85 protein-coding genes, 1 tRNA gene and 1 pseudogene (1 of these 87 running past the window's edge) are annotated in these 99,109 nt (G+C 73.1%); 55 read left to right on the forward strand and 32 right to left on the reverse strand.

The window, feature by feature from the left end; all coding sequences use genetic code 11:
* The 4 genes from A8711_RS02760 to A8711_RS02775 form a co-directional block, all read right to left on the reverse strand.
* Nucleotides 1–615: the 5' portion of a multifunctional oxoglutarate decarboxylase/oxoglutarate dehydrogenase thiamine pyrophosphate-binding subunit/dihydrolipoyllysine-residue succinyltransferase subunit gene (locus A8711_RS02760; RefSeq protein WP_069087364.1), read on the reverse strand. The gene continues 3,129 nt to the left of window position 1, outside the view; only the first 615 of its 3,744 coding nucleotides appear in the window; it begins with the start codon at nt 613–615; the stop codon falls past the left edge of the window.
* A 258-nt stretch (nt 616–873) separates the two neighbouring features.
* On the reverse strand, nt 874–1,701 hold the full coding sequence (locus A8711_RS02765; protein WP_069087365.1) for an ABC transporter permease: 828 nt from the start codon (nt 1,699–1,701) through the stop codon (nt 874–876).
* Nucleotides 1,698–2,639 carry an ABC transporter ATP-binding protein gene (locus A8711_RS02770; protein WP_369799327.1) on the reverse strand — a complete coding sequence of 314 codons (942 nt, stop codon included), beginning with the start codon at nt 2,637–2,639 and terminating at the stop codon, nt 1,698–1,700. The genes A8711_RS02765 and A8711_RS02770 overlap by 4 nt, the downstream gene beginning before the upstream one ends.
* A 139-nt stretch (nt 2,640–2,778) precedes the next feature.
* Entirely contained in the window at nt 2,779–3,435 is a 657-nt protein-coding gene (locus tag A8711_RS02775) for a hypothetical protein (RefSeq protein WP_069087399.1), read from the reverse strand.
* A 174-nt stretch (nt 3,436–3,609) separates the two neighbouring features.
* Here A8711_RS02775 and A8711_RS02780 point away from each other — a divergent pair, with 174 nt between their 5' ends.
* From A8711_RS02780 to A8711_RS02820, 9 genes are all read left to right on the forward strand, one after another.
* Nucleotides 3,610–4,383 (forward strand): GNAT family N-acetyltransferase, encoded by a 774-nt coding sequence (locus A8711_RS02780; RefSeq protein ID WP_069087366.1) that lies wholly within the window; start codon nt 3,610–3,612, stop codon nt 4,381–4,383.
* 50 nt (nt 4,384–4,433) lie between these two features.
* Complete coding sequence (locus A8711_RS02785; protein ID WP_069087367.1) at nt 4,434–5,291, forward strand: 1-acyl-sn-glycerol-3-phosphate acyltransferase; 858 nt, start codon at nt 4,434–4,436, stop codon at nt 5,289–5,291.
* Nucleotides 5,292–5,517: 226 nt separating this feature from the next.
* Nucleotides 5,518–6,357, forward strand: coding sequence for a DUF4097 family beta strand repeat-containing protein (locus A8711_RS02790; protein WP_069087368.1), 840 nt, complete (start codon nt 5,518–5,520; stop codon nt 6,355–6,357).
* Complete coding sequence (locus A8711_RS02795) at nt 6,354–6,974, forward strand: PadR family transcriptional regulator (protein WP_030503210.1); 621 nt, start codon at nt 6,354–6,356, stop codon at nt 6,972–6,974. The genes A8711_RS02790 and A8711_RS02795 overlap by 4 nt, the downstream gene beginning before the upstream one ends.
* A 64-nt stretch (nt 6,975–7,038) precedes the next feature.
* Nucleotides 7,039–7,740 (forward strand): response regulator transcription factor, encoded by a 702-nt coding sequence (locus A8711_RS02800; RefSeq protein WP_043328553.1) that lies wholly within the window; start codon nt 7,039–7,041, stop codon nt 7,738–7,740.
* Nucleotides 7,737–9,293: a cell wall metabolism sensor histidine kinase WalK gene (locus A8711_RS02805; RefSeq protein WP_043328554.1), complete on the forward strand. Its 1,557-nt coding sequence runs from the start codon at nt 7,737–7,739 to the stop codon at nt 9,291–9,293. Before A8711_RS02800 ends, A8711_RS02805 begins: the two co-directional genes overlap by 4 nt.
* Nucleotides 9,294–9,355: 62 nt before the next feature.
* A complete protein-coding gene (locus tag A8711_RS02810; protein ID WP_069087369.1) occupies nt 9,356–10,876 on the forward strand; it encodes a trypsin-like peptidase domain-containing protein in 1,521 nt (506 codons plus the stop codon).
* Nucleotides 10,877–11,010: 134 nt separating this feature from the next.
* Nucleotides 11,011–11,682, forward strand: a complete 672-nt coding sequence (locus tag A8711_RS02815) for a BON domain-containing protein (RefSeq protein ID WP_043328556.1) — start codon at nt 11,011–11,013, stop codon at nt 11,680–11,682.
* Between the two features lie 139 nt (nt 11,683–11,821).
* On the forward strand, nt 11,822–12,883 hold the full coding sequence (locus A8711_RS02820) for a glycosyltransferase family 4 protein (RefSeq protein ID WP_176722745.1): 1,062 nt from the start codon (nt 11,822–11,824) through the stop codon (nt 12,881–12,883).
* A 4-nt stretch (nt 12,884–12,887) separates the two neighbouring features.
* On the opposite strand, the gene A8711_RS02825 is transcribed toward A8711_RS02820, so the two are convergent.
* Complete coding sequence (locus A8711_RS02825) at nt 12,888–14,342, reverse strand: serine/threonine-protein kinase (protein ID WP_064447865.1); 1,455 nt, start codon at nt 14,340–14,342, stop codon at nt 12,888–12,890.
* A 178-nt stretch (nt 14,343–14,520) separates the two neighbouring features.
* Here A8711_RS02825 and A8711_RS02830 point away from each other — a divergent pair, with 178 nt between their 5' ends.
* Genes A8711_RS02830 through A8711_RS02845 form a run of 4 tightly spaced genes read left to right on the forward strand, consistent with a single transcriptional unit; the run spans nt 14,521 to nt 20,204 of the window.
* The gene (locus A8711_RS02830) at nt 14,521–15,354 is read left to right on the forward strand and encodes a patatin-like phospholipase family protein (protein WP_043328558.1); all 834 of its coding nucleotides are present in this window, start codon (nt 14,521–14,523) and stop codon (nt 15,352–15,354) included.
* The gene (locus tag A8711_RS02835) at nt 15,354–16,376 is read left to right on the forward strand and encodes a 1-acyl-sn-glycerol-3-phosphate acyltransferase (RefSeq protein WP_064447864.1); all 1,023 of its coding nucleotides are present in this window, start codon (nt 15,354–15,356) and stop codon (nt 16,374–16,376) included. The genes A8711_RS02830 and A8711_RS02835 overlap by 1 nt, the downstream gene beginning before the upstream one ends.
* 55 nt (nt 16,377–16,431) lie before the next feature.
* Nucleotides 16,432–16,752, forward strand: coding sequence for a divalent-cation tolerance protein CutA (cutA, locus tag A8711_RS02840; RefSeq protein ID WP_030503202.1), 321 nt, complete (start codon nt 16,432–16,434; stop codon nt 16,750–16,752).
* Between the two features lie 47 nt (nt 16,753–16,799).
* Nucleotides 16,800–20,204, forward strand: a complete 3,405-nt coding sequence (locus A8711_RS02845) for an SCO7613 C-terminal domain-containing membrane protein (protein ID WP_069087370.1) — start codon at nt 16,800–16,802, stop codon at nt 20,202–20,204.
* Between the two features lie 59 nt (nt 20,205–20,263).
* Here A8711_RS02845 and A8711_RS02850 read toward each other — a convergent pair whose 3' ends face one another.
* Nucleotides 20,264–21,043, reverse strand: a complete 780-nt coding sequence (locus tag A8711_RS02850; protein ID WP_083296914.1) for an SDR family NAD(P)-dependent oxidoreductase — start codon at nt 21,041–21,043, stop codon at nt 20,264–20,266.
* A gap of 287 nt (nt 21,044–21,330) precedes the next feature.
* Here A8711_RS02850 and A8711_RS02855 point away from each other — a divergent pair, with 287 nt between their 5' ends.
* Nucleotides 21,331–22,383: an acyl-CoA desaturase gene (locus A8711_RS02855; protein WP_069087371.1), complete on the forward strand. Its 1,053-nt coding sequence runs from the start codon at nt 21,331–21,333 to the stop codon at nt 22,381–22,383.
* 120 nt (nt 22,384–22,503) lie between these two features.
* On the forward strand, nt 22,504–23,652 hold the full coding sequence (locus A8711_RS02860; RefSeq protein WP_064447934.1) for an FHA domain-containing protein: 1,149 nt from the start codon (nt 22,504–22,506) through the stop codon (nt 23,650–23,652).
* Nucleotides 23,653–23,708: 56 nt separating this feature from the next.
* Here the strand turns inward: A8711_RS02860 and rocD are convergent, their stop codons facing one another.
* The 5 genes from rocD to A8711_RS02885 form a co-directional block, all read right to left on the reverse strand.
* Nucleotides 23,709–24,923, reverse strand: a complete 1,215-nt coding sequence (gene rocD / locus A8711_RS02865; RefSeq protein ID WP_176722746.1) for an ornithine--oxo-acid transaminase — start codon at nt 24,921–24,923, stop codon at nt 23,709–23,711.
* Entirely contained in the window at nt 24,923–25,738 is an 816-nt protein-coding gene (ddaH, locus tag A8711_RS02870; RefSeq protein ID WP_176722747.1) for a dimethylargininase, read from the reverse strand. The genes rocD and ddaH overlap by 1 nt, the downstream gene beginning before the upstream one ends.
* 289 nt (nt 25,739–26,027) lie before the next feature.
* Nucleotides 26,028–26,891, reverse strand: coding sequence for a DUF4190 domain-containing protein (locus tag A8711_RS02875; RefSeq protein ID WP_069087373.1), 864 nt, complete (start codon nt 26,889–26,891; stop codon nt 26,028–26,030).
* Between the two features lie 113 nt (nt 26,892–27,004).
* Nucleotides 27,005–28,444, reverse strand: a complete 1,440-nt coding sequence (locus tag A8711_RS02880) for an RICIN domain-containing protein (RefSeq protein WP_069087402.1) — start codon at nt 28,442–28,444, stop codon at nt 27,005–27,007.
* A 5-nt stretch (nt 28,445–28,449) separates the two neighbouring features.
* On the reverse strand, nt 28,450–29,199 hold the full coding sequence (locus tag A8711_RS02885) for a cellulose binding domain-containing protein (RefSeq protein ID WP_064447860.1): 750 nt from the start codon (nt 29,197–29,199) through the stop codon (nt 28,450–28,452).
* Nucleotides 29,200–29,476: 277 nt separating this feature from the next.
* Here A8711_RS02885 and A8711_RS02890 point away from each other — a divergent pair, with 277 nt between their 5' ends.
* Nucleotides 29,477–30,286, forward strand: coding sequence for an Fpg/Nei family DNA glycosylase (locus A8711_RS02890; RefSeq protein ID WP_069087374.1), 810 nt, complete (start codon nt 29,477–29,479; stop codon nt 30,284–30,286).
* A gap of 1 nt (nt 30,287) precedes the next feature.
* Here the strand turns inward: A8711_RS02890 and A8711_RS02895 are convergent, their stop codons facing one another.
* From A8711_RS02895 to A8711_RS02920, 5 genes are all read right to left on the reverse strand, one after another.
* Nucleotides 30,288–31,160, reverse strand: a complete 873-nt coding sequence (locus A8711_RS02895) for an aminoglycoside phosphotransferase family protein (protein ID WP_069087375.1) — start codon at nt 31,158–31,160, stop codon at nt 30,288–30,290.
* A 545-nt stretch (nt 31,161–31,705) separates the two neighbouring features.
* Nucleotides 31,706–32,854 carry a hypothetical protein gene (locus A8711_RS32335; protein WP_043328572.1) on the reverse strand — a complete coding sequence of 383 codons (1,149 nt, stop codon included), beginning with the start codon at nt 32,852–32,854 and terminating at the stop codon, nt 31,706–31,708.
* Nucleotides 32,855–33,200: 346 nt separating this feature from the next.
* Nucleotides 33,201–34,622 carry a WGR domain-containing protein gene (locus A8711_RS02910; RefSeq protein ID WP_069087377.1) on the reverse strand — a complete coding sequence of 474 codons (1,422 nt, stop codon included), beginning with the start codon at nt 34,620–34,622 and terminating at the stop codon, nt 33,201–33,203.
* A gap of 131 nt (nt 34,623–34,753) precedes the next feature.
* On the reverse strand, nt 34,754–36,133 hold the full coding sequence (locus tag A8711_RS02915) for an FAD-dependent oxidoreductase (RefSeq protein ID WP_069087403.1): 1,380 nt from the start codon (nt 36,131–36,133) through the stop codon (nt 34,754–34,756).
* Between the two features lie 41 nt (nt 36,134–36,174).
* Nucleotides 36,175–37,323, reverse strand: coding sequence for a glutamate--cysteine ligase (locus A8711_RS02920; RefSeq protein ID WP_043328575.1), 1,149 nt, complete (start codon nt 37,321–37,323; stop codon nt 36,175–36,177).
* A gap of 185 nt (nt 37,324–37,508) precedes the next feature.
* Here A8711_RS02920 and A8711_RS02925 point away from each other — a divergent pair, with 185 nt between their 5' ends.
* From A8711_RS02925 to A8711_RS33040, 4 genes are all read left to right on the forward strand, one after another.
* Nucleotides 37,509–37,784: a DUF6412 domain-containing protein gene (locus A8711_RS02925; protein WP_043328576.1), complete on the forward strand. Its 276-nt coding sequence runs from the start codon at nt 37,509–37,511 to the stop codon at nt 37,782–37,784.
* 131 nt (nt 37,785–37,915) lie between these two features.
* Nucleotides 37,916–38,662 carry a membrane protein insertase YidC gene (locus tag A8711_RS02930; protein WP_043328577.1) on the forward strand — a complete coding sequence of 249 codons (747 nt, stop codon included), beginning with the start codon at nt 37,916–37,918 and terminating at the stop codon, nt 38,660–38,662.
* 78 nt (nt 38,663–38,740) lie between these two features.
* Nucleotides 38,741–40,165 carry a carbohydrate-binding protein gene (locus A8711_RS02935; protein WP_069087378.1) on the forward strand — a complete coding sequence of 475 codons (1,425 nt, stop codon included), beginning with the start codon at nt 38,741–38,743 and terminating at the stop codon, nt 40,163–40,165.
* A 141-nt stretch (nt 40,166–40,306) separates the two neighbouring features.
* Entirely contained in the window at nt 40,307–41,872 is a 1,566-nt protein-coding gene (locus A8711_RS33040; RefSeq protein ID WP_069087379.1) for a cellulose binding domain-containing protein, read from the forward strand.
* Between the two features lie 13 nt (nt 41,873–41,885).
* On the opposite strand, the gene A8711_RS02945 is transcribed toward A8711_RS33040, so the two are convergent.
* Both A8711_RS02945 and A8711_RS02950 read right to left on the reverse strand, forming a co-directional pair.
* Nucleotides 41,886–42,548 carry a DedA family protein gene (locus tag A8711_RS02945; protein ID WP_043328580.1) on the reverse strand — a complete coding sequence of 221 codons (663 nt, stop codon included), beginning with the start codon at nt 42,546–42,548 and terminating at the stop codon, nt 41,886–41,888.
* Nucleotides 42,549–42,618: 70 nt separating this feature from the next.
* Nucleotides 42,619–43,209, reverse strand: a complete 591-nt coding sequence (locus A8711_RS02950) for a DUF1349 domain-containing protein (protein ID WP_069087380.1) — start codon at nt 43,207–43,209, stop codon at nt 42,619–42,621.
* A gap of 53 nt (nt 43,210–43,262) precedes the next feature.
* Here A8711_RS02950 and A8711_RS02955 point away from each other — a divergent pair, with 53 nt between their 5' ends.
* Entirely contained in the window at nt 43,263–44,915 is a 1,653-nt protein-coding gene (locus A8711_RS02955; RefSeq protein WP_043328583.1) for an alpha-amylase family protein, read from the forward strand.
* Nucleotides 44,916–44,975: 60 nt separating this feature from the next.
* A complete protein-coding gene (gene fabG / locus A8711_RS02960) occupies nt 44,976–45,734 on the forward strand; it encodes a 3-oxoacyl-ACP reductase FabG (protein WP_043328584.1) in 759 nt (252 codons plus the stop codon).
* On the opposite strand, the pseudogene A8711_RS02965 reads toward fabG, so the two are convergent.
* Together A8711_RS02965 and A8711_RS02970 are read right to left on the reverse strand one after the other, a co-directional pair.
* Nucleotides 45,707–46,184 (reverse strand): annotated as a pseudogene (locus tag A8711_RS02965) (hypothetical protein). The gene fabG and the pseudogene A8711_RS02965 overlap by 28 nt on opposite strands.
* Nucleotides 46,177–46,590, reverse strand: a complete 414-nt coding sequence (locus A8711_RS02970) for a hypothetical protein (RefSeq protein ID WP_082931094.1) — start codon at nt 46,588–46,590, stop codon at nt 46,177–46,179. Before A8711_RS02970 ends, A8711_RS02965 begins: the two are co-directional and overlap by 8 nt.
* A 131-nt stretch (nt 46,591–46,721) precedes the next feature.
* Here A8711_RS02970 and A8711_RS02975 point away from each other — a divergent pair, with 131 nt between their 5' ends.
* Nucleotides 46,722–47,618: a Gfo/Idh/MocA family protein gene (locus A8711_RS02975; protein WP_069087381.1), complete on the forward strand. Its 897-nt coding sequence runs from the start codon at nt 46,722–46,724 to the stop codon at nt 47,616–47,618.
* Between the two features lie 59 nt (nt 47,619–47,677).
* Here the strand turns inward: A8711_RS02975 and A8711_RS02980 are convergent, their stop codons facing one another.
* A complete protein-coding gene (locus A8711_RS02980) occupies nt 47,678–47,875 on the reverse strand; it encodes a DUF2795 domain-containing protein (RefSeq protein ID WP_043328589.1) in 198 nt (65 codons plus the stop codon).
* Nucleotides 47,876–48,035: 160 nt separating this feature from the next.
* Between A8711_RS02980 and A8711_RS02985 the strand changes: the two genes are divergently transcribed.
* On the forward strand, nt 48,036–49,292 hold the full coding sequence (locus tag A8711_RS02985) for an erythromycin esterase family protein (RefSeq protein ID WP_064447850.1): 1,257 nt from the start codon (nt 48,036–48,038) through the stop codon (nt 49,290–49,292).
* 35 nt (nt 49,293–49,327) lie between these two features.
* Here the strand turns inward: A8711_RS02985 and A8711_RS02990 are convergent, their stop codons facing one another.
* From A8711_RS02990 to A8711_RS03000, 3 genes are all read right to left on the reverse strand, one after another.
* A complete protein-coding gene (locus A8711_RS02990; protein WP_069087382.1) occupies nt 49,328–51,508 on the reverse strand; it encodes an MMPL family transporter in 2,181 nt (726 codons plus the stop codon).
* 28 nt (nt 51,509–51,536) lie between these two features.
* Nucleotides 51,537–52,082, reverse strand: a complete 546-nt coding sequence (locus A8711_RS02995; protein WP_043328594.1) for a TetR/AcrR family transcriptional regulator — start codon at nt 52,080–52,082, stop codon at nt 51,537–51,539.
* A gap of 92 nt (nt 52,083–52,174) precedes the next feature.
* The gene (locus tag A8711_RS03000) at nt 52,175–52,576 is read right to left on the reverse strand and encodes a helix-turn-helix domain-containing protein (RefSeq protein WP_043328596.1); all 402 of its coding nucleotides are present in this window, start codon (nt 52,574–52,576) and stop codon (nt 52,175–52,177) included.
* A 91-nt stretch (nt 52,577–52,667) separates the two neighbouring features.
* On the opposite strand from A8711_RS03000, the gene ligD reads away from it, so the two are divergent.
* A complete protein-coding gene (ligD, locus tag A8711_RS03005) occupies nt 52,668–53,627 on the forward strand; it encodes a non-homologous end-joining DNA ligase (RefSeq protein ID WP_069087383.1) in 960 nt (319 codons plus the stop codon).
* A 95-nt stretch (nt 53,628–53,722) separates the two neighbouring features.
* On the opposite strand, the gene A8711_RS03010 is transcribed toward ligD, so the two are convergent.
* The 5 genes from A8711_RS03010 to A8711_RS03030 all read right to left on the reverse strand — a co-directional run bounded on the left by A8711_RS03010 (nt 53,723) and on the right by A8711_RS03030 (nt 58,119).
* Nucleotides 53,723–54,697 (reverse strand): hypothetical protein, encoded by a 975-nt coding sequence (locus A8711_RS03010; RefSeq protein WP_233607896.1) that lies wholly within the window; start codon nt 54,695–54,697, stop codon nt 53,723–53,725.
* 158 nt (nt 54,698–54,855) lie between these two features.
* A tRNA-Arg gene (locus A8711_RS03015) sits at nt 54,856–54,930 on the reverse strand.
* Nucleotides 54,931–55,005: 75 nt separating this feature from the next.
* A complete protein-coding gene (locus A8711_RS03020; protein WP_069087384.1) occupies nt 55,006–55,701 on the reverse strand; it encodes a winged helix-turn-helix domain-containing protein in 696 nt (231 codons plus the stop codon).
* A gap of 893 nt (nt 55,702–56,594) precedes the next feature.
* Complete coding sequence (locus A8711_RS03025; RefSeq protein WP_043328618.1) at nt 56,595–57,269, reverse strand: DUF305 domain-containing protein; 675 nt, start codon at nt 57,267–57,269, stop codon at nt 56,595–56,597.
* Between the two features lie 13 nt (nt 57,270–57,282).
* Complete coding sequence (locus A8711_RS03030; protein ID WP_043328620.1) at nt 57,283–58,119, reverse strand: DUF3105 domain-containing protein; 837 nt, start codon at nt 58,117–58,119, stop codon at nt 57,283–57,285.
* Nucleotides 58,120–58,218: 99 nt separating this feature from the next.
* On the opposite strand from A8711_RS03030, the gene argS reads away from it, so the two are divergent.
* The 12 genes from argS to prfA all read left to right on the forward strand — a co-directional run bounded on the left by argS (nt 58,219) and on the right by prfA (nt 78,161).
* Nucleotides 58,219–59,886, forward strand: a complete 1,668-nt coding sequence (argS, locus tag A8711_RS03035; protein ID WP_064447846.1) for an arginine--tRNA ligase — start codon at nt 58,219–58,221, stop codon at nt 59,884–59,886.
* 2 nt (nt 59,887–59,888) lie between these two features.
* The gene (gene lysA / locus A8711_RS03040) at nt 59,889–61,274 is read left to right on the forward strand and encodes a diaminopimelate decarboxylase (RefSeq protein WP_043328622.1); all 1,386 of its coding nucleotides are present in this window, start codon (nt 59,889–59,891) and stop codon (nt 61,272–61,274) included.
* Nucleotides 61,271–62,575, forward strand: coding sequence for a homoserine dehydrogenase (locus A8711_RS03045; RefSeq protein WP_043328623.1), 1,305 nt, complete (start codon nt 61,271–61,273; stop codon nt 62,573–62,575). Before lysA ends, A8711_RS03045 begins: the two co-directional genes overlap by 4 nt.
* 112 nt (nt 62,576–62,687) lie before the next feature.
* Nucleotides 62,688–63,737 (forward strand): threonine synthase, encoded by a 1,050-nt coding sequence (thrC, locus tag A8711_RS03050; protein WP_043328624.1) that lies wholly within the window; start codon nt 62,688–62,690, stop codon nt 63,735–63,737.
* A gap of 289 nt (nt 63,738–64,026) precedes the next feature.
* The gene (locus A8711_RS03055) at nt 64,027–67,272 is read left to right on the forward strand and encodes an efflux RND transporter permease subunit (RefSeq protein ID WP_069087385.1); all 3,246 of its coding nucleotides are present in this window, start codon (nt 64,027–64,029) and stop codon (nt 67,270–67,272) included.
* Between the two features lie 115 nt (nt 67,273–67,387).
* The gene (locus A8711_RS03060; RefSeq protein WP_043328627.1) at nt 67,388–68,206 is read left to right on the forward strand and encodes a polysaccharide deacetylase family protein; all 819 of its coding nucleotides are present in this window, start codon (nt 67,388–67,390) and stop codon (nt 68,204–68,206) included.
* 9 nt (nt 68,207–68,215) lie between these two features.
* Nucleotides 68,216–69,460 (forward strand): MFS transporter, encoded by a 1,245-nt coding sequence (locus A8711_RS03065; RefSeq protein WP_043328629.1) that lies wholly within the window; start codon nt 68,216–68,218, stop codon nt 69,458–69,460.
* A gap of 64 nt (nt 69,461–69,524) precedes the next feature.
* Nucleotides 69,525–70,427 (forward strand): homoserine kinase, encoded by a 903-nt coding sequence (gene thrB, locus A8711_RS03070; RefSeq protein WP_043328630.1) that lies wholly within the window; start codon nt 69,525–69,527, stop codon nt 70,425–70,427.
* Nucleotides 70,428–70,765: 338 nt separating this feature from the next.
* Entirely contained in the window at nt 70,766–72,829 is a 2,064-nt protein-coding gene (rho, locus tag A8711_RS03075; RefSeq protein ID WP_069087386.1) for a transcription termination factor Rho, read from the forward strand.
* A 144-nt stretch (nt 72,830–72,973) separates the two neighbouring features.
* Entirely contained in the window at nt 72,974–76,426 is a 3,453-nt protein-coding gene (locus tag A8711_RS03080; RefSeq protein WP_069087387.1) for a phosphodiester glycosidase family protein, read from the forward strand.
* Nucleotides 76,427–76,758: 332 nt separating this feature from the next.
* Nucleotides 76,759–76,983 (forward strand): 50S ribosomal protein L31, encoded by a 225-nt coding sequence (gene rpmE, locus A8711_RS03085; RefSeq protein WP_030504744.1) that lies wholly within the window; start codon nt 76,759–76,761, stop codon nt 76,981–76,983.
* A gap of 89 nt (nt 76,984–77,072) precedes the next feature.
* Nucleotides 77,073–78,161 (forward strand): peptide chain release factor 1, encoded by a 1,089-nt coding sequence (prfA, locus tag A8711_RS03090; RefSeq protein WP_069087388.1) that lies wholly within the window; start codon nt 77,073–77,075, stop codon nt 78,159–78,161.
* A gap of 66 nt (nt 78,162–78,227) precedes the next feature.
* Here prfA and A8711_RS03095 read toward each other — a convergent pair whose 3' ends face one another.
* Nucleotides 78,228–79,781 carry a diguanylate cyclase gene (locus tag A8711_RS03095; RefSeq protein WP_064447839.1) on the reverse strand — a complete coding sequence of 518 codons (1,554 nt, stop codon included), beginning with the start codon at nt 79,779–79,781 and terminating at the stop codon, nt 78,228–78,230.
* Nucleotides 79,782–79,911: 130 nt separating this feature from the next.
* On the opposite strand from A8711_RS03095, the gene prmC reads away from it, so the two are divergent.
* The 4 genes from prmC to A8711_RS03115 all read left to right on the forward strand — a co-directional run bounded on the left by prmC (nt 79,912) and on the right by A8711_RS03115 (nt 84,279).
* Complete coding sequence (gene prmC / locus A8711_RS03100; protein WP_043328636.1) at nt 79,912–80,802, forward strand: peptide chain release factor N(5)-glutamine methyltransferase; 891 nt, start codon at nt 79,912–79,914, stop codon at nt 80,800–80,802.
* Complete coding sequence (locus tag A8711_RS03105) at nt 80,802–81,446, forward strand: L-threonylcarbamoyladenylate synthase (RefSeq protein ID WP_069087389.1); 645 nt, start codon at nt 80,802–80,804, stop codon at nt 81,444–81,446. Before prmC ends, A8711_RS03105 begins: the two co-directional genes overlap by 1 nt.
* Complete coding sequence (locus tag A8711_RS03110) at nt 81,447–82,058, forward strand: phosphotyrosine protein phosphatase (protein ID WP_043328639.1); 612 nt, start codon at nt 81,447–81,449, stop codon at nt 82,056–82,058.
* 112 nt (nt 82,059–82,170) lie between these two features.
* Nucleotides 82,171–84,279 (forward strand): transglycosylase domain-containing protein, encoded by a 2,109-nt coding sequence (locus A8711_RS03115; RefSeq protein WP_069087390.1) that lies wholly within the window; start codon nt 82,171–82,173, stop codon nt 84,277–84,279.
* A 3-nt stretch (nt 84,280–84,282) separates the two neighbouring features.
* Here the strand turns inward: A8711_RS03115 and A8711_RS03120 are convergent, their stop codons facing one another.
* A complete protein-coding gene (locus A8711_RS03120) occupies nt 84,283–84,909 on the reverse strand; it encodes a TetR/AcrR family transcriptional regulator (protein ID WP_043328643.1) in 627 nt (208 codons plus the stop codon).
* 109 nt (nt 84,910–85,018) lie between these two features.
* Between A8711_RS03120 and A8711_RS03125 the strand changes: the two genes are divergently transcribed.
* A complete protein-coding gene (locus tag A8711_RS03125; RefSeq protein ID WP_069087391.1) occupies nt 85,019–85,801 on the forward strand; it encodes an SDR family NAD(P)-dependent oxidoreductase in 783 nt (260 codons plus the stop codon).
* Here A8711_RS03125 and A8711_RS03130 read toward each other — a convergent pair.
* Nucleotides 85,798–87,264: an SDR family oxidoreductase gene (locus A8711_RS03130; RefSeq protein ID WP_069087392.1), complete on the reverse strand. Its 1,467-nt coding sequence runs from the start codon at nt 87,262–87,264 to the stop codon at nt 85,798–85,800. The genes A8711_RS03125 and A8711_RS03130 overlap by 4 nt on opposite strands.
* 35 nt (nt 87,265–87,299) lie before the next feature.
* Between A8711_RS03130 and glyA the strand changes: the two genes are divergently transcribed.
* The 13 genes from glyA (at nt 87,300) to A8711_RS03195 (ending at nt 98,238) form a co-directional block, all read left to right on the forward strand.
* Nucleotides 87,300–88,586: a serine hydroxymethyltransferase gene (gene glyA / locus A8711_RS03135; protein WP_069087393.1), complete on the forward strand. Its 1,287-nt coding sequence runs from the start codon at nt 87,300–87,302 to the stop codon at nt 88,584–88,586.
* Nucleotides 88,583–89,020 carry a hypothetical protein gene (locus A8711_RS03140; protein ID WP_064447834.1) on the forward strand — a complete coding sequence of 146 codons (438 nt, stop codon included), beginning with the start codon at nt 88,583–88,585 and terminating at the stop codon, nt 89,018–89,020. Before glyA ends, A8711_RS03140 begins: the two co-directional genes overlap by 4 nt.
* 159 nt (nt 89,021–89,179) lie before the next feature.
* Entirely contained in the window at nt 89,180–89,401 is a 222-nt protein-coding gene (locus A8711_RS03145) for a hypothetical protein (RefSeq protein ID WP_030504733.1), read from the forward strand.
* Between the two features lie 42 nt (nt 89,402–89,443).
* Complete coding sequence (atpB, locus tag A8711_RS03150) at nt 89,444–90,223, forward strand: F0F1 ATP synthase subunit A (RefSeq protein ID WP_043328655.1); 780 nt, start codon at nt 89,444–89,446, stop codon at nt 90,221–90,223.
* 93 nt (nt 90,224–90,316) lie between these two features.
* Nucleotides 90,317–90,541 (forward strand): ATP synthase F0 subunit C, encoded by a 225-nt coding sequence (gene atpE / locus A8711_RS03155; RefSeq protein ID WP_018789141.1) that lies wholly within the window; start codon nt 90,317–90,319, stop codon nt 90,539–90,541.
* A gap of 29 nt (nt 90,542–90,570) precedes the next feature.
* Nucleotides 90,571–91,098: a F0F1 ATP synthase subunit B gene (locus A8711_RS03160; RefSeq protein ID WP_069087394.1), complete on the forward strand. Its 528-nt coding sequence runs from the start codon at nt 90,571–90,573 to the stop codon at nt 91,096–91,098.
* The gene (locus tag A8711_RS03165) at nt 91,098–91,919 is read left to right on the forward strand and encodes a F0F1 ATP synthase subunit delta (protein ID WP_030504730.1); all 822 of its coding nucleotides are present in this window, start codon (nt 91,098–91,100) and stop codon (nt 91,917–91,919) included. Before A8711_RS03160 ends, A8711_RS03165 begins: the two co-directional genes overlap by 1 nt.
* Before the next feature lie 72 nt (nt 91,920–91,991).
* A complete protein-coding gene (gene atpA / locus A8711_RS03170; RefSeq protein ID WP_030504729.1) occupies nt 91,992–93,641 on the forward strand; it encodes a F0F1 ATP synthase subunit alpha in 1,650 nt (549 codons plus the stop codon).
* A gap of 4 nt (nt 93,642–93,645) precedes the next feature.
* A complete protein-coding gene (locus tag A8711_RS03175) occupies nt 93,646–94,575 on the forward strand; it encodes a F0F1 ATP synthase subunit gamma (RefSeq protein WP_030504728.1) in 930 nt (309 codons plus the stop codon).
* Nucleotides 94,575–96,020: a F0F1 ATP synthase subunit beta gene (gene atpD / locus A8711_RS03180; RefSeq protein ID WP_043328657.1), complete on the forward strand. Its 1,446-nt coding sequence runs from the start codon at nt 94,575–94,577 to the stop codon at nt 96,018–96,020. The genes A8711_RS03175 and atpD overlap by 1 nt, the downstream gene beginning before the upstream one ends.
* 216 nt (nt 96,021–96,236) lie before the next feature.
* Nucleotides 96,237–97,382, forward strand: coding sequence for an LCP family protein (locus A8711_RS03185; RefSeq protein ID WP_069087395.1), 1,146 nt, complete (start codon nt 96,237–96,239; stop codon nt 97,380–97,382).
* A 109-nt stretch (nt 97,383–97,491) separates the two neighbouring features.
* On the forward strand, nt 97,492–97,770 hold the full coding sequence (locus A8711_RS03190; protein WP_043328661.1) for a F0F1 ATP synthase subunit epsilon: 279 nt from the start codon (nt 97,492–97,494) through the stop codon (nt 97,768–97,770).
* Between the two features lie 12 nt (nt 97,771–97,782).
* Nucleotides 97,783–98,238 carry a DUF2550 domain-containing protein gene (locus A8711_RS03195; RefSeq protein WP_043328663.1) on the forward strand — a complete coding sequence of 152 codons (456 nt, stop codon included), beginning with the start codon at nt 97,783–97,785 and terminating at the stop codon, nt 98,236–98,238.
* Nucleotides 98,239–99,109: the final 871 nt, after the last annotated feature.

Raw genomic sequence — 99,109 nt, forward strand, 5'->3', positions numbered from 1 at the left:
CGGGTGCTCGACGACGGCGCGGACGAGCGCGTACCCGATCAGGTGGGTGAAGCTGACCTTGCCGCCGCGACCCCGGGTGAGGTGGTTGTTGATCACGATGCGGTTGTCGACGAGCAGCTTGGCCGGGACGGCGCGCACGCTGGTGGCGGTCGGGACCGACAGCGACGCGTCCATGTTCTGCACGATCTTGGCGGCCACGCCGCGCAGCGTCGTGGTGCCGGCGGCGCTCGCGGTCGGCGCCTTGGCGGCCGGCTTGGCCGGGGCGGACTTCTTGGCCGGCTCAGGCGCCTTCGCCGCCGGCTTGGCGGCGGGCTTGGCCGGGGCGGCCGCCTTCGGCTCGGCCTTGGCGGGGGCCGCCTTGGCGGGCTGCTCCTTGACCGTGGCCACTGCTTCCTGCTGCTCGGCCGGCTCCGGCTTCGCGGCCGGCTTGGCCTGCCCCTCCGGGCGCGGCGTGGCGGCGCCCGGGGCCGGCCGGTAGTCGGCGAAGAAGTCGTGCCAGGCCGAATCGACGCTCGAGGGGTCGGCGAGGTAGCGCTGGTACATCTCCTCGACGATCCACTCGTTCGGGCCGAAACCCGCCAGTGGGTTCTCCTGCGAAGTCTGCTGGGTCGACACGGCCGCTAATCGCCTCTTTCACGCGGTTGTGAATGTCACGGTGGCCCCCGGTGACCCCCGGTTGCCGACGCTGGGTAAACCGATGCCAAGGCTACGCCGTGCGCTGAGCGCAGGCATTCTCGCCTCCGGCTGGTGGTCCGTTTCACAGAAGATGCCAGAAGTTCGGCAAACGCTGCGTGATCCGGCGACTCCTGCTAGACGGCGAAGGCCCCGGCCGGTGACGGGTGTCACCGGCCGGGGCCCGGCCTGAGCGCGAGGTCAGGAGATGTCGCGCTTGCGGATCGTGGCGACGCCGATCGCGCCGGCCACCACCGCGTACCCGATCAGCACCAGCGCGCCCGCCCACTGCGGCGGGTTGCCCGGGATGTTGGTGTCGCCGCCCACCATGAGCCCGGAGGCCAGCGACGGAACCAGCAGCTGGAGCTTGTTGATCCAGTCGCCGTACCGCGAGGCGAGCAGGCTCAGCACGATCGCCGCGCCGATCGCGCCACCCAGGTAGAACAGGATGCCGGTCACGGTGGCGCCGATCTGGCTGCGGATCAGCACGCCGAGCCCGACGCCGAGCACCGACCAGAGCACGTAGGCCAGGCCGTTGAGCGCGATCGCCCGCCAGATCGCCCCGCTGCCGAGCTGCGAGCCGACGTCCACCGAGCTGAGGATCAGCGGCGCGGTGATCAGGTTCAGCACCGTGGTGACGACCCAGAACAGCAGCGCCAGCACGCCGGCCGCGGCCAGTTTGGCCAGCATCACCGCGGTGCGGTGCGGCGCGGTGAGGAACGTGGTGGTCACCGTCTGGTGGAAGAACTCGCTGGTCACCACCACGATGCCGAGCAGCAGCACGATGAGCAGGCCGAAGAACTGGCCGTTGGTGTAGAGGTTGGCCGCCAGGTTGTCGGCGGCCGAGATGGCCTGCAACTGGTCGGACTGCTCGGCCGRCACCTCGCCGAAGTCCCCGCCGGCCAGCGCGTCGGTCTGCAACCAGTTGAACAGCAGCGCCAGCGCCCAGAGCGGCAGGCTGATCAGCCCGAAGATCCACCAGGTGCTGGTGGTACGGATCTTGAGCAGTTCGGATCGGACAAGCGTCATCGGATCTCCGCCTTTCCGGCCGTCAGCTCCAGGAAGACCCCTTCGAGGTCGGGCCGCTCGGTGGTCAGCTCGTGCAGCTCGACCTTGGCGGCCAGTGCGAGGCGGCCCACGGTCGGGGCGTCCACGCCGCTGACCAGCAGCGCGCCGTGCGGGTCGGCGTCGACGGTGGCGGACTGCTCGCGCAGCACCGTGGCCAGCTCGTCGGCCTGCGGGGTGCGCACCCGCACCCGGACGCCGTGCGTCATCGACGCCATCACCTGGTCGACCGGACCCTGCCGGACCAGCTTGCCGGCCGCGATGATCACCACGTCGTCGGCGAGCAGCTGCATCTCGGAGAGCAGGTGGCTGGAGACCAGCACCGTACGACCCTCGGCGGCGAGACCCTTGAGGAAACCGCGCATCCAGCGGATGCCCTCCGGGTCCAGGCCGTTGGCCGGCTCGTCCAGGATCAGCACCTGCGGGTTGCCGAGCATCGCGGCGGCGATGCCGAGGCGCTGCTTCATGCCCAGCGAGTAGCCCTTGAACTTGCGCTTCGCCGCGGGCGAGAGCCCCACCAGGGCGAGCGCCTCGTCGGCGCGCTCCTTCGGCAGCCCGGCCGCCGCGCAGATCACCCGCAGGTGGTTGATGCCGGTGCGGCCCTTGTGCGCGCTGGACGCCTCCAGCACCGCGCCCACCGTGCGCAGCGGGTCGGGCAGGTCGGCGTACCGGCTGCCGCCGATGGTGGCCGTGCCGGCACTCGGCGTCACCAGGTTCAGCAGCATGCGCAGCGTGGTCGTCTTACCGGCGCCGTTCGGGCCGAGGAAGCCGGTGACCCGGCCCGGCTCGACGGTGAACGACAGGTTGTCCACCGCGCGGACGGTCTTGTATTGCTTGGTCAGGCCGGACACGATGATCTGGCCGGTCCCGGCACTGGGGCGTGGCTGCCCGTCGGACATCATTCTCCTCTCCTGCCCCGGCGGGCATGACGCGCGCCGGTGGGGGGCGCTGTTGCGGGGGCGCCCCGCAACAGCCTTCCAACCCGGCGCAAGGGGGTCAATCAGGCGGGACGTGTACGCGCCGTCCTCCTCAGGTAGGACATCAGGCGGTCGCCAGCGCCACCCAGGTGGCCCGGGCGCGGCCGAGCAATGCGCCGTCCGCACCGTACAGGCTGGTGTGCACCTCCGCCTTCCGCCCCTCACCGCCCACCGCGAGGCCGGTCACCACGCATTCGTCGCCGGGTCGTGGCAGCGCCGTGACCTGTGCGGCGATCCGCCCCAGGACGTACGGGCGGCCGGGCGCGAGCACCGCCCAGCCACCGGGGCAGTCCAGCGCCGCCCACACGGTCGCGGGCGTCACCTCGGCCGGGGCGCGGAACGGCGCGGCGGTCCGCCCGTCCGGCAGCCGCCCCGGGAAGATCCGCAGGCCGTCCGGGTGCGCCGGGCCGCAGACGAAGCAGCGGGGAAACGGGTGGTCCAGCAGACCGGGGTACGCCCGCGCGGCGTCGGCCGCCGTCGCCCGGTCCACCGGCGGCACCACCGCCTCGACCGGCTCCACCCGGCGTACCTGGGCGATCAACTGGCCGTCCGGGTCGCGTACCTCGCCGTCGGCGGCGGTCAGCGGGGTCTCCAGCGGCGGCGGCCGGCGCAACGTGACCTCCACCGGCCCCCGGTCGTCGATCAGCGCGGCGAAGATCCCGGCGCTCCAGCCGCCGTTGCCCGAACCGTCCGGTCCCTGGAACCGGGCCTCGACCAGCATGCGCACCTCCGGGTTCACCTCCGCCGGCGCCCTCGCCGGTGGTCCGTCCGGCAGCCTCGCACACCCCCGCGCGGCACCGGCCGTCCCGGTGCGCACGACGCCGCCGACCGGCGTTCACCGGATCGACACCCCTCACCCCGCCCGGTGGCAACCCACGGCACCTACACAGGAGCCATGGCCGTTCTGCACGCCGCTGGCGCACCGCTCACGACCAGCGGTTACACCCTGCTGATCGCCGACGACCCGACACTGGTCGCGGCCGCGCAACGCCTGCGCCACGAGGTGTTCGCCGGCGAACTCGGTGCCACAGTGCCGAGCGCCGTCACCGGGCTCGACTCCGACGAGTTCGACGCGCACTGCGACCACCTGGTGGTGCTGCGCGAGGGCACCGGCGAGGTCGTCGGCACGTACCGGCTGCTGCCACCCGGCCGCACCGCACGCCGGTACGCCGACGGCGAGTTCGACCTGCGCCCGCTCGCCCCGCTCCGCGACGACCTGGTCGAGGCGGGCCGCTCGTGCGTGCACCCGGACCACCGGACCGGCGCCGTGATCAACCTGATGTGGGCCGGGATCTGCCGCTACCTGCATCTGCGCGGCTCCCGCTGGCTCGGCGGCTGCGCCTCGGTGCCGGTCACCGACGGCGGGGTCGCCGCCGCCGCGGTGTGGGCCGAGGTCAGCGCCCGGCACCTGGCCCCGCCGGCGCTGCGGGTCACCCCGCGCCGACCCTGGTTCACCGAGGCGCCCGCCGCCGACCCGGGCGCGCTCACCCCCGCCGGGGGCCGGGCGCTCGTGCCGCCGCTGCTGCGCGGCTACCTGCGGCTCGGCGCCTGGGTGGCCGGTGAGCCGGCGTACGACAGCGACTTCGGCTGCGCCGACTTCTACGTGCTGTTCTCGCTCGACCGGATGAACCCGCGCTACCTGCGGCACTTTCTCGGCGGCGGCTCGTGACCGCGGATGCTCCTCCGCGTGGCAGGGCCGCGGCCGGTCCCGTCGGGGGCGTGGCCGGTCGTGCCGGGGGCGGGCCGGGGGAGGGCCTGTGGCGGCCCGCGTCGGGCTGCGGGCCGGACTGCCTGCCGCCGCCCACCACCCCGGACGTGTCGCGGCTGCGCCGGGCGGGACGGCTGCTCGGCGTACTCGGAATGCTGCTGGCCGGGGCCGGCCTGGCCGCGCTCCTGCCGCTGCTGCCGGCGGCGCGTGGGCGGGCCGCGACGCGCGGCTGGGCGCGGTGGACGCTGCGTACCCTCGGGGTGCGGCTGGTGGCCCGGGGCCGGGCGCCGCGCGGCCGGGCGCTGCTGGTCGCCAACCACGTCTCCTGGCTGGACGTCCTGGCGGTGCTGGCGGTCTCGCCGGCCCGGATGCTGGCCAAACGCGAGGTGCGGCGCTGGCCGGTGGTGGGTGCGCTCGCCGCCGCGGCGGGCACCGTGTTCGTGGACCGGTCCCGCCCGCGCGACCTGCCCGCCACCGTCGCGCGCGTGGCCGAGTCGCTGCGCTCCGGGCGGCCGGTGGCGGTCTTCCCGGAGGGTACGACCTGGTGCGGCGCCGCCACCGACTGTCGCCCGGCCGGTGGCTTCCGCCCGGCGATGTTCCAGGCCGCCGTGGCCACCGGCACGCCGGTGGTGCCGCTGGACCTCGCCTACCGGTACGGCGGTGACCCGGGCACGCTCGCCGCCTTCCTCGGCGAGGAGACGCTGTGGGCCTCGATGCGCCGGGTGCTCGCCGCCCGGGACCTGACAGTGGTCGTGACGGTGCGGGCCGCGCTCTACCCGGCGCCGGGGGCGGATCGTAGGGCGCTGGCCCGGGCCGCCGAGGCCGCGATCCACCCGACCCCGCCCGGCCCCGCCCGTCCGCAGGCCTGACCGGCGCGCGCGTCGCGCCGGACCATCAGAGATCTTGGAAGCAAACGGCCGTCATGAGGACCTTTTGCTTCCAAGATCTACCGGCTGCGGGCGGACGAGGGGGCGAACGGGCGTCGGAGACGCGACACAGTCGCGATAGGCGCTTGTTCAGTCGCGATGTATCGCGTTACGCTCCCCGTGTTACTCGACGTGCCGTCGGTCGGTACGTCGTCGAGGGGAGGACGCCATGACCAACTGGACGGTCGACAGCCCGCAGCGGATCACGGTGGACGAGCCGGTCACCCGGCTCGACGTCCGGCTGGTCAGCGGCCGGCTCAACGTGGTCGCCACGGACGGCCCGGCACGGGTCGACGTCACCCGGATCGGCCGGCGGCCACTCCTGGTCGAGATGCGCGACGGCCGGCTGACCGTCCAGCACGAGCGGCCGACCCGGTGGCCGGGCGTGCTCTGGTCCTTCGGCGGCTTCCACCGCCGGTATCGCGCCGAGGTGTCGGTCGCCGTACCGGCCGAGGTCCTCGCTGACCTGCACCTGGTGGACGGCACGCTCGTCGCCTCCGGCCTGCGCGGGGACACCAGGGTCGACGTCACGTCCGGCGAGGTCACGCTGCGGGGGTTGCGGGGACGCACCAGCGCCAAGGTCATCTCCGGCCCGGTCGAGGCGCTCGGCATCGGCGGCGACCTCGACCTGGAGACGGTCTCCGGTGAGCTGATCCTCGCCGACAGCGCGCCCGAGCGGGTACGCGCCCACGCCGTCTCCGGCTCGATCACCTGCGACCTGGACAACCTGCGGGGCAGCGAGATCCGGCTCAGCGCCATCTCCGGCAGCATCACCGTACGGGTTCGCGAGGACAGCGACCTCACGGTGCACCTGCACACCACCGCCGGCAAGATCACCAGCGGCTTTCCGCAGGTGGACGGCGGGCAGCGCGGCTTCGGTTCGATCAAGGACAGCCACGGCGTGCTCGGCGGCGGTACGGGTAGGCTCTGGGCCTCCGCGACCTCCGGCAGCATCGCGCTGCTCGCCCGCCCGGTCGCGACCGCCGAGGACGTGGAGGAGCTGCCGTGACCGCCGTGTTCAGCCACGGCCGGCTCCGGCTCTACCTGCTGAAGCTGCTCGACGACGGCCCGAAGCACGGATACGAGCTGATCCGCCTGCTGGAGGACCGCTTCCTCGGCCTGTACGCGCCCAGCGCCGGCACCATCTACCCCCGTCTGCAACGGATGGAGGCGGAGGGCCTGGTCACGCACACCGCCGTGGGCGGCCGCAAGGTCTACGAGATCACCGAGGCGGGCCGCGCCGAACTGCGGCAGCGCGCCGACGAGCTGTCGACCCTGGAGGCCGACATCGGCGCCGCGGTCGAGGACCTGTCCGCGCTGGCCGGTGAGATCCACAACGAGGTACGCGGCTCGGTCCGCGACCTGAAGCGCGAACTGCGCGAGGTGGCCCGGCAGACCCGGCAGGGCGCGTGGACGGCCTCCGCCACGGCCCGGCCGGCGGGCGACGGGGGATCGGCCCGTCCGGACGACTCGCCGCTGCTCGCCGAGTTCGACAAGCGGCTGGCCGCGTTCACGGTCGAGGTCGGCGCGCTGGTACGGGCGCGGCGGCTCAGTGACAACCAGCTCCGGACCGCGATCCGGATGCTCGACGGAGCGGCCGAAGGGCTGCGGCGACTGTTCCGCTGATCTCACAGGTTGTTTCCAGGGTCCACCCAGCGTGGCCGCAGCCGGAGCGCGGATGATGGGGCCCATGGCGGCTACCCAGACGGAGGCTCGACTGCTCGTGGTCGAGGACGATCCCAACATCCTCGAACTGCTCTCCGCGAGCCTGCGTTTCGCGGGCTTCGACGTGGCCACCGCGACCAGCGGCAGCGCCGCGCTGAACGCGGCCAAGGACCACCGGCCCGACCTGGTGGTGCTGGACGTGATGCTGCCCGACCTGGACGGCTTCGAGGTCATCCGGATGCTCCGCGAGGGCGGCACCCGTACCCCGGTGGTCTTCCTGACCGCGCGCGACGCCACCGACGACAAGATCCGCGGGCTCACCCTGGGCGGCGACGACTACGTCACCAAGCCGTTCAGCCTGGAGGAGCTGACCGCCCGGATCCGGGCCGTGCTGCGGCGCACCGCGACCGGCGACCAGACCCCGTCCCGGCTCACCTTCGCCGACCTGGAGCTGGACGAGGAGACGCACGAGGTGCACCGCGCCGGTCAGCGGGTGCAGCTCTCGCCGACCGAGTTCAAGCTGCTGCGCTACCTGATGCTCAACGCCAACCGGGTGCTCAGCAAGGCGCAGATCCTCGACCACGTCTGGAACTACGACTTCCGCGGTGACGACAACATCGTCGAGTCGTACATCTCGTATCTGCGCCGCAAGGTCGACAACACCCAGCCGCGGCTGATCCACACGCTCCGGGGAGTGGGTTACGTGCTACGCAAGCCGGCGGCGTGAACGTCGTCCACGACGCGAAGGGCAGGCTGCGCAGCGTCCCGCTCCGGCTGAAGCTCGTCGCCGCCGTCCTCGCGCTCGTGGCCGCGGCCCTGGTCGTGATCAGCGGCCTGACGGCGTTCCTGCTGCGCAACTATCTGATCGGCCAGGCGGACGACCAGCTGCGCGGCGGGGCGCTCACGGTGGCCAACACGCTCGACAAGCCCCAAGGCGACCAGATCAAGATCACCATTCCGTCGGACTACGTGGCGTCCGTGATCGCGCCGAGGTCGCTGCCGGAGGGGCCGTACCGCTACGAGGGCCTGCGCGACGAGGAACTGCCGCGGTTCCCAGCCGACTACGCCGGATACCGGGAGCGGGTGGGTGACCCGTTCACCGTGCGCTCCGAGGACGGCCGCAGCCGGTGGCGGATGCTCTACGCCGACCTGCCCGACGGGCGGATCATCGCGTTCGGGCAGCACCTCACCGGTGTCGACTCCGCCGTTCGACAGCTCGTGTGGATCGACCTTCTGGTCGGGGGCGCGGTGCTGATCTCACTGGCGTCCGTCGGCGCCGGAATCGTCCGTACCAGCCTGAAGCCGCTGGTGGAGATAGAGCGTACGGCGGCCGCCATCGCCGGCGGCGACCTGACCCGGCGCGTGCCCGACCCGGAGATGGGACGGCCGTGCCCGACGTCCGAGCTGGGTCGCCTGTCCCGGGCGTTGAACGCGATGCTGGCGCAGATCGAGGCCGCGTTCACCGCGCGGGCCGCCTCCGAGGCGGCGGCGCGCAGCGCCGAGATGGGCGCGCGGGACGCGGCCGCGTACGCGCAGGCGTCGGAGGCGCGGGCCCGCCGGTCCGAGGAGCGGATGCGGCAGTTCATCGCCGACGCCTCGCATGAGCTGCGGACGCCGTTGACCACGATCCGGGGCTTCGCCGAGCTGTACCGGCAGGGCGCGGCGCGCGCGCCGGAGCAGACCGCCGACCTGCTGCGCCGCATCGAGGACGAGGCGGCCCGGATGGGGCTGCTGGTGGAGGACCTGCTGCTGCTGGCGCGGATGGACCGGGAACGGCCGATCGCGCTGGCCCCGGTCGAGCTGCCGGTGCTGGCCTCGGACGCGGTGGAGGCGGCCCGGGTGGTCGCCCCGGACCGGCGGATCGAGCTGGAGCGGGATCCGGGCGCGGGCCCGCTGGTGGTGCTCGGCGACGACGCCCGGCTGCGCCAGGTGATCGGCAACCTGATGACGAACGCGCTCACCCACACCCCACCGGACGCCTCGGTGACGCTGCGGCTGCGGGCGGAGGCGGGCAACCTCGCCGTGGTGGAGGTGGCGGACACCGGTCCCGGCCTCACGCCGGAGCAGGCCGAGCGGGTCTTCGAACGGTTCTACCGGGTGGACGCCGCCCGTACCCGGCGGGCCGGCGGGCCGATCAGCACCGGCCTCGGCCTGGCCATCGTGGCCGCGCTCGTGGCCGCGCACCACGGCACCGTCGAGGTGGACAAGACCCCCGGCGGCGGGGCGACGTTCCGGGTGAAGCTGCCGCTGCTGCCCGAGGCGCCCGAGCCGGGCGAGTGACGTTCAGAAAACTTCCAGGCGGATTCCAGGCTGATGACAGTGCCACAGGGAAAGCTGGGGGCATGACCGACCACGAGACCGATCCGCAGCGGTCGCCGGCCCCCGCCGACGCCGAGCCGTCGCACCACACCGCCGAGCTGCCCCGCGTCGAGAGCGGGACGTCGGACTCCTCGAACACCTCGAACACACCGGCTGCCGCGCCGGTTCCGGCCGACTCCCCGGCCGCCGGAACCACGGCGCAGGCCGGAACCACGAACCCGGCCGCTCCGCCGGCCGGCCCGTACCCGCCGCAGGGTGGGACGCCGTACCAGGCCGCGGCGCAGCAGCAGCACCCCTGGTACGGGCAGCAGCACCAGCAGCACGGCTGGGCCCAGCAGCAGAGTGGCTCGGGCTACCAGTCGGCGCCGCACAGCGGCGGGCCGGTCCCGTCGTACCAGGCGCAGCCGTACCAGGGACAGCACGGACAGCACGGGCAGCACGGCTACCAGCCGTACCAGGCCGGGCAGCCGACCCCGCCGTGGGGCACGCCGCAGCCGGCGCGGCCCAGCCGGGCCGGGAAGATCGTCGGCGTGGGCGCGCTGGCGCTGGCGCTGATGTTCGGCTCGGGCGTGGCCGGCGGCGCGCTGGCGCTCGCGCTCGACGGGGACGGCCCGACCCGCACCTACTCCGCCGCCCCGATCATCAACAGCGCCGACCTGCCCAAGATCGCGGCGTCCGTCCAGGACAGCATCGTCACGATCATGACGGGCAGCGGTGAGGGATCCGGGGTGATCCTCAGCGCCGACGGGTTCGTGCTGACGAACAACCACGTGGTGGCCGGCGCCGGTGGCGACACCGTCCGGGTGGTCTTCGCCAACGGCAAGAGCGCGACCGCCAAGATCGTCGGGACCGACCCGAAGACCGACCTCGCGGTGGTCCAGGCCAGCGGGGTCAGCGACCTGAAGGCGGCGAAGTTCGGCGACAGCGACGCCATGCAGGTCGGTGACCAGGTGCTCGCCCTGGGCAGCCCGCTCGGCCTGCAGGGCTCGGTCACCGCCGGCATCCTCAGCGCCCGCGACCGCACCATCCAGGCGGGCAGCGGCCAGCAGAACCCGCAGCAGGGCGCCAGCTCGATCTCCGGCCTGCTGCAGACCGACGCCCCGATCAACCCGGGCAACTCCGGCGGCGCGCTCGTCAACACCCGGGGCGAGGTGATCGGCATCAACACCGCCATCGCCACCGCCGGGCAGGGCAGCACCGGCAACATCGGCGTGGGCTTCGCCATCCCGAGCAACAAGGCCAAGGACGTGGCCGAGAAGCTCCAGCGCGGCGAGAAGATCAGCCACCCCTCGCTCGGGGTGAGCGTGAACGGCGCCGAGGACGGCGGCGCGCTCGTCGCCGCCGTCACTCCGGGCAGCCCCGCCGAGAAGGCCGGGCTCCAGCGCGGCGACGTGATCACCAAGTTCGGTGACAAGGTGATCAACGACTCGAACGATCTGGTCGGCGCGGTGCAGGCCGGCAAGGTCGGCGACCGGGTCGAGGTCGAGTACAAGCGAAACGGATCCGCCGAGACCGCAACCGTGACGCTCGCCGAGACGTCATAGTCCCCAAGACCTGCCTCCCTCCTGGGCGGCGGGCGACGGAGCCAAGGGGGTTGGCTCCGTCGCCCGCCGCCCGTCCTCTTTCTCACCCGGTGCGGGTGAGACCGGCTCACCCGCAACCGGGCCACGCTGGGGGCATGACCACCACGTCCACCGTGCGTACCGACCAGCTGATCCAGCGCGACGTCCTCGCCGAACTGGACTGGGACGCGCAGACCCGGGCCACCGACGTCGGCGTGACGGTCGCCGACGGCGTCGTCACGCTCACCGGGCGGGTGGACAGCTACGCGCGGCGGTGGGCCGTCGAGCGCTGCGCCCACCGGGTACGCGGGGTGCGCGCGGTCGCCAGCGACCTGGAGGTCGACCTGACCGCCACGGACCGGCGTACCGACGCCGACATCGCGATCGCGGCCGGCCGGGCGCTGGAGTGGGACAGCTTCGTGCCGGCCGAACGGCTGGACGTGACGGTCGCCGACGGCTGGGTCATGCTCCGGGGCGAGGTCGAGTTCGGCTTCCAGCGCCGTACCGCCGAGCGTGAGCTGCGCCGGCTGCGCGGCGTACGCGGGGTGACGAACCTGATCGAGGTACGGCCCCCGGCCCCGCCCAGCGACGAGCAGCAGCGCCTCGACCTGCGCCGCCTGCTGCTGCGGCGGACCGGCACCGAGCGCATCGACGCCCGGGTCGACGGCGACACTGTGGTGCTCGACGGCGTCGTGGGCGCCTGGTGGCAGCGCGAGGAGGCGGAACGGGCCGCGTGGGCCCTACCGGGCGTACGTGAGGTGCACGTCGGGATCGTGGTGTCCGGCTGAGCCGACGGCGTGTCGTTTACCGCGGGCCGGGCCGGGAACCCGCGACCCAGCGGGTACGCCGGGGACCGAGCGGGGAGGACTCGTGGCCGTGAACCAGCAGTCCTCGGAGCGCTGGCGGGCCGGGCCGCTGCGGATCGCGATGGTGGTGCCGCCCTGGCTGTCGGTGCCGCCGCCCGGTTACGGCGGGCTGGAGACGCTGGTCGCGGGACTGGTCGACGCGCTCGTCGAGCGGGGGCACGCGGTGACGCTGTTCGGGGCGGGGACCGGGCACGGCACCTCGGCCGACTTCGTCTCCACCTGCGACGAGCTGCAGTACGAGCGGATGGGCGAGTCGCTGCCCGAGCTGGCGCACCTGGCCCACGTCGACCGCCTGATCGGCCCGGCGGACTTCGATCTGGTGCACGACCACAGCACGATCGGCCCGCTGGTGGCCGGACGCCGCCGGGTGCCCACTGTCGCGACCGTGCACGGCAACCCGGTGGGCGAGTACGGCACCGTGCTCGGCAACACCGACCGGGGGGTGGGCCTGGTCGCGATCTCGCACGCGCAGCGCCGGGCGAATCCGGGGCTGCCCTGGGCCGGCACGGTGCACAACGCGATGCCGCTGCGGGACGTCCCGCGCAAGCGGGCGCCCGGGACGGGTCCGGTGCTCTGGCTGGCCCGGTTCAGCCCGGACAAGGGCCCGGACGTGGCGATCGCGGCGTGCCGGGCGGCCGGGCTGCCGCTCACGCTGGCCGGCAAGTGCAACGAGCCGGCCGAGCGCCGCTACCTGGAACAGGTGGTACGGCCGCTGCTGGGCGACGACGTCACGCTCGTGCTGAACGCCGACCGCGAGGCCGCGTGGCGGCTGCTGCTGGAGGCCCGTTGCCTGATCATGCCGATCCAGTGGGCGGAGCCGTTCGGCATGGTGATGGTGGAGGCGATGGCGACCGGCACCCCGGTGGTGGCGCTGCGCCGGGGCGCGGTGCCGGAGCTGGTCCGCTCCGGGGTCACCGGGTTCGTCTGCGACGACGCCGACGAGCTGCCGGCGGCGTTGTCGGCGGCAGCCGGCCTGGATCCGGCGGACTGCGTCGCGCATGTCGCGGAGAACTTCTCGGTGGAGCGGATGGCCGCCGACTACGAGGCGGTCTACCGGGGCTTCCTGGCCGCGCGAGCGGGCGCACGGGCACCCCGGGCGGTCGCGCCCGCGGTCGCGGGCTGACCGGTCAGGTCTGCCCGGCCACGAGTTCCGCGGCGGCCGCGTCGAGTCGCCGCGCGTACCCGGGGGTGATGCTGCCCTCGCGGCGGCGTTCGTCGATCTTGTCGCGGAGCCGGTCCACGGCGGCGGTCACCTCGCCCTCACCGCTCGCGGCGACCGCGTTGCGCAGCAGGTTGCGCAGGTCCACCCCGACGTCCTCGCGGATCTGACCCTCCGCCAGCCCGGCCTCGATCAGCCCGTCGACCCGTTCGGCGGCGTCGGGCTGGCCGGTCGCGGGCGGACGGTTGCCGCCGGTGGCGGGCGCGCTCGACGGTGTGGCCGGCGCCGTGACGACCGGCGGCTCCGGCGCGGGCGCGACGGTGGACGGCGGCTGGACCGGCCCGGCGGTCGGCAGCACCCGGGGGTCCTCCGGCCGGTCCGGTGTCAGCGTGGGCACGAGCAGCGCGGCGGCGGCGACCACCGCCACGCCGGCCGCCGCGAGCGCGAGGACGCGCCGCCGGCTCGGCGCGGCGGCCGGGTTGCCCGGCGGGACCGGGTCCGCGGCCGGCCCGGGCGGCGGGGGAGCAGACGACGGCGGCAGCGCGGGCAGCGTCATGGTGGGCGCCAGCATGGTGGCGGCCTGCGGGTCGGCGGGCAGCATCTGGTCGCGCAGCACGGCCGCCACCCGGTGCGCGGTGGGCCGCTGTCGCGGGTCGCGGGCCAGGCAGCGCAGGCAGATCTCCGCGACCGGTCCCGGCAGCCCCGGTACGCCGTCGAGGCTGGGCTCCGGGCTCTCCGCGAGCGCGGCGCTCAACTCCTCCCAGGTCTCCGCCGGGTACGGCGGGTGCCCGGTCAGCGTCTCGAACAGCAGCACGCCGAGCGAGTAGACGTCGGTGGCCGGCTGGGCCGGCGCCCCGTCCAGCCGTTCCGGCGCCACGTACGCGGGGGTGCCGAACGTGCCGCCGTCCTCGTCGTCGTCCGGCGTCCCGACCCGGGTGGCGATGCCGAAGTCGAGCACCTTCGCCCCGGTGCCGGTCATCATCACGTTGGCCGGGGTCACGTCCCGGTGCACGATGCCGAGCCGGTGCGCGGCGGCGAGCGCCTCGGCCACCTGCGCGCCGGTCTCCACCGCCTCCGGCCAGGGCAGCGGCCCTTCGGTGAGCCGGTGTTCCAGCTCCTCACCGGCGAGCAGCTCCATCACCACGAACGAGGTGATCGAGCCGTCCGGCGCCACCGTCTCGCCGTAGTCGTGCACGGCCGTGACATGTGGATGGTCGAGCTGGGCGGCCGAGCGGGCCTCCTCGCGCACCATGTCGCGGAACCGGGCGTCGGCGGCGAGCGAGGGCGCGAGCACCTTGACCGCCACCACCCGGTCGAGCACCTCGTCGCGGGCCCGCCAGATCACCGACATGCCACCGGCGCCGATCCGGTCGATGAGCCGGTACCGACGGGCCAGCAGGCGGCCGGCCTGGAGTGTCGCCATCAGCTCGCACCTGCCTGGGCTCGGGAGCGCTATCAGGTTGCGTGAATGTGTCTTACCTGTCAACAGTCCGCGCGGCGCCGATCGCGCGGCGCGCATCCGTGATGGCTCCCGGTCACCGCCGGGACCAGCGGGGACGGTCCGCCCGGCCGGCTGTGGGCCGCGTGCCAGGATGAACGTCATGGCAGCAGGTCCGGTGGCGTTCGTGCTCGGCGGCGGGGGAGTGCTCGGCGCGGTCGAGGTGGGGATGCTGCGCGCCCTGTTCCGCGCCCGGATCAAACCCGACCTGGTGCTGGGCACCTCGATCGGCGCGGTCAACGGCGCCCTGGTCGCCGCCGACCCGACCGAGGCGGTCACCGACCGGCTGGTCCGGCTCTGGGCGTCGCCCGAGGCCAGCGAGGTGTACGGCGACTCGGTCGCCCGCCAGCTGCGCCGGTTCGCCGCCCGTACCCACCTGCACTCGCCCCGGCCGCTGTACCGCCTGCTGGAGAGCACGCTGGGCGAGGACACCACCTTCGCCGACCTGGCCGTGCCGTTCCGCTGCTGCGCCGCGAACATCGAGCGCGCCGCCGAGCACTGGTTCCACAGCGGGCCGCTGGTGCCGGCCGTGCTCGCCTCCGCCTCGGTGCCCGGGCTGCTGCCCCCGACCCAGATCGACGGCCAGCACTACATCGACGGCGGCGTGGTCAACTCGATCCCGGTCGGCGAGGCGGTGCTGCTCGGCGCGAAGCAGATCTTCGTGCTCCAGGTGGGCCGGATAGAGCGTGAGCTGAGCCCGCCGCGCCGCCCCTGGGAGATCGCCCAGGTGGCGTTCGAGATCGCCCGCCGGCACCGGTTCGCGCGGGAGATGGCGGCGCTGCCCGAGGACGTGGAGGTGCACGTGCTGCCCACCGGYGGGCTGGAGCCGCGCGACGACAGCCCGTGGGCGTACCGGGACACCGCGGCGGTGGGCCGGCGGATCAGTCGCGCGTACACTGCCTCCCGCCGATACCTGGACACCGCGCTGGAGCGCTGATGCCGTTGCCGCCCCGCTGGCTCCGCCGGCTGGTGCTCGCGCCCGGAGTGGTGCTGCTCGCCTTCTTCGTGGTGACCACGCTGCCGGCCTGGGCGCTGCTCGCGCTCGCCGCGTCGCCGCTGGTGCCGGGACGGCTGCGCCCGCTGCGGCTGCTCTGGTTCGGCACCGTCTACCTGGTCTGGGACGCCGCCGCGCTGCTGGCCCTCTTCCTGCTCTGGCTGGCCTCCGGCTTCGGCGTCTACAAGCGTGCGCCGGCCTTCCAGCGGGCCCACTACGTGCTCGCCGGATGGTTCCTGCGGGTGATGTTCTGGCAGGCCCGGTGGACGCTGCGGCTGAGCATCGACGTGGTCGGCACCGACCCGGACACCGCCCTGCCCGGCCGCCCCGAGCTGGTGGTCTGCCGGCACGCCGGGCCCGGCGACTCGTTCATCCTGATCCACGCGCTGGTGAACTGGTTCAACCGGGAACCCCGGATCGTGCTCAAGGAGACGCTCCAGTGGGATCCGGCCATCGACGTGCTGCTCAACCGGCTGCCCAACCGGTTCATCGCGGCCGGGCCGGACGGGCGCGACTCGGTGGTGCGGCAGATCGGGCACCTGGCCACCGGCCTGGACGACGACGACGCCTTCGTGATCTTCCCGGAGGGGGGCAACTTCACCCCGTCCCGGCGGCTGCGCGCGATCGACCGGCTCCGCGGGCTCGGGCTGGAGCGGATGGCGCGCCGCGCCGAGCGGATGCGGCACGTACTCGCCCCGCAGCCCGGCGGGCTGCTCGCCGCGCTCGACGCCGCGCCGGACGCCGGAGTGATCTTCGTGGCGCACACCGGCCTGGACCAGATGCTCACCGTCGCCGACGTGTGGCGCGAACTGCCGATGGACAAGCGGATCGTGATGCGGTTCTGGTCGGTGCCGCCGGAGGAGATCCCGGCCGGCGAGCAGGAACGCATCGACTGGCTGTTCGACTGGTGGGCCCGCATCGACAGGTGGATCGCGGACAACCGCAACGGCACCGTCGACGCCTGATCCGATTCCCCGCGCCTGTTCGGCGCGCCCGTCGCGCGCCGCGTAAGGTGCGCTGGTGGAGCAGATCTGCGTGGTGACGACTGTGGTGGACGCCCGCGGGGTCGCGGACGTGCTGGCGGCCGCGGCGGTCGCCGGCCGGCTGGCGGCGTGCGCCCAGGTCGGCGGCCCGGTGGACAGCACCTACTGGTGGCAGTCGGCGATCCAGACCACCGCCGAGTGGCAGGTGCGGTTCAAGACCGCGCCGGACCGGGTGGACGCGCTGGTYGACCAGCTCCGCGCCAACCACCCGTACGAGGTGCCGGAGATCCTGGTCAGCCGGGAGGACAGCGGCAACCCCGGTTACACCGCCTGGGTGCGCGAGCAGACCCGGCCCTAGGTACTCCTACTCTGTCCGCCCGCCCCGCCGCCCGCGAAGCTGGCCGGGTGGAGAACACCGGCTACCCCTGCCCCGGTTGCGGCGCCCCGGCCGACCTCGTCGCCGGATGCCGCGGCTGCGGCCGTCCGCCCTACCCGCCCGCCGCCGAGGTGATCCGGCTGGACCGGGAGATCACCGAGCTGGCGCCGCGCGTCGAGGCGGCCCGGCTCGCGTACCACGATCTGTCCGGCCGCCTGTCCACGGCCCGGCAGCGGCGGTCGGCGCTGGCCGCCCGGATCCGTCAGGAGATCCCCGTGCCGGGCGCCGCCGGTCCCGCGCCGCTCCCGGCGCCGCCGCCGCGTCAAATCCCGCAGGCCCCCGCCCCGGTACGCCCCGGCGGCGCGGAAACCTCCGCCCGGGCGGTGCAGGGGCTGCTGTTCGTCCTGGGTGGACTGCTGCTCGGCACCGCCGCCGTGGTGTTCACCGCTGTCGCCTGGGCCACGTTCGGGGTGACCGGCCGGGCGCTGGTCCTGCTGGCGGTCACCGCGCTTGCTCTGGCCGCGCCGCTCGTCGCCCGGGCGCGCGGGCTGCGCGGCACCGCCGAGACGCTCGCCTCGGTGGCGTTGCTGCTGGTGGTCCTGGACGGGTACGCCGCCTGGTCGGTGGACCTGTTCGGGGTGACCGGCCTGCCCGGCAGCCGGTACGCGGCGCTGGTCGCTGCCGTCAGTACCGCGGTGGCGGCCGGATACGCGCTGGTCAGCCGGCTCACCGCACCCTGGTTCGCGGCGTGGCTGCTGGCGCAGCCGGTGCTGCCCCTGGCCGTGGCCGCGTTCCGGCCCACCGCCGCCGGCTGGGCGCTGGTGCTGACCGCCGTGGCGCTCGGCGACCTCGCGGTGGTGGTGGCGCTGCGCCGCCGTACCTCCGGCGACAGCGCCGCGTCGGCGGCCGGGCTGGTGCTGGGCTGGACCGGGCACGGCGTGGCGCTGGTCCTGGCGGCCGGCTGCGCGCTGGTGCCGCTGGCGGTCGGCCACGCGGCGGGCACGCCGCTGCTGGCCGGTGGCCCGCTGCTGCTGGTGGCGCTGGCAGCGGTCGCCGGCGCGGTCGCGGCCGCCGGCCGGTTCTGGCGCGCGACCACCACCGGACTGCTGGCGCCGGTGCTCGCGGGCGCGTTGATCCGGCCGGTCGCCGAGCTGCGTTCCGGGCTGCTGCTGATCGCCGCCGGCCTCGTGGTGGCGGCGCTCGCCGGTGCGGTCCGGGCGCTGCCCGCGCCGGTGCGGACCGGTCCGCTCGTGGGCGTGCTCGCGGTGGCCGCCGCGCTGGGCCAGGTCACTGTCGTGCTCACCGGCGTGGTCGGCGCGGCGACCGCGAGCGCCTCGTTCCCGGCCTGGCAGGGCGGGCGGGACGTGCCGGTCCCGTCCTGGGGCTGGCAACTCCCGGCGGCCCTGCTGCTGACCGCCGGCGCGGTCGCGCTGCTGACGCCCCGGGCCGGCCGGCCGCTGGTCGGTGTGATCGCCGCCGGGCTGGTCGCGCTCGCCGCGCCGGCCGTGACGGCCGTGCCGTGGCCGCTGGTGCTGGTGGTGGACCTCGGGGCGGCCGCCGCGCTGCTGCTGGCGGCGGTGGCCAGGCCGCGCCCGGGCCGGGTGGTCGTCCCGGTCGCCGCGTCGGCCGCCGCGGTGCTGTTCGGGCACGCGCTGCTGGTCGGCGTCGCCGCGCCCGGCGGGGCGGTGGCGGTGCTCGCCGTGACGGCGCTGCTCGGCGTGACGGTGGCCGGGCTGGGCCGGCGCGGGCTGGGCGCGCAGCCGGTCGTCGGCGGCGTCGCGCTCGCGGTGGCGCTGGTCGCCGTACCGGCGGCGGTGGCCGTCGCGCTGTTCGGCCTCGGCGCGCCGCCGTGGTGGCAACTGCGGGGTGCTGCCGCCGCCGTCGTGGTGCCGGTGGTCGTCGCCCTCGCCGTCCGTCGCCTGTGGACCGACCTGAGCGGGTACGCCTCGACCGGGCTCGCCGTGGCGCTCGCCGGGACCGGCCTGGTGCCGCTCGTCGCGCCGGGCGGGGAACCGGTGGCGCTCTACGCGGCGGCGGGGGTCCTGCTGGCGCTCGCCGCCGGGGGTGGCTCCCGGCCGGCGGCCGCCCCGCGCGCGGTCGGCGCCGCGCTGGCCGTGGTGGCGTTGCTGGCCACGGCGCGGACCGTGCTGCTGGTGCTCGCGAGCCTGCCGGTGCGGCCCGGGTCCGGGGTGCCCGCCGCCGCGGCGGCTTCCGCCGGGACCGCCCGCGCCGGGCTGGTGCTGCTGCTCCTGGGCGTCGCCGCCGGGGCGTACGCCGCGACGGGTCGCCGCGTCGCGTGGTGGGTCGCCGGGGCGCCGTTCGGCGCGGTGGCGCTGCCGGTGCTGGCCGAGGCGGCCGGCGCGCCCTGGCCGGTGGTGCCGGCGACGGCGTTCGGGATCGGGCTGGCCGCGTTGCTGACCGCCGCGCTGACCGGGGCGTACCGGGCGGTGCTCGTGCCGCTGGCCGTGGTGCTGGCCGTACCCGGGTTCGGTGGTCTGCTCGCCACCCGGGCCGGGACGCTCGCCGCGCTCGGTGTGCTGGTGGTGGCCGGGGCGGTGACCGGGGTGGCCGGACGGCCGGCGGTGGTCCGGATCGTGGGGTGGCTGGGCGCCGTCGCGGCGGCCACCGGGTTCGCCCTCGTCGCGTCGCTGACGGCCGGGCAGTCGCTGCGTACCGGGGCGTTCGCGGTCCTGGCCGTCGCGGCCGTGACGCTGCACGCGGCGCCGCTGCTGCGCGTGGTCCGGTCCGGCGGTCCGGGCGGCGTCGGGCGGGCCGGCACGTGGGCGCTGGAGGCGGCGGCGCAGGCGGTGGCGCTGCTCGCGCTGCTGCTCACCGGCGGCTCGTTGCGGCACGCGGCGGCGGTCTGCGTGCTGTGGGGCGTGGCCGTCGCGGTCCGGGTGCTGCGCCGGAGCGAGTCGCCGGGCGGGCGTCGCGTGCTGGCCGCGGTGGCCGCCGGCAGCGAACTGGTCGGTGGGTGGCTGGTGCTGGCCGCGCGCGGGGTGGTCGTGCTGGAGGCGTACACGCTGCCGGCGGCGGCGCTCGCCCTGGGCGCCGGGCTGCTGGCGCTGCGACGCCGGCCCGGGCTGACCAGCTGGCTGACGTTCGGTCCGGCGCTCGGCGCGGCGTTCCTGCCGAGCCTCGTGTCGGTGCTCGTCTCCGGTGAGCCGCAGCCGTGGCGGCGGCTCGCGCTCGGCGCGGCGGCGGTGGCGGTGGTGCTGGGCGGGGCGGCCCGGCGCTGGCAGGCGCCGGTGGTGCTGGGCGCGGCCACGCTGGTGCCGCTGGCGCTGCACGAGCTGGCCCGGGGCTGGGACCTGCTGCCCCGCTGGCTCTTCCTGGGCGTGGGCGGGCTGCTGCTGATCGGGCTGGCCGCCACCTACGAGCGGCGCCGGCGTGATCTGGTCCGGCTGCGCGAGGCCGTGGCCCGGCTCGGCTGACCCGAGCGGCGAGCCCTCTCACCGACTGTGGTGAGAGGGCTTCGCTGCGCCGGTGCGCCTCACCTGATCGGCGAGCCGCCGTCGACCGGGATGGTGTGGCCGTGGATGAACGACGCGTCGTCGCTGGCGAGGAAGCAGACCGCGCGGGCGATCTCGTGCGGTTCGCCGTACCGGCCGGCGGGCGCCTGCATGGTCAGGTCGTAGAACGGGAAGTCGCTGGTGATCTCCGCGCCCTCGAAGGCGGCGGTCTTGATCACGCCGGGGCCGATGCCCACAGCGCGGATGCCCTGGTGGCCGTAGTCGTAGGCGATCTGCTTGGTGAGCCCGATGACGCCGTGCTTGGCGGTGGTGTACTCCGCGCCGACCTCGCTGGCGACCAGGCCGGACGCCGACGACACGTTGATCACGACACCCTTGCCGCGCTCCAGCATGTGCGGCAACGTGGCCTTTGTGGCGAGGAAGACGCCCTTCAGGTCGACCTCCATGACGCGGTCCCACTGCTTGTTCTCGATCTCCAGCAGTGGCACGTACGCGCCGAACACGCCGGCGTTGTTCACCAGCACGTCGATGCGCCCGTACGCGTCGAGCGCGGCGCTCACCATGGCGCGTACCGAGTCTTCGTCGGTGACGTCGGCCGCCACCGCCACCGCGTCGCCGCCGGCTTCCTTGACGCRGGTGACAGTCGCCTCGGCGCGTTCCAGGGAGAGGTCGGAGACGACGACCTTCGCGCCTTCGGCGGCCAGCTCGACGCACATGGACATGCCGAGTCCGGAGCCGACCTGGTCGGGGCTGAAGCCGCCGCCCGTCACGAGCACCACCTTGTCTGTCAATCCACGCACCGCGATGTCTCCCGTCTGTCGATGACCGTGCGTCCGGCACGGCTGACCGTTCGGATGAACGGCACTCATCTTTACGTACAGATTAGCTGGTCAGAGGGGGTGCGCCCACCGATGCGTGGGCTCGCTGTGGTGTGACGAAGATCGTTTGCCCGGGTCCGGCCCGGCGGGGTAGGGACAGCACCACCCCCGAGCCGGGGGTCTGCGGGATTACCCACGGCGACGATCGTCGCCAGAATTGGTGACGGAGAGTCGCGTACGAGAGCGTGGCTCGCGCATCGGGGGGCGACATGACTTCTTCCACGTCGACGGAACCCGCGGCACGGCGGGGCAGCGACTACGCGCGGCTGTCCCGCCGCATCGCCGAGGCGGGACTGTTCGAGCGGCGGCCCGGCCGGTACGCGCTGCGGATCGCGCTCACGCTCGGCGCGTTCCTGGCCGGCTGGGCCGTGGTGGCACTCGTCGGTGACTCGTGGTGGCAGGTGCCGCTGGCAGTGGTGATGGCGGTGGCCACCACGCAGGTGGCGTTCCTCGGCCACGACGCCGGGCACCGGCAGATGTTCCGGCGGCGCGGGCCCAGCGAGGCGGCCGGGCTGGTCGCCGGCAACCTCGCCGTCGGGCTCAGCTACGGCTGGTGGGTCGACAAGCACAACCGCCACCACGCCAACCCGAACCACGCCGACGAGGACCCGGACGTCGGCGCGGGCGCGCTGGTGTGGACGTACGAGCAGGCGAGCGCCACGCGCGGCCTGAGCCGGTGGATGGCCCGCCGCCAGGCGTGGCTGTTCTTCCCGCTGCTGCTGCTCGAAGGGCTGGCGCTGCACGTGGCGAGCGTGCGGGCGCTCGTCGGCCGCGAGCCGGACGGGCGGTGGCGGGTGCCGATGCGGCATCGGGCGGTGGAAGGACTGCTGCTCGCCGCGCACGCCGCCGGTTACCTCGGTCTGCTGTTCGCGGTGATGTCCCCGGCGAAGGCGCTGGTGTTCGCGGCCGTGCACCAGGGGCTGTGGGGCCTCTACATGGGCTGCTCGTTCGCCCCGAACCACAAGGGCATGCCGATGCCCACCGCCTCCGACGACCTGGACTACCTGCGTAAGCAGGTGCTCACGTCACGCAACGTACGCGGCGGCCGGCTCGTCGACCTGGCGCTCGGCGGGCTCAACTACCAGATCGAGCACCACCTGTTCCCGAACATGCCCCGCGCCAACCTGCGCCGGGCCCGGCCGCTGGTCATGGCGTACTGCGCCGAGCAGGGCGTCCCGTACGCGGAGACCGGGCTGATCGAGTCGTACCGGCAGGCGCTGGCGCACCTGCACGACGTGGGCCGCCCGCTGCGCGCGGGCTGACCCGGCCGGCTGCCGGTAGGGTCGTCGCTTGGTGGAGGGCGCGCCACGGTGGTGGCGCGCGGCACGGCGGGGCGTACCACCCCGGCCGCGTCACGGGACGACATCGTGCGGAGCTGCGGCATGAGATTCGAGATCAGCAAGGTGCTCGACGCCATCGAGGGACGGGTCTGCACCGATCCGTCGCTGGCCCGGGCCGTGGTCGACCTGGCCGAGGTCATCCGCTGGCAGAACCTGGACGGCGGTCGGCCGGCCAGCCTGCTGCGCCTCGGCATGGTCATCGACGCGCTGTCCCGGCAGATCGGTGAGGACAGCGTCCCGGTCTACGCGATCGTGCACCGGGCGCTGCTGTCCGACGCCGACCTGACCTCCAACGAGCGGATGGTGGTCCGCCGCTGGGCCGACGACGGCCTGGTGGAGGTGCTCGACCAGCCCGGTGACCGGATGCTGGAGGTGGCCGACCTGCTCGGCCTGCCGGTGCTCACCCGGGCCCGGCTGGACGGGCTGGTGGGCCGGTACCCGTGGCTCGGGCAGGCCGGGCGCGTGCTCGCCCCGGTGCCCGGCGCCGGTGGGCCGGTGTTCATCGCGCACGTCGGCGGCGGCCAGGACCCGGCCACCGGCAGCCGCTCACCGGCCGGCGTCAAGTTGCTCTCCCGGCAGTGGCGCTGCCCCGAACCGGGCTGCGCGCTGTTCGGCGGCGGCGGGGGCGGCGGCGCGTTCGCCGACCTGGCCGCCGTGGACCGGGCGCCGGCCGAGCAGCCGCCGCCCACGCTGCGCACCGGCGCCCCGACCTGCCCCCGGCACGGCGCGCGGCTCTCCGACGCCGGTCCGCGCCCGCGTACCGAGGTGCTCGCGGTGCGCATCGGCGGGCTGGTGCGCAAGCGGTTCGCGCTCACCGAGACCGAGCCGGTGCAGGTCGGCCGGGCGCCGGAGGGGCCGGGCGCGGTGACGCTGGGCCAGTGGCTCAACGACGAGGCCCGGCGCTGGATCAGCCGCAGCCACATCCGGCTGGAGCTGCGCGTGGGCGAGGTGGTGGTCACCGACACCAGCACCAACGGCTCCGGCGTACGCCCGGGTGGCTCGATGGCGGAGAACGAGCGGATCGCGCTGGCGCCGCAGCAGTCCCGGGTGCTCGCCGAGGGGGACCTGATCGAGCTGTACCCGGGCGTGCAGGTGGGCCGCGCCGCCAAGATGAGCAGCGACGCCACGTACACCCCGAACTCGGTGATGGCCGAGGCGCCGACGATGGCGATGCGGCTGCCACGTCAGTGACCCGCACGCGAAGGCGCCGGGACCGTCGTGGTCCCGGCGCCTTCGCGCGTACGGCCTCAGCCGGCCAGCACGGCGGCGAGCTGCGCCACCGCGTGGTCGATCTCCTCTTCGGTGATCACCAGCGGCGGGGCGAGCCGGATGGTCGAACCGTGCGTGTCCTTGGCGAGCACACCCCGCTCCATCAGCAGCTCGCACGCCTGCCGGCCGGTCATCAGCGCCGGGTCGATGTCCAGTCCGGCCCACAGGCCGCGACCGCGTACCGCCACCAGGCCCTTGCCGATCAGGCCGCGCAGGCCGGCGTGCAGCCGCTCGCCCAGCTCGGCCGAGCGGCGCTGGAACTCGCCGGTCGCCAGCAGCCGGACCACCTCGGTCGCGACCGCGCAGGCAAGCGGGTTGCCGCCGAACGTCGAGCCGTGCTGGCCTGGCTGGAGCACGCCCAGCACGTCGCGGTTCGCGGCCACCGCCGACACCGGCACGATGCCGCCGCCGAGCGCCTTGCCGAGCAGGTACATGTCCGGCTCGACGCCCTCGTGCTCGCAGGCGAACGTCGCGCCGGTACGCCCCAGGCCCGACTGGATCTCGTCGGCGACGAACAGCACGTTGCGCTCGGTGCAGACCCGGCGCACACCCGGCAGGTAACCCTCCGGCGGCACCACGACGCCCTGCTCACCCTGGATCGGCTCCAGCAGCACGGCCACCGTGTTCTCGTCGATCGCCTCGGTCAACGCGGCCAGGTCGCCGTAGGGGACCACGGTGAAACCCGGGGTGTACGGCCCGAAGTCGGCGCGCGCGTCGGAGTCGGTGGAGAAGCTGACGATGGTGGTCGTACGGCCGTGGAAGTTGCCCTCCGCCACCACGATGTTGGCCTGGCCCGGCGTGACGCCCTTGACCTGGTAGCCCCACTTGCGGGCCACCTTGATGCCGGTCTCCACCGCCTCGGCGCCGGTGTTCATCGGCAGCACCAGGTCCTTGCCGCAGAGCGCGGCCAGCTCGCGGCAGAAGTCGGCGAACTGGTCGTGGATGAACGCGCGGCTGGTCAGCGTGAGCCGGTCGAGCTGCGCGTGCGCGGCCTCGATCAGCTTCGGGTGCCGGTGGCCGAAGTTCAGCGCCGAGTATCCCGCCAGGCAGTCCAGGTAGCGGCGGCCGTCCACGTCGGTCAGCCAGGCGCCCTCGGCCGACGAGATCACCACGGGCAGCGGGTGGTAGTTGTGCGCCGTGTGACGCTCCGCGTCCCGGACCGCGGACGGAGTCCGCAGCATGTCGTCGATGATCACTTGCTCGCCTTTCCCTGACGGAGTCGCAACGTGCAGCACTTCGGTCCGCCGCCGGCCTTGCGCAGCTCGGACAGGTCGATCCCGATGGTCTCGTAGCCCCGGTCGCGCAGCTTCGCGGCCAGGTCGGTGGCCTGCGCGGGCAGCACCACGTGCCGGCCGTCGCTGACCGCGTTCAGGCCCAACACCTCGGCGTCGGCCATGGTGGCGTGGATCGCGTCCGGGAACAGCCGGCGCAGCACCGCCCGGCTGCCGGGGGAGAACGCCTCCGGCAGGTACGCCACGGTGCGCTCGTCGAGCACGGTGAGCGCGGTGTCCAGGTGGTAGAAGCGGGGATCCACCAGCTGCATGGTGACCACCGGGTAGCCGAAGACCTCCTGGAGCTGCGCGTGCGAGGCGTGCGCGGTGCGGAACCCGGTGCCGGCGAGCAGGTGGTCACCGGCCAGCAGGATGTCGCCCTCGCCCTCGTTGACGTGCTTCGGGTCGTGCATCTCGAAGCCGGCGGCCTCGAACCAGGCCCGGTACGCGGGCGCCTCGTCGGCGCGCTGCGGGTCGCGGAACTGCACCGCCATGGCCTTGCCGTCGATCACGGTGCCGCCGTTCGCGGCGAAGACCATGTCCGGCAGGCCGGCGACCGGCTCGATCAGGTCGACCTCGTGGCCCAGGTCGAGGTACGTGCGCCGAAGCTGCTCCCACTGCCGGATCGCCAGGTCGGCGTCGACCGGGGCGGTCGGGTCCATCCACGGGTTGATCGCGTAGTCGACGGCGAAGTACGTCGGCCGGCACATCAGAAAGCGCTGGCGGATGGCGTCCATCGTCATGTCGTGCTCCCAGGGTCGGGCGCGCCCGGCCACCGTCGGCCCACGGGCTGGCGCCGTGGTCCAACGTTATGCGGCCCGGGTAGACGACATCCACCGCGAGAAGTTGCGTTGAGCAGCGAATCGTTGCGTTGAACCAGTGGGTGGCGAGCGATCGTTGCGTCGACGCCGGACACACTTCGGGGGCGGCGAACCGCCGCCCCCGAAAGAGGTGTTGCCCGGCCGGTGAACCACCGGAGCTGATCAGGCTGCCGACGCCCTGCGTCGGCGATCGGGACAGTGCCCGTCAGAACCAGTTGGCAAACTGTGAGTCGAGCCACTCGCGGAAGCGGCCCACCCAGTCGCCGTCGGTGGTCGGCCAGTCGAACTGGCCGGTCATCGCCACGATGCCGAGCACCACCGCGGCCAGGCCGACGGCGATGCCGATCAGCGCGTCGGTCTTGCCCGCCACGTGCCGGCGACGGGTCGCGATCAGGCCCAGCACGGCCAGCACCGCGCCGGCCGCGCCGACGCCGATGCCGTACCCGGCGAGCGTGCCGGAGAGCACGAACAGCGCCCCGACCACGGAGACGATCAGGCCGAGCGTGGCGAGCAGGCTGGCCCGGGGACGCTTCGTGGTGTACGGCTCCGGCCGGTCCACCCGGCCGTCGCCGTCGGTGTCCGTACCGTCGGGGCGGCCGTCCCGGTCGAGGTCGGCGCGGCCGTCGCGGTCCAGGTCGGTGGTGCGCTCGGCGACGGGCGCCGCGCCGGCGGTCCGCGCGTCGGTCACCGGAACGGTCCGCGTGTCGGCGTCGACCCGGCGGCCGGTGACCGCACGCGCCGCCGCGCCCCGGTCCGCGGCCCGCCGCCGTGCCTCCGCCTCCCGCTCGTCGTCGGCCGCCACGGCCCGGCGGCCGGTCGTCGTGGTCGCCGTCCGGCCGTCGGTGGTGGCGTCGAGGTCGCGTGCGTCCCGGTCGGTCGCCGCGTCCCGGGCGCGCTCGTCGTCGGTGGCGGTGGCGGCGCTGCGGTACGTGGTCCGCTCCTCGTCGCGGTCGGTGACCACCGGCCGGTCGGCCGGCTGCTCGGCGGTCCGGTCGCGTTCGTCGACGACACCGTCGCCGTTGGTATCGGTACTGGTCGCCGGAGCGTTCCGGCGGGACAGGATCTTCACTGTGGCACCTCCTGATCCAGGCGCGGAGGCCGCGCATGACATGCAGGAAGTACCCAGGGGTGCCGAAATCGACACCCCTGGGCTCGCTCCGCACGCTCAGGCGTGCCGTCCGGTCACGCCACCGTGCGTGACCACTGCTGGTTGGTGCCCGAACCGCAGGTGTACTGCTGGACGTCCGCGCCGTCGCCGGTGCCGGCGTTGACGACGTCCAGGCACTTGCCGCTGTGCCGGGCCCGCAACTGGAACCAGCCGTCGCGCGCGGCCCACTGCCACTGCTGGTTGGCGCCGCTGCCGCAGGTGTACTGGATGATGTTGGCGCCGTCGGCGGTGCTCGCGCTGGCGACGTCGAGACACTTGCCGCTCGCGGCGTTGACGAGGCGGAACCATCCGCCGCCGGCGTCCTGGAACTCCCACCTCTGGTTCCCGCCGCCGTTCCAGCTCCACTGCTTGACCTCGGCGTTGTTCGCCGTGGAGCCGTTGATCACGTCCAGCACCCGGCCGCTGTGCCGGGCGGTGACGCGGTAGTACGCGGGCGAGTTGCCGGTGACGGTGCCCGCCGCCGCGTCGATGGTGACCGACGGGTACCAGGTCAGGCTCATGCTGGTGGCGGTCGGAAAGGCGATCGGCAGCCACACGTACTGGGAGTCGTTGGCCGGGCCGCCCCACGCTCCGGCCCACCTGTCACCCAGATAGAGGTAGCTGGTGCCGGACGTGCCCTGGATCGGCAACACGAACGCCGGCTGCGAGTTGAACGTGGTGCCGTTGCCCACGTCGGTCCAGCCGCTCCACGGTCCCGAGATGCTCGGCGCGGTGGCGTACCGGGCCTGGTTCGGGCTCCACCCCGTCGCCCCCGACGTCAGCAGGAAGTAGGTGCTGCCCCGCTTGAACATCGCCGGCGCCTCGCGGTGCGCGCCGTCCCAGAAGTTGCCCACCAGGGTGGCCACGTTGAGGTAGTCCGACGTGAGCCGGTAGATGTTCAGGTCGTAGTTGTCGTCGGCGGCCGAGATCATGTACGCGGTGCCGTTGTCGTTGTAGAGCGTGATGTCCCGGGACATGTGCTGCCCGAGCGGCCGGAAGCTGCCGTGATAGGTGTAGTTGCCGTCCACAGTGGCCGAGGAGGCGACAGCCGCCCGGGCCTCGTTGTAGTCGGACCCGTTCTCCTTGTGCATCCACATCACGAACCGGCCGGTGGCGGCGTTGTAGATGACCTTCGGCCGTTCGATGTTGGCGACCCGCAGCTCGGCCGCCGACGACTGGGTGAGCACGTTGTTGCGGAACTCCCAGGTGCGCAGGTCCGTCGAGCGGTAGACGGAGACCGCCCGGAACGTGTTGTCCGGGTTGCGGTTCTCGCCGAACCAGTAGTAGTAGTCGCCGACCTTGAGCACGCCGCCGCCGTGGGCGTGCACCACGGCGCCGCTCGTGTCGGTGAACTGGGTGCCGTTGGTGACTGTCACCGGCGCCGCCAGCGCGCCCGCCGCCGGTCCCAGCACCGCCGCCGCGAGAGCCACCGCGAGCGCCACCACGACCGCGCCGTACCGTGTCGTCCCTCGCACGGCTGTCACCTGCCGCACTTCGGCGTGATGGTGCCGGGCGTCGCGCCGGCCGCCACGAGCAGGCCGAACGTCGTCGAGCCACCCGGCGGCAGCGTCCCGTTCCAGGAGGCGTTGCGGACCGCGACGTCCTGGCCGGTGCCCTCCGCCACCCCACCCCAGACCGACTGGATGCGCTCGTCACCCGACCAGCGCCAGGAGACGAGCCAGCCCGGTGCCGGTTCGGCGCCGTCGTTGCGCACCGTCACCGTGGCGACGAAGCCACCGCCCCAGCTGGCGTCGATCGTGGCCGTCGCGGAGCAGGTTCCCGACGTCCGGGCCGGCCCGCCGATCACGTACGGGTCCCGTGTGCCGTGGGTGTCGCCGAACCGGAACCAGTAGTCGGTGTCGGGGGCCAGGCCGGTGACTGTCACCTTTCCCTGGCGCTCCGGCCCCGTGACGGCTTCGGCCACCGGGTTGCGCCACGCGGTGGCGTCCTCGCGGCTGGTGAAGAGGCTGACGAGGAGCGGCGGGTCGTAGCCGCAGGGCGGGCTGAGCACCATCCAGTAGGTGATGGTGACGCTGGTCGCGGTGGCCCCGGTCACCTGGCCGGTGACCGGCAGCGCCGGCGGGCAGGCGAAGGTGGGCGTGGGAGTGGGCGTCGCCGTGGCGGCGGCCGTCATCGCCGTGGCGGCGGGTGACTGGTCGGCACCGGCCGAGGCGGTCAGGCCGGTCAGGGTGAGGGTGGCGGCCAGTGCCGCGCCGAGCGTACGGAGCATGTGTCTCTCCCGAGCTGGGGGCGCCGGGGGCGGTCGGCGCCGGAGTGGTGGTGGACCGCGATGTCGCCGCCGTAGCGGCACGGCGGAGCGCCGGAGACGACTGCCCGGCACCGGGGTGGCACATCACCCCGCGCTTGTCCCTCCGGCGAGATCGAGCGGCTCGCACTGGCTCCCGAGCGCTACCGCCGCCAGTCTTTCAGTCGACGAACATCGATTCAACGTCGTCCCAGGACCCGACGTCGCCGGCGGTCCGATCCGCTGGCTACGCTTGGTCGTTGTGCCAGAGGGACACACCATCCACCGCCTCGCCGCCCGGCACGCCGAGCTGTTCGCGGGCGACAAGGTGCACGCAGACAGCCCGCAGGGGCGCTTCGCCGAGGGCGCGGCCCGCCTCAGCGGCACCGTCCTGGACGGCACCGAGGCGTACGGCAAGCACCTGCTGCACCACTACGCCGGCGAGCTGACGCTGCACGTACACCTGGGTCTGTACGGGAAGTTCGCCGACGGGCCCGGGGAACCGCCGTCCCCGGTCGGGCAGGTGCGGCTGCGCCTGCACAGCGACCGGAACTGGCTGGAGCTGCGCGGCCCGACCGCCTGCGAACTGCTGACCCCGCCCGAGGTGACGGCGCTGCGCGAGCGGCTCGGGCCGGACCCGCTGCGCGCCGACGCCGACCCCGACCGGGCGTACGCGCGGATCCGCCGCAGCCCCACCCCGCTCGCCGCGCTGCTGCTGGACCAGTCGGTGGTGGCCGGCACCGGCCTGATCTTCGTGACCGAGGCGCTGTTCCGGGCCGGCCGGCCGCCGCTGCTGCCCGGCCGCGACCTGAGCGCGGCCGGCTGGGCCGAACTCTGGACTGACCTGGTGACGCTGATGACCCGCGCGGTCGAGCGGGGCCGGATCGACACGGTGCGCGACGCCGACCTGCCCGAGGTCACCGGCCGCGCGCCGCGCGTCGACCGGCACGGCGGCGAGGTGTACGTCTACCGCCGCCCCGGCGCGCCCTGCCACGTCTGCGGCACCGAGGTGAGCCGGGGCACGCTGGCCGGACGCAACCTGTACTGGTGCCCCACCTGCCAGGCGGGCTGACTCACATCTCGTCGAGCAGCCAGCGGGCCGCCTCGACGTTGCCGGGGAAGACCTGGTCGCCGCCGATGCTCCAGGCCACCGTCTGGCCGATCGCCCAGCCGCGTACCCGCTCCCGGTCCAGGCCCAGCTCGGCGCTGAGACGGTCGAGCCGGTGCCGGACCGCCGCCGGGGAGTGGCCCAGCTCGGCGCCGCGCACCAGCGGCACCACCGCGAACTCCCGCTCGCCGACCAGCGGCTTCGGGTCGATCACCAGCCACGGTTCGCGTCCCGCCGCCAGGATGTTGCCGGCGTGCAGGTCCTGGTTGACCAGCACCTGCTGACCCTGGCTCGGCGCCAGGTCGGCGAGCAGCCCGAGCGCGGCGTCCAGCAGCCGCCGCTCGTACGGGCGGTTGGCCCGCTGCCAGTTGCCCGGCATCCGCTCCGCCCAGCCGGCCGCCTCCTCGGCGAGCGGAGTGAACGGCGGTCCGGCCGGCACCCCGAGGCGGGGCAGCAGCTCGACCGCCACGTCCAGCGCGGCGTCGGGCGGCAGGCCGTACAGCGGGGTGCCGGGGTCACAGCGCTCGACGAGCAGCGCGCGCCGGCCCGGATCGTGGGCGAGCAGCCGGATCGCGCCCCGGCCGTCCCAGTGCGCCAACGCGGTGGCCTCGTGACGGCTGTCGTCGTCCGGATACTGCAGCTTCAGCACCGCCCGCGTCCCGTCGGGCAGCGTCGCGGGCAGCGCCAGCGACGCGAACGCGTACCCGAACGGCGGCCCGACCGTCAGCTCCCACCGTGCGACGCACGCGGCGAGCCGGTCCGGCAGCTCCGCGAGCCAGGCCCGCCCGGCCTCCGTCCGCTCGACCCAGCGCAGGCTCTCAGGAATGTCACACCGCATCCGGTCATCCTGGCCGAGCGAGGCGACCGGCCGTGCACCGCGGCGTCCTCGACGCGCACGCCGACGAAGTGACGCTCATGGCCGTCCCGGCCCTCGCCGAGCGGCCTGACGAAGACGAGATGGATCAACCGGACGGTGCTCATCTGCCCGAGATCACCGCCGACGCCGGTCCCACCCTTGACGCATGCACGCCTCCCACCAGCTCGCCGAGGTGGCGGCATCATCACCCTTGATCACCACCACCTCGCCGAGGTGGTGGTGTCGCGGAGCCGTTGATGCCACCACCTCGGCGACCTGGTGTTGATCAAGCTGGGCCGTGGCTGTCAGTCGGCGGGCAGCATTCGGCACCCGGTGTTGACCAAGGAGTTCGCGTCACCGGAGCGCCAGAAATTCGCCGCAAACTCCTTGATCAACTGGCAGGAGTGGAGGGTTCGGCGCGGGACGTCAGGTGCCGGGTGTGGTTGGGGAAGGGGCGCCGGTGTGATCCGCGGTCAGGGGAGCCGGGCCGGGGCAGTCGTCGTGCCCGGCCCGGTGCCCGTCCGGATCTACCGTCCGTCCGGGGTCGGTCGGCGGCGGCGGGCCAGCAGCATCAGGCCGGCGCCGACGATCAGGAGAGCCCCGCCGCCAGCCACCAGCGGCGCGGTGGCGGGACCGGTGATCGGAAGCCCTCCGGTGCCTCCGCCTCCGACGGTGCCACCGCCTCCGCCGCCGCCCGGCGAGGGCTCGCCGCCGGGTGTCGACACGCGTACGGTGACCACCTCGGACACGCCGACCGTCGCCGGGTCTTCACTCGGGACGACTACGCGGTAGCGCAAGGTGCCGGGTGTCTTCGGCGTGATGGGGATGCGGTACGCGCCGCGGTCTCCGCTCGTCAGGTCGGCGGCCACCTTCCGCCACGTCCTGCCCTGGAGTTGCTGTAGTTCGATGTTCCAGCCGGCGTCGGGCTTCACCTCGCCGGTGATGGTGACTGTGGTGCCGGGCGTGACGGTGGTGCGGTTCGCTTTCGCCGTGACTGTCGGCTTCACCCGGGGATGGTCTGCCGTGACGACGATGTAGGACGGTGCGACCCTCGAGTTGGACGGACGGGTGATGCCGACGCACTTGAGGTAGCTGTCGCCCTTCGGATAGGTCCGGGAGAACGTGCCGTCGGCCTTGGTGGTGCCGTTGGGCTCGCTGTGATATTCAACGCAGAGGTTGTCGGTGCCGAAGAAGATGGGCTGGTTACCGATGCCCTCGCCGGTGTCCTCGTAGTAGAACCGTCCCGCCACGGTCAGCGGTCCGTCACCGACCAGCGGGTTCGGGGTGAGACGCATGGTGACCGCGGGCCGGTGTGTGCCGGTGACCTCCAGCCTGGTGTCCGCCGAGGCGGGCGGGTCGACGTCGAGCCGGTTCCAGGCGGCGTCCGTCGCCACCAGACGGTGGACCTCCCAGGTGCCGTTCCAGGTCGACGGCACGTGGATCGTCGCGCTCCAGGTGCCGTCCTGCGGGGTGCCGGCGGTGAGCGACAACTCGGCGCCGTCGGTGCGGTCCGTGCCGACGAGGCGCAGACCGACGTAGGGCAGGGAGCCGCCGTCCATCTCGGAGGCCTCGACCACGCCGGTGTCGTCGGTCAGGTGCACCGTCACCGTCACCGGCACCAGGTCGACGCCCGAGACGGAGACCGCGTCGGGTGAGACCGTGACGTCCACCAGCACCGGTGGCGTCCGATCCGCCGCAACCGCCCGGGAAGGCGTGGCGGTGGCGGAATGCGCAGCGGTCGCGGAAGGCGTGGCGGTCGCGGAAGGCGTGGGGGTCGCGGAAGGCGCGGCGGCTGCGGGCGGAGCGGCGACCAGGACACCGCCGGGCAGCAGGAGAAGAGCCGTCGCGGCCATGCGCCACACTCGCATGTCGGTGCCCTTCCGAGGTCGATCGGTAACGGAGAGTTCTCCTCTCGGTACCGTACTCCGTCGATGTGTTGCCGGCTGCCCCGTCGGCCTGTCGATTCGCCGGGACGGTCGGCCGAGGACCCCGGCCGACCCGCCCTCCGACTCGGCCGGCGGCTCAGCGCAGCCGGCGGATGTCCCCGTATGCCCGGTAGAAGCCGCCCCGGCCGGACTCGCGGACCTCGGTGACCAAAAAGCGCGCGCCCGGCTCGCGGATGCCCTTGGGGAACTGCACCGGCCAGTCCCGCCGGTAGCCGTCGGCCAGAACGTGGACGCGCAGCCGGCCGCCCTGCTCGACGCACTGCACCAGCACGCCGTCGCGGTCGTCGGTGGTCACCTCGACGGACGTCCAGGCGGCCGGCTCGGGCAGCCGGGCCGGCGCCTTCACGTCGACCACGTCCGGCACGCTGCCCGCCTCGGCCGCCCGGATCGCCGCCTCGCTCGCGTCGATGCAGGCCAGGTGGCCGCTCGTGGTGACCACGTAGAGCCGGTTGTCGTGGTACTGCATCGAGTACGCCGAGCCGCAGCCGGTGCCCAGCTTCCACAGCCGGTTGCCGGCCTGGTCGAAGCAGTAGATCGAGGAGGCGCTGTCGCCCGCGAACACGTACCGGCCGCCCTCGGCGGTGGCGCAGGAGAAGACCGCGGCGTCACAGCGGTACGTCTGCTCGGCCCGCCCGTCCTTGCGCAGGCGGACCACCTCGCGGGTGCCGGTGCCGGCGAACACGGCGTCCCGTTCCTGCCAGCCGAACAGGACCGCCCCGGTGCCGGTGTGCCACAGTTCCCGCCCGGTACGCCAGTCGTAGCCGGTGACCCCCTGCGAGTGGCCGTGGTAGATCGCGTCGGCGTCGCAGCGCACCATCCACGCGGACCGGCCGCGCCCCGGCCGGCGCCAGAGGAACTCGTCCTCGTGGTCGATCGCCGAGATGCCGCCGTCGCGATCGGACACGCCCAGCACGCCGTCGTGGATGTCCAGCCAGTAGATGTCGATCTCGGGCGCGATCGCGTACGCGGCGCGCGGCACCTTGCCGGACAGGTCGTAGACGTTGCCGTCGTCGCAGCCGGCGTAGACCCAGGCGTCGTCGGCGACGATGCACTTCACCCCGTCGGGGAGCCGGACCTGGTTGACCAGCCGGGCGTCGTGGTCGAGCGTGGTGATCACGCCGTGCTCGTTGCCGACCATGCAGTGCCGGTCGTCGACGAAGATGCCGAAGGCGGGCGCGCCCGAGGCGTACCGCCAGAGGACCGGCGCGGTGCGGGCGGTGGAGCGGGTGCTGACGATCTGCCGGCGCGAGACCGTGCGCTTCTGGCGTACGCCGCGCACCGCCGGGGCGTACCCCTTGCGGACCTTCTCGCCGATCTTCTTCGCGGCGGCGGCGCGGGCGCGGGCGTTGTCCGGGAAGGTGCTCGTCTTCACCTGGCCCTGGTCGCCGATGCGCCCGTAGCGCACGGTCATCGCGGTGTCGTCGACCACCACCTCGTAGAACTTGTGCGCTCCACCGTCCACTTCGGACAGTTCGAGGTAGGTCGTCTCCTGTGACATGGGGGTTTACCTCCGAGGGGAAGTGCCGGACCGGCAACGCGCACACGCTAACGCCGGGCACCGACAAACCCGGGTCTCGGTGTTAAGAAGGGGCCCTTCCTCTACCGGAGGCGTTAATAGGGGGCCCTTCCTTACATAGCGGCGGCGAGGGCGTCGACGGCCTTGCGGGCGGCGATCAGCACCGGGTCCCACACCGGGGCGTACGGCGGCGCGTACCCCAGGTCGAGCGCTGTCATCTCGTCCACCGTCATGCCGTTCCACAGCGCCACGGCGAGCGCGTCGATCCGCTTGGCCGCCTCGGACCAGCCGACGATCTGCGCCCCGAGCAGCCGCCCGCTGGGCCGCTCGGCGATCAGCTTGACGGTCATCTCCCGCGCGCCCGGGTAGTAGCCGGCCCGGTTCGTCGACTGGGCCAGCACCGTGACGAACTCGAAGCCGGCGTCCAGCGCGTCCCGCTCGCGCAGCCCGGTGCGGCCCACCTCCAGCTCGCAGACCTTGGTGACGGCGGTGCCGATCACGCCGGGGAAGGTGGCGTAGCCGCCGCCGATGTTGATGCCGGCGACGCGGCCCTGCTTGTTGGCGTGCGTGCCGAGCGGGATGTGTACCGGCATGCCGCTGACCCGGTGCAGCGACTCCACGCAGTCGCCCGCCGCCCAGACACCGGGCACGCCGGGCACCCGCATCCGGCGGTCGGTCCGCACCGCGCCGGAGGGACCGATCGGCAGGCCGGCGGCCTCGGCGAGCGCGGTGTTGGGGCGTACCCCGAGACCCAGGACCACGACGTCGGCCGGGACCGGTCCCTCGTCGGTGACCACGGCGGAGATCCGGCCGTCCCGCTCCTCCAGCCCGGTGACGGTGAGGCCGGTGCGGACGCCGATGCCGGTGGCACGCATCGCGTCGGCCACCAGCTCGCCCATGTCCGGGTCCACAGTCGACATCGGCTGGTCGGCCTGCTCCACGAGCTGGACGGAGAGCCCGCGCTGCACGAGCGCTTCGGCCATCTCGACGCCGACGTAACCGCCGCCGACGACGACCGCGCGCCGGGGCCGGGGCTCGCGTTCGAGCCAGTCGATGAGCGCCGCGCCGTCGTCCAGCGTCTGCACGCCGAACACGCCCGACACGTCGTCGCGTGCCCAGTCCGGCTGCACCGGGGACGCGCCGGTGGCGTACACCAGGGTGTCGAAACCGGCGCGGACCTCGCCACCGCCGTCCAGGTCCCGCGCGATCACCTCGCGGCGGTCCAGGTCGACGGCGGTGACCTCGTGCCGGGTACGGACCTCGATGCCGAAGTCGTCGCGGAAGGTCTGCGGGTCACGGGAGATCAGTTCGTCCCGCTCCTCCACGAGGCCGCTCACCCAGTAGGGGATGCCGCAGGCCGAGTAGGAGGTGAAGTGCCCCCGCTCGAACGCGACGATCTCCAGGTCGGAGCGGTCGCGGCGGCGGCGACGCGCCTGCGACGCCGCCGACATGCCGGCGGCGTCGCCGCCGATGACGATCATGCGCTCCGCCACGCCGCCCATCCTGTCACGCCGGGACACGGCCGTGCGGCCGCTCAGCCACGGGTCTGGCGTGCCACGTCCGTGACCACGTCGACGAGCCGCCCGGTACGCGCGAACACCGCCCGCTGCCGGGCCGCTCCACTGCCGTGCCGGCGCAGCCCGCCCAGCAGATCGGTCACCCGGTCCAGGTCGCCGTGCCGATCCAGTTCCGGGCGCAGCCGGTCGACGAGCCGGTCCAGCAGCTCCCAGGCCGGGCGCAGCTCACCGTCGGTCAGGTCGACGCCCTCGCCCTCCAGCCCGTCGTGGGCGGCCCGCCAGTGCGCCGCGACGAGCAGGTGGTGGTCGGTGTTGACGGCGGGACGGCCGGCGGCGATGTCGGTGAGCGCGGTCGCCACGAGCGCGCGGACCAGCGCGGCGACGAGCACCGCGTCGTCCACGGTCGGGCAGACGTCGCCGATCCTGATCTCCACGGTGGGGTACTTGGCGGAGAGCCGGGCGTACCAGTAGAGCATTCCCTCGTCCAGCATCACGCCGCTGGCGATGAGCTGCCGGATGAGCCGCTCGTAGTGCTCGTGCGACTCCAGGTACGGGGTGGGCGCGACCGACGGCCAGCGTTCCCACTCCACCGAGCGCCAGCTCGCGTACCCGGTGTCCTCGCTGCGGGAGAACGGGGAGTTCGCGGTGACCGCCTGCAGGATCGGCAGCCACGGCCGGACGTGGTTGAGCACCTGCACGCCGGTGTCCGGGTCGGGGATGCCGACGTGCACGTGCATGCCGTTGTTGCCGGGACCGGGCACCAGCAGCCGGAACCGCTCGATCATCCGGTCGAAGCGGGGCTTGTCCACCACCGGCGGCACCGGCCCGTCGACCGGTCCGGTGCCGATCGCGAGCAGCCGTACGCCGGCCCGCTCGGCCGCGTCGGCCAGTTCGGCGCGCAGCATCGACAGCGAGTGCCGGATCGAGGACAGGTCCAGCCCGGGCGGGCTGCCGATCTCGATCTGGCTGGTCTGGAACTCGCGCTCCACCTGACCGCGCAGCTCGGCCGGCACCTGCTCCATGACCAGGTCGACGGCGGGTACGGCGGTCCCGGTGTGCGGGTCGGCGAGCAGGAACTCCTCCTCGACGCCGACTGTCAGCAGGTCGGTTCCGCCCGACGCGGCGCTCCGCTCCCGCTCCGCCACTGAGCCACTCATCGCCACCACCGTCTCCTCCGGACCACTCGCGGCACGGTGCCGCGTGGCCGAGGACCTGTTACCCACCGTGTCCGTTCCGGAAAACGTGCCGGTGGGCGTGTCGGCGCCGGTTCGCCCGTTCGGGTCGGTCGAGTGCGTTCGCGCACGGGGCAGCAGGGCGTGACACGGCGGGATACCGTGGTCGCGTGGCGGGGATGCTGGCGGTGCTGACGGGGGCGTGGGCGTACGCGCTCGCCCTGTTCGCCGACCGGCCGGCCGGGCTGCTCGCCGGCGCGGCGGTGGTCGCCGCGCTGCTGCTCGCCACCCTGCTCGCGCTGCGGGTCCGCGCGCTGCCCACGCCGCCCGGCACCCGGTTCGCCGCCGCGTTGCGGGCCCGCGCCCGCCGTCGCGGCGTTCCCCGCCAGGTCGACCCGAACGCGCCGGGGCGTCCGCGCCCCCGCGCACCCGGCCTGCGCCCCTCGGCCGCGTAGCCACCCTCCGGCCCGCGCCGGCGGGCCGCCGTTTCCTTCCCGGCTTTCGCGGCCGATTCCGTCGTCATCCGTCCCGCCGTGCGGCACGTCGCCGCCCGGGACACCCGGAATCGCCATCGAGGGGTCCACCCATGCTCGCCTTCGCACCGTTGCACTCCGCGGCGTCGGCCGCGGCCACCGTCGTCACCTGGCTCGCCGACGTGCTCGCCCCGCTCACCGGCGGCGCCGCCACGGCGGCCGCCATCGTCCTGTTCACCGCCGCGGTCCGGCTGCTGATCTCGCCGCTGACAGTGGCCCAGGTCCGCGGGGAGCGGCGCCGGACCGCACTCGCCCCCGAGGTACGGGAACTCCAACGCCGGTACGCCGACGACCCGGCCCGCCTCCAGACCGAGTTGTTCGCGCTCTACCGCAACGCCGGGGCCAGTCCGGTCGCGGGCTGCCTGCCGGCGCTGTTGCAGGCGCCGTTCTTCCTGGTCATGTACCGCCTGTTCGCCACCGGTGACGGCGCGCCGCAGCTGCTGGGGGAGCGGCTGGCCGGCGTACCGCTGGGGTGGCACCTCGGCGACGGCCTGGCCGGCCCGGTGCCGCTGGTGTTCGGCGTGCTGCTGGCCGCGTTGCTCGCGCTGGCCTGGTGGTCGTCGCGGCGGATGCGCCGGGCGGCAGCCGCCACCGGCACCGTGGCCGGGACGCCGACCGAGGGTCCGGGCGCGGCGGTGCTCGGCCGGCTGCTGCCGCTGCTGCCGTACGGGACGGTGCTCGTCGCGCTGGTGGTGCCGCTGGCGGCGGTGCTCTATCTGGTGACCACCACGGCGTGGACGGCGCTGGAGCAGGTGGTGCTGCGTCGCCCGCAGCCGGCGGCAGCCATCGACAAGCGTTGACAAGTGCGGGGGCGGGCGCGTAGAAATCGCTCTCAGAGAGCGCTCTCCCGGACCCGTCCCCGCAGAGAGGCACCCCGAATGAACCCGATCCCGGCGGCTCCGGCCGCCTCCGCCACCGTGCCCCGATCGCGCCGCCGCCTCGCCCTGGCCGCGGGTGTGCTCGCGCTCACCACAGCGCTCGCGGGCGTCTCGATGACCGCCCAGGCCGCGGTGCCCCCGACTCCCTCCGGCTGGAGCCTGGTGTGGAGCGACGACTTCACCGGCTCGGCCGGCACGCTGCCCTCGTCCGCCAACTGGATCATCGATACCGGCACCAGCTACCCGGGCGGCCCGGCCAACTGGGGCACCGGCGAGATCCAGACCTACACCTCCAGCACCGCCAACCTGGCCCACGACGGCTCGGGCAACCTGCGCATCACGCCGCTGCGGGACTCGGCCGGCCGCTGGACCTCGGCCCGGATCGAGACGGTACGGGCGAACTTCAAGCCGCCGTCGGGCGGCGTGCTGGCCCTGGAGGGCCGGATCCAGATGCCGAACGTGACCGGCGCGGCGGCATCCGGGTACTGGCCGGCGTTCTGGGCGCTCGGCTCGCCGTACCGGGGCAACTACCAGAACTGGCCTGGTATCGGCGAGTTCGACGTGATGGAGAACGTCAACGGGATCAACTCGGTCTGGGGCGTGCTGCACTGCGGCGTCGCGCCGGGCGGCCCGTGCGGGGAGTTCAACGGCATCGGCGCGTCCCGGGCCTGCCCGGGCAGCACCTGCCAGTCGGCGTTCCACACCTACCGGTTCGAGTGGGACGCCTCGATCAGCCCGCAGCAGCTGCGCTGGTACGTCGACGGCCAGCTCTTCCACACCGTCGGGCAGAACCAGATCGGTGAGCCGTACTGGAGTCAGATGACCAACCACGCCGGCTACTTCCTGCTGCTCAACGTGGCGATGGGCGGCGGCTTCCCGGACGGTGTGGCCGGCTCGGCGACGCCGACCGCGTCGACGGTGTCCGGCCGGTCGATGCTCGTCGACTACGTGGCCGTCTACACCCGGGGTGGCGGGAGCAACCCGTCGCCGACCCCGACCACGCCGCCGCCGGGCGGGGTGCGTGACGCCTACTCGACGATCCAGGCCGAGTCGTTCAACGCGCAGAACGGCGTGCAGGTGGAGACGTGCTCCGAGGGCGGCCAGGACATCGGCTGGCTCGCCAACGGCGACTGGGCCCGCTACGACAACGTCGACTTCGGCTCCACGCCGCCGCGCGACTTCGTGGCCCGGGTGGCCTCCGGCGCGGCGTCCGGGGTGAGCGGGCTGGTGGAGGTCCGGGTGGACAGCCCGACCGCGCCGCCGATCGGCAGTTTCGCGATCGGCAACACCGGCGGCTGGCAGACCTGGCGCTCGGTGCCGGGCAACGTCGGCGCGGTGACCGGGCGGCGCACGGTCTACCTGACGTTCAGCAGCGGGCAGCCGTCCGACTTCGTCAACGTCAACTGGTTCACCTTCCGTCGCTGAGGCCGATGGGGGCGCGACCCGGACCCCGGTCCGGGTCGCGTCGAACCGGTGCTGGACAGAAACAGTTAACACTCCTAATAATAGGCGCACGTCGACGGTTGTGAATCCCTCTCCCCCCCCGCCCGTCCCCTGGAGGACGCCGTGAGACTCCGCCCCCGCCTGGCGACGCTCGCCGCCGCGCTGACCACCGCCGTGGTCGCCGGCGCGCTGCTCGCCGCCCCGCCCGCCTCCGCCGCCACCGCGGCCTTCGTCCGCACCTCCAGCTGGAGCAGCGGGTACGAGGCCCGGTTCACCGTCACAAACGACAGCTCCGCTGCCATCTCCTCGTGGAACGTCCAGTTCGACCTGCCGTCCGGCAGCACGCTCGGCTCGTTCTGGGACGCCCGCCTCACCACCTCCGGCCAGCACGTCACCGCCGTGAACCAGTCCTGGAACGGCGCGCTCGCCCCGGGCGCCAGCACCAGCTTCGGCTTCGTCGTCAGCGGCACCGGCGACCCGGTGAACTGCACCGTCAACGGCGCCTCCTGCGCCGGCGGCGGCAACCCCGGCAACCCGGGCGCGCCCGCCACCCCCGGCGGCCTGCGGGTCACCGGCACCACCGCGTCGTCGGTCTCGCTCGCCTGGAACGCGGTCTCCGGCACCGTCACCGGCTACCGGGTCTACGAGGGCAGCACGGTCAAGGCCACCGTCACCGGCACCTCGGCCACCGTCTCCGGGCTGGCCGCGTGCAGCGGGCACAGCTACACGGTGACCGCGTACAACGGCAGCGGCGAGTCGGCGAAGTCGGCGGCGGTCGCGGCCACCACCAGCGGCTGCACCGGTGGCGGCGGGGGCGCGATGGCCGCCGCTCCCTACCTCTACCCGGGCTGGGGCGACCCGCCCGCGCCGTCCACCGTGATGGGCGCGACCGGGATCAAGTGGTTCACCATCGCGTTCGTGCTCTCCGGCGGCGGCTGCACCCCGGCCTGGGACGGCAGCGGTCCGCTGACCGGCGGCACGCACGCCGCCACCATCGCCGCGATCAAGGCGGCCGGCGGCGACGTCATCCCGTCCTTCGGCGGGTGGAGCGGCAACAAGCTCGGCCCGAACTGCTCGTCCGCCGCCGCGCTGGCCGGCGCGTACCAGCAGGTCATCAACGCGTACGGGCTGAAGGCCATCGACATCGACATCGAGAACAGCGACGAGTTCGAGAACGAGGTGGTGCAGGACCGCATCCTGGACGCCCTGAAGATCGTCAAGCAGAACAACCCGGGGATCAAGACGATCATCACGTTCGGCACCTCGACCACCGGGCCGTCGTACTACGGCACCCGGCTGATCAACCAGGCCGCGGCCAAGGGCGCCGGGATCGACGTGTTCACGATCATGCCGTTCGACTTCGGCGGCGGCGCGAACATGTACCAGAGCACCGTCAACGCGGCCGAGGGCCTGAAGACCGCGCTCAAGAACGCGTTCGGCTGGTCCGACGCCACCGCGTACGCCCACATGGGCCTGTCCGGCATGAACGGCCTCTCCGACCAGCAGGAGCTGACCTCGCCGGCCACTTGGACGCAGATCCGCGACTGGGCGAAGGCGCGCGGCCTGGCCCGGTTCACGTTCTGGTCGGTCAACCGGGACCGGCCCTGCCCCGGCGGCGGCGTGGTCGCCAACTGCTCCGGCATCGCGCAGAACACCTGGGAGTTCACCGGCATCACCGCGGGCTTCTGAGCCCGCGACGCGGTCAGCGCCCGGCGGTCACCGACTGCCGGGCGCGCCGCCGGCGCACCTTCTTCACCGCCCAGCTCACGATCATGAAACCGAAGACGGCGAAGATCGCGTAGTTGAACCACGAGCTGTACCTGTCGACGTCCTCCCACCGCGACCCGAGGGTGAACCCGGCGCCGACGATCAGCGCGTTCCACACCCCGCTGCCGAGCGTGGTGAGCAGGATGAACTCACCGAGCGGCATCCGGTTCGCGCCGGCCGGGACGGAGACCAGGCTGCGGACCACCGGCACCACCCGGCCGATCAGCACCGCCCACCGCCCGTGCCGTTCGAACCAACGGTCGGCCTTCTCCAGATCCTGCAGGTCGACCAGCGGGATGTGGTCCAGCCAGCGCTTGAGCCGCTCCTCGCCGAGCGCCGCGCCGAGCCAGTAGAGCACCAGCGCGCCGAGCAGCGAGCCGACCGTCGCGGCGAGCACGATGAACACCACGTTGAACCGGCCCTCGGCGGACAGGTAACCGGCCATCGCCAGCACGATCTCGCTCGGGATCGGCGGGATGATGCTCTCCAGCGCCACCAGCAACGCCACGCCGACCGCGCCGAGCGAGTCGATCACGCTCGCCACCCAGCCGGTCAGCCCGGTGAACTGGTTCGGGTCGACGTCCTGGGCCAGGGCCATGTCGGTCCTTCCACGCGAGAGCCGGAGATCCGAAAGTGTTACCCGGACCGGCCGGTGTCACACCTGTGACTCAGCCCTCCGGGTGCAGCGCGGCGTCCGCCGGACCCTGTCGCCAGCCGGTGAAGCGGACCCGCAGCCCGCCCCGGCTGGGCGAGCAGCAGTACGGCCCGGCCGACGCCTGCGCCGCCGGGTCGAGCGGGGCGACGCGGACCAGCCGCCACGGCTCGTCGTCGCACCGGGCCCGGACGGTCAGCGCGTCCCCGGCCCGGCTCACCCGGACCGTCACCTCCCGGCCCGACCACTGCGGCACCGGCGCCACCGACCAGTCCGAGAACTCGTCGGTGACCACGGCGCCGACCTGCGGCGCGCCGTCGCTCACCTCGACCCCGGCCTTGGTCCACCGCCGCTCGTCCACCCGGACCAGCACACCGGCCTGATCGAACTGCTCCGAGTAGTCGAGGAGGAAAGACACCTCCACGGCGCTGCCCGCGCCGAACGGCGCGAGCAGTGCCGAGCCGTCGTCGTGCACGAAGCCGTAGCTGGTGCGCCGCCAGAAGTCGCTGCCGCCGTGCGGCTCGACGAGCAGGCCGCCGTCGACCGGCTCGGCCCGCTCGGGCGGGTTCAGCCAGTGGCCGGCGGACCAGTCGTACGCCTCGTTCATCCCGGCACCGTACCGGGTTTGACGGCGCGCACGTTCGGAGAAGTAGTCCTCGCATGGGTGACAGGTGGTATCAGGAGGCGGTCGTCTACTGCCTCGACGTCGACACGTACGCGGACTCCGACGGCGACGGAGTGGGTGACTTCCAGGGGCTGATCGGCCGGCTGGACTACCTGGCCCGGCTCGGCGTGACCTGCCTGTGGCTGAACCCGATCCATCCCTCGCCCAACGAGGACGACGGGTACGACGCGACCGACTTCTACAACGTCGACCCGCGACTGGGCACGCTCGGCGACTTCGCCGAACTGCTGCACCAGGCGAGCAACAGGGGCATCCGGGTGATCATCGACCTGGTGGTCAACCACACCTCGGACCAGCACCCGTGGTTCCAGTCCGCCCGGTCCTCGCCGGACTCGCCGTACCGGGACTGGTACGTCTGGGCCGACCACGAGCCGGCCGACCGCCACCAGGGCATGGTCTTCCCGGGCGAGCAGCACGAGACGTGGACCTACGACCGGACCGCGAAGGCGTGGTACTACCACCGCTTCTACAAGTTCCAGCCGGACCTGAACATCGAGAACCCGAAGGTCCGCGCGGAGATCAAGAAGATCACCTCGTTCTGGCTCCAGCTCGGCGTCTCCGGCTTCCGGATGGACGCCGTGCCGTTCATCATCGAGCGCACCGAACCGGGCAACCCGAACTCGCCGAAGGACTTCGACTTCCTCACCGACCTGCGTCAGCACGTGCAGTGGCGACGTGGCGACGCGGTCCTGCTGGCCGAGGCGAACGTGGAGCCGGACGAGCTGCCCGTCTACTTCGGTGACGGCAGCGGCTCGGGCAACCGGATCCACATGCTGTTCGACTTCATGCTCAACGGCCGGCTGATGCTCGCCCTGGCCCGGGAGGACCCGGAGGTGATCATCGAGGCGTTGCGGGACACCCCCAAGCTGCCCACCGGCGGTCAGTGGGCCACGTTCCTGCGCAACCACGACGAGATCGACCTGTCCCGGCTCACCGCCGACCAGCGCAACGACGTGCTGGCGAAGTTCGGCCCGGACGAGAACATGCAGCTCTACGGCCGGGGCATCCGCCGTCGTCTCGCGCCCATGCTCGGCAACGACCGCCGGCACATGGAGCTGGCGTACTCGCTGCAGTTCTCGCTGCGCGGCACGCCGGTGCTGCGCTACGGCGAGGAGATCGGCATGGGGGAGGACCTGTCGCTGGACGGGCGCGACGCGATCCGCACGCCGATGCAGTGGTCCTACGCGGACAACGCCGGCTTCTCCACCGCCGAGCCGGAGAAGCTGGTCCGCCCGGTGATCGACAAGGGCGAGTACGGCTACCAGAACGTCAACGTCACCGCCCAGCGCAAGGACCCGCGCTCGCTGCTCGGCTGGTTCGAGCGGATGATCCGGACGCTGCGGGAGGCGCCGGAGACCGGCTCGGGCAGCACCACCCACATCGACGTGCCGATGCCGCCGGGCGTGCTCGCGCACCGCGCCGACGGGCGTACCGGGACGATGGTCTTCCTGCACAACCTCGGCACCGAGGACGTCGAGGTGGACCTGAGCACGCTGGCCCCGGAGGCGGACCTGCCGATCGACGTGCTGAGCGACCGCAACTACGAGGACGTGGGCAAGCTCGACCGGCTCAAGCTCGGCGGGTACGGCTACCGGTGGATCCGGCTCTGCCGGGGCCACGGGCGGTAGGCGCGGCGTACCGGCGGGTTAAGCTCCTTCGATCGAGCCACAAGTTACCGGGAGGTAAGCATGTCGGAGGAGCCCCGCATCGCCGTCGTCACCGGAGCCGCGCGCGGCATCGGGGCGGCGACCGCCCGCCGGCTGGCGGCCGACGGCATGGCCGTCGCCGTGGTCGACATCGACGAGTCCGCCACCAAGGAGACGGTGGACGCCATCGGCTCGGCCGGCGGCCGGGCGCTCGGCGTCGGCGCCGACGTGTCCGACCGGGCCCAGGTCGAGGCAGCCGTGGAGCGGATCGCCGCCGAGCTGGGCGCACCGACAGTGCTCGTCAACAACGCGGGTGTGCTGCGCGACAACCTGCTGTTCAAGATGACCGAGGGCGACTGGGACACGGTCATGGGCGTGCACCTGCGCGGCGCGTTCCTGTTCAGCCAGGCCGCGCAGAAGCACATGGTCGAGGCGAAGTGGGGCCGGATCGTCAACCTGTCCAGCACGTCCGCGCTCGGCAACCGGGGCCAGGCGAACTACTCGGCCGCGAAGGCCGGCCTCCAGGGCTTCACCAAGACGCTGGCGATCGAGCTGGGCCCGTTCGGGGTGACTGTCAACGCGGTCGCGCCGGGCTTCATCGTCACCGACATGACCGCCGCCACCGCGGCCCGGATGAAGGTCGACTTCGACGCGCTCCAGAAGCACGCCGCCGCCGAGATCCCGGTACGCCGCCCCGGCCGCCCGGAGGACGTCGCGCACACCATCTCGTTCCTCGCCAGCGAGGGCGCGTCGTTCGTCTCCGGCCAGGTCATCTACGTCGCCGGCGGTCCGAAGGACTGACCGGCCCCCGACCCGGCGCGGGCCCGCTCAGGCGGGGTCGCGCCGGGTGCGCCAGAGCCAGAACAGACCGAGCACCGGCAGCACCAGCGGCACGTAGCCGTAGCCGCTGCCGAAGCCGGACCAGACCGTCTCGTCCGGGAACAGCTCCTTGTCGGCGATGCTCAGCACACCGACGCCGAGCACCCCGACCAGTTCGACGGCGCAGCAGGCCAGCGCGACCCGGCGGCCGGCGTGCCCGGCCCGGGCCAGCCCGACCGCCGCCACGATGTAGATCAGCGCCGCCACCGCGGACAGCAGATACGCCACCGGCGCCTCGTCGAACTTCGTGGCGATCTGCAGGCCGGCCCGCGAGGTCGCGGCGATGGCGAAGACGATGTAGACGGCGATCAGCAGCCGGCCCGGGCCACGGTTGGTGGCGCGATGCTCGTGCGCGGTCGTGGTGTCAGCCACCGAGCGCCTCCCAGGTCTGCTGGAGCCGGACCGCCACGACCGGCGTGACAAGGCAGATCGCGCAGACGATGCCCGAGCCCCACCGGGTCGGCTCCATCCGCGCCAGCACCCAGGCCAGCGGCGGCAGGCAGACGAGCGTCGCCAGGTAGCCGAAGAACGCGCCCGGCTCGCCCGGCCGCTCGCCGCCGCCGAGCGCGACGAGCGCCACCACGGTCAGCGCGAGCAGCGCCACCTCCAGCACGGCCAGGCCGACGAACTGGATCCGGTCCGGCGGCCGGTGGCGTACCGCCGCCACCAGGGCCCAGAGCGCGACCGCCAGCGAGATCACGATCGCGACCGTGGCGAGCGGCCCGTCCACCGGCGATCCGGCGGCCGCCGCGACGGTCGTCGACACAGTGTCGTTCACCGGCACAGCCTACTAACCGGTGTAGTAGCGGCCCGCCCGCCGGGTCGAGGCGCGCCGGACCGGCCGGACGACTAGCGTGGATCACGGTCCCGGCGTACGCCGGTGGCGGACGTCGACGGCAGGGGGTCCGGGTGCGGTTCGGGTTGTTCGGCACGGGTTACTGGGCGGCGCAGACGCACGCGGCGGCCATCGAGGCGCACCCGCGGGCCCGGCTCGCCGGCGTGTGGGGGCGCAACCCCGCCAAGGCGGAGGAGCTGGCCACCCGGCACGGCGTACCGGCCTTCACCGACGTCGACGCGCTGATCGACGCGTGCGACGCGATCGCCGTGGCGCTCCCGCCGGACGTGCAGGCCGACATCGCTGTCCGCGCCGCCACCGCCGGGCGGCACCTGCTGCTGGACAAGCCGTTGGCGCTCGACCTCGCCGGCGCCGACCGGGTGGTCGACGCGGCCCAGGCGTCCGGTGTGGCCTCGGTGGTCTTCTTCACCCAGCGCTTCCACCCGAACGTCACCGGGTTCCTCGCCTCGACCGCCGCGGCCGGCGGCTGGCAGCACGCCCGGGCCACCATGTTCGCGTCGATCTTCCAGCCGGGGAACCCGTACGGCGACTCGACCTGGCGGCGGGAGCGCGGCGCGCTCTGGGACATCGGCCCGCACGCGCTGTCGCTGATCCTGCCGGTGCTCGGCCGGGTCACCCAGGTCGCCGCGATGGACGGCCCGAGCGGCCTGGTGCACCTGCTGCTCACCCACGACGGCGGCGCCACCAGCTCGCTCTCGCTCACCCTGGACGCGCCGTCCGAGGCGGTCACCCGGGACTTCGTCTTCTTCGGCGAGAACGGCACCGAGACCGTCCCGCCCGGCGAAGGCAGCGCGCTCCAGGCGTTCTCCACCGCGCTCGACCAGCTGCTGGAAGAGGTCGACGCGGGCACCCGCGACCACCGCTGCGACGTGCGGTTCGGCCGCGAGGTGGTGGCGGTGCTCGACGCCGCCGAGACCGCAAGGTCGCAGGGCCGCACCGTCGAGCTGTAAGGAAGGGCCCCTTATTAACGCCTCCGGTAGAGGAAGGGGCCCCTCTTAACACCCGCAGGTCAGGCGCCGGCCAGCGTGACGATCGCCTCGCCCAGTTCGGTGGGGGACTGGAACTCCTCGGCCGGCAGGGACCGCAGCGCCTGCAGCGCCTCGGTGCTGGCACCGTTCTCCTGGCCCCAGCGAACCAGGTCCTCCCGGGAGACCGGGTAGTCCAGCCCGGCCAGGAACTCCTGCAACTGCGCGCCGGTGACGGTCATGCCGCCCGGCTACCCAATGAGCCCGGTGCCATGCCCCCCGCCGGGCCCGCGTCCGCCGCCACGCCCGCCTCGCCGGACCCGGGCCGCAGCCGCCGCCGTACGCCCGCCGCCCGACTCGACGGCGGCGGTTTGCCCCGGCGGGCCCCGGGTAGCCGCGGACATGCTGGTACAGCGGCTCGGCGCGCCGAGCGACTTCGACCCGCTGCTGGAGCGCGTCCGGGACGCCCGCGTGGTGATGATCGGCGAGGCGACGCACGGCAGCTACGACTACTACCGGCTGCGGGAGCAGTTGACCCGGCGGCTCATCGCCGAGCAGGGGTTCGACTTCGTGGCGGTGGAGGGGGACTGGCCGGACTGCGACAGGGTGCACCGGTCGGTGGTCGGCGCGCCGGACGGGCTCGCCGATCCGCTGGTCGCGCTGGAACGGTTCGAACGCTGGCCCACCTGGATGTGGGCGAACGCCGAGGTGGCCCGCTTCTGCCGCTGGCTGCGGGCGTGGAACCTGGAACGCCCGGAGGGGGAACGGGCCGGCTTCCACGGGCTGGACGTGTATTCCCTCTGGGAGTCGATGCAGGCCATCTTCGACTACCTGGGCGAGGAGGACCCGGCCTCGCTGGAGGCGGCGCAGGAGGCGTACCGCTGCTTCGAGCCGTACGGCAAGCGGCCCGAGGAGTACGCGATGGCCAGCCGGTTCGTCTCCGCCCGGTGCGAGGAGGAGGTGGTCCGGCTGCTGGCGCGTACCCGGGAACAGGCCGCCGCGGACGGCCCGGACCGCTTCTCGGCCTGGCAGAACGCGGAGGTGGTGGCCGGCGCGGAGCGGTACTACCGGGCCATGGTCGGCGGCGGCCCCGAGTCGTGGAACGTGCGCGACATCCACATGGCCGACACGCTCGACCGGCTGCTCGACCGGTACGGGCCGGGCTCGCGGGGAATCGTGTGGGCGCACAACACGCACGTCGGCGACGCCCGGGCCACCGACATGGCGGCGGACGGGATGGTCAACATCGGGCAGTTGGGCCGGGAACGGCACGGCCGGGACACGGTGGCGCTGATCGGCTTCGGGAGCTGGCGCGGCAGCGTGATAGCCGCTCCGCGCTGGGGTTCCCCGGCCGAGGCGATGGTGGTGCCGCCGGCCCGGAAGGGCTCGGTGGAGCACCGGCTGCACGAGCTGATGCCGGACCGGGCGGTGCTGGTCTTCGGCGGCGACGACCAGCCGGAGTGGGTGACCGGCGAGGCGGACCACCGGGCCATCGGGGTGGTGTACGACCCGAGCTTCGAGTCCTGGGGCAACTACGTGCCGACCCGGCTGGGCGAGCGCTACGACGCGTTCATCTGGTGCGACGAGACCACGGCGCTGCACCCGCTGCCGGCGCACGTCACGCCCGGCGAGATGGAGACGTACCCGGCGGGGGTGTGACCGGGTGGGGCCCGTCGGACCCCACCCGGTACGGCTCACACCTGGGCGTGCTGCTTCTCGGCGAGGTGGGCGCGCAGGCCCTCACCCTCGACGTCCACGTTGGGCAGGATCTTGTTCAGCCAGCGCGGCAGCCACCAGGCGGCGTTGTTCAGCAGCGACATGACCGCCGGCACGATGGTCATCCGGACCACGAACGCGTCGATGGCAACACCGATCGCGAGCGCGAAGCCCATCGACTTGATGATCGGGTCCTCCAGGAAGACGAAGCCGCCGAACACCGAGATCATGATGAGCGCGGCGGCGGTGACCACCCGGGCGCCGTGCCCCATGCCGTTGATGGTGGCCTGCTGCGCGGTATCGCCGTGCACGAAGTCCTCGCGCATCCGGGAGACCAGGAAGACCTCGTAGTCCATGGCCAGGCCGAACAGGATGCCGATGAGCAGGATGGGCAGGAAGCTGACCAGCGGGGCCGGGGTGTCCAGGCCGACCAGGTCGGCCAGGTGGCCCTGCTGGAACACCGCCACGGTGATGCCGAACGTGGCCGCCACGGTGAGCAGGAAGCCCAGCGCCGCCTTGACCGGCACCAGGATCGACCGGAACACCAGCATCAGCAGCAGGATCGACAGGCCCACCACCAGCAGCAGGTAGACCGGCAGCGCGTCGGAGAGCTTCTCGGACACGTCGATGCCGACCGCGGTGACGCCGGTGAGCAGCACGTCGGCGTTCTGGATGCCGGCGACCTGCTTGCGGATGTCCTGCACCACCGTCTCGGTGGCCTCGTCGGTCGGCCCGCTCTCCGGGATCACGCCGAGCAGCGCGGTACGCCCCGACGGGTCGACCTGCGGCGGGGCCACCGCGAGCACCCCGTCGGTCTTCTGGATCAGCGCGGTGACCTGCGGGATGGCGGCCTGGGTCGCCTGCGGCGAGTCGGCGGTCACCACGACCGCGAGCCGGCCGGTGAAGCCGGGGCCGAAGCCCTCCCGGATCAGGTCGCTGCTGACCCGGGCCGGGGTGCCCTCGGCGGCGGCGGAGGCGTCCGGCAGCGCCAGGCGCATGTCCTGGGCCGGGATCGCGAGCAGGCCGAGGCCGAGCAGCCCGACCAGGATCACCGGGATGCGCAGCTTGGTCACCCACCGCGCCCAGCGGAAGCCGAAGCCGGAACGGTCCTCCGAGCCGGTGGCCGGGTCCTCGACCGCCTTGCGGTCACGCAGCTTGCGCGGCAGCACCTTGTAACCGGCGAAGCCGAGCAGCGCCGGGGCCAGCGTGATCGCCACCAGCACGGCGATCGTGACGGTGCCGGCCGCGGCCAGGCCCATCACGGTGAGGAACGGGATGCCCACCACGGCCAGGCCGGCGAGCGCCACCACCACCGTGGCGCCGGCGAAGACCACAGCCGAGCCGGCGGTGCCGACCGCGCGGCCGACCGCCTCCTCCGGGGAGAGCCCGTCGAGGAGGTTCTGCCGGTGCCGGGAGGTGATGAACAGCGAGTAGTCGATGCCGACCGCGAGGCCGAGCATCAGCGCCAGGATCGGCGCGGTGCTGGTCAGCTCGACCGCGCCGCTGAGCGCGAACAGACCGGCCATGCCGACGCCGACGCCGATCAGCGCGTTCAGCATGGTCATCCCGGCCGCCACGAGCGAGCCGAACGTGATCACCAGGACGATCGCCGCGACGAGCACGCCGATGGCCTCGGTCGAGCCGACCTCCGGCTCGGCGTTCAGCACCTCGCCGCCGGGGGCGATCTGCCAGCCCTGCGCCTCGGCCTGCTCGCCGACCTTCTCGTACGCGTCGCGCTGCTCGTCGGTGATCTCGTCGACCCCGCCGGCGAACTGCACCTGGATCAGCGCGTAGCGGCCGTCCGGGGTGAGCGCCTGCGCCTGGTACGGGTCGACCGCGCCGACCACGCCGGGCAGCGTGGCCGCCTCCTGCGTGACCTGCTTGACCAACCCCTGGCCGGCGGGCGTGGTGAGCGCGCCGTCCTGTGGCGCCTTGATCGCGATCGTGCCGGTGGCGCCGCTGGCCGCCGGGAAGCGGTCGGCGAGCAGGTCGATCGCCTTCTGCGACTCGGTGCCGGGCATGGTGAAGTTGCTCGCCGTCGGGCCCCGCAGCGTGGCCGCGGCCAGGCCGAGGCCGACGAGTACGACGAGCCAGATGACGGCGACGAGTCGCCGTCGGCGCAGAGATGCCCGGCCGAGCCGGTACAGCAGGGTCGCCATGGACCTTCCTTGTCCTCGCAGGTTCGGATCAGATGGAGACTTCGAGCGCGCGGTACGCCACGGCGAGCAGCGCGGGTCGCAGCTGTTCGTCGGGGATGTCCAGGAACTCGCCGCAGGTCTCGGCGATGCCGGCGAGCACGACGAGCGCCGCGACCCGGGCCTCGGGCCGGTCGGAGAAGCCGGCGAACGCCGCGACCAGCCGTTCGGAGATCTGCTGGATGTGCATGAACGTGGGCTGCTGGAGCAGGTCGGAGAACTCGCCGCGGAGCAGCGCGATCTCGCGGCGGAAGCGGACCGCCAGGTCGACGAAGCCCTCCGCCGCGACGCGCTGGGCGTCCGCGCCGGTGTGCTCGGCGATCCGGGTGTCGAGTTCCTCCAGCACCGCGATGGCCGGCGCCATCAGCTCGCCGAGCAGCGCGTCCTTGCTGGCGAAGTGGTAGAGCACTGTGGCTTTGGAGCAGCCGACCTCACGGGCGATGTCCTGGAGTGAGGTGCCCTTGTAGCCGGTGACGGCGAACCGCCGAGCCGCCGCGGTGAGCAACTCGTCGTGGGTGGCCGGGGTGGGGCGCGCCATGACATCAAGCATGCCTGACCGATCGGTCAGGTGCTGACCGATCGGTCAGATGGAGCGCGTGGTGTTCGCCACATAAGGGCGATTTCAGTTGTTCAGGCCGGTGGGTGGCCGTGCCTACGGTCGTACTCGGCCCGGGCCGCGCTGATCGCCTCGCGGTGCCGTTCGGCCCAGCTGGTCAGCGCCACCAGCGAGTCGTACAGCTCGCGGGCCATCGGGGTGGCCGTGTACTCGACCTTCGGCGGCACGCAGGGGTGAACGTGCCGGTCCAGCAGCCCGTCCCGCTCCAGGTTGCGCAGCGTCAGCGTGAGCATCCGGCGGCTGATCCCCTCCACCCGGCGCTCCAGCTCGGTGAAGCGGACCGGGCCGGCCGAGGCGGCGATCAGGATGCCGATGGCCCACTTCCCGCCCACCCGGTCCAGCGCCTCCCGCACGGTGCAGGCGCTCGCCTGCTCCGCCGCGCCCGATCCGCACCGGTCCGCCTCTGCCTCGCCCACGCCCCGATCGTCGCAGGTGCCGGCCGGTGAGGCGCGCGCCGGGCACCGTGTCGGGGTTGCCGAGCCGGGCCCGGCCCGGGATGGTGGTCCGATGGGCGCCGCCGACGAGACCCGGGCCGGAGTGTCGCTGACCAACCTCGACCAGCCGCTGTTCGACAGCGCCGGGGCGACCAAACGCGACCTGGTCGACTACCTCGACGCGATGGCTGACCGGATCCTGCCGGAACTGCGGGACCGGCCGCTGTCGGTGCTGCGGGTGCGGCCCGGCCAGGAGCCGTTCATGCAGAAGAACCTGCCGAAGTACACGCCCGACTGGGTGCGCCGTACCGAGGTGTGGGCCGAGGCGTCGCGCCGGCGCATTTCGTACGCCCTCTGCGACGACCGGCGGACGCTGCTCTGGTTCGCCAACCAGCGGGCCGTCGAATACCACCCGACGCTCGGCCGGGCCGCGCAGCCCGAGCACCCGACCCACCTGGTGCTCGACCTCGACCCGCCGGAGGGCGACTCGTTCCCGGCCGCCGTGCGGGTCGCGCTGCTGGTCCGGCAGGCGCTCGCCGACGCCGGGCTGGCCGGCGCGGTGAAGACGAGCGGCGCGAAAGGGCTGCACGTGATCGTGCCGGTCGACCCGGCCACCACGGCGGAGGAGGCCGCCGCCGCGACCCGGGCGCTCGCCGTCCGTACCGAACGGCTCGACCCGGCGGCCGCGACCACCGCGTTCATCGTCGCCGACCGCGGCGGCCGCGTCTTCGTCGACTCCACCCGGGCGTACGGGGCGACTGTGGTGGCCGCCTACAGTCCCCGGATCCGGCCCGGCGCCCCCGTGTCGTACCCGGTGGGCTGGACCGACCTGGAGAGCGCGAGCCCAGCCGACTTCACCGTGCGGACCGTGCCCGCGCTACTGGGCGACCGGGATCCCTGGGCGGAGGCGCTGCCCGCGCCGCAGCGGCTGCCGGCGGACCTGGTCGAGCAGGGACGGACCATCCCGGTGGCCCGGGTGCAGGCGATGCACGAGGGCAAGCGACGCGCCAAGGCCCGCCGCGAGGCCGGGTGAGCCCGGTCCGCGTCAGCGCCGCCCGGTCCTCGCCGCCGGCGGGTGCTTGCCCCAGGTGAACGCGATCAGCACCACGGCCAGGGCCCAGGTGGCGATCATCGTCCAGATCGGGCGGGTCTCGGTGGCCGGGCGGCGGGCTCGCCCGCGTCCACCTCCCGCAGGATCCGCGCGGCGCGGGGCAGGTCGCCGCAGGCGGTTGCGCGGGCCGCGTTCGCCAGGGCCAGCCGGATGGCGCCGCCGGGGGAGGGGCTGCGCTCGTGCGCCCGCTGGGCCGCCGCCACCAGCTCGGCGGCGTCGGGGTGCCCGAACCGGGCCGCCAGCGACGCCAGCATGGTGAGCGTCCAGCTCCGCCCCGCGACGTCCAGCTCCTGGTTCAGCGCCCGCCCGAGGTACGTCAGGGACAGCGAGGGACGCTGGGTCGCGTAGTAGGCGCCGAGCCGCCCGAGCAGCATCGCCCGCTGGCGTGGCCCGTACCGGTCGGCGGCGACCTCCCGGTGCAGCATCCGCAGCGTCTCGTCCACCCGGCCCGCCAGGTAGAGGTTGTCGGTGACGTCGACCAGCCAGGCCAGGCGCGTCTCCGCCGCCCCGGGCGCGGGGGCGGCCAGCAGCAGATCAGCGGCCAGGCTGGGACCGACCGCCGGGTCGACCGCCAGCCGCGCGGCCAGCGCCGAGGCGGACCGGCTCACCGCCGGCAGGACCCGCAGCAGCTGCCGGGCCGCCTGGGCCGGGCGCCCGGCGTCGGCGAGCACCTCGGCCGCCGCCTCGCGCAGCGCCTGCCGCACCGAGGGCGGGGTGTCCCGCAGTACGTCGTCGCGCAACGCGATGGAAGACAGCCGCAGCCCGGCGGCGGTGTCGACGAGGAACCCGCGCACGATCAGCTCCTCCACCGTCGCGTCGATCCGCTCGTCCGACGTGGTGCCGGTGTGCGCGGCCACCGCTTCGAGGAACCACAGCCCGCAAGGGGCGTCCGCGACGGCGACGGCGCGCATCACCGATCGGTGCGCGGTGGTCAGCGAGGAGGGTACGCCCGTGTGCATCTTGGGGCGGTTGGTCAACGGAGTCTCGGGCAACTGGCTCACCTTCGCAGGTGCTGGGGTTCGACCCGTTCACCGCGAGGTTAGCCACCTCGTGACCTGCCCATCCCCGAATTCGGGGACACTGCTGCGCACGCCGGGGACACGACGAAGGCCCCTGACCGGGCTGGTCAAGGGCCTTGCGATGACTGCTCTGGTGCCCCCGGCAGGATTCGAACCTGCGCTCCCGCCTCCGGAGGGCGGTGCTCTATCCCCTGAGCTACGGGGGCTCAGCGACCCGAGAAGAGTAGCAAACCCCCTCCCGGATCACCGAATCGGTACCCCGCGAGTCGATCTTCGTCGGATCAGGCGGCGGCGACGGCGCGACCACAGCTCGGCAGCGGATGCAGCACGACGCGCCGGGGCAGCCGACGGGGCCATTCGTTGCGCGGCCACGAGCCGTCCACGATCAGGTGCACCGTGCGCTCCTCGGCGCCGCTGAGCCGCAGCACGAAGTCCCGGGGCAGCGGCGGATCCACCGACGGCGTGGTGACCATGAACCGCACCCGTCCCCGCGACGAGACCGCCGAGACCACGTCGGCGGCGGGCATGGTGCCGCGCAGGCGTACCCGGCCGATCCAGTAGACCTCGGCGGCGTGCTCCTGGGCCGCCCGCGTGATCGTCGGGTACTCGCTGCGTACCCACCGCTCGACCGCGCTGACGCACAGGCCGCAGGCCCGCTCGCGCGGCTCGCGCGGCCCCAGACCCCAGGCCCGCAGGTACGCCCCGACGGTGCCGGCGTCCATCGTCAGCCCGAACCGGCGCTCGATGAGGGCGGTCAGGCTCTGCCGTGTCCAGAGCTCCTCGTCGAGGCCGAACTCGTCGGGGTGGACCCCCCGGAGCACGTCGATGAGTTCGAGTTCCTGTTCGCGGCTGAGCGTTCCCGGCTCGCCCTGCCGCAGTCCGCGACGGACGGCTGCCACCGCTCCGTCACCGCCGATGGTGTGGCGTCGGCACCAGCTGGTCACCGACCGCCCTGCGTCTCTGAGTGCAACCCCCACGTCTTGGGCAACGAGCCCGAATCGCAACTGGTCACGATATGTGGGTAGAAAACTCTCCAACCCCCACAATGACCCGTTAACCCCAAACCGTTACAAACCCCCAAACCGGGACATCTCACCCCCGGCCCCAACCTTCGACGTGGCCTCTCCGTCCCACCTCGACCGGCCCGCCTGCCTCGAACACATCACCCCGGGCCACGAGCCCACCCTTGATCGACTCCATCTCGCCGAAGTGGCTGCATCACACCCACCCTGATCTCGCCACCTCCCCGAACTGGTGTCGATCAAGAGCGGGGATGCCGCCACTTCCCCGAGCTGGTGTCGATCAAGCTCCGAACCGGAAGCGCGGGTACGCGAGGCGGGCGGGGTGCCCGGTCGGGCCGGCCTTCGGCCACCAGCCGACCCTCGGCACGGCCACCCCGTCCCACCCCGTCCTACCTCGACCGGCCAGCCTGCCCGAGCACATCACCCTGCTCCTGATCCACTCCACCTCGCCGAAGTGGTTGCATCCCACCCACCTTGACCCCGCCACCTCCCCGAACTGGTGTCGATCAAGGGCGGGGATAACGCCACCTCCCCGAACTGGAGTGGATCAAGAGCGGGGAGGTGGCCGCTTCCCCGAGCTGGTGTCGATCAAGAGCCAGACCGGAAGCGCGGACGCGCGAGGGGCGGGCGAGGATGCCCTGTCGGTCCGACCCGGGCCGTCCTCACCCATCCTCCCGCGATCTTGCACTTGCGGCCCTCGCGTAACGGGGCGAATCCGGCATGGCCGGGGCAGTAACTGCAAGATCGCCGGGGCGGGCGGGCGGGCGGGTGAGGGCGGGACGGGGGAGGCCCGGTGCCCCTGGGAAGGGGGACCGGGCCTCGGGGGTCTTGCGGGGTGGCGGGTGGTGTTACGGGGTGCCGCCCAGGCGCTTCAGCGCCGCGCTCAGGTTGGTCAGGTCGTTCTGCTGCGTGTTCTTCATGACCTGCGCGACCGCCAGCACGTCGTCGTCACGCCCCTGCTCGAGGATGCCGTCGATCATGTGCACGCCGCCGATGTGGTGGCGGATCATCATCTGCAGGAAGAGCACGTCGAACTCGCGGCCGCTCGCGGCGCGCAGCTTCGCCATCTCCTCCGGCGTGGCCATGCCCGGCATCAGGCCGTCCTTGATCAGCCCGCCGCCGTCCTTCATCCACGCCATCGGCGCCTGCCCGCCGGTCGGGTCCAGCTTCCAGGACCGCAGCCAGGTCTGCATGGTGCCGATCTCGCCCTGCTGGCCGGTGGCGATGTCCACGCCGACCTGGCGTACCTCAGGGTCCTGCCCCTGGTTGAACGCGAGCAGCCCCATGGCCACGGCCTGGTTGTGGTGGGCGGTCATGTCCCGGGCGAACCCGGCCTCCGCCGAGTTCTCACCCGGCCGGGTGAGCGTGGGGGTGAGCAGACCGCCGGCGTACCCGAGGAGCAGCCCGACCACGAGGGCGGCGACCACCGCCGGCAGGCCGTAACGGCGCATCGCGCCCCGGCCGCCCTGGTCGGCGGCCGGAGCCTCGTCCAGTTCGCTGTCGGTGGTCACCGGAGCGGTCATCGCGGCGTCGTCCTTACTGGGTGGGCTGCTGGGGCATGGTGTTCTGCAGGTTGTCGCGCGGAGCGGTGCCGGTGGCCGTGACGCCCTGGTCGCAGAGCGCGTTCGGGCCCTCGATGGAGGCGTTCACCCGCAGCGTCTTGATGAAGTCGTCGATGCGGCCGTCGTCGGCGTTGTCGACCTTGAGCTGGTAGCCCCAGGCCTGCAGCGAGATCGGCTTGTCCAGCCCCTCGAACGGGCTGAGCATCAGCTTCTCCTTGCCCTGCACCTTGCTCTTGAGCTTCTCCACCTGGTCGGCGGGCAGGTCCGGGCGGTAGGTGATCCACACCGTGCCGTGCTCCAGGCTGTGCACCGCGTGCTCGTTGGCGATCGGGGCGTCGTAGACGTCACCCATGCAGTTCTGCCAGGCCTGGTTGTGCGGGCCGCCGACCGGCGGGAGGACGTCGTACTTGATCGCGCCGGGCTGGTGGTTGCCGCCCTTGACCAGGTCCTTGTCCTTCTCGCGGTAGTCGACGATGCCGTTGATCGCCTGGGCCCGCTTCTCCCACGGCTGGCCGCCCTGGTAGACCGCCCAGGCGCCGACGCCGATGATGCCCACGGCCAGCACGCCGACCGCGACGAACAGGGCGATCGGGCCCCACGAGCGACCCTGGCTCACCTTCACCGGGGCGATCGGCTTGCGGCCCTTGCCGCCGGCACCGGGCCGTGGCGTGCCCTTGCCGCCCCCGGCCTTGCCCGCGCCGGCCTTCGCGGCTGGCTTGTCGGCAGCCGCGGGCCGGCCGGCGGCCGGCTTCTTGCCGGTGCTGACCACGGTGGGACGGCGCTCCGGGCCGCCCGGGGTGCTGATGCTCATCGTGCCTCGTCAGGTCGGTCGGTCAGGGGGACCGCGGGGCCGGTTCACATGCTGGGTCGCCGCCGCGGTGCCCGAGTCTACCCCCGATAACATGGATCAGTGACTCCCGCAGAACTCGCCGAGGTCGTCCTCGCCGCAGCCCACGCCGTCTTCGACGAGCGCGGGCTGGACCGCGCCGCGCTGCCCGCGCAGACCACCGTCGAGCGACCCCGTAACCCGGATCACGGCGACTACGCCTCGACGCTGGCGCTCCAGCTCAGCAAGAAGGTGGGCGTACCCCCGCGGGAACTGGCGACCGCGCTGGCCGACGAGCTGGCCAAGGCGCCGGGGGTCAAGTCGGTGGAGATCGCCGGGCCGGGCTTCCTGAACGTCCGCCTCGACGCGGCCGCCGCCGGTCAGCTCGCCAAGCTCATCGTCGAGGCCGGCCCGGCGTACGGGAGCAGCGACACCCTCGCCGGGCAGCGGATCAACCTGGAGTTCGTCTCGGCGAACCCGACCGGCCCGGTGCACATCGGCGGGGTCCGCTGGGCGGCCGTCGGTGACGCGCTCAGCCGACTGCTGCGCGCCACCGGCGCCGAGGTCGGCACGGAGTACTACTTCAACGACGCCGGCTCCCAGATCGACCGGTTCGCCCGCTCGCTGCTGGCGGCCGCGCAGGGCCAGCCCGCGCCGGAGGACGGCTACGGCGGCGCGTACATCGCGGAGATCGCCGCCGAGGTGGTCCGCCGCCGGCCGGACGTGCTCGACCTCACCCCGGACGCCGCCGAGGAGGTCTTCCGGACCGAGGGCGTCCAGCTCATGTTCGCCGAGATCAAGTCCTCGCTGCGCGACTTCGGTGTGGAGTTCGACACCTACTTCAACGAGAAGGACCTGCACGACCAGGGCGCGCTGGACGCGGCGCTGGCCCGGCTGCGGGAGCAGGGGCACGTCTTCGAGTCCGAGGGCGCGACCTGGCTGCGCACCACCGAGTTCGGTGACGACAAGGACCGGGTGCTGCGCAAGTCCAACGGCGAGTGGACGTACTTCGCCGCCGACTGCGCCTACTACCTGAACAAGCGGGAGCGCGGCTTCGACCGGGTCGTGATCATGCTGGGCGCCGACCACCACGGCTACATCGGCCGGATGAAGGCGATGTCGGCCTGCTTCGGCGACGACCCGGCGCGCAACCTGGAGATCCTCATCGGCCAGCTGGTCAACCTGGTCCGCGACGGCGCCCCGGTGCGGATGAGCAAGCGGGCCGGCACCGTGGTCACGCTGGAGGACCTGGTCGACGCGATCGGCGTGGACGCGGCCCGGTACGCGCTGGCCCGCTACTCGGCCGACTCGCCCATCGACATCGACGTGGAGCTGTGGACCCGGGCCAAGAACGACAACCCGGTCTACTACGTCCAGTACGTCGCGGCGCGTACCGCCGGGGTGGCCCGCAACGCGGCCGAGATCGGGCTGACCCGGGGTGACGCCGCCGCGTTCCAGCCCGAGCTGCTCGGCCACGACAAGGAGAACGAGCTGCTCAAGGCGCTCGCCGAGTTCCCGGCGGTGGTGGCCACCGCCGCCGAGCTGCGGGAGCCGCACCGGGTGGCGCGCTACCTGGAGGAGAGCGTCGCGCAGGCGTACCACCGGTTCTACGACAACTGCCGGATCGCCCCGCAGGGCGACGAGAAGATCACCGACACCCACCGGGCGCGGCTCTGGCTCAACGACGCGACCCGGGTGGTCATCGCCAACGGCCTGCGCCTGCTCGGGGTGTCCGCGCCGGAGCGGATGTAGTCATGCGGGCGCATGAGGCAGGAGCGCTGCACGGCGAGATCGGCAGCCGGGGGCCGGCCTGGCTGCGTACCCCGGTCGACGTCAACGCCCTGGTGCCGCAGCTGTGGCCGCGCAACGTGGTGCGCGGCCCGGCCGGCGCGCTGACCGTCGCGGGCCTGGACGTCCGCGACCTGGCCGCCGAGTACGGCACCCCGGCGTACGTGCTGGACGAGGACGACCTGCGCGAGCGCTGCCGCGAGTTCCGCGCGGCTTTCCCGGACGCGGACGTCTACTACGCCGGCAAGGCCTTCCTGTGCCGCGCGGTGGTCCGGATGATCGCCGAGGAGGGCCTGTTCCTCGATGTCTGCACCGGCGGTGAGCTGGCCACCGCGCTGTCGGCCGGGATGCCGGCGGAGCGGATCGGCTTCCACGGCAACAACAAGTCGGTCGCCGAGCTGACCCGGGCGGTCGACGCCGGGGTGGGGCGGATCATCGTCGACTCGTTCACCGAGATCGACCGGCTCTCCGAGCTGGCCCGCGAGCGCGGGGTACGCCCGAAGGTGCTGGTCCGGGTCACCGTCGGCGTGGAGGCGCACACCCACGAGTTCATCGCCACCGCGCACGAGGACCAGAAGTTCGGCTTCTCGCTCGCCGGCGGCGCCGCCGCCGCGGCCGCGTTCAAGATCCTCGACGAGGACGTGCTGGAGCTGCGCGGCCTGCACTCGCACATCGGCTCGCAGATCTTCGACGCCAGCGGCTTCGAGGTGTCCGCCCGCCGGGTGCTCGCGCTCCAGTCGCAGATCCGCGACGCCCGCGGCGTGGAGCTGCCCGAGCTGGACCTGGGCGGCGGCTTCGGCATCGCGTACACCACCCAGGACGACCCGGCGTCGCCGCACGACCTGGCGAAGCGCCTGCGCAAGATCGTCGACGGGGAGTGCGCGGCGGAGAACCTCGCCGTGCCGCACCTGTCGGTCGAGCCGGGCCGCGCGATCGTCGGCCCGGCCGTGTTCACGCTCTACCAGGCCGGGACCGTGAAGGACGTGGACGGCCTGCGCACCTACGTGAGCGTGGACGGGGGGATGAGCGACAACATCCGTACCGCGCTCTACGACGCCTCGTACTCGGCCACGATGGCGAACCGCACGTCGACGGCGCAGCCGATGCTCGCCCGCGTGGTGGGAAAGCATTGTGAGTCCGGGGACATCGTGGTGAAGGATGAATTTCTGCCCGCCGACGTGCAGCCCGGAGATCTTGTTGCGGTGCCCGGCACCGGGGCGTACTGCCGGAGCATGGCCAGCAACTACAACCATGTCCCGCGGCCCCCGGTCGTCGCCGTCCGTGACGGTCGGGCGCGGCTGATCGTCCGCCGGGAGACCGAAGACGACCTGCTGGCATTGGATGTGGGATGACCTCACCGGTTCGCTTGGCGCTGCTCGGCTGTGGCACGGTCGGTAGCGACGTGGTCCGACTGCTGCACGAGCAGTCGGCCGACCTCGCCGCCCGGATCGGCGCCCCGCTGGAGATCGCCGGGATCGCCGTACGCCGGCTCGGCCGTGACCGCGGCGACCTGCCGGTCGACCCGGCGCTGTTCACCACCGACGCGCTCGGGCTGATCAAACGCGACGACGTGGACGTGGTGGTCGAGGTGGTCGGCGGCATCGAGCCGGCCCGCGGCTGGCTCGTCGAGGCGCTGCGCGCGGGCAAGAGCGTGGTCACCGCCAACAAGGCGCTGCTCGCCGAGGACGGCGCGACGCTGCACGACGCCGCCGCCGAGGGCGGCGCCGACCTCTACTACGAGGCGAGCGTCGCCGGGGCGATCCCGCTGCTGCGCCCGCTGCGCGAGTCGCTGCACGGTGACCGGATCACCCGGGTCACCGGCATCGTGAACGGCACCACCAACTTCATCCTCTCCGCCATGGACGCCACCGGCGCCGGCTTCGCCGAGGCGCTGGAGGAGGCCACCGAGCTGGGGTACGCCGAGGCGGACCCGACGGCCGACGTGGAGGGCTTCGACGCCGCCGCCAAGGCCGCCATCCTCGCCTCGCTGGCGTTCCACACCCGGGTGACCGCCGCCGACGTGCACCGCGAGGGCATCACCGAGGTGACCGCCGCCGACGTGGCCAGCGCCAAGGCCATGGGCTGCACGATCAAGCTGCTCTGCATCGCCGCCCGGGGCGTCGACCCGGAGGGCCGGGAGACGGTGAACGTCCGGGTGCACCCGGCGATGATCCCGCTGACCCACCCGCTCGCCAGCGTCGGCGACGCGTTCAACGCGGTGTTCGTCGAGGCCGACGCGGCCGGGCAGCTCATGTTCTACGGCCGGGGCGCCGGTGGCGCGCCCACCGCCAGCGCGGTGCTCGGCGACGTGGTGGCGGTGGCCCGCAACCGTCTCGCCGGGGTACGCGCGGCCAGCGAGTCCGCGTACGCCGACCTGTCGGTGCGGCCGATGGGCGAGGCGCTCACCCGCTACCACATCAGCCTCGACGTGGCCGACCGCCCGGGTGTGCTGGCCGGGGTTGCGGGGGTCTTCGCCCGGCACGAGGTGTCCATCGCCACGGTGCGGCAGGGCCCGGCCGGCGGCGACGCGGAACTGGTTATCGTCACCCACGTCGCGCCCGACGCCGCGCTCGCGGCCACCGTCCGTGAGCTGCGCGGACTGGACATCGTCCGCTCGGTGACGAGCGTGCTGCGGGTGGAGGGCGGCGCGTAACCGGCGCGTCCCGCCTGATGGTTAAGGCAGGGTGTGCCGGTGGCCGGCCGGGCAGGCTGGTCCACGCTGTTGGCAGGCCCCGGAGCGGGGCGACAGAGGCGAGGAGCGCGACATGTGGCGGGGACTGATCGAGGCGTACCGGGACCGGCTGCCGGTCACCGACGCGACTCCCGTCGTCACCCTGCACGAGGGCAACACGCCGCTGCTGCCGGCACCGGTGCTCTCCGCCCGGGTCGGCGCGGACGTCTGGCTCAAGGTCGAAGGGGCCAACCCGACCGGCTCGTTCAAGGACCGGGGCATGACGGTCGCCGTCTCCAAGGCCGTCGAGGCCGGTGACAAGGCGATCATCTGCGCGTCCACCGGCAACACCAGCGCTTCCGCCGCCGCGTACGCGGCCCGCGCCGGGATCACCTGCGCGGTGCTGGTGCCGCAGGGCAAGATCGCGCTGGGCAAGCTGGCCCAGGCGCTCGTGCACGGCGCGAAGCTGCTCCAGGTGCAGGGCAACTTCGACGACTGCCTCGGGCTGGCCGGCAAGCTCGCCCAGGACTACCCGGTCGCGCTGGTCAACTCCGTCAACATCGACCGGCTGCACGGCCAGAAGACCGCCGCCTTCGAGATCGTCGAGGCGCTCGGCGACGCGCCCGACATCCACTGCCTGCCGGTCGGCAACGCCGGCAACATCACCGCGTACTGGATGGGCTACTCCGAGGACCTGCGCGACGGCAACGCCACGAAGGCCCCCCGGATGTACGGCTTCCAGGCCGCCGGCGCGGCCCCCATCGTCACCGGCCAGGTGGTGCCGGAGCCGTCCACGATCGCCACCGCCATCCGGATCGGCAACCCGGCGAGCTGGACCAAGGCCCTCGACGCGCGGGACGCCTCCGGCGGCCTGATCTCCGCCGTCACCGACCGGGAGATCCTGTCGGCGTACCGGCTGCTGGCCCGCGAGGTGGGCGTCTTCGTGGAGCTGGGCAGCGCGGCCAGCGTCGCCGGTCTGCTCCAGCAGGCCGCCGCCGGCAAGGTGCCGGCCGGGTCGCGGGTGGTCTGCACGGTCACCGGGCACGGTCTGAAGGACCCGGAGTGGGCCATCTCGACCGCGCCCGCGCCGGTGACGATCGCCAACGACGCGCTGGCCGCCGCGCGCTCCCTCGACCTGGTCTGATCCCTCCGTCTCCCGCGTCGTTCCCGGACCGGCCGGCGCCCTCCGCGCTCGACCCATGCCAGTTCGGGGAGGTGGCGGTATCCCCGTCCTTGATCGACACCAGCTCGGGGAGGTGGCGGGATCAGGGTGGGTCGGATGCAACCACCTCGGCGAAGTGGAGTCGATCAAGGCGGGTGCGGGCGACCCTCAAGCACGGCAATGTCATCGGCTGGGGCGGATGCCGGGAGTGTCGGGCCGTGCGGCAGACTCAGGGCCCCGCAAACCCCCTCTTCAGGAGTGAGTAACGCCGATGTCGCTGCTCGCCAGATTCAGTCTCGCCAACCGGGGCCTGATCGCCCTCGTCGCGTTGGTGACGACGGCGTTCGGGCTGTTCGCCGTGYCGTCGCTGAAGCAGCAGCTCCTGCCGTCGCTGGAGTTTCCCGCCGCGTTCATCGTGGCGACGTACCCGGGCGCCGCGCCGGAGATCGTCGAAGCCCAGGTCGCCGAGCCGATCGAGAACAGCCTCAAGGGCATCCCGGGCCTGGACACGGTCACCTCGACCTCGCGCGAGGGCTCGGCCACGGTCCAGGTGCAGTACGAGTTCGGCACCGACCTGGACGACGTGGTCAACAAGATGGAGACCGCGCTCAACCGGATCGACGCCCAGTTGCCCGAGGGCGTCGACCCGCAGGTGATCGCCGGCAGCACCGACGACCTGCCCGCCGTGGTGGTCGCCGCGACCGGTGACGGCGACGAGCGGGCGCTGGCCGAGAAGCTGCGTACCGCCGTCGTGCCGGAGCTGGAGGCGCTGGACGGGGTCCGGTCGGTGGACGTCACCGGCGCCCGGGACCAGATCGTGACGATCACGCCGGACCCGGCGAAGCTCGCCGCCGCCCGGGTGGCGCCGACCGCCATCGCGTCGGCGCTCAAGAGCAACGGTGTGGCGGTGCCGGCGGGCGCGCTCGCCGACGGCGACCGGTCGCTGCCGGTGCAGGTGGGCACGCCGATCCGGACGCTCGACGACCTGCGCGGCATCGTGCTCACCACGGCGCCCGCCGCCCCGGTACGCCTCGGCGACGTCGCAGCGGTGGAGCAGCAGCTCGCCCCGGCGACCTCGTTGACCCGTACCAACGGCAAGCCCAGCCTGGGCATCGCGGTGACGGCCGCTCCGGACGGCAACGCGGTGGAGATCTCGCACGAGATCCGGGACCGGCTGGACGAGCTGGGTGACGCCGCGGGCGCCGAGCTGACAGTGGTCTTCGACCAGGCCCCGTTCGTCGAGAAGTCCATCGAGAGCCTGACCACCGAGGGCCTGCTGGGCCTGGTCATGGCGGTCGTGGTGATCCTGGTGTTCCTGCTGTCGGTGCGCTCCACGGTGGTCACCGCGGTGTCCATCCCGCTGTCGGTGCTGGTCGCGCTGATCGTGCTCTGGTCCGGCGACTACTCGCTCAACCTGCTCACCCTGGGCGCGCTGACCATCGCGGTGGGCCGGGTGGTGGACGACTCCATCGTGGTGCTGGAGAACATCAAACGGCACCTGGAGTACGGCGAGCCGAAGCGGGACGCGATTCTCACCGCGGTCCGCGAGGTGGCCGGCGCGGTGACCGCGTCCACGCTCACCACTGTCGCCGTGTTCGCGCCGATCGCCCTGGTGGGCGGCTTCGTCGGGCAGCTCTTCGCCCCGTTCGCGATCACCGTGACGGTGGCGCTGCTCGCCTCGCTGCTGGTGTCGCTCACTGTCATCCCGGTGCTGGCGTACTGGTTCCTGCGGCCGCGCGGCGGCGCCGACGACGCCGCGGCCCGGCGGGAGGCCGAGGAGAAGGAGCTGCGCAACCCGCTGCAGCGGGCGTACCTGCCGGTGATCGACTTCGCCACCCGCTCCCGGAAGACCCGGTGGGCGACCGTCGGCCTGGGCCTGCTGGTGCTCCTGGGCACGTTCGGGCTGGCACAGAAGCTGGAGACGAACTTCCTGGACGACTCGGGCCAGGACACGCTCGCCATCCGGCAGGAGATGCCGGCCGGCACCTCGCTCGCCGGCACCGACCGGGCCGCCGCGCGGATCGAGGAGGTGCTGCGGCGTACCCCCGGGGTGGAGACCTACCAGGTCAGCGCCGGTGGTGGCGACAACCCGTTCGCCGGCGGCGGCAGCGACCGGGCCACCTGGTCGCTGTCGCTCTCCGACGACACCGACGCCGCGACGGTACGCCAGGGTCTGCGCAAGGAGTTCGACGCGCTCGGCCCGGAGGTGGGCGAGCTGACGTTCGGCGGCGGGCAGAACGCCTCGGCCAACCAGGTCGAGGTGGTGGTGCAGGCCGCCGACCAGGAGACGCTGACCCGGGCGGCCGAGGCGGTACGTGCCGCGATGGCCGACACGCCGGGCGTGGAGGACGTCACCAGCAGCCTGGCCACGCGGGTGCCCCGCGTCGAGGTGACTGTGGACCGGGTCGCCGCGGCCCGCGCCGGGCTCACCGAGGCGGCCGTCGGGCAGCTCGTCGCGCAGGTGTACCGGGGTGCGCCGCTGGGCCAGGTCACGCTCGACGGCACGGCCCAGACCGTGGTCCTGAGCAGCGGTGCCCGGCCGCCGCTGACCGTGGCGGAGCTGCGGGCGCTGCCGGTCGGCGCGGTGCCACTGGACGCGATCGCGGACGTCAACCAGGTCGAGGGCCCGCAGCAGGTGACCCGGATCGACGGCGAGCGCAGCGTCTCGGTCACCGGCACGGCGACCGGCTCGAACCTCGGCGCCACCACGCAGGAGCTGCAGAAGCGGCTGGACGCGCTGGACGTGCCGGGCGCCACGTACGAGATCGGCGGCGTCAGCGCCGACCAGGCGGACGCGTTCGCGGACCTCGGGCTCGCGGTGCTGGCCGCCATCGCGATCGTCTTCCTGATCATGGTGGCCACGTTCCGTAGCCTCACCCAGGCGCTGATCCTGCTGATCTCGGTGCCGTTCGCGGCGACCGGGGCGATCGGGCTGCTGCTGGTCACCGGGACGCCGCTGGGCGTGCCGGCGCTGATCGGCGTGCTCATGCTCGTCGGCATCGTGGTGACGAACGCGATCGTGCTGCTGGATCTGATCAACCAGTACCGGGCGCAGGGCATGGACGTGACCGAGGCCGTGGTGGAGGGCGGCCGGCGCCGGCTGCGGCCGATCCTGATGACAGCCGTCGCGACGATCTTCGCGTTGCTGCCGATGGCGCTCGGCCTGACCGGTGAGGGCGGCTTCATCTCCAAGCCGCTGGCGATCGTGGTGATCGGCGGCCTGCTCAGCTCGACGTTGTTGACGCTGGTGCTGGTGCCGACGCTCTACACGATGGTGGAGCACACCAAGGGCTCGTTCCGGGCCCGCCGCCGGGGCGCGGCGGTGCCGGTCGAGCCGGAGCCGGCGGCCGATCCGGTGCCGGTGCCGGTCGGCGGCGGCGAGGAGCGCGTCGAGGAGCGGGCTCAGGTCGCGCCGCCACCGGCCCGCCCGTCGGGCGCGCTGATCGACGGTACGGACCAGTTCGAGGTGCTCCGCCTGCCCAAGAGCCGCCGTTCCCCGCTTCCCCCCACCGAGTGACGGGTCGGGAGGGGCCCGCGCGGCCCCTCCCGACACCTCGGCGCACGGGACACACCAGAAGCGCATCCGGCGGTACGCTCGGTGAGCTGATGCCTACTTTCGGTGCGGGGGCGCGATGGGGGTCGCGGGCCGGTGGAATCGACGTACCGTGCTGCGCCGGTCCGCGCTGCTGTTGGGCGGCGCCGCGCTCGGCTCCGCCGCCACCGTGGAGAGCACCTGGGTGGCCGACCGCCGCCTCCCGCTGGCGGGCGGCCCGGCCAGCGCCACGCTCGGCAACCGCCACCAGGACGTCGGTCGCGGCGGGGTCCAGGTCGTCTGGGGCGTACGCACCGACGAACCCCTGGTGGCGCTCACCTTCGACGACGGCCCCCGCCCACAGTGGACCCCGATGGTGCTGGACACGCTGGCCGAGCACCGGGTGCCGGCCACCTTCTTCCTGGTCGGTGAGCGGGCGCGCCGGCACGCCCCGCTGGTCCGGGACCGGATGGACGGCCACGAGGTCGGCAACCACAGCTGGGCGCACCGCGACCTGGCCCGGATGGACGCCGCGACGGTCTACGACGACCTGCGCCGCAGCCACGACGCGATCACCGCGGCCACCGGATCGTCCCCGCGACTGCTCCGCCCGCCCTGGGGACATCTGGGCGGCGCGGTGCTGTACGCCTCGGCCCGGCTGGACTACCGGCTGGTGCTGTGGACGCTGCAGATGGTCGAGAGCGAGTTCCCGCACGACCCGGCCGGGCACGCCCGGCGGATCGTGGCCGACGTGCGCCCCGGCACGATCGTGCTCGGGCACGACGTGGGCGACGACCGGCGGCTGGTCGCGCTCCGCGGCCTGCCCGACATGATCGACGGGTTGCGGGCCCGGGGATACACCTTCGTCACGGTCTCCGACCTGCTGCGCCGAGCTGCCGGTGGGGGAGCGGCCCGATAGGGTGCCCGCGTGTCGCCCACCCTCTCCGTCCTCGTCCGCAACCGCGACTTCCGCCATCTGTTCATCGCCGAGCTGGTCGTGTTCGGCGCGGACTGGTTCGTCATGGTGCCGCTGCTGGTGCTGCTGCCGGAGCTGACCGGCAGCGGGGTGTGGGGCGCGCTGGTGCTGGCCGTGGACACCGGCACCACCGCGTTGCTGCTGCCGTACGCCGGGACCGTGGCCGACCGGTTCGACCGCCGCAAGGTGATGATGGCGGCGAACATCGCGGCCCTGGCCGGTGTCCTGCTGCTGCTCGGTGTGCGCGGCGCCGGCACGGCCTGGCTGGCGCTGGCGGCGATCGCGCTGGTGGCGGTGGCGAAGGCGTTCTACTCGCCGGCAGCCCAGGCCGCGCTGCCCAACGTGGTCGACCCGGCGGACCTGGCGGCGGCGAACGCGGTCGCCGGCTCGGCCTGGGGCACCATGACAGTGGTCGGCGCTTCACTGGGCGGCATACTGAGTGCCGCGTACGGCCCGTACGCCAGCTTCTGGGTGGCCGCCGCGGGCCTGCTCGCCGCGTTCGGCCTGGCCGCGCTGATCCGCCGGCCCCTGCAGGCGCCGCGCGACCCGGCGGCGGCCGTGCCGCGCACGTGGGCGGCGATCCGGGAGGCGCTGCGCTACATCGTCCAGCGTCCGCGCGTGCTCGCGCTGGTCACCGTGAAGTCGGCGGTCGGCCTCGGCAACGGCGTGCTGACCGTCTTCCCGCTGCTCGCCGGCGTGTACGGCGTCGGCCCGGTCGGCGCGGGCCTGCTCTTCGCCGCCCGGGGCGCCGGGGCCCTGGTCGGTCCGATCCTGATGCGCCGGGTGCTCAGCAACCGGGCCTGGCTGCTCACCGGTCTGGCGCTGTCCATGTCGCTGTACGGCCTGGCCTATCTGGGCGCGTCGGTGGTGTCCTGGTTCCCGCTGGTGCTGGTCCTGGTCTTCCTGGCCCACCTGGGCGGCGGCAGCAACTGGGTGCTGTCCAACTACGCGTTGCAGGGCGAGGTGCCGGACCGGCTGCGCGGCCGGGTCTTCGCCACCGACATGATGCTGGCCACGCTCGCCATCGCGGTGAGTCAGCTGGTCGTGGCGCTCGTGGTGGACCGGGTGGACGAGCGCACCGTGCTGGTCGGTTGCGGCCTGGCCACCGTCGTCTACGCGCTCGGCTGGCGGTTCGCCACCCGGCGGCTCTCGCTCACCGACCCGGTCGACGCGCCCACCCCGGAGCGCACCGGCTGACACGCCGGTCCCACGCTCCGGGCGGTCCGGCCGGGCTGTCGGGGTGACGTCCTAGCATGAGCCGGTGCCGACGACCTTCCTCCCCGGCCCGGTCCGGGTCCGGGTGCCCGCGACCAGCGCCAACCTGGGCCCCGGCTTCGACGCGCTCGGCCTGGCGCTGGGCCGCCACGACGACGTCACGGCCGAGGTGACCGGCGGCGGCGTGCGGGTGGCGGTCACCGGCGAGGGTGCCGGTGAGCTGCCGGCGGACGAGCGGCACCTGATCGTGACCGCCATGCGGGCCACCTTCGACGTGCTCGGCGCGCAGCCGGCCGGCCTGGCGCTGGAGTGCGAGAACCGCATTCCCCAGGCGCGTGGGCTCGGCTCGTCCTCGGCCGCGATCGTGGCCGGGGTGCTGGCGGCCCGCGCGCTGGTTGCCGACGGCGAGCAGCGGATGGACGACGACGCCGCGCTGCGGTTGGCCGCCGAGCTGGAGGGGCATCCGGACAATGTCGCGCCCTGCCTGCTCGGGGGCTTCACGATCGCCTGGACGGAGCCGGGCGGCGCGCGGGCGGTGTCGCTGCCGGTGGCGCCGGCCGTGCGCCCGACCGTCTTCGTACCCGCCGAGCGGGGCCTGACCTCGGTGGCCCGGGCCGCCCTGCCGGCCACCGTGCCGCACGCCGACGCGGCGCTCAACGCGGGCCGGGCGGCCCTGCTGGTGCACGCGCTGACCACCGATCCGGCGCTGCTGCTGCCGGCCACCGTCGACCGGCTGCACCAGGAGCAGCGGGCGCCCGGGATGCCCGCCACCGCGGCGCTCGTCGGCGCGCTGCGTGCGGCTGGTGTGGCGGCTGTGGTCAGTGGGGCGGGGCCGACGGTGCTGGCGCTTTCCCAGGTCCCGGTGGGATTTGAGCCGGGAACAGATTGGCGCCGGTGGGAGTTGCCGATAGATGTCAGCGGTGCCCGGGTCATCCGGGGTAGACTTTGACACGCCGAGCGGGGCCCTGTTGCCGCAGGTCGGAAGAGTTGATTACGCTCTAGACCTAGCACAGCCGCGAAGCATGCGATCTTCCTGCGGTTCGGCGCACCCCCGAAGCTCTCGGCGGTCAGCCCGTCACCCCTGCCCAAGGCCCACGCCGCACCGCAGTTTCCACAGGTCGCCGCAGGCGGCGAGACCTGCTCACCGATGGTGGTGAGTCGGGAAACCACCGGCTGCTGTGTCACAGACTCCCGCGACGCGTCCATGCGAGGCGGGTGCACCGAGGCCGCCCGGCCACCTGGCTCCACGACTCCGGGCAGCTCCGGCCTATCGAGGGAAGGAATCCATTGAGCGACACCACCGACGTGACGTCGGATGTTTCCAACGTCGCTGGCGATGCCACCACCGCCGCCCCCACGCGCCGCCGCCGGAGCGGCACCGGCCTGTCGGCCATGCTGCTGCCGGAGCTCCAGAGCCTGGCCGCGTCGCTCGGCATCTCTGGTACGGCCCGCATGCGCAAGGGCGAGCTGATCAGTGCCATCACCGAGCGGCAGCAGGGCGGCGCCGCCGCCGGAACCCCTCGACCGCGCGCCGAGGTAGCGGCCGCGGCTGCTGCTCCCGCCCGTGAGGAGGTGCACGCGGAGGTCCGTGAGGAGCGGGCCGAGGCGCGCCCCGCCGAGCAGGCGCCCGCCGCCGAGGCGACCGAGGGCCGTACCCGTGGTCGCCGCAGCCGGACTGCGACCGCGACCACCGAGGCCCGCCCGGCCGAGACGCCGGCGACCGAGGTGCGGCCGGCCGAGACGCCGCGCGCCGAGGAGGCGCCCGCCGAGACCGGCGAGCGGACCGACCGTGCCGAGCGCGGTGAGCGCAACGAGGGCCGGGGCCGTGAGCGCGGCGGCGAGCGTGCCGAGCGTGGCGGCGACCGGGCCGAGCGTGGCGACCGGGCCGAGCGCGGCGACCGCAACGACCGGGGCGACCGCAACGACCGGGGTGACCGGGCCGAGCGGGGCGACCGTAACGAGCGTGCCGACCGGGGCGAGCGCGCCGAGCGCAACGACCGGGGCGACCGGGGCGACCGGAACGACCGGAACGACCGGAACGACCGGGGTGACCGCAACGACCGTGGTCAGCGCGCCGAGCGGGACAACGACGGCGACGACGACGGCGAGGGCGGCGGCCGGCGGGGCCGGCGCAGCCGGTTCCGGGACCGTCGTCGCGGCCGCGGCGAGCGGGGCGAGGGCGACAGCGGTGGCGGCCGCGAGCCGCAGGTCGGCGAGGACGACGTGCTCGTCCCGGTCGCCGGCATCATCGACGTGCTCGACAACTACGCCTTCGTCCGGACCACCGGCTACCTGGCCGGCCCGAACGACGTGTACGTCTCGATGTCCCAGATCAAGAAGTACGGCCTGCGCCGCGGTGACGCGATCACCGGCGCCGTGCGGGCCGCGCGGGACGGCGAGCAGCGGCGCGACAAGTACAACCCGCTGGTCCGACTGGACACCATCAACGGGATGGAGCCGGACGAGGCGAAGCGCCGGCCGGAGTTCTACAAGCTCACCCCGCTCTACCCGCAGGAGCGCCTGCGGCTGGAGACCGAGCCGCACATCCTCACCACCCGGGTGATCGACCTGGTCATGCCGATCGGCAAGGGCCAGCGGGCGCTCATCGTGTCGCCGCCGAAGGCCGGCAAGACGATGGTGCTGCAGGCGATCGCGAACGCGATCACCCGCAACAACCCGGAGTGCCACCTGATGGTGGTGCTGGTCGACGAGCGGCCCGAAGAGGTCACCGACATGCAGCGCTCGGTGAAGGGCGAGGTCATCGCGGCCACGTTCGACCGTCCGCCGCAGGACCACACCACGGTGGCGGAGCTGGCGATCGAGCGGGCCAAGCGCCTGGTCGAGCTGGGGCACGACGTGGTCGTGCTGCTCGACTCGGTGACCCGGCTCGGCCGGTCGTACAACCTGGCGGCGCCGGCCAGCGGCCGGATCATGTCGGGTGGTATCGACTCCACCGCGCTCTACCCGCCCAAGCGCTTCCTCGGCGCGGCGCGCAACATCGAGAACGGTGGCTCGCTGACCATTCTCGCCACCGCGCTGGTGGAGACCGGGTCCATGGCGGACACGGTCATCTTCGAGGAGTTCAAGGGCACGGGTAACGCCGAGCTGAAGCTGGACCGGAAGATCGCCGACAAGCGTGTCTTCCCGGCGATCGACATCAACCCCTCCGGCACCCGCAAGGAGGAGGTCCTGCTCGCGCCGGAGGAGCTGGCGATCATCCACAAGCTCCGCAAGGTGCTGCACTCGCTGGACTCGCAGGCGGCGCTCGACCTCCTGCTGGACCGGCTCAAGCAGTCCCGCACCAACATCGAGTTCCTGATGCAGATCGCGAAGTCCACTCCGGGCGAGTGAGCTGACGGATCCGACGAACGAGGGGCACGGCCGTACGCGGCCGTGCCCCTCGTCGCGTATCAGGCACCGCCGATGGTGAAGTTTTCCTACGGTTCAGTCGCTAGGTATTGAAACTTCTGTTCATCGTCGGGTTGACTGTCGTCCATGCGAACCCGCAGTCGACCCGCCCGTCTCGCCGGCGTCCTGCTGCTGACGCCGTTGCTGACCATCACCGCGCCGACGCCGTCCGCCGCGACGGCCGCCGGGCCGTCGCCCGTCGCGCCGCCGGCCGCCACCGCCGCCGAGGACGCGCCACGCGCCTCGTCCCGCCCCGACCCCGCCGTCGCGCTCGCCGGTGTGGAGCCGGCCGGCGGCCTGGAGACCGCCAAGAGCACCCGGCCGGTCGCGCCCGGCCTGAGCCTGACCTCCTTCGACAGGTACGACGCGGCCGGCTGGCTGCGCGCCGACGCGCTCACCGCCGACCTGGGCGGCGGGCTGACGGTGGACTACGTGAACTCCGGCGAGGTGACCAGGGACGAGCCGCTGCGCGCCGCGGTGGACCGGTCCCGCGCGGTCGCGGCGGTCAACGGAGACTTCTTCGACATCAACAACTCCGGCGCCGCCCAGGGCGTCGGCATCCGCTCCGGCGAACTGGTGCAGTCGCCGATCGCCGGGCACCCCAACGCCGTCGGGATCAGCGCCCAGGGCATCGGCCGGGTGGTCGAGGTCGGCTTCGAGGGCGCCGCGACGCTGCCCACCGGGCCGGTGCCGCTGACCCAGTTCAACAACATGGTGCAGCGCGACGGCGTGGGCGTGTTCACGCCGCTCTGGGGCTCGTACACCCGCAAGCGGGCCGTGGAGGGCGCGGCCCGGACGGTCGAGGTGACGGTGACCGGCGGCCGGGTGGCGAGCGTGGCCACCACGGCGGGCGAGGGGCCGATCCCGGCCGGCAGCACCGTGCTGCTCGGCCGCGAGGCCGGCGCCGACGCGCTCGCCGCGCTGCGTCCCGGCGACGCGGTGGACCTGACCTGGCGGCCCCGGGCCTCCGACGGCGGTGACCTGCGCGCCGCCGTGGGCGGCGGCAACGTGCTCGTGCGCGACGGCGTGGTGCAGAGCATCGCCGACGCGTCGCTGGCCCCGCGTACCGCTGTCGGGTTCTCCGCCGACGGCCGGAAAATGATCATGCTGACGGTGGACGGCCGGCAGGTGGACAGCCGTGGCGTCACGCAGACCGAGATGGGCCGCATGATGGCCGAGCTGGGCGCCGCGAACGCGCTCAACCTCGACGGCGGCGGCTCCTCCACGCTGCTCGCCCGGGAGCCGGGCGCGGCCACGGTCCAGGTCGAGAACAGCCCGTCCGACGGCAGTGAGCGGCCGGTGCCGAACGGGCTCGCCGTCTACGCCCCGAAGGGCAGCGGCCGGCTCACCGGCTACTGGCTGGAGACCGCCAGCGACCCGACCGCCGCGCCGGGCGTCGCACCGGTGCGCGGCGGCCGGCCGGACCGGGTCTTCCCGGGCCTCACCCGCCGGCTCACCGCCGCCGGATACGACGAGACGTACGGCCCGGCCGCCGGCGAGCCGCGCTGGCACGCCACCCACGGACGGGTCGACGGCGACGGCGTGTTCCGGGCCGCCGTCCCCGGCCGCAGCACCGTCACCGCCGCCCGCGGCCGGGCCCGCGGCACCATCGAGCTGACGGTGCTCGGCCCGCTGCAGCGGATCGACGGCACCGTCGACCGGGTCGGCCTGGACCGCGCCGGTGACAGCGGCCTGTTCGGCGTGGTCGGCTACGACGCCGAGGGCAACACCGCGCCGATCGAGCCGGCCGACCTGAAGCTGGAGTACGACAGGGACCTGCTCTCCGTCACCCCCACCGCCGACGGCAACCTGTCCGTCAAAGCGCTCGCCGCGACCGGCTCGGCGCTGGTCACCGCACGGGTCGGCAACCACAGCACGGTCCTGCCGGTGACCGTCGGGCTCACCGACGTGCCGGTGGCCGGGTTCGACGACGCGGCGTCCTGGAAGTTCAGCCAGGCCCGCGCCTCCGGGTCGGTCGCACCGGCGGAGGGCCACACCGGGGGCGGGCTGCGGATGTCGTACGACTTCAGCCAGTCCACCGGCACCCGCGCCGCGTACGCCGACCCGCCCGCGTGGATCGACGTACCGGGCCAGCCGCAGGCGTTCGGCATGTGGATCAAGGCCAACGGCACCGGCGAGTGGCCCAGCCTGCACCTGCACGACGCGCAGGACACCCAGTTCGTGCTGCGCGGCCCGTACCTGGACTGGACCGGCTGGCGCTACGTCGAGTTCGCCGTACCGCCGGGCGTGCAGTACCCGGTGCGGGTGCGCCGGTTCTACGTGGCCGAGACCGACCCGGCCAAGCAGTACCGCAGCGAGGTCGTGATCGACGACCTGGTGGCCCGGGTACCGCCGGACGTGCAGGCGCCGCCCGAGCCGAACCGCATCGACCGGGTGGTGCTGCGCGACGGCACTGTGGACGGGGCGCCCTGGCGCTTCGCGGTGCTCTCCGACGCCCAGTTCGTCGCCGCGAACCCGGACAGCGACCTGGTCGCCCAGGCCCGCCGTACGCTGCGCGAGGTCCGCGCCGCCCGGCCGGACTTCCTGATCATCAACGGCGACTTCGTGGACACCGCCTACCCGGCGGACTTCGCGCTGGCCAAGCGCATCCTGGACGAGGAGCTGGGCGGCGAGGTGCCGTATCACTACGTGCCCGGCAACCACGAGATCATGGGCGCGCCGATCGACAACTTCCGCAGCGTCTTCGGGGACACCTCGCGCGTCTTCGATCACCGGGGCACCCGGTTCCTCACGCTCAGCACGGCCACCGGCTCGCTGCGCGGCGGCGGGTTCGACCAAGTGGAGCTGCTGCGCCGGACGCTCGACCAGGCCGCCGGCGACCGCTCGGTGGGCTCGGTGGCGGTGCTGTTCCACCACCCGCCGCGCGACCCGAGCCCGGCCAAGGCCAGCCAGCTCGGCGACCGGAAGGAGGCGGCGCTGGTCGAGCAGTGGCTGGCCGACTTCCAGCACCGCACCGGCAAGGGCGCGCTGATGGTCAACGGGCACGTCGGCACGTTCCACGCCGACCGGGTGGACGGCGTGCCGTACGTGATCAACGGCAACTCGGGCAAGGACCCGTCCACCCCGGCGGCGCTCGGCGGGTTCACCGGCTGGACCGAGTTCGGGGTGGACCCGGTGACGCCGGGGGAGGCCGAGCGGGCCCGCCGCGACCCGCTGGCCGAGGGCCCGACGTGGGTGAGCGCGGAGATGCACGCCCACGTCGACCGGCTCGCGCTGACCGCGCCCGCGCAGGTGCGCCAGGGTTCGCCGGTGGACGTCACGGCCACGCTCACCCAGCCCAGCGGCCGGCAGGTGCCGGTGGCGGCGCCGGTCAGCGCCGACTGGTCCGGTTCGCCGAACCTGCACATCGGCGGCGCGACGGGCGTACGGCCGTGGCACGTGGCCCGGTTCGACCCGGCCACCGGCCGGCTGACCGCGCTGCGCCCGGGGGCGCAGGTGCTGCTGGCGGTGACCGTCAACGGCGTGAAGGCCGAGACGACTGTCACCACGGCCGCAGCGGTCCGCGCCCCCGCCGCCTGACCCGGAGGCCGGGGCTCCTCATCCTGGGGGAGGAGCCCCGCCCCCGCCCCCGGCCCCCGCCCCCCGCTTCGCTCCGTTGATCATGAAGTTGACCTGGACAAAAGCGACAGGAATTGCCGCCAAGTTCATGATCAGCAGGGTGGGGGGCGTGGGGGTGGGAATGCGGGAGTGTGGGCGGGCGTTGCGGGTGGCGGACCTCCTGTGCCGGGTGGAAGACGCCCGTGGCAGACTGGTCAATCGGCCACCGGTTCCGGTTCACGCCCGAGCCCGTCGCGGACGACGGGGAGCATCGACGGCGACCCGGCGACCACCGACGAAAGGACCGAGGCGACATGAAGCCCAACATCCACCCGGAGTACGTGACCACCGAGGTCCGCTGCTCCTGCGGCAACACCTTCACGACCCGCAGCACCGCCAAGGGCGGCGCCATCAGCGTCGAGACCTGCAGCGCCTGCCACCCGTTCTACACCGGTAAGCAGCGCGTGCTGGACACCGCCGGTCGGGTCGCGAAGTTCCAGCAGAAGTACGCCAAGGTTCAGGGCAAGAAGGCCAAGTAGCTCCGTCGACGACGCCCGTGTCCGGCTCCTGCCGGGCACGGGCGTTCGTCCGTTTGCGCCGGTTTTCACACCCAAGGAGCATCCGCAGCATGAGCAGTGAGCGCCTGGCCGCCCTCCTCGACGAGTACGCCGAGCTGGAGCGGCGGCTGGCCGACCCGGCCATCCACGCCGACCAGGGCACCGCCCGGCGGGTCGGCCGCCGGTACGCCGAACTGGTCCCGCTGCACAAGGCGGCCGGCGAACTGGAGCAGGCCCGCGCCGACCTGGCCGCCGCGCGCGAGCTGGCCGCCGAGGACCCGACGTTCGCCACCGAGGCGGAGGCCATCGCCAGCTCCCTGCCGGCGCTCGAGGAACGGCTCGCGGAACTGCTCATCCCGCGCGACCCGCACGACGCCAAGGACGTGATCGTCGAGATCAAGGCCGGCGAGGGCGGCGAGGAGTCGGCGCTGTTCGCGGGGGACCTGCTGCGGATGTACACCAGGTACGCCGAGCGGCACGGCTGGGTCACCGAGGTGATCGACGCCCAGGACTCCGACCTCGGCGGCGTCAAGGACGTGTCGCTGGCGATCAAGAGCAAGGGCGTGCCGGAGGGCGGCAACGGGGTCTGGTCCCGGCTCAAGTGGGAGGGCGGCGTGCACCGGGTGCAGCGCGTCCCGGTGACCGAGTCGCAGGGCCGGATCCACACCAGCGCCGCCGGCGTGCTGGTGCTGCCCGAGGCGGAGGACGTCGACGTCACCATCGACCCGAACGAGCTGCGCATCGACGTGTTCCGCTCGTCCGGCCCCGGCGGGCAGTCGGTGAACACCACCGACTCGGCGGTACGGATCACCCACGTGCCGACCGGCATCGTGGTGTCCTGCCAGAACGAGAAGTCGCAGCTGCAGAACCGCGAGCAGGCCATGCGCATCCTGCGGGCCCGCGTGCTCGCCGCGGCCCAGGAGCAGGCCGACGCGGCGGCGTCGGACGCCCGCAAGGCGCAGGTCCGCACCGTGGACCGGTCCGAGCGGATCCGCACCTACAACTTCCCGCAGAACCGGATCACCGACCACCGTATCGGCTACACCGCGTACAACCTGGACCTGGCGCTGGCCGGCGAGCTGGACGGGGTGCTCGACGCGCTGGCCGAGGCGGACCGCGCGGCCCGCCTGGCCGGCGAGACGGAGCTGTCCCGCCGCTGACCGCTGGGTGTTAACAGGGGGCCCTTCCTCTACCGGAGGCGTTAACAGGGGGCCCTTCCTTACCGCTCAGCTCGCGCGTGGTCGCGCCTTGGCGCGCAGCATCTCCCGGTCGGCCAGCTCGAACGCGGTGCCGAGCGCCTCCCGGACGCTGACAGTGGTGCTGCCGTCGACCTCGGCGAAACCGATCGTCACCCCGACCGGCGTGCCCGGCACCAGCGACTCCCAGTCCTCGGTGCGGACGGCGGCCTCGATCCGCCGGGCCACCTCGACCGCCTCCGGCATGACGGTGTCGGGCAGCACCACGACGAACTCGTCGCCGCCGTAGCGGGCCACGAAGTCGCCCCGCCGCATCACCCGGTTGATCACCCCGGCGACCCGTTGCAGCACCAGGTCGCCGGAGTGGTGGCCGTGGCGGGTGTTCACCGCCTTGAACCCGTCGAGGTCGCAGACCCCGATCACCACGCGCTCGCCCCGGGACACCACGGCGCCCAGGTAGCGCTCCAGCCGGCGCCGGTTGGGCAGGCCGGTGAGCGGGTCGGTGAGCGCCTCGCCCTCGTACCGGGCCGCCTCGCGGCGCATCTCCTCGTGGTCGATCCGGGCGGCGATGCCGTCGATGTAGACGTCCCGCAGCCGGTCGCTGCGCCGCGCGGCCAGCCGGAACGCGTGCCGGTCGGCCCGGTGCGCGCCCGCGTGGTCGCCGGCCCGGGCCAGCGCGACGCTGCGCAGCCGGGGTGCCTCGGCCGCGCCGAGCGTCTCGTCGGAGACCTGGAGCGCGTCCAGCCGGGTGACCGCCTCGATCGGGCGGTTGGCGGCGACGGCCAGGCAGACCTGACCGAGCTGGCGCAGGTCGCGGGCGCGGGCGCTGTCGCCGCCGTGGCCGAGCAGCCGTTTCGGGTCGGCGTCCCCGGCGGACTCCACCCGGTCGCCGAGCGCGGCCCGCCGGGCGGCCGCGTAGCCGTACGCGGCGAGGCTGCTGGGGCGCAGGTTGCCGGCCCGCCCGCCGCGCAGGAAGCGGGCCAGGTCACCGGCGACGTCGCGGAGCACCCGCAGGCAGCCGTCGCTGTCGCCGTTGTGGTCCAGCGCCACCGCGTTGCGCAGCCGGATCCCCGGCGCGGCGAACGTCTCCTCCGGGATGCCGGCGCTGAGCCCCACCTCGCGGGCCCGCTCGATCGCGCCCAGAGCGTGGCCGTGGAAGCTCAGGTACGAGTACGCCATCGCGAGGTCGTGCCAGCCCCACGCGGTGTCCCGGTCCGGCGTGTCGTCGGCGCCCAGCGCGCGGGCGGCCCGGACCAGGTGCATCACGCACCGGTCCAGCGCGCCCTGGTGGTGGGCGGCGAGCGCGGCGAGCGCGTTGAGGTGCCCGTGCAGGTAGGGCTCGGCGAGGTCGCGTACCGCGGCGGAGGCGTCCTCGACGGCCCGGGTGAACTCGGCGGTCCGGCCGAGGTTGATCAGCGCGGACAGGCGCTGCACGAGCGCGTCGGCGCGGGCGTACGGGTCGCCGGTGGTGCGGATGACGCGGTCGAGCAGGACGCACGCCTCCGCGGACCGGCTGGCCTCCTGCAGTGACCGTGCGCGTCGGAGAGCGTCAACCTGGTCCTCGACCTGGTCGAGCCAGCCCACTCGCGACCTCCCTGCGGTGTGCGCCCGGACGCACCCGCTCGTGAGGTGAGCCGCGACGCCTCATGATTATTGCGTGACCGCACTCCCGCAACACCCGTCCGAAGGGACAGAACGCGAACGCGCCTCGCTGGTGATCAACCGGGTGGCGCGCGCGCTCGCCGCGGCGGGCGTCGAGGCGCCCCGCGCCGAGGCCGAGCAGCTGGCCGCGTACGTCCTGGACGTGCCACGCGGCCGGCTGGCGCTGGCCGACGGCTTCACCCCGGCGCAGCGTGACCGCCTGGACGCCCTGGTCGGGCGGCGGGTGACCCGGGAGCCGTTGCAGCACCTGCTCGGCTCGGCCGGTTTCCGGCACCTGGAGCTGGCGGTCGGGCCGGGCGTGTTCGTGCCCCGGCCGGAGACCGAGCTGCTGGCCGGGTGGGGGATCGAGCGGGCCCGGGAGCACGCCGCGCCGCTCGTGGTCGACCTGTGCAGCGGCTCCGGCGCGATCGCCCTGGCGGTGGCGCAGGAGGTGCCCGCGGCCCGGGTGGTGGCTGTGGAACGGTCCCCGGCCGCCCTGGCCTGGCTGCGGCGCAACGCGGCCGACCGGGCTGCCGCCGGGGACCGGCCGGTCGAGGTGGTGGCCGCCGACGTGACCGGTCCGGAGCTGCTGGCCGGCCTGGCCGGGCGGGTCGACGTGCTGCTGTGCAACCCCCCGTACGTGCCGAGGTCGGTGGCGGTGCCGCCGGAGGTGGCCGGGCACGACCCGGACGAGGCGGTGTTCGGCGGCGCGGACGGGCTGGACGTGATCCGCCCGGTGGTGCGCCGGGCCGCCGAGCTGCTGCGCCCGGGCGGCGCGATCGGGATCGAGCACGACGACACGCACGCGGCGGCGGTGCCCGCGCTGCTGCGCGGCGACGGCCGCTACGACCGCGTCGAGGAGCACCGGGACCTGGCCGGGCGGCCCCGCTGGGCGAGCGCGTCCCGGCGGGCGGACGGCACCCACGCCGAGACCGCCCGGGCGTGGCAGACTGACTCCTCGTGATGCTCTACGACTGTCGGTCGCCCGCCGACCGGGACCGCGGCATCGCCGCTGCCATCGAGGCGGTCAAGAACGGGGAACTCGTCGTCCTGCCGACCGACACGGTCTACGGCATCGGGGCGGACGCGTTCACGCCGTACGCGGTGAAGGCCCTGGCGGACACCAAGGGCGGCGCCCGGCAGGCGCCCCCGGTGCTCATCGGCTCCCGGCACACGCTCGACGGCCTGGTGTTCTCGTTGCCCGGCGCGGCCCGCGACCTGGTCGAGGCGTTCTGGCCGGGCGCGCTGACCATCGTCGTGGAGCATTCGCCGAGCCTGGCCTGGGACCTGGGCGACACCAGCGGGACGGTGGCGGTGCGGATGCCGCTGCACCCGGTGGCGCTGGAGGTGCTGCGGGAGACCGGGCCGATGGCCGTCGCGTCGGCCAACAAGGTCGGCCAGCCGGCCGCGCTCACCGCCGAGGAGGCGCGCGACCAGCTCGGCTACGGCGTGCGGGCCTACCTGGAGGCCGGGCCGGCGGTGGACCCGGTGCCGAGCACGATCGTCGACCTGACCGGCGAGGTGCCGCGGGTGCTGCGTGAGGGCGCGGTGACGCTGGCGAAGCTGCGGGAGGTCGTGCCGGGCATCCTCGACGAGCGGGGGGTCTGAGTGCCGCCCTTCACCGTCCTGCACGTCTGCATGGGCAACATCTGCCGGTCGCCGATGGCCGAGCGGCTGCTGCTGCTCGCGGTCCGGGAGCGGCTGGCCCGCCTCGGCGTCGACCCGGCCGGGTCGGACGCGCTCGTGCACAGCCACAGCGCCGGCACCGGCGGCTGGCACGCGGGCGAGGAGATGAACCCGCCCGCCGCCCGCCAGGTGCTCTCGCGCGGCGGCGACACCGAGGGGTTCGCCGCCCGGCGGCTGCGCTCGGATCTGATCGACGCCGCCGATCTGGTGCTCACCGCCACCGCCGACCAGCAGGAGTACGTGGTGGCGCTGCGGCCGGACGCCGCCGCGCGCACGTTCGTGCTGGGTGAGTTCGGCCGTCTGCTCGGCGGGCTGGACCGCGCTGCGCTGCCGCCGGCCGAGCCCACGCCGGACGCCGTGTACGCGCGCGGCGTCGCGCTCGTGGCGGCTGTCGACGCGGCCCGGCAGAACGCCTCCGCGCTGCCCACCGACGATCTGGACGACCCGTGGGGCCGGGGCGACCAGTGCTTCAGCCGGGTCGCGGACGAGATCGAGGAGACGGTGCAGCCGCTGGCTGCCGCGCTGTTGCCCTGAGATTCATCCTTCCTCGCGAACTTTCTGCGCCTTTCTCGGAAGGTGTCGGCTAAAGCGAACATTCGGGTCATTCTGAACTGGTCCGTACGGCCGGCTCCTGCGGGGAGAGCTGATGAACCGGGCCTATCTCGACAAACTGTTCACCGTTGTGCTCGCCGGCGTGCTCGCCGGGCTGGTCCTGGCCGTCGCGGCGCTGCCGGCCGCGCTGGTCTTCGGGCTGGGCCTGAAGAACCTGATGCCGTACACCGCGCTGCCGGAGGCGCTCAAGACGCCGCAGCCGGCACAGCGGTCCAACCTGTACGCCAACGACGGGCGGACGCTCATCACCTCGTTCTACGTCGAGGACCGGGTGGACGTGCCGGTCGCCGAGGTGGCGCCGGTGATGCGCGACGCCATCGTGGCCGCCGAGGACGTGCGCTTCTACGAGCACCACGGCGTCGACGTGCGCGGCGTCGCGCGGGCGTTCACCGCCAACCGCCGCGAGGGCACCCGCCAGGGCGCCTCCACGCTGACCATGCAGTACGTGCGCAACGCGCTGGCCGGGGACCCCCGGCTGACCGAGGAGCAGCGCGCCGCCGCCACCGAGATCACCGTGGGGCGCAAGATCCGCGAGATGCGGTACGCGCTGACGCTGGAACGGCAGATCGGCAAGGACGAGATCCTCGGGCGCTACCTGAACATTGCGTACTTCGGCGCCGGGGCGTACGGCATCGCCGCCGCCAGCAAGCGCTACTTCTCCACCACACCGGACCGGCTCACGCTGGCCCAGGCCGCGCTGCTCGCCGGGCTGGTCCGGTCCCCGGCGGACGACCCGATCAACGGCGACGCCGATTCGGCCCGGCAACGGCGGGCGTACGTGCTGGACCGGATGGTGGAGACCGGCCGGGCGAGCGCGGCCGACGCCGAGGCGGCGAAGGCGGCGGAGCTGGCGCTGGCGCCCAACACCACCCCGAACGACTGCGCCGCGGTGCCCGCCGACCACAACGACTGGGGCTTCTTCTGCGACTGGTTCACGCAGTGGTGGAACGCCCAGCCGGCGTTCGGCGAGACGGTGGACGAGCGGCAGCGCACGCTGCGCCGCGGCGGCTGGTCGATCGTGTCCTCGCTCGACCCGGACGTGCAGGCCAAGACGAGCGAGCAGGTGCGGGAGATCTACCCGGAGACGATCGCGCGCGCCGCGCCGACCGCCGTGGTGCAACCGGGCACCGGGCGGGTGCTGGCGATGGCGGTGAACCGCACGTACGGCGTGGCCGCGAACCCGGACGGTCAGCAGAACTACCCGAACACGGTCAACCAGCTGGTGGCCGGCGGTGGCGGCATCACCGGCTACCAGGCGGGCTCGACGTTCAAACTGTTCGCCCTGCTGGCCGCGTTGGAGTCCGGGCTGCCGCTGGACACGGTGTTCGATGCGCCGCGCGTCTACGTCACGCAGTACCCGGTCGGCGCCGGCCCGGCGAGCTGCGGCGGCCGGTGGTGCCCGGCGAACGCCAACACCTACTGGATGGACGGCGACCGGGACATGTGGGACGCGTTCGGCCGGTCGGTGAACACGTACTTCGCCTGGCTCACCGAGCGGGTCGGCGCGGACCGGGTGGTCGAGATGGCCCAGCGGCTGGGCATCGTGTTCCGCGCTCCGGCCGACGCGAAGATGGCCCACGACGGCGCGAAGAGCTGGGGCCCGTTCACGCTCGGCGTCTCCGCCACCACGCCGCTCGACCTGGCCGGCGCGTATGCCGCGGTGGCCGCCGAGGGCACCTGGTGCCGGCCCACGCCGGTCACCTCGATCGCCGACCCGTCCGGCCGGAAGATCCCCGCCGGGAACACCGACTGCCGGCAGGTGCTCGACACCGAGGTCGCCCGCGCGGCGGCCGACGCCAGCCGCTGCCCGGTCGGCGACCAGTCGATGTACCGGCGTTGCGACGGCGGCACGGCCGAGGAGCTGGCTCCGGGCCTGCGCCGTCCGGTGGCCGGCAAGACCGGCAGCTCGGAGCGGAACGCCACGGAGACGGTCGTCGCGTTCACGCCGCAGCTCTCGGTGGCGACGATCGCGGCGAACCCGGACGACCCCCGGGACGCGGTCGGCGGCGGCGTGCAGAAGCGGCAGATCGCCGCGGTGGGCCGCATCCTCGCGTGGGCGTTGCGCGACGAGCCGGTACGCGACTTCGTCCCGCCGGGCCAGGCGGTCGCCTTCCAGCACACCAGCCCGCGCACCGGCAACTGAGGGTCAGCTCGCCGGCCTGCCGTATCGCGCGACCATGGTTCGGACGGCTTCGTCGACGACCGCTGTCGTGCGGTCCGGGGTGACCGTCCAGTCCGGGAGGACCAGGCGCGGCCAGAGCAGGTAATTGGAGATCATCCCGAGGAAGTGCGTGGCGGCCATCTCCGGGTCGGCGACGTCCGCGGCTCCCGCGTCGTGCTCGGCCGAGAGGTAGATCCGGACGGACTCGAAGTACGGCAGCTTGCCCTGCGCGAAATGTGCTCTGGCCAGCTCGGGAAAGCGTGGCAGCTCGGCGATCACGATGCGGAACAGGTCGGTCATCTCCGGCCGGCTCAACAGCGTCGCGTAGTGCCGTCCGAGGACCGTCAAGCCGGCCGTCAGGTCACCGGCAGGTGGCACGTCGGCGACCTCGTTGCGGGCCCAGGAGTCGATGACGATGGCGTCGAACAGAGCCGCCTTCGTCGGAAACTGCTTGAACAGCGTCGCCTTCGACACGCCGGCACTGGCGGCCACACGCGCCAGTGAGGCCCGGTCGTAGCCCAACTCCAGGAAGAGCTCGGTGGCGGCCTGCACGATCAGCGCGCGCTTCTCCTCCGCCACACGCTGGTGATAGGCCGACGGCGCTGGGGTCATGCGGCCATCATAGCGAGGCGAGTGGGTTGACTCACCATTCGCCCAGGGCGTAGCGTCGGCATGGTGAGTCGCCCGACTCGCCATCCGTCTCGCGTCACCGGAGGATCCGATGTCCCGCTTCGCCAATCAGACAGTTCTCGTCACCGGCGGCACCGGTGGGCAGGGGGCCAGCCACGTTCGCGCCCTGCACGCCGAGGGCGCCAACGTCGTCATCGGCGCCATCGACGCCGAGCGGGGCGCCGGCCTCGCCGCCGAGCTGGGACACCGGGCGCGGTTCGTCCGCCTGGACGTCTCCCGGGAGGAGTCGTGGGTCGCCGCCGTCGCGGAGACCGAGAAGGCATTCGGCGCGCTCACGATCCTGGTCAACAACGCCGGGGTGCAGAACCCGCCGGCCCTCATCGAGTCCACCAACCGGGCCACCTGGGCTCGTATCCTCGACGTCAACCTCACCGGCACTTTCCTCGGCATCAAGGCGGCCGCCCCGGCGCTGCGTCGCGCGGGGGGAGGAGCGATCGTCAACATCGGCTCCACCATGGGGATGGGTGGTACCGCCCTCTACGCGCCCTACGTCGCCGGTAAGTGGGCGGTGCGTGGGCTCACCCGGACCGCCGCCCTGGAGCTGGGCCGCGACAACATCCGCGTCAACGCGATCCACCCCGGCGTGATCGAGACCCCGTTCATCACCGAGCCGGCGGCCGGCAGCGACGCCCCGATCGCCGACTTCTACTCGCCGGAGCCGTTCGCCGTCCCGCGACTCGGGCAGCCCGCCGACATCACCGCGCTGCTGTTGTTCCTCACGTCGCCGGACGCGGCCTTCATCACCGGCGCCGAGTACGTCATCGACGGGGGACTGCTCCTCGGCCCCGCACTGCGGGGCGACTCTCCCGCCTAACCGGCCGGGTGTTCGGCGCCCTTGGCGATGTTGCGGGCCATGCCGCCGAAGACGACGGCGTGGAACGGCGCCACCGAGGCCCAGTAGAGGTGGCCGGGCAGCCCGCGCGGGAGGAACACGGCACGCTGCACGTACCTGCTGCCGCCGTTACCGTCCGGTTCGGCGCGCATCTCCAGCCACGCCCGGCCGGGCAGCCGCATCTCGGCGCGCAGCCGCAGCAGCTCGCCCGGGACGATCTCCTCGACCCGCCAGAAGTCCAGCGCCTCACCGACCTGGAGGCGGTGCGGGTCACGCCGCCCCCGGCGCAGCCCGACGCCGCCGACCAGCCGGTCCATCCAGCCGCGCACCGACCAGGCCAGCGGGAACGAGTACCAGCCGTGCTCGCCGCCGACGCCCTCGATGACCCGCCACAGCGCCTCCGGTGGCGCGTCCACCGCCCGCTCCCGCATGTCGGTGTACGCGGTGCCGCCGGACCAGCGCGGGTCCGACGGCAGCGGCTCGGCCGGCGCGTCCGGCCCGCTCGCGTTCGACCAGCGCGTCTCCACCTGCGCGTCGCGCACCTTGGACAGCGCCAGCGCCACCGCCTGGTCGAAGCCGGTCAGCCCCTCGGGCGGGTCCGGCACGTACGCGGCGATGTCGTGCTCGTGCGCCACCGCCTCATGCACCAGGCTCTCCACCAGCGGCCGGGCGATCGCGTTCGGCACCGGCGTGATCAGGCCGACCCAGTGCGAGGACAGCGACGGGGTGAGCGGGCGCACCGGCAGGATGACCCGGGGCCGCAGCCCGGCCACCCGGGCGTAGCGCTGCATCATGTCGCTGAAGGTCAGCACGTCCGGGCCGCCGATGTCGAAGGCCCGGTTCACCTCGGCCGGCAGGTGCGCGCAGCCGACCAGGTAGCGCAGCACGTCCCGGACCGCGATCGGCTGGATCCGGTTGCGCACCCAGCGCGGGGTGACCATCGCCGGCAGCCGCTCGGTCAGGTACCGCAGCATCTCGAACGAGGCCGAGCCGGATCCGATGATCACCGCGGCGCGCAGCACCGCCGTCGGCACGCCGCTGTCCAGCAGGATCCGCGCGACCTCCGCCCGGGAGCGCAGGTGCGCCGAGGGCAGGCCGTCACGCTCCGCCGGCTCCGGCCCGCCGAGGTACACGATCCGGCGTACGCCGGCGGCGCGCGCCGCCTCGGCGAAGTTGGTCGCCGCCTCCCGGTCGGCCGCCTCGAAGCCGCGCTGGCCGAGCGAGTGGACCAGGTAGTACGCGACCTCCACGCCCTCGAACGCGGACGGCAGCGTCTCCGGGCGGCGCAGGTCGCCCTCGACGATCTCCGCGTCGGCCGCCCAGGGCACGTCCCGCAGCCGCCCGGCCGTGCGGGCCAGGCAGCGTACGGTGTGCCCCTCGGCCAGCAGCCGGGGCGCCAGGCGCCCGCCGATGTAGCCGGTCGCGCCGGTGACGAGGCATCTCACGGCCTCCAGTCTGCGGCTCCGTAGACTCCTTCGCTGTGGAGAACGCGAGGGACACCTTCTGGGGGCCGGACTTCCAGCAGCTCAGTACCGTCGACCCGGAGATCGCCGAGGTGGTGCTGGGGGAGTTGGACCGGCTGCGCGGCGGTCTGCAACTGATCGCCAGCGAGAACCTCACCTCGCCCGCGGTGCTGGCCGCGCTCGGTTCCACGCTCACCAACAAGTACGCCGAGGGCTACCCGGGCCGGCGCTACTACGGCGGCTGCGCCGAGGTGGACCGGGCCGAGGAGCTGGGCATCGCCCGGGCGAAGGACCTGTTCGGCGCCGAGCACGCCAACCTCCAGCCGCACTCCGGGGCGAGCGCCAACCTGGCCGCGTACGCCGCCCTGGTGCAGCCCGGTGACACGGTGCTGGCCATGGACCTGCCGCACGGCGGGCACCTGACCCACGGCAGCCGGGTGAACTTCTCCGGCAAGTGGTTCCACCCGGTCGGCTACACCGTCCGGCCGGACACCGAGACGATCGACTACGACGAGGTACGCGACCTGGCCCGGGCGCACCGGCCGAAGCTGATCATCTGTGGCGCGACCGCGTACCCCCGGCTCATCGACTTCGCTCGCTTCCGCGAGATCGCCGACGAGGTCGGCGCGTACCTGATGGTGGACGCCGCCCACTTCGTCGGCCTGGTGGCCGGCGGCGCGATCCCGTCCCCGGTGCCGCACGCCGACGTGGTCACCGCGACCACGCACAAGGTGCTGCGCGGTCCGCGCGGCGGCATGATCCTGTGCCGGGAGCCGCTGGCCGCGCGGATCGACAAGGCGGTCTTCCCGTTCACCCAGGGCGGCCCGCTGATGCACGCGGTGGCGGCCAAGGCGGTCGCGCTGCGCGAGGCCGCGCAGCCGGAGTTCCGCACGTACGCCGCCCAGGTGGTGACGAACGCGCGGGCGCTCGCCGACGGCCTGGCCGCCGACGGCCTGCGGCCGGTCTCCGGCGGCACCGACACCCACCTGGCGCTGCTCGACCTGCGTGAGACGGGCGTGACCGGCGCCGAGGCCGAGGCCCGCTGCGACGCCGCCGGCATCACGCTGAACAAGAACGCGATCCCGTACGACCCGCAGCCGCCGCTCGTCGCCTCCGGCATCCGGGTGGGTACGCCGAGCGTCACCACCCAGGGCATGCGCGAGGGGGAGATGGGCCGGATCGCCGGGCTGATCGCGCGCGCGGTACGCACCGATCCCGGCGCCCCCGGAGGCGCGGACACGCTGGCCGAGTTGGCCCGCGAGGTCGCCGAGCTGGTCGCCGCCTTCCCGGCGTACCCCCGATGACGGCGCCACGGGCGGGTGAGCCCGGCGCGATCCGGTCCCGGCTGAACCACCTGCGRCTACCGTTGCTGGCGTGCGCGGCCCTCGCGGTGGTGGGGGTGCCGGCGGCGGCGCTGCTGCGCGGCCCGACCGGGGCGGCCGGCTTCGCGGCCGGGGTGGCGCTGGTGATCGTCAGCTACCTGATCTCCAGCCTCTCGGTCGCCTGGGCGGACGCCATCCACCCTCGGATGATCATGTCGGTCGGGTTGGTCACCTATGCCACCAAGATCGTGATCCTGGGCGTGGTGATGGCCGCCGTGGCGGCCACCGGCTGGCCCGGCCTGCCGGACATGGGCGTGGCGATCATCGCGGCCGTGGTGGCGTGGACCGGTGCCCACCTGACCTGGGCGATGAGGTCCCCGCTGCCCACATTCGAGCGTCGCGACGACAGCGAGTGACTTTGCTGAATCGTGTCCGGTACGGCGGGTGCCCTGACGGGCGCGACAGGAGTAACGTGGCGCCAGGTTGACGCGCCCGCAGTACGGCCCGCACGCTGTCCGCAGTGTGGGGGGTGCCGCACATCCCCGCGCGCCCCTGCTGATATTGTTCGCCACGTCATGGCCGATGACCCCCACTCCCACAAGTCCGACGAGCACTCGTCGGAGGGTGTGGCAGGCGCCGTCGTGGGTTACCTGCTCGCCGGCATTCTGGTGTGGGGTGGCCTCGGCTGGTTGGCGGAACGGTTCCTCGGTCTGCCAGCCGGCATCGGGGTCGCCGTCGGCATGATGCTCGGCGCGGCCGGGGCGATCTACCTGATCATGAAGAGGCTCAGTGCCTGAGTTCCGGCACACGCGGGTCTGTTGAGTGCGGAGGATGACACGGTGAGCGGACAGCTGGTCGTCGCCCAGGACCTTCCCTGGCCCCCCAGCGTCGGGGATTTCTACCCGCCGGACGTGGCCGGCCCCTGGGTCACCAAGTTCAGCATCATGATCTGGATCGCCGTCGCGCTGCTGATCATCTTCTTCGTGGCCGCGTACCGGAAGCCGAAGCTGGTGCCGGGCAAGGGCCAGTGGGCCGCCGAGGCCGTCTACGGGCTGGTCCGGGACAACATCGCCCGTGAGCAGATGGGCAACGCGGGCATCCGCTTCGCGCCCTACCTCACCGTGCTGTTCAGCTTCATCCTGCTGACAAACATCTTCAGCATCGTGCCCGGCCTGCAGATCTCGCCGAACTCGCACATCGCGTTCCCGATCGTGCTCGCCGCCATCTCGTACGTCATGTACAACTACGTCGGCGTCCGCAAGCACGGCCTCGGCAAGTACCTCAAGCAGAGCCTCATCCTGCCCGGCGTGCCGTGGCCGATGCACTTCCTGCTGATTCCGATCGAGTTCCTGCAGAACTTCGTCGTCCGGCCGGTCACCCTGGCACTGCGACTCTTCGCCAACATGTTCGCCGGCCACCTGCTCCTGCTGGTCTTCACCGTCGGCGGCTTCGTGATGCTCGGGTCGAGCAGCGTCTTCGTGCAGGCGACCTCGGTCTTCTCCTTCGCGATGGCGATCGTGATGGCCTTCTTCGAGGCGCTGGTGGCGGTGCTGCAGGCATACGTCTTCGTCACGCTGAGCGCCAACTACATCGGCACGTCGCTGGCCGACGAGCACTGAGATCCGGCTCGGCGGGCACCCGGCCCGGCCAAGCATCTGGTACCGACCGCGTACACGTGAGCCCTCACGTGTGAACTAGGAGGAATACCCGCAATGAACGTTCTTGCCGAGATCGGTGGCAACGTCAACACCATCGGCTACGGCCTCGCCGCCATCGGCCCCGGTATCGGTGTGGCCCTGGTCTTCGCGGCCTACATCCAGTCGAGCGCCCGCCAGCCCGAGTCGGCCGGCTACAACCGCACCTGGCTGGTGCTGGGCTTCGCCCTGGTCGAGGCGCTGGCGCTGTTCGGCCTGGTGCTCGCCTTCGCCGTTAGCTGACGCGAGCTCTCCCGATCCGGAGGTCTGACATGTATCTCGCCGCCGAAGGCGCGCACAATCCGATCTTGCCGATCTGGCAGGAGATGGTCGTCGGAACGATCTCCTTCGCCCTGCTCGTCTTCGTCCTGCTGAAGTTCGTCATGCCCCRCATGGAGGCGATGTACCAGGCGCGGGTCGACGCGATCGAGGGTGGCATCAAGCGCGCCGAGGCGGCCCAGGCCGAGGCGAACAAGCTGCTCGAGCAGTACCGGGCCCAGCTCGCGGAGGCGCGTACCGACGCCGCCAAGATCCGCGACGACGCACGGGCCGACGCCGACGGGATCCGCCAGGACATCCTCGCCAAGGCGCGTGAGGAGTCCGACCGGATCATCGCCGCCGGCAAGGAGCAGCTCGCCGCCGAGCGGGCCACCATCGTGCGCGAGCTGCGTACCGAGGTGGGCACCATCGCGGTGGACCTGGCCAGCAAGATCGTCGGTGAGTCGCTCGCCGACGAGGCGCGTCGCAAGGGCACCGTCGACCGGTTCCTGAGCGGTCTCGAGAGCACGGGGGCCCGCTGATGCAGGCCGCCAGCCGGGAGTCGTACCGGGCCGGGGCCGAGCGCCTCGACGCGTACGTCCGCGGCGCGGAGCCGTCGGCGGTGGCTGCCACCGCCGACGACATCCTCTCCGTCGCCGCCCTGCTGCGGCGTGAGCCGCGGCTGCGCCGGGCGCTCTCCGACCCGGCCCGGGCCGGCGCCGACCGCTCCGGCCTGCTCGGCGACATGCTGCGCGGCCGGGTCGGCGCGGAAGCGCTCGACCTGCTCGCGTCGATGGTGTCCGGCCGCTGGTCGGCCCCGTCCGAGCTGCTCGACGGTGTCGAGCGCCTCGGCGTGGAGGCGCTGCTGGCCAGCGCCGACCTGTCCGGCGACCTGGGCGAGGTCGAGGACGAGCTGTTCCGCTTCGGGCAGGTCGTCTCCGGTTCCGCCGAGCTGTCCAACACGCTCTCCGACCCGATGGCGTCGGTCGAGCGGCGGGCCGAACTGGCCCGGCAGCTGCTCGCCGGCAAGGCCCAGCCGGTCACCGTCAGCCTCGTCGAGGCCGCGCTCGCTGGTTTCGGTGGACGCTCCTTCACCGGTGCGCTCACCCGGCTGGTCGAGCTCGCCGCCGACCGGCGGGACCGTCAGGTCGCGTACGTGACCGTGGCGGCTCCGCTGACCGAGGAGGAGGAGCGACGCCTCGGTGCCCGCCTCTCGGAGATGTACGGTCGGGAGGTCTCCGTCAAGCAGACGGTCGACCCCGACGTACTCGGCGGGGCGCGCGTACAGGTCGGCTCCGACCTGTACGACGGCACCGTCCTGCGCCGCCTCAACGAGACCCGCAACGCGCTCGCCAAGCGCTGAGCCCTGATTCGTCGCCACCGGACCGGTCGGTACCAGGTATCCCGGGCCCTGAGATACTTAAGGAAGCAGAGGATGGCCGAGCTGACCATCTCGACGGAGGAGATCCGCGGCGCCCTGGAGCGCTACGTCTCCTCCTACACGGCCGACGTCTCCCGCGAGGAGGTCGGCACCGTCGCCGACGCCGGCGACGGCATCGCCCACGTCGAGGGCCTCCCCTCGACCATGACCAACGAGCTCCTGGAGTTCGAGGACGGCACGCTCGGTGTGGCGCTGAACCTCGACGTCCGGGAGATCGGTGTCGTCGTCCTCGGTGACTTCGGCGGGATCGAAGAGGGCCAGCGCGTCAAGCGCACCGGCCGGGTGCTCTCCGTGCCGATCGGTGACGCGTTCCTCGGCCGCGTGGTCAACGCGCTCGGCGAGCCCATCGACGGCCTCGGCGACATCGCCAACGAGGGCTACCGCGAGCTGGAGCTCCAGGCCCCGAACGTGATGTCCCGCAAGTCGGTCGACGAGCCGCTGCAGACCGGCATCAAGGCCATCGACGCGATGACCCCGATCGGCCGCGGTCAGCGTCAGCTGATCATCGGTGACCGGAAGACCGGCAAGACCACCGTCGCGCTGGACACCATCCTCAACCAGCGCGAGAACTGGCGCTCCGGCGACCCGAAGAAGCAGGTCCGCTGCATCTACGTCGCGATCGGCCAGAAGGCCTCCACCATCGCCTCCATCAAGGGGACGCTGGAGGAGGCGGGCGCGATGGAGTACACCACCATCGTCGCCTCCCCGGCCTCCGACCCGGCCGGCTTCAAGTACCTCGCCCCGTACACCGGCTCGTCCATCGGGCAGCACTGGATGTACGGCGGCAAGCACGTCCTGATCGTCTTCGACGACCTGAGCAAGCAGGCCGAGGCGTACCGGGCCGTGTCGCTGCTGCTGCGCCGCCCGCCGGGCCGTGAGGCCTACCCGGGTGACGTCTTCTACCTGCACTCGCGTCTGCTGGAGCGCTGCGCCAAGCTCTCCGACGAGCTGGGTGGCGGCTCGATGACCGGCCTGCCGATCATCGAGACCAAGGCGAACGACATCTCGGCGTTCATCCCGACCAACGTCATCTCCATCACCGACGGCCAGATCTTCCTCGAGACCGACCTGTTCAACCAGGGCGTCCGGCCGGCCATCAACGTCGGCACCTCGGTCTCCCGGGTCGGTGGCGCCGCGCAGGTGAAGCCGATGAAGAAGGTCGCCGGCTCGCTGCGGCTGAACCTGGCCCAGTACCGCGAGCTGGAGGCGTTCGCCGCCTTCGCCTCCGACCTGGACCGGGCCTCCCGCGCCCAGCTGGACCGCGGTTCCCGGCTGGTCGAGCTGCTCAAGCAGCCGAACTACTCGCCGTACCCGGTGCAGGAGCAGGTCGTCTCCGTCTGGGCCGGCACCGAGGGCAAGCTGGACGACGTCCCGGTCGGCGAGGTCCGCCGCTTCGAGTCGGAGTTCCTGCAGTACCTGCGGCACAAGCACGAGGGCGTCCTGGCCTCGATCGCGGACCACAAGTGGGACGACGACATCATCGCCTCGCTCGACTCGGCGATCACCGAGTTCAAGCAGCTCTTCCTGGGCAAGGAGGACGAGGTCCGGATCAACGAGGCGCCGGCCAAGCCGCTGGAGGGTGAGCAGTCCCGCGAGACGGTGACCCGCCTGCGCGACGGCGCCGACCGCCCGGCCGAGAGCTGATCCGATGGCCGCCCAGGTACGCGTTCTCCGGCAGCGGATCCGTTCCGCCAAGGGGATGAAGAAGATCACCAAGGCGATGGAGCTCGTCGCGACGAGCCGCATCGCCAAGGCCCAGGCCAAGGTGGCGGCCTCGCTGCCGTACGCCGAGGCGATCACCGGCGTGCTGACGGCGCTGGCCTCGAACGCGCGGATCGACCACCCGCTGCTCACCCCGCGCGAGCGGGTGCGGCGGGCGGGCGTCCTGCTGGTGACGGCCGACCGGGGTCTGGCCGGCGGCTACAGCTCGAACGCGATCCGGACCGCCGAGTCGCTGATCGCCCGGCTGCGCGCCGACGGCAAGGAGCCGGTGCTCTACGTCATCGGCCGCAAGGGCGTGGCGTACTACCGGTTCCGCAGCCGGCAGATCGCCGGAAGCTGGACTGGCTTCTCGGAGCAGCCGACGTTCGCCGACGCCCGCGAGGTCGGTGACACGCTGATCAAGGCGTTCACCGCCGGCGCGGACGACGTGGACGGGGATGCCGGCGCCGACGGGATCCTCGGCGTGGACGAGCTGCACATCGTCTACACCGAGTTCAAGTCCCTGATGACGCAGAACCCGGTGACCCGGATCATCGGCCCGATGCAGGTCGAGGACCGGCCTCGGACCGAGGGCGCGCTGCCGGCGTACGAGTTCGAGCCGGAGCCGGAGTCGCTGCTCGACGCCCTGCTGCCGAAGTACATCAACACGCGGATCTTCGCGGCGTTGCTGGAGTCGGCGGCGAGCGAGTCGGCCGCCCGCCGGCGGGCGATGAAGAGCGCCACCGACAACGCCGAAGAGATGATCGAGAAGTACACGCGCGAGATGAACTCGGCCCGTCAGGCCGGGATCACCCAGGAGATCAGTGAGATCGTCGGCGGCGCGAACGCGCTGGCCGCGTCGGGAAGTGAAGTGTGATGACTGTATCCGCAGTTGAGACCAAGACGGCCACGGGTCGCGTGGTCCGGGTCATCGGCCCGGTCGTCGACGCCGAGTTCCCGCGCGACGCCATGCCGGAGCTGTTCAACGCTCTGCACGTCGACGTGACCCTCTCGGGTGGTGAGAAGACGCTGACCCTGGAGGTCGCCCAGCACCTGGGTGACAACCTGGTCCGTGCCATCTCGATGCAGCCGACCGACGGTCTGGTCCGCGGCGCCGACGTGCGTGACACCGGGGCGCCGATCAGCGTGCCGGTGGGTGACGCGGTCAAGGGCCACGTGTTCAACGCGATCGGCGAGTGCCTCAACCTCACCGAGGGCGAGACGATCGAGGCCGACGACCGGTGGGGCATCCACCGCAAGGCCCCGGCCTTCGCGGACCTGGAGCCGAAGACCGAGATGCTGGAGACCGGCATCAAGGTCATCGACCTGCTCGCCCCGTACGTCAAGGGCGGCAAGATCGGCCTGTTCGGCGGCGCCGGCGTGGGCAAGACGGTGCTCATCCAGGAGATGATCACCCGGGTGGCCCGGAACTTCGGTGGTACCTCGGTCTTCGCCGGCGTGGGTGAGCGCACCCGCGAGGGCAACGACCTCATCGCCGAGATGACCGAGTCGGGCGTCATCGACAAGACCGCGCTCGTCTACGGCCAGATGGACGAGCCGCCGGGCACCCGTCTGCGGGTCGCGCTCTCCGCGCTCACCATGGCGGAGTACTTCCGCGACGTGAAGAAGCAGGAGGTGCTGCTCTTCATCGACAACATCTTCCGCTTCACCCAGGCCGGTTCCGAGGTGTCCACGCTGCTCGGCCGTATGCCGAGCGCCGTGGGTTACCAGCCGACCCTGGCCGACGAGATGGGCGAGCTCCAGGAGCGGATCACCTCCGTCCGGGGCCAGGCCATCACCTCGATGCAGGCGATCTACGTGCCCGCCGACGACTACACCGACCCGGCGCCGGCCACCACGTTCGCCCACCTCGACGCGACCACCAACCTGGAGCGGTCGATCTCCGACAAGGGCATCTACCCGGCCGTGGACCCGCTGGCGTCCTCGTCCCGGATTCTCGCCCCGGAGTTCGTCGGCGAGGAGCACTTCGCCGTCGCCACCGAGGTGAAGCGGATCCTGCAGCGCTACAAGGACCTGCAGGACATCATCGCCATCCTCGGTATCGAGGAGCTCTCCGAGGAGGACAAGCTCACCGTCGGCCGCGCCCGCCGGATCGAGCGGTTCCTCTCGCAGAACACGTACGCGGCGGAGCAGTTCACCGGCGTCCCCGGCTCGACGGTCCCGATCGCCGAGACCATCGACGCCTTCCGCCGGATCAGCGAGGGGGAGTTCGACCACTTCCCGGAGCAGGCGTTCTTCATGTGCGGCGGCCTGGAGGACCTCAAGGCCAAGGCCAAGGAACTGATGGGTGAGGAGGGCTGAGAGCCCGCTCACACAGGGGAGGGCCGTCCCGGCGAAAGCCGGGGCGGCCCTCGCCGTTTCCGACCATTGCATTACCAGATGCCCGGATCTCCGGCAAGCAGTTCGCCGAATCGCGCGGTACCGTTCCTGACACGACTTTCACATCCCGGCCGTTGATCTCTGCAACCAAACGGACCCCCGCGCCCGTCTTCCTACCCGTGGGCGTGACGATTGGAGATGCTCGTGGGCGGTAAGGGCGGCACGGACCGCGGCAAGCGGTCCATGTGGCGAGGCGTGCCCCGGTGGGCCCGCGTGTGCACGATCCTGGGCATCGTCATGGCGGTGCTCAGCGGCTCCGTGCTGCTCGGCTCCCGCGCCCTCGTCGCCCGCTACGAGGGCTCGGTCGGCAAGGCCGACCTCTTCGGTGACCAGGCCGCGGGCGCCAACGAGAAGAAGAGCGACATCAAGGGTCCGCTCAACATCCTGCTCGTCGGCGTCGACCCGCGTACGTCGACCGCCCGGCCGCTCGCCGACTCGATCATGGTGCTGCACGTGCCCGCCAGCATGGACCGGGGCTACCTCTTCTCGCTCCCGCGCGACCTGCGGGTGGACATCCCGGCCTTCGCCAAGGCCGACTACTCCGGCGGCAACGACCGGCTGAACGCCGCCATGTCGCACGGCAGCAACGTACCGGGGCAGAATCCCAGCACCGCGCAGGGCTTCGAACTGCTCGCCAAGACCGTGCAGGACGTCACCGGCATCAAGCGCTTCGACGCCGGCGCGATCATCAACTTCAGCGGCTTCAAGAAGATCGTCGACGCCATGGGCGGCGTGGACATGTACATCGAGCGGGAGGTCCGGTCCGAACACCTCCAGCCGGACGGTACGCCCCGCCAGCTCCGGCCCGGTGGCGGCGGCTACCTCGGACCGCAGGCGGTGTACAAGAAGGGCAACGCCCACCTCGAAGGCTGGCAGGCGCTGGACTACGTCCGGCAGCGCTACCCGAAGAACGGCGTGCCGGACGGCGACTACGGCCGGCAGCGGCACCAGCAGCAGTTCGTCAAGGCCATGGCGAGCCAGGCGGTCAGCGCCGACGTGGTGACCAACCCGGTCAAGCTCGACCGGGTGCTGCGGGCCGCCGGCAAGTCGCTCGTCTTCAACGGGCGCGGCAACAGCGTGGTGGACTTCGGGCTGGCGCTGAAGGACATCCGTCCGAACGCGATCGAGACGATCAAGCTGCCCGGCGGGGCGATCGGCGCCGGCAGCGCGTACCGGGGTGAGCGGCTGCTCGAACCGGCGGAGGACTTCTTCACCGCCCTGCGCACCGAACAGCTCGATGCCTTCCTGCTGGAGCACCCCGACTTCATTCAGAAAACCAAGTAGCCTGGGCGGGTGCGGGGCCGTGGTGGTCCGGCTCTCACCACCCGCGTTGGGTGGGCCGCGGGGGCGCGACTAGACTTTCGGCAATCCGCCGCCGCAGCAAGGAGACAGCGTGGCACAGCAGCTTCACGTCGAGCTCGTAGCCGTCGAGGAGAAGGTCTGGACCGGCGAGGCCGAAATGGTCGTCGCACGGACGACCGAGGGTGAGCTCGGTGTGTTGCCGGGGCACGCGCCGCTGCTCGGCCAGCTCGCGGAGCCCAGCCAGGTACGCATCAAGCAGGCCGGTGGCCAGCAGGTCGTCTTCGACGTGCCCGGCGGCTTCCTGTCGGTGACCAGCGAGGGCGTCACGGTGCTCGCCGAGAGCGCGACCCCCGCCACCCCGGCCCGCTGAGCAGACCCGCCGATGGAGATCGTCGAAGGGTTCGGAATCGGCGTAGCGGTAGTCGTCGTCGCCATTCTGATCCTCTTCATCCGGCGGGCCCTGTTCACACGTAGCGGTGGCACCATCCGGCTGAGCGTGCGGGTCTCCACGATCCTCGACGGTCGCGGCTGGTCACCCGGATTCGGTCGCTTCGTCGGCGACGAACTCCGCTGGTACCGCATGTTCAGCTTCGCGCTGCGCCCCAAGCGGGTGCTCTCCCGCGAGGGGCTGGCGGTCGAGCGACGGCGGCTTCCCGAGGGCCAGGAGCGCATGTCCATGCCGGCCGAGTGGGTGATCCTGCGCTGTACCAGCCACCACGCGCCGATCGAGATCGCCATGGCGCGTTCCACGGTGACCGGATTCCTGTCCTGGCTCGAGGCCGCCCCACCCGGGGCGGTCTCGCCGCGTCTGGCCTCCCAGGACTGGCCCGCCGCCTGACCTCAGCCGCTTGATCGACTCCACTTCCCCGAAGTGGCGGCACCCCCGCACACCTTGGCCGGGCTGAATCCGGCACCCGGTTCGCCCAGTCCGGCTGCCCCCGCACGACAGCCCTCACCTCGCCATCGATCTTGGAGTTGTGGCGCCCACGATGCCCGTTTGACGAGGTATGCGAGGCACCACAACTCCAAGATCGCCGAAGTTCCCAGGAGTTCCTGACGGGTTGCCGCCCCCCAGCTCCTGATGCCCCGCGCGATCTTGCACTTGGGTGCACCATAAATCCGGCGAATCGGGTGCCACGAGGGCCCAAAGTGCAAGATCGCGCGTGCGGCCCGCGGACCCGCGGCGGGGCGGCCGCCTCGGGTCAGCCTCGCTCCGAGGGCGTCGATCATGAACTTGGCGGCACCTGGTGTCCGTTATGTCGCCGCTAACCTCATGATCAACCCTGTGGCGGGGGCCCGGGGAGGCTTCTTCGAGGGTGATCAAGGGGTTTGTGTTCTCGTGGGTGCCGGAAAAGGCCGCAAACTCCTTGATCACGGGGCACAGAGCGAGGTGCCCTGATGGGCTGGGCGAATCTGGTCGATGGTGTGCGGGGTGTCGGGTTTGGGGGTGGTGGGCGGCACTCTGGTGGCGGAATCGTGGGCGGGCCGGTGGCGTTGTAACCGGGTGAACGACCGAGCAGGGCCGCGCCCCCGAGCGCGTCGGCTGTGGGAACAGACCTCAGGCCGTTGAGTACGTGCGGCGGCGTGAGCCGCGGGGAATCATCCCGCTCGGCTGGTCGTTGAACACGGTTCCGACGACGTGAGCCCCGCGCCGCCCCCCGGTGGTGTGAGGCGCCCGGGAATGATGCCGGGTCGACGGTCGTTGGACA

The organism is Micromonospora sp. II (genome assembly GCF_001709195.1).
GTDB classification, from domain to species: domain Bacteria; phylum Actinomycetota; class Actinomycetes; order Mycobacteriales; family Micromonosporaceae; genus Micromonospora; species Micromonospora chalcea.

Coding starts and splice junctions, on each gene's coding strand:
- A8711_RS02770 (WP_369799327.1), bottom strand. CDS start 2,639: ATGATGTCCGACGGGCAGCCACGCCCCAGTGCCGGGACCGGCCAGATC.
- A8711_RS02775 (WP_069087399.1), bottom strand. CDS start 3,435: ATGCTGGTCGAGGCCCGGTTCCAGGGACCGGACGGTTCGGGCAACGGC.
- A8711_RS02780 (WP_069087366.1), top strand. CDS start 3,610: ATGGCCGTTCTGCACGCCGCTGGCGCACCGCTCACGACCAGCGGTTAC.
- A8711_RS02790 (WP_069087368.1), top strand. CDS start 5,518: ATGACCAACTGGACGGTCGACAGCCCGCAGCGGATCACGGTGGACGAG.
- A8711_RS02800 (WP_043328553.1), top strand. CDS start 7,039: ATGGCGGCTACCCAGACGGAGGCTCGACTGCTCGTGGTCGAGGACGAT.
- A8711_RS02810 (WP_069087369.1), top strand. CDS start 9,356: ATGACCGACCACGAGACCGATCCGCAGCGGTCGCCGGCCCCCGCCGAC.
- A8711_RS02815 (WP_043328556.1), top strand. CDS start 11,011: ATGACCACCACGTCCACCGTGCGTACCGACCAGCTGATCCAGCGCGAC.
- A8711_RS02820 (WP_176722745.1), top strand. CDS start 11,822: ATGGTGGTGCCGCCCTGGCTGTCGGTGCCGCCGCCCGGTTACGGCGGG.
- A8711_RS02825 (WP_064447865.1), bottom strand. CDS start 14,342: ATGGCGACACTCCAGGCCGGCCGCCTGCTGGCCCGTCGGTACCGGCTC.
- A8711_RS02835 (WP_064447864.1), top strand. CDS start 15,354: ATGCCGTTGCCGCCCCGCTGGCTCCGCCGGCTGGTGCTCGCGCCCGGA.
- A8711_RS02855 (WP_069087371.1), top strand. CDS start 21,331: ATGACTTCTTCCACGTCGACGGAACCCGCGGCACGGCGGGGCAGCGAC.
- A8711_RS02860 (WP_064447934.1), top strand. CDS start 22,504: ATGAGATTCGAGATCAGCAAGGTGCTCGACGCCATCGAGGGACGGGTC.
- ddaH (WP_176722747.1), bottom strand. CDS start 25,738: ATGGACGCCATCCGCCAGCGCTTTCTGATGTGCCGGCCGACGTACTTC.
- A8711_RS02885 (WP_064447860.1), bottom strand. CDS start 29,199: ATGCTCCGTACGCTCGGCGCGGCACTGGCCGCCACCCTCACCCTGACC.
- A8711_RS02895 (WP_069087375.1), bottom strand. CDS start 31,160: ATGCGGTGTGACATTCCTGAGAGCCTGCGCTGGGTCGAGCGGACGGAG.
- A8711_RS02910 (WP_069087377.1), bottom strand. CDS start 34,622: ATGTCACAGGAGACGACCTACCTCGAACTGTCCGAAGTGGACGGTGGA.
- A8711_RS02925 (WP_043328576.1), top strand. CDS start 37,509: ATGCTGGCGGTGCTGACGGGGGCGTGGGCGTACGCGCTCGCCCTGTTC.
- A8711_RS02930 (WP_043328577.1), top strand. CDS start 37,916: ATGCTCGCCTTCGCACCGTTGCACTCCGCGGCGTCGGCCGCGGCCACC.
- A8711_RS02935 (WP_069087378.1), top strand. CDS start 38,741: ATGAACCCGATCCCGGCGGCTCCGGCCGCCTCCGCCACCGTGCCCCGA.
- A8711_RS02945 (WP_043328580.1), bottom strand. CDS start 42,548: ATGGCCCTGGCCCAGGACGTCGACCCGAACCAGTTCACCGGGCTGACC.
- A8711_RS02950 (WP_069087380.1), bottom strand. CDS start 43,209: ATGAACGAGGCGTACGACTGGTCCGCCGGCCACTGGCTGAACCCGCCC.
- A8711_RS02955 (WP_043328583.1), top strand. CDS start 43,263: ATGGGTGACAGGTGGTATCAGGAGGCGGTCGTCTACTGCCTCGACGTC.
- fabG (WP_043328584.1), top strand. CDS start 44,976: ATGTCGGAGGAGCCCCGCATCGCCGTCGTCACCGGAGCCGCGCGCGGC.
- A8711_RS02980 (WP_043328589.1), bottom strand. CDS start 47,875: ATGACCGTCACCGGCGCGCAGTTGCAGGAGTTCCTGGCCGGGCTGGAC.
- A8711_RS02985 (WP_064447850.1), top strand. CDS start 48,036: ATGCTGGTACAGCGGCTCGGCGCGCCGAGCGACTTCGACCCGCTGCTG.
- A8711_RS02990 (WP_069087382.1), bottom strand. CDS start 51,508: ATGGCGACCCTGCTGTACCGGCTCGGCCGGGCATCTCTGCGCCGACGG.
- A8711_RS02995 (WP_043328594.1), bottom strand. CDS start 52,082: ATGGCGCGCCCCACCCCGGCCACCCACGACGAGTTGCTCACCGCGGCG.
- ligD (WP_069087383.1), top strand. CDS start 52,668: ATGGGCGCCGCCGACGAGACCCGGGCCGGAGTGTCGCTGACCAACCTC.
- A8711_RS03025 (WP_043328618.1), bottom strand. CDS start 57,269: ATGACCGCTCCGGTGACCACCGACAGCGAACTGGACGAGGCTCCGGCC.
- A8711_RS03030 (WP_043328620.1), bottom strand. CDS start 58,119: ATGAGCATCAGCACCCCGGGCGGCCCGGAGCGCCGTCCCACCGTGGTC.
- lysA (WP_043328622.1), top strand. CDS start 59,889: ATGCGGGCGCATGAGGCAGGAGCGCTGCACGGCGAGATCGGCAGCCGG.
- A8711_RS03045 (WP_043328623.1), top strand. CDS start 61,271: ATGACCTCACCGGTTCGCTTGGCGCTGCTCGGCTGTGGCACGGTCGGT.
- thrC (WP_043328624.1), top strand. CDS start 62,688: ATGTGGCGGGGACTGATCGAGGCGTACCGGGACCGGCTGCCGGTCACC.
- A8711_RS03060 (WP_043328627.1), top strand. CDS start 67,388: ATGGGGGTCGCGGGCCGGTGGAATCGACGTACCGTGCTGCGCCGGTCC.
- A8711_RS03080 (WP_069087387.1), top strand. CDS start 72,974: ATGCGAACCCGCAGTCGACCCGCCCGTCTCGCCGGCGTCCTGCTGCTG.
- rpmE (WP_030504744.1), top strand. CDS start 76,759: ATGAAGCCCAACATCCACCCGGAGTACGTGACCACCGAGGTCCGCTGC.
- prfA (WP_069087388.1), top strand. CDS start 77,073: ATGAGCAGTGAGCGCCTGGCCGCCCTCCTCGACGAGTACGCCGAGCTG.
- A8711_RS03105 (WP_069087389.1), top strand. CDS start 80,802: ATGCTCTACGACTGTCGGTCGCCCGCCGACCGGGACCGCGGCATCGCC.
- A8711_RS03115 (WP_069087390.1), top strand. CDS start 82,171: ATGAACCGGGCCTATCTCGACAAACTGTTCACCGTTGTGCTCGCCGGC.
- A8711_RS03120 (WP_043328643.1), bottom strand. CDS start 84,909: ATGACCCCAGCGCCGTCGGCCTATCACCAGCGTGTGGCGGAGGAGAAG.
- A8711_RS03125 (WP_069087391.1), top strand. CDS start 85,019: ATGTCCCGCTTCGCCAATCAGACAGTTCTCGTCACCGGCGGCACCGGT.
- A8711_RS03145 (WP_030504733.1), top strand. CDS start 89,180: ATGGCCGATGACCCCCACTCCCACAAGTCCGACGAGCACTCGTCGGAG.
- atpE (WP_018789141.1), top strand. CDS start 90,317: ATGAACGTTCTTGCCGAGATCGGTGGCAACGTCAACACCATCGGCTAC.
- A8711_RS03165 (WP_030504730.1), top strand. CDS start 91,098: ATGCAGGCCGCCAGCCGGGAGTCGTACCGGGCCGGGGCCGAGCGCCTC.
- atpA (WP_030504729.1), top strand. CDS start 91,992: ATGGCCGAGCTGACCATCTCGACGGAGGAGATCCGCGGCGCCCTGGAG.
- A8711_RS03175 (WP_030504728.1), top strand. CDS start 93,646: ATGGCCGCCCAGGTACGCGTTCTCCGGCAGCGGATCCGTTCCGCCAAG.
- atpD (WP_043328657.1), top strand. CDS start 94,575: ATGACTGTATCCGCAGTTGAGACCAAGACGGCCACGGGTCGCGTGGTC.
- A8711_RS03185 (WP_069087395.1), top strand. CDS start 96,237: ATGCTCGTGGGCGGTAAGGGCGGCACGGACCGCGGCAAGCGGTCCATG.
- A8711_RS03195 (WP_043328663.1), top strand. CDS start 97,783: ATGGAGATCGTCGAAGGGTTCGGAATCGGCGTAGCGGTAGTCGTCGTC.